The 115,343-nt window shown below is 38.4% G+C and carries 109 protein-coding genes, 1 riboswitch and 1 other annotated feature (2 of these 111 only partly in view); of the genes, 86 read left to right on the plus strand and 23 right to left on the minus strand.

Features of this window, described 5'->3' with window-relative positions:
• The 5 genes in view from IGJ19_RS02900 to IGJ19_RS02920 are tightly spaced (at most 12 nt apart) and all read left to right on the plus strand, a layout consistent with a single transcriptional unit that may run on beyond the window.
• Positions 1–1,129: the 3' portion of an efflux RND transporter periplasmic adaptor subunit gene (locus IGJ19_RS02900; protein WP_430604400.1), read on the plus strand. Its footprint begins 125 nt before the window's first position; 1,129 of the gene's 1,254 nt are visible here — the last part of the coding sequence; its start codon lies off the left edge, out of view; the stop codon is at positions 1,127–1,129.
• Positions 1,116–1,799, plus strand: a complete 684-nt coding sequence (locus IGJ19_RS02905) for an ABC transporter ATP-binding protein (RefSeq protein WP_108145365.1) — start codon at positions 1,116–1,118, stop codon at positions 1,797–1,799. The genes IGJ19_RS02900 and IGJ19_RS02905 overlap by 14 nt, the downstream gene beginning before the upstream one ends.
• A 6-nt stretch (positions 1,800–1,805) precedes the next feature.
• The gene (locus tag IGJ19_RS02910) at positions 1,806–3,038 is read left to right on the plus strand and encodes an ABC transporter permease (RefSeq protein ID WP_430604401.1); all 1,233 of its coding nucleotides are present in this window, start codon (positions 1,806–1,808) and stop codon (positions 3,036–3,038) included.
• Positions 3,039–3,050: 12 nt separating this feature from the next.
• Positions 3,051–3,707, plus strand: coding sequence for a response regulator transcription factor (locus IGJ19_RS02915; protein WP_086334357.1), 657 nt, complete (start codon positions 3,051–3,053; stop codon positions 3,705–3,707).
• A complete protein-coding gene (locus IGJ19_RS02920; RefSeq protein WP_077151558.1) occupies positions 3,704–5,062 on the plus strand; it encodes a HAMP domain-containing sensor histidine kinase in 1,359 nt (452 codons plus the stop codon). The genes IGJ19_RS02915 and IGJ19_RS02920 overlap by 4 nt, the downstream gene beginning before the upstream one ends.
• Before the next feature lie 337 nt (positions 5,063–5,399).
• Here the strand turns inward: IGJ19_RS02920 and IGJ19_RS02925 are convergent, their stop codons facing one another.
• Positions 5,400–6,770 (minus strand): amino acid permease, encoded by a 1,371-nt coding sequence (locus IGJ19_RS02925; protein WP_086334358.1) that lies wholly within the window; start codon positions 6,768–6,770, stop codon positions 5,400–5,402.
• 241 nt (positions 6,771–7,011) lie between these two features.
• Here IGJ19_RS02925 and IGJ19_RS02930 point away from each other — a divergent pair, with 241 nt between their 5' ends.
• From IGJ19_RS02930 to IGJ19_RS02955, 6 genes are all read left to right on the plus strand, one after another.
• Complete coding sequence (locus IGJ19_RS02930; protein ID WP_430604402.1) at positions 7,012–7,758, plus strand: metal ABC transporter ATP-binding protein; 747 nt, start codon at positions 7,012–7,014, stop codon at positions 7,756–7,758.
• Positions 7,755–8,612 (plus strand): metal ABC transporter permease, encoded by an 858-nt coding sequence (locus tag IGJ19_RS02935; RefSeq protein WP_023519177.1) that lies wholly within the window; start codon positions 7,755–7,757, stop codon positions 8,610–8,612. Before IGJ19_RS02930 ends, IGJ19_RS02935 begins: the two co-directional genes overlap by 4 nt.
• Before the next feature lie 31 nt (positions 8,613–8,643).
• Positions 8,644–9,579 (plus strand): metal ABC transporter substrate-binding protein, encoded by a 936-nt coding sequence (locus IGJ19_RS02940; RefSeq protein ID WP_065095716.1) that lies wholly within the window; start codon positions 8,644–8,646, stop codon positions 9,577–9,579.
• 273 nt (positions 9,580–9,852) lie between these two features.
• Positions 9,853–10,599, plus strand: a complete 747-nt coding sequence (locus tag IGJ19_RS02945; protein WP_010736215.1) for a hypothetical protein — start codon at positions 9,853–9,855, stop codon at positions 10,597–10,599.
• Positions 10,600–10,614: 15 nt separating this feature from the next.
• Positions 10,615–11,781, plus strand: coding sequence for a tRNA epoxyqueuosine(34) reductase QueG (gene queG, locus IGJ19_RS02950; protein WP_071866681.1), 1,167 nt, complete (start codon positions 10,615–10,617; stop codon positions 11,779–11,781).
• A 377-nt stretch (positions 11,782–12,158) separates the two neighbouring features.
• On the plus strand, positions 12,159–12,767 hold the full coding sequence (locus IGJ19_RS02955; protein WP_023519180.1) for a LysM peptidoglycan-binding domain-containing protein: 609 nt from the start codon (positions 12,159–12,161) through the stop codon (positions 12,765–12,767).
• Between the two features lie 65 nt (positions 12,768–12,832).
• Here IGJ19_RS02955 and IGJ19_RS02960 read toward each other — a convergent pair whose 3' ends face one another.
• Complete coding sequence (locus IGJ19_RS02960) at positions 12,833–13,939, minus strand: NAD(P)/FAD-dependent oxidoreductase (RefSeq protein ID WP_065095718.1); 1,107 nt, start codon at positions 13,937–13,939, stop codon at positions 12,833–12,835.
• A gap of 177 nt (positions 13,940–14,116) precedes the next feature.
• On the minus strand, positions 14,117–15,499 hold the full coding sequence (locus IGJ19_RS02965; protein ID WP_430604403.1) for an MFS transporter: 1,383 nt from the start codon (positions 15,497–15,499) through the stop codon (positions 14,117–14,119).
• A gap of 209 nt (positions 15,500–15,708) precedes the next feature.
• On the opposite strand from IGJ19_RS02965, the gene IGJ19_RS02970 reads away from it, so the two are divergent.
• The 3 genes from IGJ19_RS02970 to IGJ19_RS02980 all read left to right on the plus strand — a co-directional run bounded on the left by IGJ19_RS02970 (position 15,709) and on the right by IGJ19_RS02980 (position 17,269).
• Positions 15,709–16,359: a GyrI-like domain-containing protein gene (locus IGJ19_RS02970; RefSeq protein WP_108173761.1), complete on the plus strand. Its 651-nt coding sequence runs from the start codon at positions 15,709–15,711 to the stop codon at positions 16,357–16,359.
• A 57-nt stretch (positions 16,360–16,416) separates the two neighbouring features.
• Positions 16,417–16,872 (plus strand): arginine repressor, encoded by a 456-nt coding sequence (locus IGJ19_RS02975; RefSeq protein WP_010736209.1) that lies wholly within the window; start codon positions 16,417–16,419, stop codon positions 16,870–16,872.
• A gap of 190 nt (positions 16,873–17,062) precedes the next feature.
• Positions 17,063–17,269 carry a hypothetical protein gene (locus IGJ19_RS02980; RefSeq protein ID WP_023519183.1) on the plus strand — a complete coding sequence of 69 codons (207 nt, stop codon included), beginning with the start codon at positions 17,063–17,065 and terminating at the stop codon, positions 17,267–17,269.
• Between the two features lie 51 nt (positions 17,270–17,320).
• Here IGJ19_RS02980 and IGJ19_RS02985 read toward each other — a convergent pair whose 3' ends face one another.
• Positions 17,321–18,151, minus strand: a complete 831-nt coding sequence (locus IGJ19_RS02985) for a manganese catalase family protein (RefSeq protein ID WP_010736207.1) — start codon at positions 18,149–18,151, stop codon at positions 17,321–17,323.
• A 635-nt stretch (positions 18,152–18,786) separates the two neighbouring features.
• Between IGJ19_RS02985 and sapR the strand changes: the two genes are divergently transcribed.
• The 4 genes from sapR (at position 18,787) to IGJ19_RS03005 (ending at position 23,126) form a co-directional block, all read left to right on the plus strand.
• On the plus strand, positions 18,787–19,461 hold the full coding sequence (gene sapR / locus IGJ19_RS02990) for a two-component system response regulator SapR (protein ID WP_010736206.1): 675 nt from the start codon (positions 18,787–18,789) through the stop codon (positions 19,459–19,461).
• 17 nt (positions 19,462–19,478) lie between these two features.
• Positions 19,479–20,504 (plus strand): two-component system sensor histidine kinase SapS, encoded by a 1,026-nt coding sequence (gene sapS / locus IGJ19_RS02995; RefSeq protein WP_074800570.1) that lies wholly within the window; start codon positions 19,479–19,481, stop codon positions 20,502–20,504.
• A 332-nt stretch (positions 20,505–20,836) separates the two neighbouring features.
• A complete protein-coding gene (locus IGJ19_RS03000; RefSeq protein ID WP_108173707.1) occupies positions 20,837–21,703 on the plus strand; it encodes a GRP family sugar transporter in 867 nt (288 codons plus the stop codon).
• A gap of 43 nt (positions 21,704–21,746) precedes the next feature.
• Positions 21,747–23,126 carry an APC family permease gene (locus IGJ19_RS03005; protein WP_019724164.1) on the plus strand — a complete coding sequence of 460 codons (1,380 nt, stop codon included), beginning with the start codon at positions 21,747–21,749 and terminating at the stop codon, positions 23,124–23,126.
• A 64-nt stretch (positions 23,127–23,190) separates the two neighbouring features.
• Here the strand turns inward: IGJ19_RS03005 and IGJ19_RS03010 are convergent, their stop codons facing one another.
• Complete coding sequence (locus IGJ19_RS03010; protein ID WP_010736201.1) at positions 23,191–24,390, minus strand: toxic anion resistance protein; 1,200 nt, start codon at positions 24,388–24,390, stop codon at positions 23,191–23,193.
• An 89-nt stretch (positions 24,391–24,479) separates the two neighbouring features.
• The gene (locus IGJ19_RS03015; RefSeq protein ID WP_023519185.1) at positions 24,480–25,136 is read right to left on the minus strand and encodes a 5-bromo-4-chloroindolyl phosphate hydrolysis family protein; all 657 of its coding nucleotides are present in this window, start codon (positions 25,134–25,136) and stop codon (positions 24,480–24,482) included.
• Positions 25,137–25,353: 217 nt separating this feature from the next.
• Here IGJ19_RS03015 and IGJ19_RS03020 point away from each other — a divergent pair, with 217 nt between their 5' ends.
• The 5 genes from IGJ19_RS03020 to IGJ19_RS03040 all read left to right on the plus strand — a co-directional run bounded on the left by IGJ19_RS03020 (position 25,354) and on the right by IGJ19_RS03040 (position 27,976).
• Positions 25,354–25,917 carry an NUDIX hydrolase gene (locus tag IGJ19_RS03020; protein WP_108173708.1) on the plus strand — a complete coding sequence of 188 codons (564 nt, stop codon included), beginning with the start codon at positions 25,354–25,356 and terminating at the stop codon, positions 25,915–25,917.
• Between the two features lie 12 nt (positions 25,918–25,929).
• Positions 25,930–26,214 (plus strand): cell wall synthase accessory phosphoprotein MacP, encoded by a 285-nt coding sequence (gene macP / locus IGJ19_RS03025; protein WP_010736198.1) that lies wholly within the window; start codon positions 25,930–25,932, stop codon positions 26,212–26,214.
• Between the two features lie 17 nt (positions 26,215–26,231).
• Positions 26,232–26,924, plus strand: a complete 693-nt coding sequence (locus tag IGJ19_RS03030; protein WP_034688949.1) for a 5'-methylthioadenosine/adenosylhomocysteine nucleosidase — start codon at positions 26,232–26,234, stop codon at positions 26,922–26,924.
• A gap of 12 nt (positions 26,925–26,936) precedes the next feature.
• Positions 26,937–27,488: a cysteine hydrolase family protein gene (locus IGJ19_RS03035; RefSeq protein WP_071866673.1), complete on the plus strand. Its 552-nt coding sequence runs from the start codon at positions 26,937–26,939 to the stop codon at positions 27,486–27,488.
• 149 nt (positions 27,489–27,637) lie between these two features.
• Positions 27,638–27,976 carry a hypothetical protein gene (locus IGJ19_RS03040; protein WP_071866672.1) on the plus strand — a complete coding sequence of 113 codons (339 nt, stop codon included), beginning with the start codon at positions 27,638–27,640 and terminating at the stop codon, positions 27,974–27,976.
• Between the two features lie 159 nt (positions 27,977–28,135).
• Here IGJ19_RS03040 and IGJ19_RS03045 read toward each other — a convergent pair whose 3' ends face one another.
• Positions 28,136–30,043, minus strand: a complete 1,908-nt coding sequence (locus tag IGJ19_RS03045; protein WP_430604404.1) for a M13 family metallopeptidase — start codon at positions 30,041–30,043, stop codon at positions 28,136–28,138.
• A 236-nt stretch (positions 30,044–30,279) separates the two neighbouring features.
• Here IGJ19_RS03045 and IGJ19_RS03050 point away from each other — a divergent pair, with 236 nt between their 5' ends.
• The 4 genes from IGJ19_RS03050 to IGJ19_RS03065 all read left to right on the plus strand — a co-directional run bounded on the left by IGJ19_RS03050 (position 30,280) and on the right by IGJ19_RS03065 (position 33,914).
• Positions 30,280–31,134, plus strand: coding sequence for a dihydrolipoamide dehydrogenase (locus IGJ19_RS03050; RefSeq protein WP_430604405.1), 855 nt, complete (start codon positions 30,280–30,282; stop codon positions 31,132–31,134).
• Positions 31,135–31,211: 77 nt separating this feature from the next.
• A complete protein-coding gene (locus IGJ19_RS03055; RefSeq protein WP_019723536.1) occupies positions 31,212–32,192 on the plus strand; it encodes a ribose-phosphate diphosphokinase in 981 nt (326 codons plus the stop codon).
• 159 nt (positions 32,193–32,351) lie between these two features.
• Positions 32,352–33,491, plus strand: a complete 1,140-nt coding sequence (locus IGJ19_RS03060) for a cysteine desulfurase family protein (RefSeq protein WP_430604560.1) — start codon at positions 32,352–32,354, stop codon at positions 33,489–33,491.
• Between the two features lie 75 nt (positions 33,492–33,566).
• Positions 33,567–33,914 (plus strand): DUF1831 domain-containing protein, encoded by a 348-nt coding sequence (locus IGJ19_RS03065; protein WP_010736189.1) that lies wholly within the window; start codon positions 33,567–33,569, stop codon positions 33,912–33,914.
• 142 nt (positions 33,915–34,056) lie between these two features.
• On the opposite strand, the gene IGJ19_RS03070 is transcribed toward IGJ19_RS03065, so the two are convergent.
• A complete protein-coding gene (locus IGJ19_RS03070) occupies positions 34,057–34,836 on the minus strand; it encodes a hypothetical protein (RefSeq protein WP_430604406.1) in 780 nt (259 codons plus the stop codon).
• Between the two features lie 91 nt (positions 34,837–34,927).
• Between IGJ19_RS03070 and IGJ19_RS03075 the strand changes: the two genes are divergently transcribed.
• The 3 genes from IGJ19_RS03075 (at position 34,928) to IGJ19_RS03085 (ending at position 37,743) form a co-directional block, all read left to right on the plus strand.
• Positions 34,928–36,199 (plus strand): MFS transporter, encoded by a 1,272-nt coding sequence (locus IGJ19_RS03075; RefSeq protein ID WP_221928707.1) that lies wholly within the window; start codon positions 34,928–34,930, stop codon positions 36,197–36,199.
• A gap of 92 nt (positions 36,200–36,291) precedes the next feature.
• On the plus strand, positions 36,292–36,900 hold the full coding sequence (locus IGJ19_RS03080) for a metallophosphoesterase (protein WP_071866666.1): 609 nt from the start codon (positions 36,292–36,294) through the stop codon (positions 36,898–36,900).
• Between the two features lie 156 nt (positions 36,901–37,056).
• Entirely contained in the window at positions 37,057–37,743 is a 687-nt protein-coding gene (locus IGJ19_RS03085; protein WP_071866665.1) for a hypothetical protein, read from the plus strand.
• A gap of 583 nt (positions 37,744–38,326) precedes the next feature.
• Here the strand turns inward: IGJ19_RS03085 and IGJ19_RS03090 are convergent.
• Complete coding sequence (locus tag IGJ19_RS03090) at positions 38,327–38,500, minus strand: hypothetical protein (protein ID WP_157811366.1); 174 nt, start codon at positions 38,498–38,500, stop codon at positions 38,327–38,329.
• A 595-nt stretch (positions 38,501–39,095) separates the two neighbouring features.
• On the opposite strand from IGJ19_RS03090, the gene IGJ19_RS03095 reads away from it, so the two are divergent.
• From IGJ19_RS03095 to mnmA, 7 genes are all read left to right on the plus strand, one after another.
• Positions 39,096–39,359: a hypothetical protein gene (locus tag IGJ19_RS03095; RefSeq protein ID WP_086334371.1), complete on the plus strand. Its 264-nt coding sequence runs from the start codon at positions 39,096–39,098 to the stop codon at positions 39,357–39,359.
• A 364-nt stretch (positions 39,360–39,723) separates the two neighbouring features.
• Positions 39,724–39,990, plus strand: coding sequence for a hypothetical protein (locus tag IGJ19_RS03100; RefSeq protein WP_019724199.1), 267 nt, complete (start codon positions 39,724–39,726; stop codon positions 39,988–39,990).
• A gap of 632 nt (positions 39,991–40,622) precedes the next feature.
• Positions 40,623–40,880, plus strand: a complete 258-nt coding sequence (locus tag IGJ19_RS03105) for a hypothetical protein (protein WP_071866659.1) — start codon at positions 40,623–40,625, stop codon at positions 40,878–40,880.
• 404 nt (positions 40,881–41,284) lie between these two features.
• On the plus strand, positions 41,285–41,572 hold the full coding sequence (locus IGJ19_RS03110; RefSeq protein WP_071866657.1) for a hypothetical protein: 288 nt from the start codon (positions 41,285–41,287) through the stop codon (positions 41,570–41,572).
• 389 nt (positions 41,573–41,961) lie between these two features.
• The gene (locus IGJ19_RS03115; RefSeq protein ID WP_108143881.1) at positions 41,962–42,228 is read left to right on the plus strand and encodes a hypothetical protein; all 267 of its coding nucleotides are present in this window, start codon (positions 41,962–41,964) and stop codon (positions 42,226–42,228) included.
• 945 nt (positions 42,229–43,173) lie between these two features.
• The gene (locus tag IGJ19_RS03120) at positions 43,174–43,797 is read left to right on the plus strand and encodes a hypothetical protein (protein WP_071866653.1); all 624 of its coding nucleotides are present in this window, start codon (positions 43,174–43,176) and stop codon (positions 43,795–43,797) included.
• 199 nt (positions 43,798–43,996) lie between these two features.
• Entirely contained in the window at positions 43,997–45,118 is a 1,122-nt protein-coding gene (gene mnmA, locus IGJ19_RS03125) for a tRNA 2-thiouridine(34) synthase MnmA (protein WP_066025126.1), read from the plus strand.
• Positions 45,119–45,169: 51 nt separating this feature from the next.
• On the opposite strand, the gene IGJ19_RS03130 is transcribed toward mnmA, so the two are convergent.
• Positions 45,170–46,432, minus strand: coding sequence for a multidrug efflux MFS transporter (locus IGJ19_RS03130; protein ID WP_195514301.1), 1,263 nt, complete (start codon positions 46,430–46,432; stop codon positions 45,170–45,172).
• A gap of 147 nt (positions 46,433–46,579) precedes the next feature.
• On the opposite strand from IGJ19_RS03130, the gene IGJ19_RS03135 reads away from it, so the two are divergent.
• The 3 genes from IGJ19_RS03135 to IGJ19_RS03145 all read left to right on the plus strand — a co-directional run bounded on the left by IGJ19_RS03135 (position 46,580) and on the right by IGJ19_RS03145 (position 49,656).
• Entirely contained in the window at positions 46,580–47,146 is a 567-nt protein-coding gene (locus IGJ19_RS03135) for a TetR/AcrR family transcriptional regulator (RefSeq protein ID WP_010736170.1), read from the plus strand.
• A gap of 124 nt (positions 47,147–47,270) precedes the next feature.
• Positions 47,271–47,648: a DUF1033 family protein gene (locus IGJ19_RS03140; protein ID WP_074800622.1), complete on the plus strand. Its 378-nt coding sequence runs from the start codon at positions 47,271–47,273 to the stop codon at positions 47,646–47,648.
• A complete protein-coding gene (locus tag IGJ19_RS03145) occupies positions 47,581–49,656 on the plus strand; it encodes a DNA topoisomerase III (RefSeq protein WP_430604407.1) in 2,076 nt (691 codons plus the stop codon). Before IGJ19_RS03140 ends, IGJ19_RS03145 begins: the two co-directional genes overlap by 68 nt.
• Before the next feature lies 1 nt (position 49,657).
• Here the strand turns inward: IGJ19_RS03145 and IGJ19_RS03150 are convergent, their stop codons facing one another.
• On the minus strand, positions 49,658–50,143 hold the full coding sequence (locus IGJ19_RS03150) for a prolyl-tRNA synthetase associated domain-containing protein (protein ID WP_074800628.1): 486 nt from the start codon (positions 50,141–50,143) through the stop codon (positions 49,658–49,660).
• A 92-nt stretch (positions 50,144–50,235) separates the two neighbouring features.
• Positions 50,236–50,466: a binding site (T-box leader), on the plus strand.
• A 91-nt stretch (positions 50,467–50,557) separates the two neighbouring features.
• Here IGJ19_RS03150 and IGJ19_RS03155 point away from each other — a divergent pair.
• The 10 genes from IGJ19_RS03155 to IGJ19_RS03200 all read left to right on the plus strand — a co-directional run bounded on the left by IGJ19_RS03155 (position 50,558) and on the right by IGJ19_RS03200 (position 62,137).
• On the plus strand, positions 50,558–51,199 hold the full coding sequence (locus IGJ19_RS03155) for an amino acid ABC transporter permease (RefSeq protein WP_071866648.1): 642 nt from the start codon (positions 50,558–50,560) through the stop codon (positions 51,197–51,199).
• A gap of 20 nt (positions 51,200–51,219) precedes the next feature.
• Positions 51,220–51,855: an amino acid ABC transporter ATP-binding protein gene (locus tag IGJ19_RS03160; RefSeq protein ID WP_010736165.1), complete on the plus strand. Its 636-nt coding sequence runs from the start codon at positions 51,220–51,222 to the stop codon at positions 51,853–51,855.
• An 18-nt stretch (positions 51,856–51,873) separates the two neighbouring features.
• Entirely contained in the window at positions 51,874–52,686 is an 813-nt protein-coding gene (locus IGJ19_RS03165; protein ID WP_074800632.1) for an amino acid ABC transporter substrate-binding protein, read from the plus strand.
• 205 nt (positions 52,687–52,891) lie between these two features.
• A complete protein-coding gene (locus IGJ19_RS03170) occupies positions 52,892–54,334 on the plus strand; it encodes a glycoside hydrolase family 1 protein (protein ID WP_065096128.1) in 1,443 nt (480 codons plus the stop codon).
• Between the two features lie 174 nt (positions 54,335–54,508).
• Complete coding sequence (locus IGJ19_RS03175) at positions 54,509–56,947, plus strand: DNA translocase FtsK (protein ID WP_071866646.1); 2,439 nt, start codon at positions 54,509–54,511, stop codon at positions 56,945–56,947.
• Between the two features lie 527 nt (positions 56,948–57,474).
• Positions 57,475–57,885, plus strand: a complete 411-nt coding sequence (locus IGJ19_RS03180) for a ribonuclease G (RefSeq protein WP_086335207.1) — start codon at positions 57,475–57,477, stop codon at positions 57,883–57,885.
• 15 nt (positions 57,886–57,900) lie between these two features.
• Positions 57,901–58,314, plus strand: a complete 414-nt coding sequence (locus IGJ19_RS03185) for a hypothetical protein (protein WP_074800641.1) — start codon at positions 57,901–57,903, stop codon at positions 58,312–58,314.
• Between the two features lie 120 nt (positions 58,315–58,434).
• Positions 58,435–59,508, plus strand: coding sequence for a 23S rRNA (adenine(2503)-C(2))-methyltransferase RlmN (gene rlmN, locus IGJ19_RS03190; RefSeq protein ID WP_010736158.1), 1,074 nt, complete (start codon positions 58,435–58,437; stop codon positions 59,506–59,508).
• An 85-nt stretch (positions 59,509–59,593) separates the two neighbouring features.
• Positions 59,594–60,136: an aminoglycoside N-acetyltransferase AAC(6')-Ii gene (gene aac(6') / locus IGJ19_RS03195; protein ID WP_071866643.1), complete on the plus strand. Its 543-nt coding sequence runs from the start codon at positions 59,594–59,596 to the stop codon at positions 60,134–60,136.
• A gap of 333 nt (positions 60,137–60,469) precedes the next feature.
• Complete coding sequence (locus IGJ19_RS03200; protein ID WP_010736156.1) at positions 60,470–62,137, plus strand: peptide ABC transporter substrate-binding protein; 1,668 nt, start codon at positions 60,470–60,472, stop codon at positions 62,135–62,137.
• Between the two features lie 92 nt (positions 62,138–62,229).
• On the opposite strand, the gene IGJ19_RS03205 is transcribed toward IGJ19_RS03200, so the two are convergent.
• Positions 62,230–62,574 (minus strand): DUF3899 domain-containing protein, encoded by a 345-nt coding sequence (locus IGJ19_RS03205; RefSeq protein ID WP_071866642.1) that lies wholly within the window; start codon positions 62,572–62,574, stop codon positions 62,230–62,232.
• An 80-nt stretch (positions 62,575–62,654) separates the two neighbouring features.
• On the opposite strand from IGJ19_RS03205, the gene opp3b reads away from it, so the two are divergent.
• Genes opp3b through IGJ19_RS03230 form a run of 5 tightly spaced genes read left to right on the plus strand, consistent with a single transcriptional unit; the run spans position 62,655 to position 67,676 of the window.
• Positions 62,655–63,596, plus strand: coding sequence for an oligopeptide ABC transporter permease (opp3b, locus tag IGJ19_RS03210; protein ID WP_019722500.1), 942 nt, complete (start codon positions 62,655–62,657; stop codon positions 63,594–63,596).
• Entirely contained in the window at positions 63,597–64,640 is a 1,044-nt protein-coding gene (locus IGJ19_RS03215; RefSeq protein WP_019722499.1) for an ABC transporter permease, read from the plus strand. It abuts the gene before it with no gap.
• 5 nt (positions 64,641–64,645) lie between these two features.
• Positions 64,646–65,728 carry an ABC transporter ATP-binding protein gene (locus IGJ19_RS03220; RefSeq protein WP_019722498.1) on the plus strand — a complete coding sequence of 361 codons (1,083 nt, stop codon included), beginning with the start codon at positions 64,646–64,648 and terminating at the stop codon, positions 65,726–65,728.
• A complete protein-coding gene (locus IGJ19_RS03225) occupies positions 65,703–66,656 on the plus strand; it encodes an ABC transporter ATP-binding protein (RefSeq protein ID WP_074800646.1) in 954 nt (317 codons plus the stop codon). Before IGJ19_RS03220 ends, IGJ19_RS03225 begins: the two co-directional genes overlap by 26 nt.
• 12 nt (positions 66,657–66,668) lie before the next feature.
• Positions 66,669–67,676: an RNA-guided endonuclease TnpB family protein gene (locus IGJ19_RS03230; RefSeq protein ID WP_430604408.1), complete on the plus strand. Its 1,008-nt coding sequence runs from the start codon at positions 66,669–66,671 to the stop codon at positions 67,674–67,676.
• A gap of 142 nt (positions 67,677–67,818) precedes the next feature.
• On the opposite strand, the gene IGJ19_RS03235 is transcribed toward IGJ19_RS03230, so the two are convergent.
• Positions 67,819–68,640 carry an NUDIX domain-containing protein gene (locus IGJ19_RS03235; RefSeq protein WP_074800652.1) on the minus strand — a complete coding sequence of 274 codons (822 nt, stop codon included), beginning with the start codon at positions 68,638–68,640 and terminating at the stop codon, positions 67,819–67,821.
• A gap of 91 nt (positions 68,641–68,731) precedes the next feature.
• A complete protein-coding gene (locus IGJ19_RS03240) occupies positions 68,732–69,010 on the minus strand; it encodes a hypothetical protein (RefSeq protein ID WP_010736143.1) in 279 nt (92 codons plus the stop codon).
• 277 nt (positions 69,011–69,287) lie between these two features.
• Between IGJ19_RS03240 and metG the strand changes: the two genes are divergently transcribed.
• A complete protein-coding gene (gene metG / locus IGJ19_RS03245) occupies positions 69,288–71,297 on the plus strand; it encodes a methionine--tRNA ligase (protein ID WP_010736142.1) in 2,010 nt (669 codons plus the stop codon).
• Positions 71,298–71,636: 339 nt separating this feature from the next.
• Complete coding sequence (locus IGJ19_RS03250) at positions 71,637–72,398, plus strand: Fic family protein (protein ID WP_430604409.1); 762 nt, start codon at positions 71,637–71,639, stop codon at positions 72,396–72,398.
• A 41-nt stretch (positions 72,399–72,439) separates the two neighbouring features.
• Here the strand turns inward: IGJ19_RS03250 and IGJ19_RS03255 are convergent, their stop codons facing one another.
• Positions 72,440–73,033, minus strand: a complete 594-nt coding sequence (locus tag IGJ19_RS03255) for a hypothetical protein (protein WP_010736140.1) — start codon at positions 73,031–73,033, stop codon at positions 72,440–72,442.
• A 168-nt stretch (positions 73,034–73,201) separates the two neighbouring features.
• Between IGJ19_RS03255 and IGJ19_RS03260 the strand changes: the two genes are divergently transcribed.
• From IGJ19_RS03260 to IGJ19_RS03280, 5 genes are all read left to right on the plus strand, one after another.
• On the plus strand, positions 73,202–74,524 hold the full coding sequence (locus IGJ19_RS03260; RefSeq protein ID WP_430604410.1) for an APC family permease: 1,323 nt from the start codon (positions 73,202–73,204) through the stop codon (positions 74,522–74,524).
• A 136-nt stretch (positions 74,525–74,660) separates the two neighbouring features.
• Positions 74,661–75,437, plus strand: a complete 777-nt coding sequence (locus tag IGJ19_RS03265; protein WP_071866637.1) for a TatD family hydrolase — start codon at positions 74,661–74,663, stop codon at positions 75,435–75,437.
• Positions 75,430–75,999 (plus strand): ribonuclease M5, encoded by a 570-nt coding sequence (gene rnmV / locus IGJ19_RS03270; RefSeq protein ID WP_071866636.1) that lies wholly within the window; start codon positions 75,430–75,432, stop codon positions 75,997–75,999. The genes IGJ19_RS03265 and rnmV overlap by 8 nt, the downstream gene beginning before the upstream one ends.
• A complete protein-coding gene (rsmA, locus tag IGJ19_RS03275; RefSeq protein ID WP_430604411.1) occupies positions 75,992–76,876 on the plus strand; it encodes a 16S rRNA (adenine(1518)-N(6)/adenine(1519)-N(6))-dimethyltransferase RsmA in 885 nt (294 codons plus the stop codon). The genes rnmV and rsmA overlap by 8 nt, the downstream gene beginning before the upstream one ends.
• A 251-nt stretch (positions 76,877–77,127) precedes the next feature.
• Positions 77,128–77,754: a hypothetical protein gene (locus tag IGJ19_RS03280; protein ID WP_019722490.1), complete on the plus strand. Its 627-nt coding sequence runs from the start codon at positions 77,128–77,130 to the stop codon at positions 77,752–77,754.
• Between the two features lie 93 nt (positions 77,755–77,847).
• Here IGJ19_RS03280 and IGJ19_RS03285 read toward each other — a convergent pair whose 3' ends face one another.
• Positions 77,848–78,957, minus strand: a complete 1,110-nt coding sequence (locus tag IGJ19_RS03285) for an ABC transporter ATP-binding protein (RefSeq protein ID WP_010736134.1) — start codon at positions 78,955–78,957, stop codon at positions 77,848–77,850.
• Positions 78,958–79,521: 564 nt separating this feature from the next.
• Between IGJ19_RS03285 and IGJ19_RS03290 the strand changes: the two genes are divergently transcribed.
• From IGJ19_RS03290 to IGJ19_RS03305, 4 genes are all read left to right on the plus strand, one after another.
• Entirely contained in the window at positions 79,522–79,755 is a 234-nt protein-coding gene (locus IGJ19_RS03290) for an AbrB/MazE/SpoVT family DNA-binding domain-containing protein (protein WP_066026200.1), read from the plus strand.
• Positions 79,756–80,082 carry a type II toxin-antitoxin system PemK/MazF family toxin gene (locus IGJ19_RS03295; RefSeq protein ID WP_074800667.1) on the plus strand — a complete coding sequence of 109 codons (327 nt, stop codon included), beginning with the start codon at positions 79,756–79,758 and terminating at the stop codon, positions 80,080–80,082. It begins immediately after the preceding gene.
• Between the two features lie 62 nt (positions 80,083–80,144).
• Positions 80,145–80,576, plus strand: coding sequence for a methylglyoxal synthase (gene mgsA / locus IGJ19_RS03300; RefSeq protein ID WP_071866633.1), 432 nt, complete (start codon positions 80,145–80,147; stop codon positions 80,574–80,576).
• A 153-nt stretch (positions 80,577–80,729) separates the two neighbouring features.
• Positions 80,730–80,827: riboswitch (THF riboswitch) on the plus strand.
• 36 nt (positions 80,828–80,863) lie between these two features.
• The gene (locus IGJ19_RS03305) at positions 80,864–81,397 is read left to right on the plus strand and encodes a folate family ECF transporter S component (protein WP_071866632.1); all 534 of its coding nucleotides are present in this window, start codon (positions 80,864–80,866) and stop codon (positions 81,395–81,397) included.
• Between the two features lie 77 nt (positions 81,398–81,474).
• Here IGJ19_RS03305 and IGJ19_RS03310 read toward each other — a convergent pair whose 3' ends face one another.
• From IGJ19_RS03310 to IGJ19_RS03325, 4 genes are all read right to left on the minus strand, one after another.
• Positions 81,475–83,250 (minus strand): ABC transporter ATP-binding protein, encoded by a 1,776-nt coding sequence (locus tag IGJ19_RS03310; RefSeq protein WP_074800669.1) that lies wholly within the window; start codon positions 83,248–83,250, stop codon positions 81,475–81,477.
• Position 83,251: 1 nt separating this feature from the next.
• Entirely contained in the window at positions 83,252–84,967 is a 1,716-nt protein-coding gene (locus tag IGJ19_RS03315) for an ABC transporter ATP-binding protein (RefSeq protein ID WP_074800674.1), read from the minus strand.
• A 397-nt stretch (positions 84,968–85,364) separates the two neighbouring features.
• Entirely contained in the window at positions 85,365–86,006 is a 642-nt protein-coding gene (locus IGJ19_RS03320) for a lytic polysaccharide monooxygenase auxiliary activity family 9 protein (RefSeq protein ID WP_430604412.1), read from the minus strand.
• Positions 86,007–86,380: 374 nt separating this feature from the next.
• Entirely contained in the window at positions 86,381–87,322 is a 942-nt protein-coding gene (locus tag IGJ19_RS03325) for a helix-turn-helix domain-containing protein (RefSeq protein WP_074800677.1), read from the minus strand.
• A 211-nt stretch (positions 87,323–87,533) separates the two neighbouring features.
• Here IGJ19_RS03325 and IGJ19_RS03330 point away from each other — a divergent pair, with 211 nt between their 5' ends.
• The 12 genes from IGJ19_RS03330 (at position 87,534) to IGJ19_RS03385 (ending at position 103,493) form a co-directional block, all read left to right on the plus strand.
• Entirely contained in the window at positions 87,534–89,270 is a 1,737-nt protein-coding gene (locus IGJ19_RS03330) for a fibronectin type III domain-containing protein (RefSeq protein WP_071866627.1), read from the plus strand.
• A gap of 569 nt (positions 89,271–89,839) precedes the next feature.
• On the plus strand, positions 89,840–91,879 hold the full coding sequence (locus tag IGJ19_RS03335; RefSeq protein ID WP_074800679.1) for a pectate lyase-like adhesive domain-containing protein: 2,040 nt from the start codon (positions 89,840–89,842) through the stop codon (positions 91,877–91,879).
• A 262-nt stretch (positions 91,880–92,141) separates the two neighbouring features.
• On the plus strand, positions 92,142–92,771 hold the full coding sequence (locus IGJ19_RS03340) for a WxL domain-containing protein (protein ID WP_071866625.1): 630 nt from the start codon (positions 92,142–92,144) through the stop codon (positions 92,769–92,771).
• A 30-nt stretch (positions 92,772–92,801) separates the two neighbouring features.
• Complete coding sequence (locus IGJ19_RS03345; RefSeq protein WP_071866624.1) at positions 92,802–93,851, plus strand: DUF916 and DUF3324 domain-containing protein; 1,050 nt, start codon at positions 92,802–92,804, stop codon at positions 93,849–93,851.
• 163 nt (positions 93,852–94,014) lie between these two features.
• Complete coding sequence (locus IGJ19_RS03350) at positions 94,015–95,493, plus strand: helix-turn-helix domain-containing protein (RefSeq protein ID WP_074800685.1); 1,479 nt, start codon at positions 94,015–94,017, stop codon at positions 95,491–95,493.
• A gap of 542 nt (positions 95,494–96,035) precedes the next feature.
• Positions 96,036–97,049: an NAD(P)H-dependent glycerol-3-phosphate dehydrogenase gene (locus IGJ19_RS03355; RefSeq protein ID WP_019722927.1), complete on the plus strand. Its 1,014-nt coding sequence runs from the start codon at positions 96,036–96,038 to the stop codon at positions 97,047–97,049.
• A gap of 30 nt (positions 97,050–97,079) precedes the next feature.
• On the plus strand, positions 97,080–97,961 hold the full coding sequence (gene galU, locus IGJ19_RS03360) for a UTP--glucose-1-phosphate uridylyltransferase GalU (protein WP_074800691.1): 882 nt from the start codon (positions 97,080–97,082) through the stop codon (positions 97,959–97,961).
• Between the two features lie 63 nt (positions 97,962–98,024).
• Positions 98,025–98,399: a hypothetical protein gene (locus IGJ19_RS03365; RefSeq protein ID WP_071866620.1), complete on the plus strand. Its 375-nt coding sequence runs from the start codon at positions 98,025–98,027 to the stop codon at positions 98,397–98,399.
• Between the two features lie 510 nt (positions 98,400–98,909).
• Positions 98,910–99,515: an SIS domain-containing protein gene (locus IGJ19_RS03370; RefSeq protein ID WP_071866619.1), complete on the plus strand. Its 606-nt coding sequence runs from the start codon at positions 98,910–98,912 to the stop codon at positions 99,513–99,515.
• A gap of 522 nt (positions 99,516–100,037) precedes the next feature.
• Entirely contained in the window at positions 100,038–101,777 is a 1,740-nt protein-coding gene (yfcC, locus tag IGJ19_RS03375; protein ID WP_071866618.1) for a putative basic amino acid antiporter YfcC, read from the plus strand.
• A gap of 213 nt (positions 101,778–101,990) precedes the next feature.
• Entirely contained in the window at positions 101,991–103,181 is a 1,191-nt protein-coding gene (gene iadA, locus IGJ19_RS03380) for a beta-aspartyl-peptidase (RefSeq protein ID WP_430604413.1), read from the plus strand.
• A gap of 90 nt (positions 103,182–103,271) precedes the next feature.
• Positions 103,272–103,493, plus strand: coding sequence for a CsbD family protein (locus tag IGJ19_RS03385; protein WP_065096154.1), 222 nt, complete (start codon positions 103,272–103,274; stop codon positions 103,491–103,493).
• A gap of 61 nt (positions 103,494–103,554) precedes the next feature.
• Here the strand turns inward: IGJ19_RS03385 and IGJ19_RS03390 are convergent, their stop codons facing one another.
• Positions 103,555–104,220, minus strand: coding sequence for an ABC transporter ATP-binding protein (locus IGJ19_RS03390; RefSeq protein ID WP_430604414.1), 666 nt, complete (start codon positions 104,218–104,220; stop codon positions 103,555–103,557).
• 12 nt (positions 104,221–104,232) lie between these two features.
• Positions 104,233–105,747, minus strand: coding sequence for an ABC transporter permease (locus tag IGJ19_RS03395; protein WP_430604415.1), 1,515 nt, complete (start codon positions 105,745–105,747; stop codon positions 104,233–104,235).
• Positions 105,748–106,218: 471 nt separating this feature from the next.
• Between IGJ19_RS03395 and IGJ19_RS03400 the strand changes: the two genes are divergently transcribed.
• The 7 genes from IGJ19_RS03400 to IGJ19_RS03430 all read left to right on the plus strand — a co-directional run bounded on the left by IGJ19_RS03400 (position 106,219) and on the right by IGJ19_RS03430 (position 113,201).
• Positions 106,219–107,898, plus strand: a complete 1,680-nt coding sequence (locus IGJ19_RS03400) for a ribonuclease J (RefSeq protein ID WP_074800707.1) — start codon at positions 106,219–106,221, stop codon at positions 107,896–107,898.
• Positions 107,899–107,976: 78 nt separating this feature from the next.
• Entirely contained in the window at positions 107,977–108,363 is a 387-nt protein-coding gene (locus IGJ19_RS03405) for a PTS sugar transporter subunit IIB (protein ID WP_430604416.1), read from the plus strand.
• A 435-nt stretch (positions 108,364–108,798) separates the two neighbouring features.
• A complete protein-coding gene (locus IGJ19_RS03410; RefSeq protein WP_071866613.1) occupies positions 108,799–109,479 on the plus strand; it encodes a metal-dependent hydrolase in 681 nt (226 codons plus the stop codon).
• Between the two features lie 9 nt (positions 109,480–109,488).
• Positions 109,489–110,820, plus strand: a complete 1,332-nt coding sequence (locus tag IGJ19_RS03415) for a DRTGG domain-containing protein (RefSeq protein WP_071866612.1) — start codon at positions 109,489–109,491, stop codon at positions 110,818–110,820.
• 15 nt (positions 110,821–110,835) lie between these two features.
• The gene (locus tag IGJ19_RS03420) at positions 110,836–111,786 is read left to right on the plus strand and encodes a DHH family phosphoesterase (RefSeq protein WP_430604417.1); all 951 of its coding nucleotides are present in this window, start codon (positions 110,836–110,838) and stop codon (positions 111,784–111,786) included.
• Between the two features lie 300 nt (positions 111,787–112,086).
• Positions 112,087–112,419, plus strand: coding sequence for a zinc ribbon domain-containing protein YjdM (locus IGJ19_RS03425; protein WP_034688843.1), 333 nt, complete (start codon positions 112,087–112,089; stop codon positions 112,417–112,419).
• A gap of 77 nt (positions 112,420–112,496) precedes the next feature.
• A complete protein-coding gene (locus IGJ19_RS03430; protein WP_074800715.1) occupies positions 112,497–113,201 on the plus strand; it encodes a zinc metallopeptidase in 705 nt (234 codons plus the stop codon).
• Between the two features lie 125 nt (positions 113,202–113,326).
• Here IGJ19_RS03430 and IGJ19_RS03435 read toward each other — a convergent pair whose 3' ends face one another.
• Positions 113,327–114,802 (minus strand): helix-turn-helix domain-containing protein, encoded by a 1,476-nt coding sequence (locus IGJ19_RS03435; RefSeq protein WP_071866609.1) that lies wholly within the window; start codon positions 114,800–114,802, stop codon positions 113,327–113,329.
• A 468-nt stretch (positions 114,803–115,270) separates the two neighbouring features.
• Here IGJ19_RS03435 and IGJ19_RS03440 point away from each other — a divergent pair, with 468 nt between their 5' ends.
• Positions 115,271–115,343: the beginning of a hypothetical protein gene (locus tag IGJ19_RS03440; protein WP_019723190.1), read on the plus strand. Its footprint extends 473 nt past the window's final position; 73 of the gene's 546 nt are visible here — the first part of the coding sequence; its start codon is at positions 115,271–115,273; its stop codon lies beyond the right edge, outside the window.

Here is a 115,343-nt window from a genome sequence, read left to right on the forward strand (position 1 = left end):
TTCAGAAACAAATATTGAAGCTCGGTCTGTCAAATCCCTTATTGATGAGGTGAAAGCGGCGAATTTGATTTTAGCAGGAAAAGTCATGCCAAACAATAGCAACAAAATCAAAATTGATCCAGAACGAGGAACAGTGAAAGATATTCTGGTAAATGAAGGAGATGTCGTAGAAAAAGGGCAACCTTTGTTTACATACCAAACGGATCAACAGAGAAAAGTTGTGGAAGCTGAAATGGACGTAGAAATCAAAGTGAGAGCAGTAGAACAAGCACGAGTGACTGCAAATCAAAAATGGACAGCACATAACCAAAAAGTAGCAGAGCTTGGAAAAGCAAGACAGGATTATGCAAAAGAAAAATCGGAAGAGTTACAAAGTACGATCAAAGCATTAGAAGGAGAAATCACAGGTCTACATGCAGAAGCTATTGCTGGCGACAATGAAGTGAAGAATGCCGAAACCGAATTAAGAAAGGCGCAATTATTTCTGGAAAACGAAAAAGAACGGCTGAGTGAAGATACCGTCACAGCTGATCACCCAGGAAGAATCAAATCATTGAATCGTGACTTAATCAATCAATCAAAAGAGCGTCAAAAAGAAGAAAACTTTATGGAGATACTTGATGATTCGAACTTATACGTTGATGGTCAAGTCACCGAGTTTGATCGTGAAAAAGTCGCTGTCGATCAGCGAGTAGAAATCATGGATCGTAAAGACCAAGCGAACACTTGGCAAGGAAACATTGTACAAGTAGCGAACTTAACGAATGATGCAAAACAAGAGGACCAAAAAGAAGAGAATCCTAATTTATCTAAGTTTCCTTATAAAGTTAAGATCGATCCAAAAGAAGAAATGCCACTGATTGGTTCCAATGTGTATGTCAATGTTTTACCGAAAGATTTTGTGCCAGGAAAAGTGATCATCAACCAAAGATACCTCATGGAAAAAGATGGAAAATATTATGTATGGAAAGTAGAAAATGATCGGATCAAAGAGCATGAAGTAAAGGTAAATCCGATGGATAATGAACTCGCAGAAATAATCGAAGGATTGACTGTTGAAGATCAGCTTGCTTTGCCTCAAACAGGAATGGTCGAGGGAATGGAGGTTGGTGCAAGTGTTGACGCTTAACAACATTCAGAAGTCATATTGGCAAGGCGGGAAAGAACTAAAAGTCCTTAAAGATATCTCTTTGCAAATCAATGAAGGAGAACTGGTCGCAATCATGGGGCCATCGGGGTCAGGAAAGTCGACGTTGATGAATATCATTGGTTGTCTGGATACAGCTACATCAGGGGATTATATCGTTGAAGGAACGGATGTCAAAACGTTAGCGGACAATTCATTAGCTGATTTTCGTAATGCAAAAATCGGCTTTGTTTTCCAGAATTTCAATCTCATGCCAAAATTAACCGTTTCGCAAAATGTGGAAATGCCATTAACGTATAAAAAAGTCAATAAAAAAGAGCGGCGTAAGCGTGCTTTGAATATGTTGCAATTAGTAGGGTTAGAAGATCGAAGTGACTTCAAACCGATGGAATTATCAGGAGGACAAAAGCAACGTGTCGCAATTGCGAGAGCTTTAGTGACTAACCCTAGTTTTGTTTTAGGGGATGAGCCAACAGGGGCACTTGATACAAAAACCAGTAGCCAAATCATGGACCTTTTTAAGGAATTCCACCAAGCAGGAAAAACAATTATTCTAATTACCCATGAGCCAGAAATCGCAGCGTTATGTCAGCGAACGATCACTTTACGAGATGGTCAAATAATCAGCGACGAACAAAATGAAGTGAGGTGATCGAGAATGGAAGAAATCAGATTTGCCTTACAATCGATTTTTGCTCATAAGATGCGTTCGGTATTGACTATGCTAGGTGTCATCATTGGAATTGCTGCCATTATTTCGATTTTCAGCATCATCGGCGGAAACACCGAAAAAATGAAACGAGAAATGATTGGTGGTAACAATAATACGATGAATATCCAATATGACAGAAAAATTGCTTTCCAACAGAACACTATGTCAGATGGAATCTTATCTGGAAAGGAAGAGAAAAAACCGTTATATTTTCCATTCTTAGACGAGGCGGTACTGAAGAAAATCAATGAAATTCCAGAAATCTTAGCAAGTGGCTTGTCCTATCAAAAAGATGGGAAAATCTACAGGAAAGCAAAAGGAACCGACGCCAAAGTTTCTGCTGTTACTTCATCTGTGGCCGATTTGGAGCAATTAAATTTCATCAAAGGGGAAGGATTTGCTTCTCAAGCTTTCAAAGAGCAACAACAAGCCATTTTTCTGGAAGATTCCTTGTATGACGAATTATTTCCAAATGAAGAAGGGATCGGACAGTTTGTCGAAGTGAATGGGGTACCATTCAAAGTTCAAGGTGTATTTAAATTAGATCCCAATAGTAGTAATCTATTTAGCTTTGAGAAAAGAGCTTACGTTCCTTTGCAGCAAGCGCATAAACTATCTGATGAGTTGGATATTGTACCACTTGTCACGATCCAAACAAATAATACCGATCAATTACAAGGCGCTGCAGAAAAAGCTGCAGAGATCCTCAATCAACAGATCCCACCATCTGATTATGAGTATGGGGTGATGAATCTGAAAGAATTTGCCAGAGAATTGGAACGAATGAACCAGTCAAGTTTTATTCTTTTGTCTGGTATAGCAAGTATCTCGTTATTAGTTGGTGGAATCGGTGTGATGAATATCATGTTGGTCTCTGTCACGGAAAGAACGAAAGAAATCGGAATAAAGAAAGCACTCGGCGCAAGAAGAAAAGTAATTTTAAAACAATTTTTAGTAGAAGCGGTCGTCCTGACTTTGATTGGTGGGGTACTAGGTGTGCTTATTGGTTTGTTAAGTGGCTATGCCATTACGCAATCACTGGATTATCCTTATATCGTATCCGTGATTTCCATTGTCGGTAGCTTAGTGTTTTGTTCCCTGATGGGTGTGATATTTGGTCTATTACCGGCGATGAAAGCATCGAAATTAAACCCTATCGAGGCATTACGCTTTGAATAAGGAGAGAGCTATATGGAAAGAATTTTAGTTGTTGAAGATGAATATATGATCAATCAGATCGTGACGGAATTTTTAAAAGAACGCAAGTATGAAGTTTATTCGGTAAGAAGTGGCGAACAAGCATTGGAAGCTTTTGCTGATCAAACATTTGACTTGATCCTATTAGACATTATGTTGCCTGGGATAAGGGGGACGGATGTTTTAAAGAAAATTCGGGAAACGTCGGATGTGCCGATCATCATGCTGACTGCCTTGGATGATGAATATACGCAGTTGCTCAGTTTTTCCCATTTGATCAGTGACTATGTCGTCAAACCTTTTTCCCCACTTATTTTGATCAAACGGATCGAAAATGTGTTTCGGATGAATCAAGGAAATCCCCACATCACTATTGGGGAGTACGCCATTGATCTCGATGGTGGTCTTGTAAAATACCAAGAGGAAGAAATCCATTTAACAAGAAAAGAGTATGATATTTTAGTGATTCTAATAAGAAACAAAGGGAAAATCATCACGCGAGAACAATTAGTGTATCAAGTTTGGTCGTATGAATATCATTTGGAAAATCGAATATTGGATAATCATATAAAAAATATCCGAAAGAAAATGCCACTTTTATCAATAAAAACGATCAAAAATAGAGGCTACCAGCTTGAGGACACCCCATGAGTATCATGCTGAAAAATTTTCTGTTTTCTGGGATCATCATTTTTCTAGTTTCGATTCTTTCGTTGATTGTCTTGTATTTTACGATGCCAGTCTACTATGAACGAATGAAGCTGAACGAAATAAACAAGGAATTCAATCAAGTGGCAAAGAGTATAGAGCACAAAGATTTAGCTACAATGCAAAACGCTGTTGATCAATACTGGCTTGAAAGAGAACAAAATCTTGATATCATGCTGTTGGATAATAATGGCCTAGTTCTTGGTCCTTTCTTTGACGGGAATCTTGACTATTCAGGCATCAGTCTTTTATCTGATGAAAAGAGAATTTTTCAAGAGATTACTGACAAACAAGGTAACACTTATTATTTATTTGGCATATACTCGATGCAACCAGTCGCAGAAGCAAGTCAAGTGTTACTTCATTTATATCCATTTATCATCATCGTCTCACTAATCATTGGGGGGATCGGCGCTTACTACTATAGTATTTATTCGACAAAAAAAATCAAAGAGATATCCAAAGTAACAGAAAAAATGATCGAATTAGATGCGGATATTCGTTGTGATGTCAAAGGTACGGATGAAATCTCACTTTTAGCGCAAGATATCAACCATCTATATGTTTCTTTGATCCAAACAATTGAAGTGTTAGAGCTTGAAGTAGCTAAAACGAAAGAATTGGAACAAGCAAAGTCAGAGTTTATGCAAATCGCTTCTCATGAATTGAAAACACCTGTTGCTTCATTGATGGGGCTGATTGATGGCATGATCTATAATGTCGGAAAATTTAAAGACAGAGAGCGATATTTAGAAGTTTGTAAAAATATTTTGCAAGAACAAACAGAAATGATCAATAATATCCTCTTTGCCTCAAGAAACAATTTGCCTTCAGATGATGTGGTCTATGAAGAAGTCTCAATCAAAGAAATGATCGAACATAAATTGACTTCTTTCCGGATACTTGCTGAAGCAGAACAGAAAAAACTAGTCGTTAATCTAAAAGGGGAGAAAATCATCGGTAATAAAAATGATATTGATAAAATTTTAGATAACCTACTAAGTAATGCCTTCAAATATACGAAGCATGAGGGAGAAATCAGTCTGTTTTTTGATGGTAAACAATTAGTGATTGAAAATGAAGTGAATCAGATACTTACGGAGGAGGAATTAAGTAAGATTTTCCAACCTTTTTATCGACCGGATTTTAGCAGAAGTCGAGATACTGGAGGTTCTGGTTTAGGATTGTTTATCGTACAACAACTTTTTGAAAAATATGGCTGGGAGTATTCATTCAAGTCAACTGCTAATTCCAGAATGTGCTTTTCTGTCATTTTTAGTGGAAGAAGCCTAAATTGATCGATGGTATCGCTAAAGGATAAACGGTCTGTCGCCACAAGATTTATTGGATATTTTTGTGATGTTAGCGAAGCTAATAGCCAAATTGCACAACTGCTATTTGCCAGGGACTTTTATTTTTTATTTTTACACACTCAACTGGAATGTACAAAACCACACTATACCATACCACTAAATAGTAAGAACAAAATGATCAAAAAACTCACAACGTACTAGAAACTCTTGTAGAAAATTTAGTCCCTGGTAAGTAGCAGTTGTGCAATCAGGTTGTGATAGATTGAAAGAAGTCAGGACTACGTTCGCGCAGTCCTGACTTCTTTTTGTATACTTTCTTCTACTATTCCTTGATTTTTCTTTCGCGTACAAAATAGTAACCCGTCATATAGATCAAGAAAATCAAACCGATCATCAATGAGATCCTTGTTTCGGGATTAATGAACATAAAGACTAATACCACTGCCAAAAAGGCTAATGACAGGTAATTGGTATATGGGGATAAGGGCATTTTAAATGGATGTTCAAGCATTTCTACCGGATGTTTTTTTCTGAATTTGATTTGACTGATCAAAATAACGATCCAAGGGACCATCCCTGGTAAGATACTGGAACTATAGACAAAAACAAATAAATCCTGTGATTGGGAGTAGACGAAGGGCAACAAATAATTCAAAATCAACCCAATCAAAATACCAAATGAGATGGCTACTACTGGGTAAAATGGCACTCCATGACGTGTAAGTTTCAAAAACTTTTTAGACATTTTGCCGTTGATGGCTAATGTGTAGACCATGCGACTGGCGCTGAAAATACCGGAATTACAACCAGATAACGCAGCTGTGATGACAACAAAATTGATCAAACCAGCAGCAAACGTGATCCCGATTTTAGAAAAAGTTTGAACAAACGGTGATCCTAGTTCGCTCAATTGATTCCAAGGATAGATGCTGACAATGATGAAGATCGCCCCAATATAAAAAATCAAGATCCGCCCGATCGTTGATTGGACAGCGTCTACAATCGTTTTTTGGGGATCTTTCGCTTCACCTGCAGTCATCCCGATCAACTCGATTCCTTGGTAAGAGGCAACGACGATCGATAGAGCAAAAAAGAATCCTTTCACGCCACCAGTAAAGAAACCACCATTTTTCCATAAGTTTGAAATCCCGATTGCTTCTCCTTGGTTACCGAATCCGAATAAAATGATGCCTAAACCGGCGATGATCATCAAAATAATTGTCACTACTTTAATAGTAGAAAACCAAAATTCTAATTCACCGAATGCTTTGACAGAAACAAGGTTGGCGAACATCAAGAAAAGGATCACAACGATTCCTGGAATGATCTGGGGCAAGTCTGGCCACCAATAGTTCATATATTCCCCTACAGCAATGACTTCACTGATACCGACCACGATAAACTGAAAAATATTGCTCCAAGCCGTCAAATAACCTGCGACGGGATGGATGTATTCACTTGCATAATTAGCGAAAGAACCGGTAGAAGGATCTAAATACAACATCTCGCCCAAGGCACGCATGATCAGGTACAAAAAGAAGCCTGCTACAGCATATGCCACCATTACAGAAGGTCCTGTCCAACGGATGGTGGATGAAGCACCCATGAACAGACCGACACCGATCGTTCCTCCTAGCGCAATCATTTGAATATGACGTGCACTGAGACTACGAGTTAATTTTTCTTCTTCCATACAAAAACTCCTTTTTTAAGTTGAGTGATAAAGTAAAAACAAGTTGATTCTATAACTAGCAAACATAAATAACGCCCATTACTTTATAGCTCTTGTTTGTGATTTTACAGAAAATTTTCAAAAATTGCGAGAAAAATCTAAAAAATCAAAAAAATTAGCTATAACACTTGTAAATGATTTTGATATTAGTTAAACTAAGTTTGAATAAAAAGTTAGGTACACCGAAAAGGAGTGGTAAGAGGTGTCTAAAAATGAAATATCCGTTAAAGATTTGACGGTTGCTTATCAAGGAAAAACAGTATTAAATCATGTATCAACAGTTATCCAAGCACAAAAATTTACAGGGATCATTGGACCGAATGGCGCTGGGAAATCTACTTTTATGAAAGCTTTATTAGAATTAGTTCCTAAAATTTCCGGAAAAATTACTTTCGACGGTCGATCCATAAAAACGATTCGCAAAAAAATTGCCTATGTCGAACAGCGTAGTGAGCTGGATCTTTCTTTTCCGATCGATGTATTAGGGGTAGTTTTGTTAGGAACCTATCCATCCTTGCACTTGGGACAACGTCCTGGGAAAAAAGAAAAGGAACGAGCAAAGCAAGCCTTAGCGAAAGTGGACATGACAGATTATGAAAATCGACAAATCAGTGAATTATCTGGAGGACAATTACAGCGGATATTTATTGCCCGAGCCTTGGCTCAAGGTGCAGAATGGATTTTTTTAGATGAACCATTTGTTGGGATCGATGCGGTCAGTGAAAGAAAAATTTTTGCTATTTTGGATGAACTGAAAAATGAAGGAAAAACTATTGTGATCGTCCATCATGATCTGCACAAAGTCGAAGCCTATTTTGATGAAGTAATTTTATTGAATAAAGAATTGATTGCAGCTGGATCAGTTGACGAAGTATTTACTTCAGAAAATCTACAGTTGGCTTATGGGGAGATCATTGGGCAATTAGTTAAAGGGGTAATGGAAAAATGATTCAATCGTTTATTGAGGGGTTAATGGATTATCAATTTCTACAATATGCATTGATTACATCTATGTTAGTTGGATTGGCTTCAGGGGTGATTGGCTCTTTTATTATTTTGAGAGGGATGTCTTTGATGGGGGATGCGATTTCTCACGCGGTACTGCCTGGAGTCGCGATTTCGTATATGTTTGGTTTTAGTTACATTCTAGGAGCCACTGCATTTGGGATGTTGACAGCTGGAATAATCGGATTTGTCACACAACGTAGCCGTTTGAAAAACGATACAGCTATTGGGATCGTTTTTAGTTCGTTCTTTGCATTAGGTGTCATCTTGATTTCTTTTGCTCAAAGTGCAACCAATCTGTACCATATCTTATTTGGAAATGTTTTAGCAGTTAGAGAAAGTGATATGTTGATGACTGCCATAGTGAGTGGGATCGTATTATTGTTTGTATTTATTTTTTATAAAGAACTGAAAATCACTTCTTTTGATCCGATGATGGCAAAAGCTTATGGGTTGAATACGACACTTGTTCACTATTTATTGATGTTCTTCTTAACACTGGTTGCCGTGGTGAGTTTACAGACAGTAGGAACGATTTTGGTCATTTCGATGTTGATCACACCCGCAGCAACCGCATATCTATTGACCGATCGATTGGCAAAAATGATTTTTATTTCGGCAACAGTTGGCGTATTAAGTGCGATCATCGGTGTGTTTTATAGTTATAGTTATAATTGGCCGTCTGGGGCGACCATCGTGTTGACCAGTGCAGTATTCTTTACGTTGGCCTTTTTATTTTCACCGACTAAAGGGATTATTTTTTCAAGAAACAAAACGAAAAAAAATGCCGAGTCGTAAAAAATCTAACGAATAGAAATGGAGTATGTACATGAAAAATAAACTGAATATCTTATGGTTAATGGGAGCTGTCTTATTTATTTTTGCAGGTTGTGGCAGTTCCGCAGCAGAAGAGAAAGAAGAAAACCTGACCGTCGTAGCAACAAATTCGATCATCGCCGACATGGCGAAAGAAGTTGGAAAAGAACACGTCGATGTTCATAGTATCGTCCCAGTTGGCACTGACCCACATGAATACGAGGTATTGCCAGAAGATATCAAAAAAGCAAGTGATGCTGATGTCATCTTATACAATGGGTTAAACTTGGAAACAGGGGATGCTTGGTTTGAAAACTTGATGGATACGGCAAATAAAAAAGAAGATGAAGACTATTTTGCAGTAAGTAAAGAAGTTGAACCACTTTATTTGACCGGTGGAGAATCAGAGACAGAAGCAGATCCACATGCGTGGTTGGACCTTTCAAACGGAATCAAATATGTACAAGAAATCGCACGCATCTTTGCTGAAAAAGACCCAGACCATGCTACGCAATATGAAGAAAATGCAGATGCGTATATCGAAAAATTGAAAGAATTAGATAAACAAGCGAAAGAGAGTTTTGGATCGATCCCAGACAATAAAAAACTATTAGTAACAAGTGAAGGAGCTTTTAGATACTTCTCACAAGCATACGATCTACCAGCAGGGTATATTTGGGAAATCAACACAGAAAGCCAAGGTACACCTGAACAAATGCAATCGATCATCAGCCAAGTTCGTGCTTCGGATGTTCCAGTCTTATTTGTGGAAACAAGTGTTGATCCGAGAAGTATGGAACGTGTCGCAAGTGAAACAGGTCTTGAAATCTATGATGAGCTATTCACTGATTCCATTGCAAAAGAAGGAGAAACTGGTGATTCTTATTATGGAATGATGAAATGGAACATCGAAACGATTCACGATGGTCTGTCTCAAGAAAAGAAATAATCACTAATCGATTTAATAATCTAAAAAGAGGCAAAAGTATGTAGCCTCGATAAATAAGGCGTCATCCACGAAAATTGTTCTTTAAATTTTTGTGGATGGCGCTTTGTTTTTGAAGAGAGTCCTTCTATTCCTTCCGTTTGCTCAGTTTTGGAGACGTGAGGACTAATGCTTCCGCAATTTATACAAATAAAAATTCGTTCGTTTATTGTTTTAAAGATACCAATTTTAGTGAAATTCCGTTATAGTTAAAAGAGAGGAAAGGAAGGTGAAGCTATGAATTTTACTAGCAAAGACAAACAATTGATTGCAAAAGAAATAACAAAAAAAATCAACCAATTAGAAAATAAGGAGAAAGATCAAGATCTCCTATTTCTTGAAGCAGAAATGGCGAAAGCGTTCATAGCGAGCCCAGAAGAATTGGAAACAGAGGAATACCCTGGGAAATGGTTATTTGATGATTTTCAGCCATTAGATGAAGAAACAGGCATTGGCTACTTTGTCTTTCTTTCATCCGTCGGTTTTACTCCTGGCGTATTAGTCAAACAAAAGAATGAACTAAAGGTTCAAGCATGGCCCGCATTGTTTTCTTTGATAGGGACAGAGGGTGTGATTCCAAAAATCCAATCCGCATTTTTCAAGAGTGCATTTATCGCAAATAGCAAACTAATGAACACGTATTATAATCGTTTAGTAGAAATTGCTCGTCCAGGAGAAATTCCACAAACGTTCACTTATGGGCAACAAAAAAATCTATACGAAGATGTTGTTTATTCACGGGATCTATCTGAGTTCTCAGCAAGAGAACAACTCCGTTTACATGAACTACTCCACACAAAACCTGTTTCGTTGAACTTTTTCAATGCATTAGACCAACGTCGAAAATGGGTATCTGTGAATTTCTGGGAAGTTTTTGCTGCTAGAAATCGTTGGATGGAAGAAAGAAAAATCCCAGATCAACAGATCCAATTCGTTCAATTGAAAAAAGAACGATTATATTACGGATTATATAGTCGTGTCTGATCGAGGGTGGTAATGATGGCACTAACATTAAAGGAAGAAATCATTCAAGAAAGTAAACGAATCGGGATTGATAAAATCGGGTTTACTACAGCAGAGCCATTTGATCATTTGAAAGAATCGTTGGTAGAACAAAAAGCTGCTGGACATACTTCTGGATTTGAACACCCTAATATCGATGAACGTTTATATCCGGAGATGACGTTTGATCGACCGAAATCAATCATTGCAATTGCTTTAGCGTATCCGACAAAGATCCATGAAAAGATGCCTAGAGATGAAAAGCGTGGACAGTTTGCTCGTGCTTCTTGGGGCATCGATTATCATGATGTCTTACGGGATCGTCTGCAACAATTGATTTCATTTATTGAGTCACGAGCGACACATTGGCAAAAGGAAGAAGAATGGCGCTTGGCGCCGCAAGTAGATACAGGTGAGTTGATCGACGTAGCTGTGGCGCAACGTGCTGGATTAGGGTTTATCGGTCGAAACGGATTATTGATCACAGAGGAATTTGGCTCGTTCGTCTATTTAGGTGAGATCGTGACCAATATCGACCTAGAACCAGATGCTCCTGGTGTCTTTGGGTGTGGCGAATGTACGCGTTGTGTGACGGCTTGCCCAACGGATGCACTTTTAGGTGATGGGCGAATGAATGCTAAACGCTGTTTGTCTTATCAAACGCAGACGAAAGGCATGATGCCAGAGGAGTATCGAAAGAAGATGAGCAACGTCATTTATGGTTGTGATATCTGTCAGTTGGTTTGTCCTTATAATAGAGGGAAAGATTTTCACTTTCATCCAGAAATGGAACCAAAAGTAGACGAAGTCTATCCGAAACTCACGCCCATGTTAACGATCTCTAATAAAGAATTTAAACAGCAATACGGTCATTTGGCTGGTTCATGGCGTGGAAGGAAACCTCTTCAACGAAATGCGCTGATTGCCTTAGCCAATTTAGGAGAACGTGCCGCTTTGCCTCATATTGAAGAGTGTCTAAGTGATGTCCGTCCAGTGATTCGCGGGACAGCAGCGTGGGCAATCGGTAAGTTAGGAATCAAAGATCCTGAAAAATGGCAAGAAGTATTAAGTTGCGCACTGGAAAAAGAAACAGACGAAGAAGCAATCCATGAAATGAACCAAGCAATCCAATTGTTACAAAAGAAAAAAAGTCCTAAAAAATGACTTTTTTACTCAAATACGTCATTTTTCCCAGTAATTGTTGTAACAATTACTGGTTTTTTTGTGTTTATTGCATCAATTTTTGGAAAAATGAGAAGAATTTCGCAGAAAAATACAATAAATTGAAAAAAATTTATTCTAAATATTACAGAATGTAAGTTTTTTTAAAGTTTCTACGAAAGGATTGAAAAACGATTTCAACGTTGATTTATAAAGCTTCTACGACTTTAGTCCTAGTTTTTCGGAAAATCAAATATTACAAATATTAAAAATGTGACGATTTTGTCATTAAATGTCATAATTCTTTCACCTATGAAATATTTCTAGATGATAAAGTTAGTGACGTTGAAACAAATCAAAGAGAAAAAAAGGAGCTTACTATGAATTCAATTAAAAAGATCGTTTTGGGGACAACTGTTGCCGCTGGAGCAACTGCAATGTTTGTAGGGACTACTGCTCATGCAGATGAAGTCTATACAGTAAAAGCTGGAGATTCATTATCTAAAATCTCACAAAAATTTGCAGGTGACAATTCACTGATCAAAGCTATTGCAGAGCAAAATTCGATTGACGATATCAACCGCATTTTCGTTGGTGAAGAATTAACAATTCCAACTGACGCTTCATCAGTAAAAACAACAGAAGTAGCACCAACAACTGAAAAAGTAGAAACTCCTGTAGTAACAGAAACACCAGCGCAAGAATATACATATGTTGCGCCTGTTGAAACAGTTGAAGTAGCACCAGCTACAACTACTGTAACAACAAACAGCAACTCTGCGAAAGAATGGATTGCACAAAAAGAATCAGGTGGTTCTTACACTGCAACAAACGGCCGTTACATCGGACGCTACCAATTAGATTCAGCATATTTGAACGGTGACTACTCACCAGCGAACCAAGAACGTGTTGTAGAAGAATACGTTGCTGGACGCTATGGTTCATGGGATGCTGCAAAAGCATTCTGGTTAGCAAACGGTTGGTACTAAGATAACCATCAATCATAAATCCAAAAAAGAGGGCTACGCAAGTAGGCCTCTTTTTTTTACTTCTTTTATAATCTTGAAAGATACGTATCAATCGGTTTTTGATAATGGTCGCCTCGCCAAATCCCTGTGTTGAGATACTCTGCAATCAAATAGCCGATATAAGGGCCAGTAGTCAAACCAGAGGAGCCTAAGCCACTTGCGGCGATCAAGCTTGGTTCATCTGGAACAGGTGCAAAGAACGGCGCAAAATCGGAGGTGTACGCCCGTGTGCCTACTCGCATGGTGTGTTTCCATGTAGCAAGTTGATCGGGTTCAGCTAAAAATGGTACTGTACTTTTTATCAATTGCTGATAAGCAGATTCGGTAGGAACCAAATCCCAACCCGCATCATTTTCATGGGTTGCGCCAACTAGTATAGTCCCATCGTTGAATGGGATAAAATCGGCTTCCCCTTCTAACATGGCAACAGGCCATTCTTGGCTATTCGCATAAGGTGTTTGAAAAACGATCAGCTGTCCTTTTTGTGGTCGAATATCGGCATGAAAGCCAATCTGCTCCAGTAACGGCTTCAATGAAGGGCCAGGCGCTAGAATGACTCGGTCAAAGTCAAGTTGTCCAAAAGTACCAGAGATGGCCCAGTGTGCGGTTTCTTTGCGTAACTGGACACGTTCAGAGATTACTTTGACCATTTGTTTCTCCAAGCGGGTGGCAAGGTGAGATAGATAGGCATGACCGTCTAAACGCCCTCCTCCAGTCACGAATAAAGCAGGTGTTGGTTTTAGTAGCGGGAGAGTCCTTGTCGTTTCTTCAGCGCTCAGCAGCGAAATCTCGCCGATTTCAGGTGCGTCTTTCTTTCGTTGTTCGGCAAGTGCAGCAAGATCTTCCAAAGCTTCTTTTTGGCGAAAAATCAGTGTGCCGGATTGTTTATAGATGGAATCATCAAGTGATAGATCCTGGATTAGTTTTGGGAAAAAAGCCGCACCATCTTTTGCTAACTGATACCACTGTTTATTTCGTCTTTTTGAAAGCCAAGGTGAGATGATGCCTGCACTAGCGCGAGTGGCTTGTCCTTCTTTTGCATCAAATAAGGTCACCTCAAATTTAGAGGTGTCTAAATAGTTGGCTAATGTCATACCGATGATGCCACCACCGATAATAGCAATTTTTTCCATAGAAAAACCTCCTTTACTTATCTACCATCTCATAGAATCATTAGAGATACAATATTTTATCCAAGGATTTTTTTCTATTTCCTCCGAACGATTGTATGGTGAAAACTGATTATTGATAAAGTTAGAGACAAAAAAACAAGGAGGAGTGAGCTTCATTCGCTCACACCTCCTTATCTATTAATTTTTTATTTGCTTAGGCTTTTGCACCATATAGCGGATAAATAGGATCAAACTAATGATCAACAAGCCAAGTAGGACACTTAAAGCAACTTTTGATCCTAACGTTGTTGCTGCTTCATAACTATCTGAACGATGATCTTGGAAAAAGTTGATGATCACAGCCACCAACGTAGTAGCGACAGCTCCAGAAAATTGTTGCAACGTATTGAATACGGCGTTGCCATCACCTTGTAATTCCATCGATAAAGCATTCATTCCAGTAGTCATCATATTGCTATAAGACAAACCAATACCGATCATATAGAAGAAATGACAGGCAATCAAAAAGCTTAATGATGCGTGACCTAAAATCAGCACAAGGACGGTCCAGCCAACAAGTGAAAACAAGAGACCGATGAAAATTGGTTTTTTAGGTCCATGTTGGTCGAGTAGCTTTCCTGAAAAAGGAGATAAGAGGGCACCAATAGCTGCACCTGGTAGCATTGCCAGACCAGCGACAAAGGCATTGTTCCCTTGGACGATTTGGACAAAGTTCGGTAGGACAAAAGAAACACCAAGTAATAAAAATTGATAAACTAAAAAGCTAAATAAGAATAAGCGGAACGTATGATTTTTAAAAATCTCAAGTCGGATCAAAGGATGATCGGCTTTTTTTGTTCGTTGATAGAAAAGAATGAATCCTAAAATGGCGACGACTAAGGATGCCCAGCCAATCCAGTCTCTGAACATGCTTAGAAAAGTTAAGCTTCCACTGAACATCAGACTAATACCAAGGACGCTAAGCAAATCTAAACGTCCAGTTTTTTCAACCTTAAATTTAGGAATCGCGTATAAGCCGATCGCAAGTGAAAGGAGTAACACTGGCAATAGAAAGAGAAAAATATGACTCCATGAGAAATTAGCAGTTAAGATCCCACCATACGTTGGACCAATCGCTGGTGCAATGGCGGTTGTCAAAGTACCAAGACCCATCATCGTTCCTCTTTTTCCCATAGGAGCAAAAGTCAAGATGATATGAAACATCAGTGGCAAGGCTATCCCTGTCGCAGCACCTTGGAGTACCCGACCTAAAAGTAGTAACAAGAAGGTAGGGGAAAAGTAATCGACCAACAAACCAGCAATAAATAGTAAATTGGAACTCAAGAAAAGAGTTCGCAGGCTAAAGTTTTTTGTCAGATAAGTTGAAAGTGGCACAATGATCGCAATCATTAATAAGTAAATGGTTGTTACCCATTGTACTTGGGAGGTACTGATTTGAAATTCCTGAATCAGTGTTGGGAAGGTCACGTTCATTGCGGTTTCGATCAAAACACCTGCAAATGACATGATCCCTGTGGCAAGTACAGCAGGAATTAATTGTAGTTGTTTTTGTTTTTGCATGTTTTTCACCTCTAAATTATTTCGTAAAAAAAGAGAGAGATTTCTATTCGAAAATAGAAACCGCCTCTCTCTCGACACGCTAGGCGTGTTATCTGTACGATTTATCGTTCGGCTTATTCTAGCACAAGTCTAAAAATAGTGTCAACCAGATTAGCCAATCCAATGCAAAAGAGTTATGATAGTAGTGAAGAAGAAAACAAGGAGGGCCTATGGAAAAAATCGAATGGAGAAAAACCGACCCTAGTTATCGTATGTCAAAGAAACCACAATTAATGACACTTCCTGCGCAAAATTTTTTTTGTATCAACGGAATAGGTGATCCAAATGGAGAAGAATTTAAGCGCCGTGTAGGTTGTTTATACGCTGTTAGCTATACGATCCGAATGGCACCGAAAAATGATTGGCTGATTCCTGACTATTTGCCTTACACGGTTTATCCTTTAGAAGGTCAGTGGGGGTTACAAGAAAAATTTTTGAACGAGCCAGTGATGTTGAAAGAGCATTTTTCGTATCAATTGATGATCAAGCAACCGGATTTTGTGACTCCTCAAGTTGCTGCAGAGGCGTTAGCGCGAGCGAAAACCAAAATTCCAGAAGATCTAGCGAGTCAACTTGTATTCACAACGATCGAAGAAGGTCTTGTGGCACAGATCTTACACATTGGTTCCTACGACGATGAACCAGAAACATTTGAAAAGCTTACTTTATTTCTTAAGGAAAAAGGCTATCGCCGAACTTCGAAAGAGCATAAAGAAATCTATATGAGTGATCCCAGAAGGACTGCGCCAGAAAAATTAAAGACGATTTTGCGAGTAGCCGTTGAACAAGACAAATCAGTCGAAGTGTCAGACATCAACTAAATAAGAGAAAGATCCCCTGTTTTTTTGCTATAATAGATACGAAGAGGTGTTTTTTGTATGAAAAAAAATCAACGACAATCCTTGATTCGCCAATTGATTACTGAACATGCAATCGGTACGCAAGAGGAATTATTGAATCATTTGCAGATGAATGGTGTCAATGCAACTCAAGCAACGATCTCACGCGATATACGTGAGTTGAAACTTGTGAAAATACAAGATGAGAATAAACAAATACGCTATGCGTTGTTCAATCAACAAGCGGATTCTTTGATGGAAGATCGCTTGCGAAGTGCGGTCAAACGAGAAGTATTACGAATTCAACGGATTCAATTCATGATCGTTGTCTTAACCGAAAAAGATGGTGCGGATGTGGTAACAAACTGGTTAGATGAGGTTGATTATCCAGAAGTGGCTGCGACGATTGCCGGCGTTGATACGTTCATTATTATTTGTCGCACAGAAGAAGAAGCCCAGGCTTTCGCTGAAAAATTAGAGCAAATGAGAGAATAGCTCACGTTTAGTCTAATGATCAATGGAAGCGCTAAACATATTGACGTTGTGTAAATCGTACTAAATTCCATGGATACTGGACTTGCAAGAATGGTACGTAATGATTGGAAGGGTGTCTTTACAATCTGGATCATTCTAAAGCTCCAATCAATTTGAACAAGTATACAGTGAAAGAGGGGCGAGCAGTCCAGTGATGACAAACATGATCATTTTTTTGACGATTTTAGTTTACGGTGTCAATTTTTTGGCATTTATGTATATTAAAATAAAAGAGATCAAAAATTACCTAGAAAAAATTGCAATCTATTTTGGGGTGAACATGACATTGTTGTTCACCAGTAGTATTTTCCTATTTTTTGGTAAGATCGTTGAAGACGGAATATTGTTGATAGAGTAATAGAAAAAAACTGATGCCCATTAATATAAGGCATCAGTTTTTAAGTCTCATTTATTTTTTTTTGGGAGGGGTACCGTACATTTTAGGTGTTACTGGTTTTAATTTAGGTGCTTTGCCTTCGATCTTAGGTTCTTCCAACCATTGATATTCCCCTTCACCATCTAAAGCTTTACCTTTTGCCCAAGAACCTTCGCTACTTTCGTCACCTTCTGAAAAGTTATAGAAATCATAAGCAATATCTTTACGTTCTTCTTCTCTTGGGAAAGTCGTAGGAACAAGAATACCGCCTTCTGTTTCTTCTAATTCTTTGACAGCTGCTGCCCAAAGGTTTTGATGATAACTGTCTCTAGCTAATAAAACTGATAGTAGGTCTTTTACGCCACGATCATCGATCATTTCGTAAATACGAGCTACTTGTAGTCTTCCTTGAGATTCTGCGTTCAAGTTCGCACGGAAATCAGCAAGTAGATTCCCACTAGCAACAATATAACCACCACTCCAAGGATTACCAACGCTATCCGCAGGACGAGGTCCTAAGCCAGCTACAATAGCGTGTTGAGGATTCATGCCGGAAATGATCGCACCAATCGTTGGGTCTTTTTTCATTGCTTCTTCTTGATCTTCAACAGGTGCATCTTCAAGTAAGCGAGCAACCATTGTCGCTAACATTTCAACGTGTCCAAGTTCTTCTGTTGCAATGTCCATCAGCATATCTTTATATTTTTCTTCCCCACGACAGCTCCAACCTTGGAAAAGGTATTGCATCGCTACACTCATTTCACCATACTGTCCGCCAATCAATTCTTGTAAATATTTTGCGATTAATGGATTCGGACGATCTGGTTTTGCCTCAAACTGTAATTCTTTTTGGTGTCTAAACATCAAATCTCCTCCTAATCATTTTTTAATACATTACTATTGTTATATGTAATGAAAAAAAATTCAAAGAAAACGCTCTAGATATTTAAGTTATTTTATAAACGTTGATTTAACAAGGATTGATTCTGTGGGAATGACTTCGTTAAAAGAAAAGATTAGGAATTGCTCAATGAAATATTTTTGTTTATAAATGATAACTATTGATAATTTCCAATAGTATTCTCATTTTTGTTAACGGAAAGTAAGTAACGAGAAAGAAGAGAGGGTCATATCAAAGAACGATTGTTTTTAAGTCCATCTTACTGCTCAGGACAAAACGCTTTTGTCACGACCTGATCCACGGTGTTCAAGAAGCAACACTTCGGTCATAAGCAAAAAAAATCAAAAATGAAAGAGCCATTTTCGCTTTTTTTTTGCTTATGCCTTAGTGCTGATCGCTTCTTTCACGACCACAATAAACGGTGTTCGAAAGCCAACTCCTACGATATTAAGCCAAAAAATGAAAAAATATGAGAAGCTATTTTCTCAATTTCCGTCTTAATACTTGGAGCTGACCGGCTTTCTCACAACCTATTGTTACTTGTAGAATGTTTGCTTCTTTGATATGGTTAGTACAAGAAAAACATCGGAGGTATATCATGGCTAAAATTATGGTAGTGGAAGATGAAGAGATCATTCGTCAGCTGATTATGGAAGAGTTGGAGAAATGGCAATTTGAAACTTATGGAACGTCAGATTTCAATCAGGTTTTTGCTGATTTTGAGAAAGAAGAACCACAACTTGTTCTTTTAGATATCAATTTACCAGTGTTTGATGGTTATTATTGGTGCCAGAAAATACGAGAAATTTCCAAAGTTCCAATCATTTTTATTTCAAGTCGTAATACGAATATGGACATGATCATGGCGATGAACATGGGGGCAGACGATTTTGTGACGAAGCCGTTTCAAATCGATGTCTTGATTGCTAAAATCAATGCTTTGTTGCGTCGCTCATATAATTATGGTGAGTTGTCGAGTGAAATGATGACCCATAATGGAATCACGTTGAACGTCGATAATGGCAGTATGGAGATTAATGGGGAAATGATCGATTTGAGCAAGAATGAGTATCGCTTGTTATTTATTTTAATGAAGCAACACGGAAAAATTTTGACTCGTGAAAAGTTATTGCGTGCGTTGTGGGATGATGAACGGTTTGTCGATGACAATACACTGACGGTCAATATCAATCGCTTACGTCGTAAAATCGAACAGGCAGGGATCACCGATTATATCGAAACAAAAGTCGGCCAGGGGTATATTGTTCCCTGAAAGGATGAAATACAACTATGAACTTTTTTAAGTATTTGAAAGATCAATGGTCGCTGATCGTCGGCTGGGTATTTTTTATTTTATTGACGATTTTTGTGATGTGGTTAGCCCCTAATATTACGGTTGATTGGGCCACGATTGCTTACTTAACATTGATCGAAGGTGTTTTCTTAATCTTTTTTTTACTTGTCTGTTACTTGAGTAAACGTCGATGGTGGGCAAAATTGGCAAATCTACAAAAAAATTCTCCCTTGCAAAATTATTTAGATGGTGGACATACAGAGGAAGAGAAGTTGATAGAAGATTATATCAATCAACTGATACGTGAACATCAGGAAGTGATGCAAGAAGCCATCACGAACCAGCAAGATCAAAAAGATTATATCGACTCATGGGTCCATGAAATCAAAGTACCCGTAGCGGCTTCAGAATTGTTAGTACGATCGATCGAGTTTGATATCGATGATCAAAAGTATACGTTGCTAGAAAATGAGTTGTCTAAAATCGATGAGTATGTGGAACAAGTATTGTATTATGCACGCTTAGATAGTTTTTCAAGAGACTATTTGATCCAAGAATACAGTATCAAGAGTATCATCCAACCCGTCATTCGTAGCCAAGCAAATTATTTTATCCAAAAGAAAATACGTTATGAAGTGATTGGTGAAGATCAAACGATTTTGACTGATTCCAAATGGGTGGCTTTTATTTTCAAACAAATTCTTAGTAATGCCATTAAGTATACGCCAGATGAAGGCGAGATCAAACTATTGATCGAGAAGACGACAAAAGGCGTAAAATTTTCTGTCAAAGATTCAGGCATCGGTATACCGAAAGAAGATGTTGGACGGATTTTTGACAAAGGCTTCACAGGATCGAATGGCCGTCTGAGCAAAACCCACTCTACTGGCTTAGGATTGTATCTCGCGAAAAATCTCGCTGAAAAATTAGGGATTTCTCTCACTGTTGACTCGATCGAAGGAGAAGGGACGACCATGTCTTTGTTTTTCCCTATCTTGAGTTTTTACCAAGAAGAACGCTGAAAAAATGGGATTGCGACATGTGCACGCTTATTTCTGAAAGAACTACCGGTTGAACATTGTCTAATTTGGTTGTGATAGAAATGTGTTGACCTTAGATGATGATTGGAAAAGTTTTAATATAGTTATACATCAGCTGTTGCCCCGAAAGTAGAAGAATTTTCGAGGGAACAGTTGATTTTGTTTATGGATTTATTAGTGACTGATTGAACTTCATAGAAAGGTCAATGAAGTTAAGTTAGAAAAAAGTGAGAAATAAAAAATAACTCTTGTGTTGTTAACGTTTTCGTTGATATGTTCTATAACATGTGACATTTAAAAGAAGGAGAATGTTTATGGAATTATTAATCGCATTAGTCCCAATGGTAGCGTGGGGAAGTATTGGTTTAGTCAGTGGAAAGATCGGTGGCGATGCCAATCAACAAACATTAGGAATGACGATCGGTGCATTTCTTTTTTCACTCGTTGCTTTTTTCATCGTTAATCCAACGATCACGCCATGGATCACATTGATTGGCTTTTTATCTGGTCTAGCGTGGAGTGTCGGACAAAATGGGCAGTTTCATGGGATGAAATTTATGGGAGTATCTGTAGGTCTACCGTTATCGACTGGTTTTCAATTGATTTTGAATACGATTGCGGGCGCTGTCTTTTTCCATGAATGGACACAAACAAAAGATTACGTTTATGGTATTTTAGCGCTGATTCTTCTTGTAAGCGGTGCGTATTTGACTGCTCGACAAGATGATGAAGGCAAAGTCGATACAGATAATAAAATGCTTGATTTTGGTAAAGGATTCAGAGCATTGATCTATTCTACTTTAGGTTATGGGGTCTATACGATCATCGTCAACTGGGCGAATTTAGATGCGATGTCGATTATTTTACCGCAAAGTATCGGTATGATCTTAGGGGCAAGTTTCTTTGCATTCCGAAAAGTAAAAGTGGATCAATATGTTTGGAAAAACATGGCAAGCGGGTTATTATGGGGAATCGGTAATGTATGTATGCTATTGACCGTTAAGTCATTAGGGCTAGCAGTCGGCTTCTCTCTTTCACAAATGGGTATCATCATCTCCACTCTAGGCGGTATTTTTATCTTAGGGGAGAAAAAGACAAAAAAAGAGCTAGTATTTGTAATTGTAGGTTGCCTTTTAGTTATTTTTGGTGGTATTCTTTTAGGGTATATGAAAACAGCGTAAAGCTGTTTTTTTATATACTCAAAAATCAGGGGGAGGAAATTAAATGGATTTGTTTCGTAAGAAAGAAATCAGTCTCAATCATACGAGTGAGATGAAGAAAGAACTAAAAACATCCGATTTGATCATGCTTGGCATTGGCGCGATCATCGGTACAGGTATATTTGTCGTAACAGGAGTGGCAGCAAACCAAAATGCAGGTCCGGCGCTATCATTATCGTTTGTTTTAGCAGCGATCGTTGTGATTTTATCTGGTCTAAGCTTTGCAGAATTTGCTTCGCGGGTACCAGTGATTGGCGGACCATATGCGTATCTATACGTCGTATTCGGTGAATTTGCCGCTTGGTTGACTGGATGGTTATTGATCGGTGAGTTCTTATTGGCCGTTTCATCCGTTGCGTCAGGTTGGTCCGGTTATGTACAAGGGTTTATTGAAAGTCTTGGTTTTGGCTTACCAACGGCGCTAACAGGTGGATATAATCCAGCCAATGGTACATACATCGACTTAATTGCGGTGCTTGTTGTGATTTTCGTCACATACATTGTTTCTTTGGAAGCGAAGAAAGCGTTACGATTGAACAACATGATGGTTTATGTGAAATTTGGAATCATTGCATTATTTATTATTGTAGGAATCTTTTTTGTTAAACCAGAGAATTGGCAACCATTCACACCATTTGGCTTTGAAGGTGTCCTAGATGGTGCAGCATTAGTTTTCTTCGCATTCTTAGGATTCGATGCGGTAGCGATGGCTGCGGAGGAAGTAAAAAATCCTCAAAAAGATGTACCACGTGGAATCATTGGCTCGATCTTGATCGCAACCGTGTTGTACATCATCGTGACATTGATTTTAACAGGGATCGTGCCTTATACAGAATTAGGTGTGAATGATCCTGTGGCATTCGCGATGCGTTATGTAGGACATGGTACAGTAGGAGCGATCATCGCCGTTGGCGCGATCTTGACCTTATTGACTGTAACGATCTCAATGATGTATTCATTGGCTCGCTTATTGTTTGCAGTAAGTAAAGATGGCTTGTTGCCACAATTCATGACAGAAATCGACAAAAAACATCGTACACCGAAGAAAGCAACTTATGCAGCTGGGATCGCCGCACTATTCTTTGCTGGGTTCTTCCCGTTGAATATTTTGGCAGAGTTGACGAACATCATGGCATTAGCTTATCTAATGTTAGTTAGTCTAGGCTTACTGAAATTACGTAAAATGTTTGGCAAACCAAAAGCAGGCGAGTTCAAAGTGCCATTGGTGCCGATTTTACCAATCATTTCGATCTTATCTTGTCTAGTCTTGATGTCACGTTTACAAGCGGTGACTTGGTTAGTCTTTGGGATTACGATGGTGATCGGCCTAGTGATTTACTTTGGCTATGGTTACAAACACAGTAAGATGAATACCGAAAAATAAACAAATGAACAAAAAACCTTGTATCAAGCAGCGTTGCTGATACAAGGTTTTTTCATTCTATTTGTTATTGCGTTAAATCGAGTAATTTTTGTTTCAAGTCTTCTTCCATATGGCCAAGTTCGACTTCTGCATGACGACGTTTTTCTTTTCCTTCTTGTTGGATACGAAGTGTTTCTTGGATCGTTTCGATCAAATCATTTTGTGTGGTTTGCAATGTTTCGATATCCACGATGCCACGTTCATTTTCTTTAGCAGTTTCGATGGCAGAGATTTTCAACATTTCTGAGTTTTTCTTCAATAAATCATTGGTTGTTTCAGAAACTTGTCGTTGTGCTGTAACTGCATCTTTTTGTCGAAGCAAGGTCAATGCGATAACCACTTGGTTTTTCCATAATGGGATGGCTGTAGCAATCGATGCTTGGATCTTTTCTGCCAATGCTTGGTTTGTATTTTGGATCAAACGGATCTGTGGCGCTTGTTGGATCGTGATCTGTCTGGCTAAGCGTAGATCATGAGTGCGCTTGTCTAGGCGATCAAGAAACTGTGTATAATCATTGGCGATCTGTACATCCATTTGATCCCCTGTTTCTTCTGCTTTTCGCATGGCTTCTGGAATAATCTTTGTCTGTAATTCTTCCATTTTTAATTCGCCAGCAGCGATATAAATGTTCAACGCATCAAAATAATCTTTATTTTTTTGATAAAGTTGTTCTAACATCAGATTGTCTTTTAATAGGCCATCTTTTTCTTTGTCTAATTTGACTGAGATCTTGTCGATTTGCGCACCGATTTTTTGGTATTTGGCAGTGACTTCATAAATCGATTGTTTGACTTTACCGAATACGCGTTGGAAAATATTTCCTTCTCCTGCACGTAATTCATCTGGATTTGCTTCTTGAAGGCGGTACATCAGTTCAGTCAATGAATCACCGACTGGGCCGATATCTTGTGCTTGCACGTGATTCAACATCGACTGTGAGAACTCACCTAATTTTGTTTGAGCAGCTGAACCGTAGCTGATGACCGACTGAGAATCAGTGACATCGATTTTTTCAGCCAATTGTTTGGCTTGTTCTTGTCTTTCAGCAGGTAATTTATCAATCAACCGAGCAGCAGTTTGCTGTTCTTGAAGTGCATTGATTTCATTTTGTTGTGTTTGAGTCAATTTATCGACGGGTGTCGAAAAAGGATTATTCAATAAATCTTCTAAAGTATCATTTACAGGGGTTACTTCGTGTTTTGGTTCATGTGGATTATTTTCCATTAAAATTCCTCCTTATCGATTAAGCTAGAAAAAGTACCCGAAACAATCAGACGATGTCTAAGTGTTCCGAGTCCAAGAAATAAACGTGCTTATTCTTCTGGTACATCTTTATTATCACGCTTTAAGCTTTGTTTCGCAACAGATATCTCTACATCGATATCTTCCAAATCTTCCGAAACGAAATCTTGATAGTCTTTCGCGACTAATGAAGCAAGTTGATCAATGATCTGGGTACTTTCTTCTAGTTTTTGATAGGTCTGTTTGTTTTTGATCTCGTGTTCATTGATCTCAATATATTTGTTTGTCAAATCCACTAGGTTTGGCAAGTGGGTGTAAAGGAACTGACTTGCGTCGTGCAATCGAGTGGGTTCTTTTACGAGTTCTTTGAACAAACCTTTTGCTGCTTTTACAGGTTCGTGACGAAGATCGATCGCTTTAAGCTTTGCCGTTTCGTACATATTTTTTTCTAGTTGTTCGATTTCATTTTTTGTTTGATTCATCGTTTCTCTGAAAAAAGAGATTTCACTCGGTGTCATGCCGTTTTCGCTATAATGGGTCGCTAATTTGTCAGATAGATTTGGTAAAGCTGTTTTGTCCTTAGGTTTTTTACGAAAACCAAAAAGCCCCCAAATCAGCAAAACTGCGCCAATTAACAAGATCATTGATATGATCGATACATCATTATAACTGAAGAACAGTATCACTAAGAGTAAACCTACGATCCATTTCCAATTCTTTTTAATCATCCTAAAAACCTCCGTGTATATTCATTGTCCACTCTGCTCATCTACTTCTTTATTTTAGCACAACCTTCTTAATAATTAGTATCGGACTAAAGGTGGATTTTATGAGTTTATAGAATTTCTAAGGTTTGGATATGGTAAACTAAGTAAGAAATCAAAAAGAAAATTGAAAAAATCAAAAAAAGTAGTTATTATAGGACAAAAGAAAGCAGGGGAAAAGATGCTTGAATATGATCAGTTTGAAGAAAAAACGATCCAACGAAAAGAAATTTATCATGGAGCGATCATTGATGTTGCTGTGGATGATGTTCACTTACCAGACGGAAATATCGGAAAGCGTGAATTAGTCTTTCACCCCGGTGGTGTAGGAATCATTGCTTTTGATGAAAAGGATCGTCTACTATTAGTCAAACAATTCCGCAAACCTTTAGAAAAAGTGATCCTCGAAATACCAGCTGGTAAAATTGATCCAGGAGAAAAACAAGCGCCTGAGATCACTGCTGCTAGAGAATTAGAAGAAGAAACTGGATACCGCGCAGAGCGTTTGGAGCATTTGACTTCTATGTATTTGTCACCAGGATTTGCGAATGAACTCCTGCATATCTATCATGCAGTAAATATCAAAAAAGTGGAACAGCCTCTCGCACAAGATGAGGACGAAGTATTGGAACTTTATGCGTTGACTTTAGCAGAAGCAAAACAAGCGATGTCAGATCAAGTCATTTGCGATGCAAAAACGATTTATGCGATTCAATACTGGGAATCAATGAACAAAGGAAAGTAGAGGGATCGATTGATGGTCAAAGGACCGCTAGTCACACGTAGCGAAATCCGTAAACGACAGCAAGAACAAGCACAAGAATCATTAAAAAAACAAAGAAAAGCGGAAGCTACGTACAAACAAGAAGAAAAAAAGATCGCGAGTTTTTATCGTAAAGAACAAAAGAAAAATAAGCCAATCACGAAAACAAGAGCAGGCGAACGAGAAAAAACACGTAAATGGAATGCTGTTTTGATGAAAGGCTTGGTTATCGTCATTTTATTGTTAGCCATCGTTTTTCTGGCAGTTGCATTTATATAGAAAGAAGGAACAACTAAATGAAAATTGGAATCATCGGAGCAATGGAAGAAGAAGTAAAAATTTTAAGAGAACAACTAGGAGAACCCTTATCATGGGAAAGAGCAGGTGCTCTGTTTATCTCAGGCTCATTAGGCAATCATGAAGTCATTGTTGTACGTTCAGGTATCGGTAAAGTCTTGGCATCGATCACAACAAGCTTATTGATTCAACAATATGGTGTAAACATGGTCATCAATACAGGATCAGCTGGTGGCATCGGTGAAGGTCTACGTGTAGGGGATGTAGTGATCTCTGACAAAGTTGCCTATTTTGATGCAGATGTTACAGGGTTCGGTTACAAGCCAGGACAGTTACCTGGCATGCCTCTTTATTATGAAGCAAGCACGTATTTACGTTCAGAAATGAAAAGAGCCGCAGAAGCAACCAACTTGAATGCAAAAGAAGGCTTGATCGTCACAGGAGATACATTTGTTGATTCGCCAGTCAAAGTCCAAGAGATCCTAGGCAATTTCCCTGAAGCACTTGCTTGTGAGATGGAAGGGGCTGCAGTCGGTCAAACGGCGCAACAATTCAATATTCCTTTCTTGATCGTGCGAGCAATGAGTGATACTGCGGACCATTCAGCGACACAAAGCTTTGACGAATTCATCGAAGAAGCAGGGAAACGTTCAGCTGAAATGGTGATTGAATTTGTCAAACATCTTGTATAAGGAGTGAACCGAATGAAAGCATTGATTTCGATTGATTACACCTATGATTTTGTGGCAGACGATGGGAAATTGACGACTGGAAAGAGCGGTCAGGCAATTGAACCAGCTTTAACAAAGTATACAAAAAAGTTTATTGATGAGAAAGAATTTGTCGTATTTGCGATCGATGCACATGATCCCGAAGATGCTTTTCATCCGGAAAACCAATTGTTTCCACCACATAATGTAGTCGGAACGAGTGGCCGCGATCTGTATGGTTCGTTGCAAAAGATTTATGCGGAACATCAAACACAAGCCAATGTTTACTGGATCGATAAACGTCACTATTCTGCCTTCAGTGGAACAGATCTTGACATTCGTTTACGGGAACGTGGGATTACAGAGATTTATTTGACAGGCGTTTGTACAGATATTTGTGTCTTGCATACAGCAGTCGATGCCTATAACCTAGGCTATCAATTGTTTATTTACGAAGATGCAGTTGCCAGCTTTGATCCAATCGGACATGACTGGGCATTGAAACATTTTCAAACAGCCCTTGGTGCAGAGATCATTAAGGGATAAAAAGAGTGAGTATAGTGGATAAAGGCTTTTCTTGAGTACTTTATCCACTATTTCTATTGGTCATCAACTGAAAAAAGGGAAATAGATACATACAAATTGCTCAATGGGGTGTACATAAAGTCATTTATACGTGAAAGGAAGGAATCGGTATGAGAAAAGGGAAAGCGGATTTAGGTTTTTTAGGTTTACTGGGAATTTTCGGTTTTTTAGGATATTTACCAAATCTCTCAGGGTTATTTTCGCTCTTTGCATTATTTTCTTTGTTTGGCTTTTTTTGGATAACAAAAAATGGGGAAGGTTTGAAAGATTTTTTTACGAAAGAAAGAGTTTTAACCAGAAGTATCTTACTAAAAATTATAATTTTTTCACTGTTATTAGCATATATTCTAACTTTAAAGCTGGGAGAGTTACAAGCGTTCGTCACTATATTTTTTAGTATGTTTTTTTCTCTTTTAATTGTTTTAAATTCATATCTTAGCAGAGACTAGTACGGAGTAGTGTCAGCTGATCGGTGAAGAAAGTGTAAAATCATACATATGTTCAACTATCAAAAAAGAGTATGGAATAAGTAGAAAAAACCTTATTCCATACTCTTTTTTTATTTAATTATTTAATTAGCGAATGCTAGTTTGATCTCTTAGTAAAAACTACCAAATATGCACACGTTTTTCAGGTGCTAGATACATCGGATCTTCTTCAGTGATCGCAAATGTTTCATAAAACTCTGCTAAGTTTTGTGGCTGGATATTCGCCCGAAGTTTCGCAGGTGCATGAACATCGATTTGTAAAAGTAATTGTTGGTATTCTTTTTTCGCTTTTGTACGCCAGATCGTTGCCCAATTCATGAAGAAATCGGCTGCTGAATAATCGTCTTCTGTCATTGCAGCTTCTAGTGCGCAACTTAATCCGCCAGCATCTGCAATATTTTCAGAAACGGTTAGTTTTCCATTGACTGTGCCATCAGCAAAAGGTACACCGTCAAACTGTTCGATCATGGCTTGCGCTTTTTCTTGGAAATGAGCGAAGTCTTCTTCTGTCCACCAGTTATTCAAGTTACCGAATTCATCAAATTTCGCGCCGTTGTTGTCAAACGCATGGGAAATCTCATGGGCAATGACTGCACCGATTCCGCCGAAGTTTGCCGAGCTAGATTGTTCCAAACTATAAAATGGTGCTTGTAAAATCGCAGCTGGGAAAACGATCACGTTTCGGAATGGATGATAGTACGCATTGACTGTATCAGCACTCATTTCCCATTCATCACGATCAACAGGCTTGTTCCATTTACTGAAACGGTCTTTTAGGGTTAGATGACTAAAGTTCAACGCATTTGAAAGCAAGGTTCCACCTTCATTTGCGGGAACTGTTTGGAACGCATCGAACAAGGCAGGGATTTTATCAGGGTAACCGACTTGGATGCCTAATTTGTTCAATTTGACGATTGCTTTTTCTCGTGTCGCATCACTTAACCATTCATTCGTTTCGAGTCGTTTTTGGTAAACATTGATCATTTTCTTGACCATTTGTTCGACATCTTTTTTCGCTGCTTCGCCAAAATACTTGTTTCCGTAGTAATCGCCCAACACATGATCAAACTGTCCAGAAGCAAGGTAGTAAGCTGCTTTCTTTTGGGGCATTGCTTCATCGGTTCCTGATAAAGTCCGAGAGAAGATCCCACTGACTTGACGGAAATCTTCAGATAGATAACTGCTTAGTGAACGCACCGTTTTTACGATCATCCAGCTTTTAAGTAGTCGGAAATGTGGTGTCGTCAAAAGTTCAGCTAAATGTTCAAAGTAGACAGGGTCAGTAACGATCACTTGGTCTGGACGTGTGCCGATCAAGCCAGTAGTCAAGGTAGTTAAGTCAAGAGCATCGGTATATGCCGTAAATTCATTAAAGGCACGTGGGTTGTACATTTGGCTATAATCTGCATTTTCTTCCGCGCTTTTAACATGGGGCGCAATCAATTTATCGAATTGGATCGCTTGTTCGACGATTGCTTCTGCCTGACTTCTTTCTCTGCCTGTCATTTCTAAAAGTTGGACCATCATATCAAAAAAGACGGACAATAATTGAGCACCATTTGGATGTTCTGCTTCATAATAAGTTTTATCTGGTAAAAATAAAGAGGGTGGTGAAGCAAAAAAAGCATTGACCTGCGCATTTTTCATATCTGCATCCACATCTAAGACAACAGGCAACGGTAAGCTGTCCAATGTCCATTCGGGAAATTGCTGATTTAATTCGTCAAAGGAAGTGAGTTGCTCGATCCTTTCGAGGATAGGTTGTAAAGGTGTCGCACCTAATTGATCTCTATATTCATAATCATTTGCTAGTTGATAATAAGCAAGGAAGTGACGCATTTTATCAGATGTAACTTTTGTTGGATCAGCTAACATCTCATCTGTATCTCGCATCATTAGTTGATCAATGCCATCAACTAAATCCTGAAACCCACCAGTTGCTGGCTTATCGGCAGGAATTGTTGCTGTTTTTAACCATTCTTCATTTACTGCTTCAAAAAAATCTTGTTTCAAACGTTCTTGGTTCATTGAATCATCGCTCCTTTTTAGTTCCGTGTGCCCATTATCTAACAAAAAAGCAGAATAAACAAATGGAATGTAAAATCTATTTCAAAGCGACAAATTTTGTAATCGGTTTCTTTTGCAAGCAATCTCTAAAATCATTTTACATACGAATCAGGAAAAATGTTCAAAACGCGCAATCAACCATTAGTCGATCTGATTTATTTTTTTAGGACTATCCATTATAATGAGGAAGGAGGTGATTGATTCTGAAAAAAGCAAGTGGGAAATGGCAAGAAGTCTTGCTCAATGGAAAAACCGAGCGAATCAGTGAGTTTCGTCTGCTAAAAAGGAAACACGAAAATGGATACTATTTAGTAGTGATTTTTGAAAATGAGAGTTATTTGATTGTTGATCCTCAAGGAAAACCAGTCGAATTTATGACAGCGGTAAATGCCTATTCAACAAGCATTGCAACATCCAATACTTGGCAAGAAGCTAGTATAAATGCAGAAGGAATTGACGATGAGCTGATTGATAAACTTCTGGCAAAGTGGACGCAACGAGCGCCGACGACTCATTTAATTGATTGTTGGGTAGGTTTGCCGGAACAACGTTTCTTGACTTATAAAAAGTGGCGAACAACGTCTGGTTATCTTTGTGGCACTTATGCGGCAGCAGTGTTACTTGCCTATTATCAAGATTATTGTATGCCCAATCTGATTCCTTCAGATATTCGCCGAAAAGATTCCCGCGATGCGAAAGAATTGATCCAAAAACTGCGTAAAACGATCCAACCTTTAGGCTTGCCTACCATACCTATCCAAGTAAGTACAGGGATCTCAGCCTTTTTTAGAACACAACAGCAACCGATTTATGCCAGAAGTACAGTAGTCGGTTCTTGGCAACGAGCAACAAAGCGGATACGAGAAGGAAAACCTGTGATGATCGGTATTTTAAGATTGCTAGGTAGTACCTACGGCAATCATTGGGTCACTGCCTATGCTTACTATGAATCAGCTTCCGGTGAGCGTTATTATAAAGTCCATGATAATTGGGGAAACACAAATAAAGTGATTCCTGCAAGTTGGGGAAATGGAACAGTCTCACTTCCTTGATTATTTTCAGAAAATACCAGAAATACGGAACGAAATATGTTAAACTATCGAAGAATAGAGAAGTTTGGGAGGATGTCATGAGTAAAAAGTATCAGGACGACACGTTGAAAATCTTTAGTTTGAATGGGAATCGACCGTTAGCAGAAAAAATCGCCAAAGTATTTGGAACAGAGTTAGGGAAAAGTGTAGTCAAACAATTTAGTGATGGAGAAATTTCAATCAACATTGAAGAAAGTATCCGTGGCGACCATGTCTACATCGTTCAATCGACGAATGCACCAGTCAATGATTACTACATGGAATTATTGATCATGATCGATGCGATGAAACGTGCAAGTGCCAAAACGATCAATGTGGTGTTGCCTTATTATGGTTATGCGAGACAAGACCGGACAGCGAAACCCCACGAACCAATTACAGCAAAATTGATTGCGAACATGCTTGAAGAAGCAGGAGCGACTCGTGTATTGACCTTAGATCTGCATACGGTGCAAGTACAAGGATTCTTTGATATTCCAGTAGATAACTTATTTACAATGCCATTATTTGCGCATTATTACCGTGAACTTGGTCTGGTCGGCGATGACATTGTCGTTGTTTCACCAAAGAACAGTGGTGTCCAACGTGCGCGTAGCTTATCAGAGTATTTGAATAGTACGTTAGCGATCGTTGATCATGCGGACGAAGAAGTCGAAGGGACAGCAGCAAGTTACGTGATCGGAAATGTTCAAGGAAAAACGTGTATACTGGTTGATGATATTTTAAATACTGGATTGACATTCGCTCGAGCAGCCAAAGTCTTGAAAGAAAATGGCGCTAAAGATATCTATGTTTGTGCTTCCCATGGCTTGTTGTCAGAGCCTGCAAAAGAGATCTTGGACGAAGCACCGATCAAAGATATCTGTATCACTGATTCTGTCTATACACCAGAAGACCGTCACCCTGAAAACTTGACGATCGTCACTTGTTCAAACTTGATGGGGGAAGCCGTCAAACGTATCCATGAAAACACGCCAATGAGCCCATTGTTCCGTTTGGAAGAGAAGAGCTTTAGATAAAAAATGAAACACCATAAAATGACGGAATTTAGGTCATTTTATGGTGTTTTTTGCTCGGAACTTGGACATATCTACTAAAAAAATCCTCTTTTTGCCTAAGTTTATTTTTGGTAACTGGCTATTTCTATGCTAGAATGTGCCTAGCTCTATTTGAAAGGGATGAATACATTGGGCAATATTTATTTAGATCATGCAGCGACGACGCCGATGCATCCGTTGGTAATCAAAGAAATGATGGATATCATGGAAGGGACATTTGGCAATCCTTCGAGCATTCATGGATTTGGTCGGATGGCTCATGAAAAATTAGAAAATGCTAGACAAATCGTGGCAGATAGTTTACACGCCCGCCCGCATGAGATTATTTTTAACAGTGGTGGAACGGAAGGTGATAATACTGCGATTCTTGAAACAGCATTCTCACGTCAAAATGAAGGGAAACATTTAATCACTACAGTTATTGAACATCCAGCAGTCTTGAATACGATGAAGTATCTTGAAAAAAAGGGTTTTGAGGTTACATATTTACCAGTTGACCAAAAAGGGAATATCTCCATCGATGATTTTCGTTCTGCACTAAAAGAAGAAACCATTTTAGTATCGATCATGTACGGAAATAATGAAATCGGTAATTTATTACCAATCAAAGAAATCGGTGAAATTTTACGAGAACATCCAGCCTATTTCCATACGGATGCTGTTCAAGCTTATGGCAATCAAACGATTCATCCTCAAGAGTTAGGAATCGATCTTTTGAGCATATCTGGTCATAAAATCAATGGACCGAAAGGAATCGGTTTTTTATATAAAAGAGATGGCGTAAATATCCCACCTTTGCTTTTAGGGGGAGAACAAGAAGAAAAACGCCGTGCCGGTACAGAAAACTTAGCGGGGATCTGTGGATTAGCGAAAGCGGTAGAAATATTAACGCTGGAAGAAAGAGAAGCACGTAATAAAAAATACTTGGGCTTCCAACAACTGATTTTAGATAAATTGACAGAAAATGAGATTGAATATGCAATCAATGGAGATTTGACGAATAAATTACCTCATGTACTGAATTTACGTATTCCAGGGATCGTCAACGATCTATTGTTGATGAAATTGGATCTACAAGGCTTTGCGATCTCGATCGGTTCGGCATGTACTGCTGGAAATATCGAACCTTCTCATGTACTAGAAGCCATGTATGGAAAAGGAACACCATTCTTGAAAGAATCCATCCGCATCAGTTTTGGCTATGGGAATACAGAAGAAGAAGTCCAACGATTTGCTGATGGTTTAGTCAAAGCAATCTAAGCGCTAAAAAACCTAGTAAAACGAGTTAGAAACTTTTATAATAAAGAGGAAACTAAACTTACTGAGGTGAAAAAAATGGCATTTGAACAAACAGCGTCCGTACTCGGTTCTCCAGTTAGCTACCGTTTACATCCAGATGCAAAAAGATACACATTACGCGACAATGGCTTTACAGAAACAAATGGCGGGAACTATCAATTGATTCGTCCGCTTGATGCAACACCACAAAGCAAAGAGGGTTTTAAATTAAAAATCACGGTTGCAAAAGACATCAAGACAATGAAGATGTCGATCACGACAGCCAATGGCTTGCGTGCAGTCGATATTTTTAAAGATCCAAAGCAAAAAATGAGTCAAGATAAGTTTTATTTCTTGATGGATAGCATGATCAGCCGTGGACTATTTGAAAAAGTAGAAGGCTAAGTACTCATGTGACACAATAAAGAAAAACAAAAAAGTACCCAAACACTAGGAAAACAAGTGCATGTATCGTCTTCATGTGACGGCGAGCATGCGTAACTGTCCTTCCTAGCGCTTGGGTACTTTTTTATTTATCGGTCAATGATTATTCAACTTTTGACCATTCATCTAATGTTTTTCCTTGGGCATCTTTTAGTTCTAGCCAACTATTTGTTCCGCCATAATACAGTAATAAGCTAGCTTCATTCACACTTTTGACGATGATATCCTCCACAACTTTCCCATCTTTGATCTGCTCTTGGTAGTCAGCCCGCATCTTATCTCCATATTTCGCGGCATAACTAACCGAACCATCTTTATTCAAAGGGGCATCAAGTAATAACGTAGCGCCAGCTTTGATCAACATCTCATTGCGACTGATCCAGTAAAGTGTTGCCTTGCTACCACGAAATTCCACAGTAAAAGGAATCTCGCTGATTTGTTTCGTCCACCGATGACGCGCTTTGGCAGGTTTCTTTTTCGTTGTAGCAAGCGGAGCAAATCCGTAGCCAAAAGTTGATAACACAGTCGTTACTTTTTCAATCGTCGGGGCTAATTTTTTGGCTGCTTCAACTGGGATTTTTTCTTTGAAATCTTTGTCTTTTTCTAATGTTAGACCAGCTTCGGCGGCTTGATTATTCATTAGATACATAAAATAATCTGCTTCAAGATCCCATGGTAAATGGATAGTGATGACTTGGTCAAAGGATTTTGGGCGGATCTTTGTACCAATTGCCAGACACTTTTTGTCTAAGTAATAAAGATAAAAAGAATTTTCTATTTCTTTTACTGGCTTTGAACAAATAGAGAGTTGGATTTGTTCTTCCTCTAATTGGATCTGTGTTTCAGAAGCAGTGATCGTTGTGTGAAAGCTAACCTTGGTCATAGGTGTATCCTCCCGTTTTTTTCTACAGTGTACCATGTTTTTCAAGCAATAATAAAATAATCATAATTATAAAAAAATATAAGACAAATGAATGGTAAAATACAGAAAGAATACAAAATTAGGAGGCGTTATGCAGAAATACTGGAAAAAGAATATTAATTTATTTTTGATGGGACAATTTTTATCAGGAATCACAAGTATGGTCGTTCAATATGCTATTATTTGGTATTTGACGCAAGAAACAGGTTCTGCGACTATTTTAAGTTTTGCCACATTATTAGGAATGCTGCCGATGGTTCTATTAAGTCCATTTGTTGGGCCACTGATCGATCGCTGGGATAAGAAAAAATTATTGATTTATACGGATATCATTGTTGCGATCTTTGCACTTATTTTATCCATTGTAGGAACAGTGATGTCGACCTTTCCGCTCTGGTTAGTGTTTGTCTCTTTATTTATTCGTTCAGTCGCACAGACATTCCAAATGCCGACGATCCAATCAATTTTACCAACAATGGTTCCAGAAGAAGAATTAACAAGGATCAATGGGCGATTGGGTATGGTGCAATCAGCGAATTATATCGTTGCTCCTGGATTAGGTGCTTTTTTATTTGCTGCGGTACCGATGAATGCTTTGATTCTTTTGGATGTATTAGGCGCCATTCTTGGTGTAGGACTGTTGATTCTTGTGGTAATTCCCAAGATGGACATCCAAGGAGAAGCGGTTCATTTGTTAGCTGATACTAAATTTGGAGTAAAGAAACTATATGAGAAGCGAGGGTTATGGCATATTATGCTCAATGGGGCAGTTTTCATGCTGTTGTTCATGCCTGCCGCAAGCTTATATCCACTGATGACGATGGGTTATTTTAATGGCACAGTTGGGCAAGCGGGATTGATCGAAGTCATTTACGCCGTTGGAATGTTAGTCGGAGGCGCAATCATTGGTTTTTCTGGTCATTTTAAGAATCGAATGCAGCTAGTGATCATCTCCTATATCGTCTTAGGGGTATCCATCACAGCGAGTGGTTTATTGCCAGCAACCTCACAAGGATTTATTTACTTTGTTCTGTTGAATGCCCTTGCCGGTTTGGCTACGCCTTACTACAATACATTAGTCATGGCGATGATCCAACAAAGTTTTGAGCCAAGTATTTTAGGAAGAGTGTTGGGTGTGTTCAATTCACTGATGTCTCTGCCTGGTCCAATCGGTTTGATCTTTGCTGGACCACTAGCAGATGCCATTGGCGTGGAGAAATTGTTTGTGATTGCCGGTGTCGGTACATTACTTTGTGCAATTGCACTGTACATGGTTCCTTCAGCCAGAAACTACGATTTAGAATTACAAAGTAAACATAGCTAAGACAAAGCAATAGATTTCTTTTTTTAAGATAGGCATTGATTGCCTATTTTTTTGTTTTCACATACGATATTTATAAAGGAGAGTGAGCTTAGATGAATTATTTTATCAGCGATATGCATTTTTTCCATGAACGGTTGCTCGGTAATAGTGATTTTTCGCCGAGACCATTTAAAAATATTGCCCGCATGCATCATCAATTAATCACTAGTTGGAATGCAGTCGTAAAGGAATCCGACCATGTTTATCATCTAGGGGACCTCGCGATGCATCCTAAGTATGAAAAAGGTAGCGCAGAAATTCTTTCTTTAGTCAAAGAACTGAATGGCACGATCCACTTTATCAAAGGGAATCATGACAGTCGGGCCTTTTTCAACTACTTGGAACAACATGATCCGTGGAAAAAGGAAGGAAAGCAAAAATTTCACTTTTATGATGTAGGTGTCATCATAAAATTCAATCACCAACAATACTATCTGACCCATTATCCATTGTTGCTCGGAGGCAATGATAAAATACGCAATCTTCATGGACATATCCATCACTACAGCGTACCCATCGGCAACGACGTCAATGTAGGAGTAGATGCGCCGGAGCGAGAATTATTAAAAGCAAAACGCCCGTTTGGCACGCCACTTTCGGAAGCAGAGATTGAAGAAATCTATGAAGCAAAGTTTCAAGAGCTACAAAAAATTCAACGCTAAACATCGTTCGATAATTTTAAACCGTTAGTTATTTTTAAATTATTCTTAATTAAAGAATAGTTTAGATAATAAGCGGTTTTTGTTTACATTTAAATCCATTTTTGTTCTAAATTTTAAGTTATTATAAATCCATATCAAATAGAGAGGTGATGACATATGATCAAAAAATTGAGTGTAAGTTTAGCTTCTGTTGGCCTATTCAGTGCATTTGCTTTTGGTGCTGTTCCTACCTTTGCTGACACATCGCAAGGAACAGAACAAGTCGGTGAAGAAGTAGAAACAAAAGAAGAACTATTAAAAATGTTGCAAGAAGAATACGGCACAGAAGACAGATTTTATCTTGAATTTGAGGATGATGAATACAAAGAAGAAATCAATCCAGTAACTGGAATGGCTAGAACCACTAATAAAAAAACAGAGGAAACGGAAGAATATGAAGCATTCGGGGAATTTGAATTATTTACAAAAGAAGAATTTCTAAAATCACTACAAGAAGAATACGGGACAGAGGACAAATTCTTTTTAGAGTATGAAGATGATCAAACGAAAGAAGAAATCAATCCGATTACTGGAATGGCTCGAATAACAGATAAGGAAAAGGGGACGATTGAAGAGTACGATGCGTTCAAAGCACTTGAAACAGTCACAAATGACAAACTGCTTCAAACATTGCAAGAAGAATATGGTACAGAAAATCGCTTTTATCTAGTTTATGAAGATGAAGAGATCAAAGAAGAGATTAATCCTGTGACAGGAATGAGCCGACTGACTGATAAAGAATCCGGTGAAGTCGATGAACTCTCCCTCATCGAAGAGACAGAAGTTGCTGGATCAGAAGAATAACCATTAGGAAAAGAAGGTGAAAAGAAGGTGGGGGATGGATTCCCTCAAGAAATAAGGCGACAGCTACAAAAAATGTTTTCAAATTTTTGTAGCTGTCGCCTTTCTGATGAGATTACTTCTGTTCCCAACGTATATTCGGTTTTAGGGTGTGAGACAAAAGGAAATGTTACTTTTGTCTCACACCTGTTTTATTTTCGCCATTCATCTAGATATTAGGTGGAAAAAGTGTAGAGTCCATTTGTTCAATCCTTGTTAACAACTTTATAGATTCATCAGACATAAAATCCAAGGAGCTATTGAAAGTTTAAATAATACAATTGACGAGTTTTCCTTGATTATTCAATCCTTTACCAACAGTGGCTGTTCCATCATTCAAACGTTTAAGATCATTCGTGATATTTGTTGAGTAGACGATAAGGACCTCTTCAGGATAATAGTTGGACTGTGTTCAATGGACCATAAGTTCCATATTCAGGATTTTTTCAAAAATAATATTATCTACAGAGTTTCCAATAGTGAAGAACCTTCGTGGTAGGATTTTTGCTAACCGTTCTGCTTGCTTGTATAAATACATATTATTGTCTTAACGTTTGTATTCTTTCAATTGATTTTCATCTAAATGAGGTATCTGATTGTAATAAATAATTGGCATTTCCTTGAATGACTGATAGACTTCCACTTCAGCATAGACCTGTATACTTGAGAATTGAAGTGAAACAATTAATAAAAAAATTGTGAAAAAAAGTTTAATATCCATAATAATCTCTCTTTTTTCTATGATAAAATAATAACATATAATTTTTTTCAAAAAAATATATTTTTTGTTTTTTATCGTAATTGAAAAAAAAGAGAATATATAATTTAAAATTATTAATATAATAAAATTTCGTGTTTATAATAAATTATTTCCATGTTGAGTGTTTGGTTATATGTTATTTAAACTTTTGTATTAAATAACTAATTATCAATTTTTTTGATTATTTAAAATGAAGCGAAGATAGGAGTAGCTTATGAATGAGTACAAAATCGGCTTGTGTATGTCAATGTCCTTATCTATTCTGTGTATTATTGGTTCGCTGATTGATGGACGTGGACTAATTGGATTGTTGTTAGTTTTTTTAACAATTATTCCAGGATTTTTTGGGATCTATTTTACAACTAAAATCACTATGGATAAGCTTCTGAAATCTTTTTTGTTCATCGTAAATTATTTATTCGCAACGCATCTTCATATCAGATATTTAATCCAGTTTTTAACGAGGGTTCTATAGGTTACAAGAGATTAACGAATAAAAATCAGTTGGATCAATGAATCGTATCACCTAAAAGGTGTGAAAAGAAAGGAAGATTGGATGGACGGTTATAAAACCGGTTTAGTTGGTTCTATGATTTTATCGATCTTATGTTTATTGGGAATAATCATAGATTATAGAGGGTATGTTGGTTTTATTTTGTCATTTGTAATCATAATTCCTGGCTTTTTGGGAATTTATTTTACTACAAAAACTACCATGAAAAAGTACGTAGAGTGGACTCTGTTAGTCGTGAATTATTTATTTGCGACTACGCTTAGTGGTTGGTATTTTATTCATGCTTTTTTAGATTTATATAAATAAAGTATTGTATATCTCAAAAAATAAGAAAAAGGAGAAATCAGAATGACTCAAAATAAAAAGTATTTAATTTTATCATTTGTCTTTTTAGGTCTGTCATGTCTGCTTGCTATGCATTATTTTTTACCTTATATGCAATACCCTCTTATATTTCGAAGAATCATTATTATTGGCTGTTGGCTACTAAGCGGATTTAGTTTATTTTTTTGTCGAGGAATCAGGAATAAACTTCTGAAAGTGATTGTCATTGGCATCAACATTTTCTGTATCTATGGTTGGTGGATTTTTTATTGATTGTTAAGTTCTATCAAGTAAACTGGTCATCCGAACAACAATAACTTAAATGAAATTATGAGAGGAGATAGTTATGAACGGTTATAAAATCAGGTTAATTGTTTCTATGATTTTATCGATTTTATGTTTATTGGGAGCAATCATAGATTACGGAGGATATATCGGCTTCATCTTGGTGTTTGTGATCATTATCCCAGGACTTGCGGGAATCCATTTTACCACAAAAATCACTATGAGAAGGTACTTGAAATGGTCTCTGTTAGTCGTGAATTATTTATTTGCGACTACGCTCACCATATGGGATTTGGTCTATGTTTTCTTACAATTTTTTTATAAATAAAAAGGAACAGGCGTATCAAGAAAGATATTGAAAGAAGGAGAAAAAAATGATTCAAAATAAAAAATATTGGATTTTGTCGTTTGTATTATTGATACTTTCATGTCTACTTGCTAGACATTATTTTTTATCCTATAGACTATATCCACTTGTATATCAAAGGATTATTGTCTACGGTTGTTGGATACTAAGCGGATTTAGTTTATTTTTTTGTCGGGCGATCAGTAATAAATTTCTGAAGCGTATTGTCATTAGCATCAACATTTTCTGTATTTATGGTTGGTGGTTTATATATGATTTTTGAAAATACAGATATTCATAAATTTAAAAGGAGAATAAGATGACGAATAACCAATTCAGATTATCTATAGCAATGTTTTTTTCGATGAGTTGCTTTGTTGGAGGAATCATTTCCGGAGAGAGTGCTCTACGAATTATTTTGTTTTTCATGATGACTTTTCCAAGTCTGCTAGGACTTTATTTTTCCACTAAAGTGGAACTTCGACATTATAAATGGTTGCTTATTTCTTTGAATTACTTTTTTGCTACGTATATTGTTATTGGGCAATTCATTGAATGGTTCATTAGAAAGTTTATCCAAATGAGTTAAGGCTATTTTACGAGGAGGAATAGGAATGTTAACCAAGAAAAATTATTTAGAATTTATTTTTTCAATTGTTTTATTGGCAATCTCTATTCTTTTATTTTTGTTCCATGCCTATCCATATTCTAAATTTCTTTATGAAATCAGAATATTCATCATGGCGGTTTGTTGGTTATGTAGCACTGTAAGTTTGTTTTTTTCAACGAAAATCACTTATCCATATTTGAAAAGAGGAATCATATTAGTGAATTTTTGTTGTATCTATGGTTGGTTATTTTATTTTGGTTAGTCTATGTGTGCTTGTAAAATAGAAAATTAAAAATAGTAAAAGGAGCGTATAAATGTCTTTTCTAAAAAATAAGTCTTGTACAAAAAAATCAGTAGTTCTATTGATATTGTCAATTTTTCTTGTATTTATTACGTGTATCTTTGCTAGTCCCATCTTGTTTGATTCATTTAAGTATCAACCGCATCTGTTTATAGTTATAATTTCGATTTGTTGGGTCATCAATGGAGGGAGTATCGTATTTGCGCTAGGAATCGCAGATAGATACCTGAAAAGGACGTTGATTACGTTGAATTTTGTGTTTGGCTATGTCTTTTTATCTACGATTTTTCATTTTTCTTTGAATTTTTGAAGCTATTTCTGTTTTTAGTGAGAAATATTGATGTTGATAAGGAGGAGAAAGAAGAATGAAACGTGCATTGAATCTAGTCGTTTTATGTTTGTCAATGCTTGCATGTGTAAGTGGTCTGTTTTATATACATATTTATTTAAGTGGAGAAATTGAAGGGATTCTTTTTGCATTAGGTTTGGGTTTTCCGGGTTTGATTGGTTTTTATTGTTCGACAAAAATAAAAAAGACGAAGTTGAAATGGCTACTGCTAGGGCTGAATTACCTTTTCGCTACTTACAGTACTGTCTTGATTATCGTAATTTATTGGTTACAAGTCTTCGGGATAGAGTTTTTTACAAGTTAGTACATTTTATTTTATGTATTAATTGAACAATTCAAAAATTAATAGAAATTTTATCTAGTTGTGAGTGGATTTAAGAAAGAAGGAGTCACATATGATTATAAAACAGAATAACAAGTACTGGATTTTATCGATCATCTTTTTGTTCGCTTCTTGTTTATTTAGTAGCAGTTATTTTTCATCTTATAGAACTTTGCCTCTTGTATATCAAGGAATCATCGTTATCAGTTGTTGGTTATTGAGTGGATGTAGTTTGTTTTTTTCTACAGGAATCAACAATAAATTTATTAAGTGTATTGTTGTAGGAGCGAATATTTTTTGTATTTATGGTTGGTGGTTTATATTTTGATTTTTGAAACTACAGATATTCATAAAATTAAAAGGAGAATAAGATGACGAATAATCAATTCAGATTATTAATAGCGATGTTTTTTTCGATTTGTTGTTTTGTTGGAGGAATCGTTTATGGAGATAGTCCTCAGAGTGTCTTATTGTTTTTCATTATGACATTTCCTGGATTAGCTGGGTTTTATTATTCGATGAAAGCGAATCTTGGACGATACAAATGGATGATTGTTTCTCTGAATTATTTTTTTGCTACATTTATTATTATTGGACAATTCATTCAATTAATTGTTTTAACTTTGAACAAAAAATAGAGTTAAGTATTACTTGAAAGGGAGATTGAAATGAAAAGTACATACAAAAGATATTGTTCATTGATTATTTTACTCTTATCGATCAGTGTAATTACGTTCAGTATGGTTCAAGGAGGTCGCTATAGTATTGAATGGCGAGTAATATTGACATCGATTTGTTGGCTACTTAGCAGTATAAGTTTATTTTTTTCAAGGTTCATTGAAAGAAAAGCCTTAAAAAACTTAGTCATTTTTTTTAACTTTAGTTGTATCTACGGTTGGTTGTTTTCTTTTGGCTAAGTGTCTATTACTGATGAAATGAACAGTAACTTTACATAGAAAAAAGCACCATAACGCCACAATAAATAAAAGATGAATAGGAGATCACCATGAAATTCCATAAAATAGGATTGGGTCTGTCGATGGTGTTGTCTACCTTCTTTATGATAGGGAGCTTTCTATATTGAGAAGATCCACTTTCAAGTTTTGCATTTATCCTGTACATGGTAATTCCTGGACTTATGGGGATTTATTTTACGTACTGTCTTACGATGAGTAACTATCAGAAAGGATATCTCTTAGTCGTAAATTATGGATTTGCGACCGCTATGAGTTTGATGCGTGTGATTGAGTTTATTTCTAGTAAGCTGTGATCGTTAATCGTTGAAAAAAGGAGTGCAATGAATGATTTCAATTGAACCTAAAAGATTTGAGTTTTTTTGCTTACTATTTTTGTGCTTGTCATTTTTTTTACAAGTTTTTATTTTTTATCTTATTCACCATATGCTGGCGAGATTAAATTGATGATTTCCACGATTTGCTGGTTCTTGAGTGGGATTAGTTTATTTTTTTCAACAGGAATAAAATTCGGTTGGGTAAAAGTATTGATCATTTTGGTTAACTGGTTCTGTATCTTTGGCTGGTGGTTTTCTACTAGATAAGTATTTTTTAAAAGGAGTGAGTGGAATGTTTGTAAAAAAAAGTATGCCGAATAAATATATTTCGTTCTATCTATTGGCGCTTTGTTTTCTATTAGGAAGTTTAGTTTTTGTTTTCAAATTTTTTTGGTTATTTGGAACAGTCCAATATTCTTGGTGGATCATTAGTGGAATCAGTTTGTTTTACTCAACTAGAATCCCCTCAGCATTCTTAAAAAGGGTGCTCATTGGCATTCATCTTGTTTTGATGTATGGTATTGTACTAGGAACTTTATTAGGTTTTGTCAGCTTTGGTAAGGTGGAGTATTTATTGTTCCCTGTTGCGTACGTATTGATTGTGGGCGCGCTTCATGAGTTAGAGAAAAAGAAAGCATTCTTTATCATGGGCTTGATCATCCCGATGTCTATTTCTACACTCGCATTTATTTATGCTCATTATTTGATTATTTTTCAAAGTCATTCATTCGAAAGTTATTATTTGATTCCTTTACTGATGTTGATGGTGATCTCTGGCTTGATTGGATTATACGCCGCAACAAAGCTTGAAACTAGCCGGCGAAAATTTTACTTATTGTTTATCAATTATTTGTTTTCTACATATTTCAATGTTGTGCTGTTACTTTTGTTTTTGGTGAATGTAGTAAGAAACTAAATCATGAATAAAACGCCTCTCATAGCAAAGTTTTGGTATCTGAAAAGTACAGAATGGTCCAACTAAAAAACGTCGCTTTTTTAAATTGATTATTTAGGGGTGAAATTTTCAGAAAGATGACGTATAATGTAAAATACTGAAAAGTTGCGACCTTCAACTCGTAGATGTTTCAGAATCTAATTGAAATGATGGTGATACCATGACAGACAACAGCAAAACACGCGTTGTCGTTGGGATGAGTGGCGGTGTTGACTCATCTGTAACAGCACTTTTGTTAAAGGAACAAGGCTATGATGTAATCGGGATCTTTATGAAAAACTGGGATGATACCGATGAAAATGGCGTCTGTACGGCGACGGAAGATTACAAGGATGTAGCGAAAGTCGCTGCCCAAATCGGGATTCCTTATTACTCGGTTAATTTTGAAAAGGAATATTGGGACCGTGTGTTTGAATATTTCTTAGCAGAATATCGTGCAGGACGTACCCCGAACCCAGATGTAATGTGCAATAAGGAAATCAAATTTAAAGCATTCTTAGACTATGCAATGGACTTAGGAGCGGAATATGTTGCTACTGGCCATTATGCGCAAGTCACACGTGATGAAAATGGCGTGTCACATATGTTGCGTGGGGTCGATAATAACAAAGACCAAACGTATTTCCTTAGCCAATTGTCACAAGAACAGTTAGCAAAAACGATGTTTCCGTTAGGCGGTATGGAAAAATCAGAAGTACGTGCGATCGCAGAACGTGCCGGGCTAGCAACGGCGAAGAAAAAAGATTCAACAGGTATCTGTTTTATCGGCGAAAAGAATTTCAAACAATTTTTAAGTAACTATTTACCAGCTAAAAAAGGCAATATGGTGACCCTTGACGGTGAAGTCAAAGGTGAACATGCTGGTTTGATGTACTACACGATCGGACAACGCCAAGGCTTAGGCATCGGCGGCGGTGGCGATTCACAAGAACCTTGGTTCGTGGTTGGAAAAGATCTTGCGACGAACACGTTATATGTTGGACAAGGGTTCCATCATCCTGCATTGTATGCAACCAGTTTAGATGCAAGCGAAATCCATTTTACAACGAATGAACCAATGCCAAAAGAATTCAAATGTACAGCGAAATTCCGTTACCGTCAACAAGATGTACCGGTAACTGTACGCTTATTAGAAAATAATCGCGCAGAAGTCATCTTCGACGAACCCGTACGCGCAATCACACCAGGACAAGCCGTTGTTTTTTATGACGGAATGGAATGTCTAGGGGGCGGATTGATCGATCATGCGTATCAAGAAGCGAAAGTTTTGCAATACGTCTAAGATAATCTAAAAAAGCCACAGGATTTTTTTACGAATCCTGTGGCTTTTTTGCTATTTATTGACAAAAGCATGACCATTGCTTGTTTCTTCCTGCTTATGGATCTCCTTCGTATTATGGCGAACCAGCACAAAGTTTGCGAGTACAAGTAAGGAGGTGGATAAAAAGACACCACGATAACCGAAGATACTTGAAACGCTTGAACCGATCAAGGGGCCAACGACATTTCCAGTGGCTTGGAAGGATTGGTTGTAACTAAAGATTCTTCCGGCAGCTTGTGGGGGAGAGTATTTAGTGATCAATGCTTGGACCGCAGGAAGGAGGCAAGCGTCTGAGATCCCGATCAAAAATCGTAGTCCTGCAAGTTGCCATACATTCGTTACGAAAGCCATTGGGATGTAGACGATCAAAGCGAAGCCTAATCCGATGGCTAAGATTCGTTCACTTCCGATCCTATCGCCTAAGCGTCCGAAACGAGGAGCGGCTATCAGGGTGGCAATCCCAGGAATAGAAGCAATGATTCCGCTGATCAACGTGACGTTGCCATGTCCATGTAATAATTGCCGGATATATAAACTAATGATCGGACTGATCGAATTATTTGATGCTTGAATGATCATTGTGGTAATAAACATACCGATGACGACATGTGGGTATTTCAGGTCACGGAAAATTTGTTTAGCAGAAACCAACTCGCCTTTTTCTACTGGCACAAATTGTTCATGGACAAAAAATAAGCTAAGTAAGAAAACGAAGAACAAAATTGTCCCAGTAATAAAGAAGGTAGGGCGATACCCAAAAGCAGAAGCAGAAAGTCCGCCAAGTAAAGGACCAAGCAATGTTCCGGTCACAGAGCCGGTCGCCAAAGTGCCAAGTACTTGTCCACTTTTTTCTCTTGGAGTACCAGTGGCGACTAAAGCTGTAGCGTTACTGATATAGCCGGAAAAAATCCCCTGCAACAGACGTAATGCGACTAATTGATACACGCTGGTTACTAGACCCATCAAGGAAATCACTACCGCCATCCCTAGAGAAGCGCGCAACAGCATCAACTTTCGGCCTTTTTGATCGGCAAGTCGTCCCCACCATGGAGAAATCAAGGTAGTAACAAGGAATGTAGAGGAGAAGGTCAAGCCACTCCAAAAGTTCAATTGTGACGTACTGTAATTTCCTAACGTATCTATGTAAAGCGACATAAAAGGCATCACTAGACTAAACCCAATCCCTGCCATAAATGTACCAAACCACAAAACCACTAGGTTTTTCTCCCAAGTTTCTCTTTTTCTGAATACTGCCTCTTTTACCCTTGACACCACAATTAAAGCCTTCTTTCTGAAAATTTTCATCTACAATCATTTATTATAAACTACAATGTGTAGTTTATCAACAACAAGTCTTTTTTCTCTTCGTCTTTCATGGTAAACTTAAAAGGATTGAGTTTAGTCCATAAGAGGGGAAATCAAATGAAAAAACGAACGCTGTCACAAGAGAAAATCATCGACTGCTTTCGAGAATTGGCAGAAGAGATGGCTGTACAGCAAATCACTTTTCAACATTTAGCTAAGGCATTGAATATCAAATCACCGTCGCTTTATAACCACTTCAAAAACATTCGGGAAGTGAAAACGGCGTTGACTGCGAAACTTTTAACGGAGTTAAATGATCAATTACGTCGAGTGTTAGTTGGGAAAAGTAAGGGAGAAGCGATCCAAGCGTATGCGCAAACTTATCAGTCATTTGCGTTTCAAAATCAGGCAGTCTATGAACTGCTGATCAGTGTACCACATACGAATGAAGAAATTTTATTAGAGGGAATACACGAAACGAACCAAATCATTTTGCAAATATTTGACGCTTTTTCTTTGTCGAAAGAAGAAAAGGTGCATCGAAGTCGAGAACTGCGAAGTATGATCCATGGCTATCTTTCGTTACGTTTTTTAGGGTACTTTACCAATGAACCGAATGTTTCTCCAGAAGAAAGTTATGTCTGGATGATCGACGACTTTATTGCAACTTTACCAATAAAATAAAAGGCATCATTTAAATTAATTTTCTGAACATTCATAAAATGCCCCTTTTAAGCAAAATTTCTTGCAACTTTCTTGGAAAGTGACTAATATGTTTTTAAGATGATCTGAGAAAAGGAGCGCATGTATGTATCAAGTAATTACAATGTTCGGTGACAATGAGCCTTGGTGGTTCTTTGAAGATTGGCAAGAAGATATTCAAATGGAGGAAACTTTCTCCTCTTTCGAAGAAGCACAACAAAACTATGAAGAAAAATGGCTAGCCATTAAAAACAACTATGAGTATATCCATGCCAAAAATAATTTTCTAAGCGCCTTTTGGAATGATGGCGATGAGCGCTGGTGTGAAGAATGTGATGATGATTTGCAGCAATACAAAGGACTTGCTTTGCTGAAAGATTATCAACCGATCACTTTGGAAAGCAGAAAGGATTTTTATGAAACAACTAATTCTAGCGGAAAAGCCAAGCGTTGCGAAAGACCTAAGCAAGGTGCTTGGTGCTAATCAAAAACACAAAAACTATTACGAAGGACCCAAGGTGATCGTGACTTGGGCCCTTGGTCATTTATTAGGTCTAAAGATGCCAGAAGATCTGAATAAGGAATGGCAAAGCTGGCAGATGGAAACCTTGCCGATGATCCCTAAAAAACTAGGGATCAAACCATTACCAAAAACTGGTCATCAATTGAAAGCCATCAAGCAATTGGCTGGTCGTAAAGATGTTTCAGAAGCAGTGATCGCGACAGATGCCGGACGTGAAGGAGAACTCGTTGCACGTTGGATCTTGGAATATGTTCACTTCAATAAGCCGGTGAAACGTTTGTGGATCTCCTCTCAGACGGACAAAGCGATCAAGACAGGTTTCAGCCAATTGAAACCAGCTAAAAGCTATGATGCGCTTTATGAGTCTGCTTTGGCTAGGGCAAAAGCAGATTGGTTGGTCGGATTGAATGTGACACGTGCGCTGACAGTAAAATATCAAGACAATTTATCAGCGGGTCGGGTACAAACCCCAACCTTAGCTTTAGTGCGTAATCAGGAAAAGAAAATCGAATCATTCCGACCACAAACGTATTTTACGATTTCATTGACAGTCGGCAATGAACAAGCAAAAATGGTCCAAAAAAACCAATTTGCTTTGAAATCCCATGAAGAAGCCCAAGCGTTTGTTAAAACCCTTAGTCAGAGTAAGGGAACAGTAGTCAACATTGAAGAAAAAACAAAGACAGAAAAAGCTCCTCTGCCTTATGATCTAACGGAGATCCAACGAGAAGCCAACCAACGTTATGGCTATTCTGCAAAGAAAACGTTGGGTCTTGTCCAAAGTTTATATGAAACGCACAAGATCGTCACGTATCCACGAACAGATAGTAAATATTTGACGAATGATATGAAAAGTACGATGAAAGAAAGACTTCAAGCCATCAGCGATTTTGCACCAGAAGTGAAAACTTATTTGAAAAATGGTGCAGTGGTTCGTCAAACAAGTGTCTTCCAAGATAATAAAGTAACAGATCACCATGCCTTGTTGCCGACGGAAAATCGTCCACGCTATGAAAAATTAAGCAACGAAGAACAAAAAATCTATCAAATGATCGTGACACGTTTCTTAGGCTTGTTTGCAGAACCACATAAAATCAGTCAAACGAAAATCACTGTCGTATTTGGGAACGAACAATTTGTTTTCCGCCAAAACCGGGTGTTGGAAGCTGGTTGGAAAACCTCTGCTGAAAGTCATGTGGATTCGTTTGACTGGAAAAAAGACATGCGTATCCAACCTGATTTTACGATCAAAAAAGAATTGTCAGCACCGCCGAAACCTTTGACGGAAGCAAGTCTGCTAGGCTTAATGGAAAAACACAGTTTAGGCACGCCCGCGACTCGTGCGGAGATCATTGAAAAGTTGATCAAATCCGAATTAATGGAACGCACACCGCAAGGCTTACAAGTCTCACCGAAGGGCAAGCAGTTGTTAGAACTGGTCAATCCATCGCTTGTGACACCAGATTTGACTGAAAGTTGGGAAAGAGATCTAGAAGCGATCGCGCTTGGAAAAAAACAAGCCAACGTCTTTTTACAATCCATCGAAAAAGAAACGAAGCGACTTGTTCAAGAAATCAAAACAAGTAAGCAAGAATACCAAGACTTTTCGATTACCCAAAAGAAATGTCCGGATTGTGGCTCGAATCTTCGTGAGAAGAACACAAAAGATGGCAAAATCTATGTGTGTACGAATCAAGATTGTAGCTATCGTCGTCGGAAAGATCCGAAAGTCTCTAACCATCGTTGCCCACAATGTCACCGCAAAATGGAGATCATTGAAGGCAAAAATGGCGCTTACTTCCGTTGTAAATTTGACGGGACGACAGAGAAGATGCTAGGGAAAAAAGAGCAGAAGAAAAAAATGACAAAACATGAAGAACGTCGCTTGATGAAGAAATATTCTCAAGCAGAAGAACCGGAAGAAAGCCCATTAGCAGCAGCCTTAAAAGCTGCGATGAAGGATAATTAAGTTACAAGACTTCATACCTTGGCAGATGATCCACATGAGCGAGTAGTCGTTCAAAATCTGCAAAGGGAAATATGATGGTGCTGGTGTTGCTATTTGGATGAAAGCCGACGGTATCTTTGCGATCGATCGAGGAGTCAATTACTACTTGGATCTCGTTTTCTAAATCGTTGACTAAGGCAAATGGATTGACGGTGCCTGGCGGAACATGCAACAACTGTTTGACTTGTTCTTCTGACACAAACGATAATCGTTTTTCATTCAACTGTTCTGCCAATAATTTCAAGTCGGCTTGTTTTTCATCAGGTAAGACGACAAAATAAATTTGTTTGCCTTTCTTTGATTTGACCAAAAGATTTTTGACTTGTGGACCTGGTAAAGTAAAAGATAGATTTTTGACAGAAGTAATGGCTGGATGATTCACTTCTTGGTAATTGATTGCCAATAGATCAAGCAATTCATAGGCCTCTTGTTTCGTGGCATGACACATAAAAAACAATCCTCCATTCATTTTTTATTTATTTTAGCACAAAAAAGATTGACAAATAAAAATGAATCAGGTAAATTACTCATTAAGTTAAATAAAAGACATCGAAAAGAAGAGTAGCAATTAAGTGTTTGAAGAGAGTCTCTGGTTGGTGAGAAGAGGCAATAACTGATTGTGAAACACATCTTGGAGTCGATTTTCTGAACAGCCAGTAAGAAAATCCGGGAAGCCCGTTATAGCTGCGGTCGTTGTTAGACGACCAGATAAGGTTAGTTTTGCGAGAAACTAATAAAAAAAGGTGGAACCACGTATTTTGCGTCCTTTGGTCTTCGGATCAAAGGACTTTTTTTGTTTTTCATGTGGTTGGAAGGGACAGCTAACAATGTACCCCTTTAAAGAAAAGAGGAGGAAAAGAAAATGAATGATTTATTAGAAGTGATGCCACAGTTGTTAGTAGGGGCGCTGACAACCTTGAAATTATTTGCCTTTACCTTGATTGGTTCTTTGCCATTAGGCATTATTTTAGCCTTAGGGTTGTCGTTACATTTTAAACCGATCCGTTATTTCCTACAAACGTATGTCTGGATCATGCGAGGAACACCGCTATTATTACAATTGATTTTCGTGTTCTACGGCTTGCCAACGATCGGGATCGTGTTTGATCGCTTCGAAGCTGCTTTGATCGCATTCATTTTAAATTATGCTGCCTATTTTGCTGAGATTTTCCGCGGTGGTATCCAGTCGATCCCTAAAGGGCAGTATGAAGCAGCTCAAGTCTTACAGTTGAGTCCTTTCCAAACAGTGACAAGAATCATTATTCCGCAAGTAACAAAAATCGTGTTACCTTCTGTCGGCAATGAAGTCATCAATCTAGTGAAAGATTCTTCGTTGATCTACATCTTAGGTTTAGGTGATGTGATGCGAGCTGGTAAGATCGCGATGGAGAGAGATGCAAGTTTACTTCCATTGCTTGGCGTGGCACTGATCTATCTCGCACTAACAGGAGTGCTGACGATCGTGTTGAAGCAAATTGAAGAAAAATTAAATTATTACCGCTAAGAAACGAGGAGGGAACAGCGATGATTGAATTAAAAAAGATTAGTAAATCATTTGGTGACAAACAAGTGATCAAAGATTTTGATTTAGTAATACCGGAAGGACAAACATTAGCGATCGGCGGACCGTCAGGAGGCGGTAAAACAACGATGTTACGGATTTTAGCCGGTTTAGAAAAAGCTGACAGTGGTGAGTTTTACCTAGATGGCACGAAATTTGACCCTTTTGAATTGAAAACAGAAGAACAAGTGGTAGGCGTCGTGTTTCAAGATTTCCAGCTTTTCCCACACTTGAGTATTTTTGACAATATTACTTTAGCGCCTAAAATGGTGTTGAAACAAAGTAAAGAAGAATACACGAAAAAGGCGGAGGAATTAGCGGACTCATTAGGGATTCGTGATTTATTAGGAAATTATCCTTATCAATTATCTGGAGGACAAAAACAACGTGTGGCCATTGCTCGTGCCTTAGCGATGAACCCACGAGTGTTAGCTTATGATGAACCGACAAGTGCATTAGATCCGGAGTTACGCCAACAAGTAGAGAAGTTGATTCTTTCATTAAAAGAAGAAGGCGTGACCCAAATCATCGTGACCCACGATTTAGTCTTTGCTGAAAACGTTGGGGATCAATTGATCAAAGTTATGCCAAGTAAGTAGGAAAGCGGTGGGGAGAAAATGAAAAAATTCAGCTTTTTGATTTTATCTTTGATTGGTTTTTTCTTTTTAACTGGCTGCACGAATGAGCGGACAGCGACAGAAAGCTGGTCAAGAATCAATCAAGAAAAAAAGATTATCGTAGGGCTAGACGATAGCTTTGTACCAATGGGTTTTCGTGATAAGGATGGCAAACTGACAGGATTTGATATTGAGTTAGCGAAAGCTGTCTTTGATGAATATGGCATTACTGTTGAGTTCCAACCAATTGACTGGTCAATGAAGGAATTCGAATTAAACAACGGAACAATTGATCTGATCTGGAACGGGTATTCAAAAACGCCAGAACGTGAAGAAAAAGTCTTGTTTACAAAACCATATATGAAAAATGATCAAGTGTTGATCACACCAAAAACTTCTGGCATTACAAGCTTTGAACAAATGCAAGACAAAATCTTAGGCGCACAAAACGGTTCTTCTGGTTATGATATGTTTGTCAGACATCCAGAAATACTCAAAGACTATGTGAAAAATCAAGATGCAGTTTTGTACGCCAGCTTTAATGAAGCATTGATCGATTTGAAAAGTGGCCGTACAGATGGTGTGTTGATCGACAAAGTCTATGCCGAGTATTTTTTGAACATACGAGACGAATTAGATAATTTCAATGTGATCAAAGGGGACTTTGATGGAGAAGATTTTGCTGTCGGTGCGCGAAAAAATGACGAAATACTTGTGGAAAAAGTCAATGATGGCATAGCCGAATTGGTTGAAAACGGAAAATTTAAAAAGATCTCAGAGAAGTGGTTTGGTGAAGATGTCACACCAGAATAGGTGACAGGATGACAGGAAGGATCGAATCATAGGGGAAGTCAGAATAGTGGAACAGCATCTGCTGCTCCACTATTTTTGTTTGTTTTGGACTTATTTTTAAAATGACTAGACTTTTGTTTATAAATGTCAAAAATCTACTTGGTAATGAAAAGGGTTTCGTGTTATTCTAAAGAGGTAAAGATTGAACTAGGAAAGGAAGATGTTCATGGAACACCAAAAATTAACAGCATTTCCTGATGATTTTCTTTGGGGATCTGCTTCAGCTGCCTATCAAGTAGAAGGTGCATGGCAAGAAGGCGGAAAAGGTGAGTCCGTTTGGGATCGCTTTGTTCGTATTCCAGGTAAGACATTTAAAGGAACAAATGGCGACCTAGCTGTTGATCATTATCATCGTTATAAAGAAGATATTGCCTTAATGAAAGAACAAGGTTTGAAAACGTATCGCTTCTCTGTGGCTTGGACACGTATTTTTCCAAATGGCCGCGGCGAGATCAATCAAGAAGGCTTAGCTTTCTATATGGATTTGATCGATGAATTGATCAAACACGACATTGAACCAATGTTGACATTGTATCATTGGGATCTGCCACAAGCGTTGCAAGATGAATACCAAGGGTGGGAATCTCGTCAGATCATCGAAGATTTTACGAACTATGCAAAAACCTTATTCGAAGCATTTCGTGGCAAAGTCCACTATTGGGTGAGTTTGAACGAGCAAAATATTTTCACTTCACTCGGTTATTTATTAGCGGTACATCCTCCAGGAGTGACTGATCCAAAACGAATGTATCAAGTGAACCATATTGCCAACTTAGCTAATGCAGCAGTGATCAATGCATTCCATGAAATGGATATGCCTGGGAAAATCGGACCAAGTTTTGCGTATACGCCAAACTATCCGATCGACAGTGATCCAAAGAACATTTTGGCTGCTGAAAATGCGGAAGATTTGATGGCACATTATTGGATGGATGTTTATATGTGGGGCAAATATCCAATCGCTGCGATGAAATTCTTGGAAGAACAAGGGTGGGCGCCAACGATCGAAGAAGGTGATGAGGAGCTATTAGCCTCTGCGAAACCTGACTTTTTAGGCATCAACTACTACCAAACAGCAACGAACGCCTTTAATCCATTAGATGGTGTCGGCGCTGGTAAGATGAATACTACAGGTAAAAAAGGCTCATCAGAAGAAACCGGCGTGCCTGGCATGTACAAAAAAGTAGAAAACCCATTTGTCGAACGTACAAATTGGGATTGGGAAATCGATCCAGAAGGTTTACGTATTGCTTTGCGACGAATCACGAGTCGCTATCGTATCCCTGTGTTGATCACGGAAAATGGTTTAGGTGAATATGACAAATTGACAGAGGATAAAAAGATCCACGATGACTACCGTATCAACTACTTGGAGAGTCATGTCAAAGCCATCAAAGAAGCTATTTCAGATGGTGCAGAAGTCTTGGGCTATTGCACATGGTCATACACAGATTTGCTGAGCTGGTTAAATGGCTACCAAAAGCGCTATGGCTTCGTTTATGTAGATCAGGATGAAACACAAGAAGGGTCACTTGATCGCTACAAAAAAGATAGCTATTACTGGTACCAACAAGTGATTCGTGAGAATGGCGCAAATATAGGTGAGTAGAGGGTATCTTTTGTCCATTCCCTCAATAAAAAGATGAATAATGGAAGAAGAAGAGAGGACTTTAGTCCTGCTCTTCTTTTTTATCATGAAAGAAAATCAGCAATCGAGCAAACAAAACTTTTGTTCGCTTGCTTTTTTTTGTATAATGGAACTTGATGAAAAGAGGGATAAATCATGGCAAAGAAAAAACGTCCTGCTAAAAAGAAAAGAAAAACAAAAAAACAGAAACAGCAGCAGGAGCAAATGATTGCGATCGGTGTTGGCTTTGCTTTTATACTATTTGCCGTCTTTGGCTTTTTGAAATTAGGCTTTTTAGGCATTTTAGTGGCGAATGGCTTTCGCATAGTCGCTGGAAATACGTATCAGATCCTCTGTGTATTATTAGCAGTTTTAGGATTTTGGATCATGGTCAAAAATAGAGAATTCACGATGGGTAAGAGTCGTCGTTGGCTGGGAGTCGGTCTGTTTTATTTAGGTATCTTACTCTTTTTACATGCCAATCTTTTTGGAAAATTGGACAGCGGAGAACCCAATATCATTGGAACGACTTGGGATCTACTATCGGCAGATATTCGTCAAAGCCAAATCACCACGAATGTCGGTGGCGGTATGTTAGGCGCATTTATTTATAATCTGACATTCTTTTTGATTGCTCAACCGGGAAGTTATTTCGTAGCTGTTTTATTGATTCTTGGCGGAGCAGTATTATTTAGTAATGTTGAGAGTCATCAATTATTGAATGCCTTACAAGTCATGGGAGATAGATTCCAAGAACTGTTAGAAGGCGACCCAGAAAAACAGGCACGTAAACAAGCTGCGAAAGAAGAGCGGCAAAAGCAACGAGCAGAAGCGAAGGAAGCGAAACGTCTTGCTGCGAAAGAAGCAGCCGAAGCTGAAGCTGCGGAAATGGAACAAAAGCGAGCCACTCGTCAAAAGAATCAAGTCCAAAAGGAAACTTCTCCTATTTATGAAGAAAGTGAACCTGAACAATTGAGTTTTGTGCCGATTGACAGTTTCCAAGGAAATGTCCAACCTCCTGTTATGGAACCTCCTAAACAGGATGAAATGACCCAAGCACAAGAGTCGTCCGAAGATGAGTTATTTGAAGATGATGGCACTGCATTAGAATTTGAGATCGAAGCAGAAGAAGAAAATCAAGCATACGAACTACCTTCAATCGATTTATTAGACTCTGCGCAAACCGTGGATCAAAGTGATGAGTACAAGAAAATCGAAAAGAACATTGGCGTGTTAGAACAAACTTTCCAAAGTTTTGGTGTCGATGCGAAAGTCGTCAAAGCGAGTTTAGGACCATCTGTGACGAAGTTTGAGATCCAACCAGCTGTTGGAGTAAAAGTAAGTAAAATCGTTAGTTTAACGGATGATATTGCCTTAGCTTTAGCCGCAAAAGATGTTCGTATGGAAGCACCGATCCCTGGGAAATCATTAATCGGGATCGAAGTGCCGAACAGCAAGATCAGTATGGTTTCGTTTAGAGAGATCATCGAAGCCCAACCGGATCATCCAGACAAGCTATTGGAAGTCCCTCTAGGACGAGATGTTTCGGGTCGTGTCCAAACGGCTGATCTATCGAAAATGCCTCACTTGCTGGTTGCTGGTTCGACTGGTAGTGGGAAGTCTGTAGCCATAAATGGGATCATTACAAGTATTTTGATGCGAGCAAAACCTCATGAAGTCAAACTAATGATGATCGACCCGAAAATGGTTGAGTTGAATATGTATAATGGTATTCCGCATTTATTGACGCCAGTTGTGACCAATCCTAGAAAAGCAGCACAAGCGTTGCAAAAAGTCGTTCAGGAAATGGAAGAACGTTATGAGAAGTTTGCTGCAACTGGTGTGAGAAATATCTCTGGGTACAATGAATTTGTCCAACAAAAAAATCTGGAAAATGGAACCAAACATCCGACCTTACCATTTATCGTCGTCATTGTTGATGAATTGGCGGATCTAATGATGGTTGCAAGCAACGAAGTCGAAGATGCAATCATCCGTTTAGCGCAAATGGCTCGTGCCGCAGGTATCCATATGATCTTAGCGACACAACGCCCAAGTGTGGATGTTATCACCGGGATCATCAAAGCCAATGTGCCTTCACGAATGGCGTTTGCTGTTTCCAGCGGAACAGACTCACGAACGATCATTGATTCTAATGGGGCGGAAAAGCTCTTAGGACGAGGGGACATGCTCTTCTTACCAATGGGTGAGAACAAACCGATCCGTGTTCAAGGCGCCTTCATTTCAGACCATGAAGTGGAACGTGTGGTTAACTTTGTCACCGATCAACAAGAAGCCAATTACGAAGAAAAAATGATGCCAACGGATGAAGTTGAATCAGCTGGTTCAGCTGAACAACCTCAAGATGAACTATTTGAAGAGGCAAAAGCATTAGTTATCGAAATGCAAACCGCTAGTATTTCTCTGTTGCAACGTCGTTTTAGAATCGGCTACAATCGGGCAGCTCGTTTAGTCGATGAATTAGAGGCCCACGGCGTCGTAGGCCCTTCAGAAGGCAGTAAGCCTCGAAAAGTTTTTATTGAGCAAGTGGAAGAGTCAATGGAGCAACCATTATCTGAAAATCAGGAAATATAAAATGAAAGCAAGAAATCTGTTCTTATCGAATGGATTTTTTGCTTTTATTTTGCGTTTAGTCCAAAAAAATATCTTTCATGGAAAAAAACAGGCAGTAACAAAACGATTTTTATAAAATTATTCATGTTAAAAAAATGATAAGCTTAAAGTCACAATAGTTTTTTAGATGAAAGGAGATTCACTGAATGAACGATGAGAAAACCAAAAAGGTTGAACAAGTATCAAATGAAGCTTCCCAAAAAATGACGAACGAACAATTGACAGAAACAATGAATGAAGTGCCCGAAAAACCTGTCAATGCGCTACAGGAAGAACCAATCAGCGAACCGAACGAAGAACCAATCAGCGAACCGAACGAAGAACCAGTGAAAGAACTAGTCGAAGAACCAATCAGCGAGCCGAACGAAGAACCAGTGAAAGAACTAGTCGAAGAACCAATCGAAGAACCGATCAAAGAACCGATCAAAGAACCAATACAATCAACAAGCCAAACACAAAAAACAACGCTTGATGAACCCCAAGTCGGCTTGGCAAATTCTGAGTTTCAAAGGGGCAATCAGGAAGTACCGCAAGAAATCAAAAAATGGAACTGGGGAGCATTCTCTCTAAATATCATTTGGGGAATCGGGAACAAAACGTATCTTCCATTACTGTGTTTGATTCCACTATTTAATCTTGTTTGGGTGTTTATTTGCGGATTCAAAGGCAATGAGTGGGCATGGAGAGATGGAAACTATACGGATGTAGAAACATTCAAACAAGTCCAAAAAACTTGGAGTCGAGCTGGCATAGCGATGTTTATTATTCAAATTGTGATCATCCTTTTATATCTTGTTTTCGTCGTATTCATTCTTTCTAGCTTATGGTATATTCGTGATTCTTTTATCCGGGATTCTTATAACTATGATCCTTACATTTATGATGGTTATTACTACTAGAAAGGAGAAAACAATATGCATCAAAAAATGATCAAAACTATTTTTATATTGAATATCGTTCAAACAGTGATTTATCTTTTTGGTTTCTTTAACCGAGTAGCAGAGCAGTCAGGTCTGGTTCCTCTCGTCTATGTGACACGTCTATGGGGGAATTTTTATGGAATTATTTTTTGGTCGATCCTAAGTATGATTTGCGTGATCGGCTTCACTTTAACCTTATATTTATTGCTTTCAAAAGCAGTAGATTCTAAAAAAACAGTCGGGTTGATCATTTCTGCTATTGGTTATGGTTCCCCACTGCTATTCAGTTTTTTCTTGATCATTCCAGCAACCTTGTTGATTTTAGGGCTTATCTTTATTAAATGGATGATTTTAGATCCAGAAAAATCAGTAGAAGAATACGATGAGTTGCATGATACTCATGCATGACCTAAATAAGATTTAGTACAAGTTTTTAACGATTATTTAGTTTCTTTTGTGAACTATTGCATTAATATAGGGAATCAGTTATAGTATGTAGCGATACTTTGAAAAAAAGAGGGAATAATCGTGGAAAAACAATCCATTTATGGCTTAACAAATAAAGAATTGACTGCTTGGTTTTTAGAACATGGTGAAAAGAAATTCCGTGCCTCACAAGTATGGGAATGGCTCTATCAAAAGCGCGTCACAAGCTTTGAAGAAATGACAAATCTTTCAAAAAGTTTAATTGAAAAACTATCAGAAAACTTTGAGATCAATCCATTGAAACAAGTGATCGTGCAAGAGGCAAGTGATGGGACAGTCAAATACTTGTTTGAGTTGCCAGATAAAAATATGATCGAAACGGTGTTGATGAGACAAGAATATGGCTTATCTGTGTGTGTAACTACACAAGTCGGATGTAACATTGGCTGTACTTTTTGTGCCAGTGGTTTATTAACGAAAAACCGAGACTTAACAGCCGGTGAGATCGTAGCGCAGATCATGATGGTCCAACATTACTTTGATGAACGTCAACTGGGGGAACGAGTATCCCATGTCGTGGTGATGGGGATCGGTGAACCGTTCGACAATTACGACAATGTGATGGATTTCTTGCATATCATCAATGATGCCAAAGGTTTAGCAATCGGTGCTCGTCACATCACGGTGTCAACCAGTGGGTTGGCAAACAAAATCAAAGAATTCGCTGAAAATGGATTACAAGTCAACTTAGCGATATCATTACATGCACCAAATAATGAAGTCCGTACGTCTATGATGCGTATCAATCGCCGTTTCCCAATTGAAAAATTGATGGAAGCAGTGGATGAGTACTTGGAGAAAACCAATCGCCGGATCACGTTTGAATACATCATGCTGAATCAAGTAAATGATCGTCCAGAACACGCGCAACAACTGGCTGATCTGTTGAAAGACAAGAAAAAATTAACTTATGTCAATTTGATTCCTTACAACCCAGTAAGTGAACATGATCAATATTCAAGAAGTCCAAAAGCGGATGTATTGAAATTTTATGATGTGTTGAAAAAGAACGGCATCAATTGTGTGATTCGCAAAGAGCATGGGACAGATATTGATGCAGCTTGTGGGCAATTGCGTAGCAAACAAATGAAAAAAGAAAAAACTGTAGCAAAATAAATATTCTTAAAGTTAAGTTTTCTTTCCTTCTCTTTTTCTCGTTTGGCTGATAGAATAGGCTGAAATTGGAATGGAGGGGAATAGGATGATCATCAGTGAATTTGATCGTAGAAATATCGGATTGAAGGATCAGTTAGCTGACCTTTTGCGTTTGACTTGGCCGAAGGATTACGGTGAACAACCAATGAAAGAAGTCGAGCAACTACTAGCGACGGATCGAATCGCCGTCTCAGCGGTTGAACAAGATCGTTTGGTTGGTTTTATCGGTGCGATTCCGCAGTATGGAATGACTGGTTGGGAAATTCACCCTCTAGTAGTAGAAACTTCTTATCGAAAGCAGTATATCGGTAGCCGCTTAGTTGATTATGTTGAGAAAGAAATCGCCTCTAAAGGTGGTGTGATGGTTTATTTAGGAACAGATGATACGGATGGAGACACAAGTCTTAGTCATACGGATCTTTTTGATCATCCGTTAGATAAACTGAAATCAATCGAAACCTTCAACAAGCATCCTTATACATTTTATGAAAAAATGGGCTATCAAGTCGTTGGAGCGATTCCTGATGCAAATGGGATCAATCAACCAGATATCATCCTGGCAAAACGACTTGGAGAAATAAACCAATGAATGAAGCACCAAAATGATTTTTTTTAAATCGAATAAAACATGCGAGCCTCCCCTAGTGTGGAGGCTCTTTTTTGTGGCAAAAACCGAACATTCATATCGAACGTTCCTATAACGACCATTTTTTTATGATTATTTTATTCGAAAGAGGATTAGATAAAAATCCTTGATTTATCTCATTTTTTCAGAAAAAAATAATAAAACGTTCATGGAAAAGTCATTATTTTTTAGAAAAAGCGAAAAAAACTGTTGCAATTTTAATAATTATTCATTAAACTCATAAACAACTCAGAAAATACTAATTATTCTGAAAATTTCGATAAAGGGGTACGGAAGATGAAAAAGAATTTAACTTTTGGTGTTGTGGCCTTATGTGGGCTTGTACTTGCTGGTTGTTATGGTGGCAGCAGTGCAGATACAAGTGGTAGTGGTTCTTCAAGCAGTGGATCAGCAGATGGAGGAGGCGTCTTCAACTTAGTAGTACCTCAAGAAATGCCGTCGGCCGACTTATCGGTTGCAACAGATACAATCAGTTTTACTGCACTAAATAATGTGTATGAAGGAATCTATCGTTTAGATGAAGATAGTAAACCTCAACCAGCCGGTGCGAGTGAATTGGCTGAAGTTAGTGAAGATGGATTGACTTATAAAGTCAAATTGCGTGAAGACGCAAAATGGTCAAATGGGGAGCCTGTCACAGCAGCTGATTATGTTTACGGTTGGCAACGTACGGTAGATCCAGCGACGGCATCAGAATATGCGTATCTTTTTGCACCAGTTGAAAATGCTGAAGCAATCACAGCAGGCGACAAAGACAAATCAGAATTAGGCATCAAAGCAGTTGGTGATTATGAATTGGAAATCAAATTAGCCAAACAAACACCATACTTCCAATACTTACTTGCTTTCCCTTCATTCTTCCCACAAAGTCAAGCAGTGGTTGAAGAACATGGAGATGCGTACGCATCATCAAGTGACAACGCAGTATACAATGGACCATTTACTTTAGCTGATTTTGATGGACCAGGTACTGATACTGAATGGACGTACAAGAAAAACGAAGAGTACTGGGATAAAGATGCAGTTAAATTATCAGAAATCAAAGTCAGTGTCGTAAAAGAATCTTCTACTGCATTGAATCTATTCAAAGATGGACAAGCAGATGATGTCATCTTATCAGGCGAGTTAGCACAACAAAATGCGAATGATCCAGCTTATACGTCAGTCAAAGAAGCACGTACAAGTTATATCGAGTTCAATCAAAGAGAAGATGATTCACCATTCAAAAATGTGAACTTAAGAAAAGCCATTTCTTATTCAATCAATCGTGAAGCATTAGTGAAACAAGTTATGGGTGATGGTTCAGTTGTTTCAACAGGTTTGATTCCTGCAGACATGACTAAGAACCCTGAAACAAATGAAGATTTCGCAGCAGAAGCCGGCGAATTAGTATCATATGATCAAGACAAAGCAAAAGAATATTGGGAAAAAGCGAAGAGTGAATTAGGAATCGACTCATTAGAATTTGAATTGATGGCATCAGATGATGACTCAACGAAAAAAGTGATCGAATATATCCAAAACTCTATCCAAGAAAACCTTGACGGTGTGAAAGTAAAACCTACACCAGTACCATTCTCAGTTCGTTTGGATCGTTCATCATCTGGTGATTTTGATACAGTATTAGGTGGTTGGGGCGCAGACTATGCTGACCCAAGTAGCTTTACTGACTTATTTGTAACAGGCAATTCATACAACCGTGGTCAATGGTCAAATGCAGACTATGACAAAGCCGTTGAAGCATCTGCTTCTAAAGATGCAGGTGACGAACAAGCGCGTTGGGCTGACTTACAAGAAGCGAATAAAATCATCGCTGAAGATATGGGTGTCGCACCAGTTTATCAAAAAGCTGAAGGTCATTTAGTTAATCCAAAAGTCAAAGGTATCGTTCATCATGCTGCTGGCGCATCATGGGATTACAAATGGACATATATTGAAGAATAATCTGTCCTAAAAAGAAAAAAGAGCGTCTGGGATGTTTGACAAATCCCAGACCTCTCAATTTTCTGATCCTAGTTATTCTTTTGGCCGTTCATTTAGACAAGTGAGATGAGCGCAAAGACAATCGAAAACACAAGCAAAATTCCAGCGATGATCAGCCAAAAGGTATACATACCGTAGCTGACCGAAGATAGGGAAGTAAATTCTGGTTTTTCCTTCCGGTTTCTTGTTCGTGCTAAGTGAAACGAACGTTGAAAGTGATCAAAGAAACCTGAGGAGAACACCCATAAAAATCCGCCGATAATCAAAAACGGCAACGCACATAAAAATAAATCATTGGATAATTGAAGAAGGGTCAACTGATCAGTCAAAACATTTTTAAGTAACACGAGGACGATCACTAAACCGGCAAACAAATAAGGACGATATTTTTTTTTCATTATTTTGCTCCTTTATCATTGGTTCATTAAATAATGTAGCGAAACATTGATCAGAAGTCAAAAGCTAGGGGGAAACATTCGTGAATAGTTATATAAAATATGTATTAAAACGCGTCTTCTTTATGGTGATCACACTATGGTTGATTGCAACCATCACATTCTTTTTGATGCAATTATTGCCTGGTACACCTTACACAAACCAGGAACGTTTAAGTCCTGAAACAATTGAGATGTTGAACAAACAAGTTGGTTTGGATAAACCAGTCATCGTTCAATATGGGATCTATCTTTCTAATTTGATCCAAGGAGATTTTGGTATCTCTTTCCAATTCAAAAACCAACCAGTTGCTAACTTATTAGCAGGACGAGTAGGACCTTCATTACAGCTTGGTCTACAAGCAATCATTTTCGGAACTTTCTTTGGAACGATCCTAGGAACAATCTCAGCAATGAAACAAAATACATGGGTCGATACGTCTTCTACATTAGTCGCGATCTTAGGACGTTCTATCCCTAACTTTGTTTTTGCTGTATTGTTACAATACATTTTTGCCATCCAATTTCGTGTATTGCCGATCGCAAAATGGGATGGGTTCATGTATACGATCTTACCAACGATTGCACTAGCCATGTCGCCATTAGCCGACTCTGCCAGATTCATCCGAACAGAAATGGTCGAAGTCTTGCATAGTGATTATGTCGAATTGGCTCGAGCAAAAGGCTTGAGTCGTTGGGAAATTGCCTTTAAACATGGTCTACGTAATAGTTTGATCCCGTTGATGACTTTGTTAGGCCCATTAGCAGTCGCTTTGATGACCGGTTCATTAGTTGTTGAAAATATCTTTGCTATTCCGGGGATCGGTGAGCAATTCGTTAAGTCGATCACAACAAATGACTATCCAACGATCATGGCTGTTACGATCTTGTATTCATTTATGTTAATCTTAGTTATTTTAGTCGTGGATCTATTGTACGGACTAGTTGATCCGAGAATCCGAGTTTCTGAAGGGAGTCGAAGCTAGATGGAACTGATACCTAAACGCTACGAAACAATTGCAGAAATTCCTGCAGATGAATTTTTACCGTTACAAAAAAACACAGAAGAAGAACGTGAAAAAATCGAAGCTCCTTCACTGAATTTTATCCAGGATTCTTGGCGTCGATTGAAGAAAAACAAAGCGGCAGTTATTTCCATGGGATTATTGATTGTGATCATCTTTATCTCGATCATCACGATTTTCGTTTCACCCCATGATCCAACCGCTCAAAATGTCGATTACATCAACTTACCACCACGTATTCCTGGTATCAATATCGACGGACTAAACGGAAAAGCAATGGTTGCTGGTGAGTTAGTCGATAAATATGCGCAAGCCAATGTTCCTGCAGATGTGAACTACTTTTTAGGAACAGATGGTCTAGGTCGTGATGTGTTAAGTCGTTTGTTCATGGGAACACGTATCTCTCTACTGATTGCCTTCATCGCTGCGTTACTAGATGTAACGATCGGTGTTGCCTATGGTTTGATCTCTGGTTTATTAGGTGGTCGTGTGGACAATGCGATGCAACGTTTCTTAGAGGTCTTATCTGGTATTCCTAACTTAGTCGTGATGATTTTGATGTTGGTCGTCTTTGAACCAGGGATCTTCTCGATCGTGGCAGCGATGGCGATCACGAACTGGATTCCGATGGCTCGGATCGTCAGGGCGCAAACATTGAAATTAAAAGACCAAGAGTATGTGTTAGCAGGAATGACATTAGGTGAATCCAAATGGAAGATCGCCTTCAAGCATATCTTGCCAAACATTTCGAGTGTGATCATCATCCAAATGATGTTCAGTATCCCATCAGCGATTTTCTTCGAAGCTTTCTTAAGTTTCATCGGCCTAGGCTTGACACCACCTTCTGCTTCATTGGGAACGATGTTGAGTGATGGATACAAAACATTCTTATACTTGCCGTACCTATTATGGATTCCGGCAGCAACTTTATCGGTGATCATGATTGGTTTCAACTTATTAGCAGATGGCTTACGTGATGCCTTTGATCCTAAAATGAAAGAGTGAGTACGATGACGAAAATTCTTGAAGTAAAGAACTTACAAATCTCCTTTGATACCTATGCTGGAAAAGTCCAAGCAATCCGAGGCGTCGATTTTCATTTGAACAAAGGTGAAACATTGGCAATCGTTGGCGAATCCGGTAGTGGGAAATCTGTAACGACTAGAAGTATCATGCGTTTACTATCGAGTAACGCATCGATCGATTCTGGTGAGATCTTATTCAAAGGACAAAACATTGTTGATAAAACAGAAAAAGAAATGCAAAAGATTCGTGGGAAAGAAATTGCGATGATCTTCCAAGATCCGATGACTTCATTAGATCCAACGATGACGATTGGTAAACAAGTAGCAGAATCTTTACGTAAGCATAATAAAGTATCGAAAAAAGAGGGGCAAAAAGCCGCTTTAGAATTATTGAATCTTGTAGGGATCCCGGAGGCTGAGAAACGCATCCATAGCTATCCTCATCAATTTTCAGGGGGACAACGGCAACGGATCGTGATCGCGATCGCGTTGATATGTTACCCAGAAATCTTGATTGCAGATGAACCAACGACAGCCTTAGATGTGACGATCCAAGCACAGATTTTAGAGTTGTTGAAAAAAATCCAATCAAAAATCGACACGTCGATCATTTTTATCACCCATGATCTTGGTGTCGTAGCGAATGTTGCTGATCGAGTAGCAGTGATGTACGGTGGAAAAATCATTGAAGTGGGAACATCTGAAGAGATTTTTTACAATCCACAGCATCCGTATACATGGGGCTTACTTGGCTCTATGCCTACATTGGAAAGTGGCAATGACCGCTTATATGCAATCCCAGGTTCTCCACCGGATTTATTGAATCCGCCAAAAGGAGATGCCTTCTATCCACGAAATGAATTTGCATTGAAAATCGATGCGGAACAAGCACCACCGTTTTTCGAACTATCACCAACACACCAAGCAGCTACTTGGCTATTAGCCCCACAAGCGCCAAAAGTGACACCGCCAGAAGAGATTCAACGGCGCTGGGCGATTTTTCAAGAAAAGCAAAAAGCACATGGCCAAGGGGGATTGAACAATGAACAAAAAACTGCTCGAGGTTAAAGGCTTAAAACAGTATTTTAATGTAGGAAAGAAAAATGAAGTCCATGCGGTGAATGATATCAGTTTTCACATCTATGAAGGAGAAACATTCGGCTTAGTTGGCGAATCTGGTAGTGGAAAGTCAACCACAGGCCGAACGATCATCCGTTTGAATGAACCAACGGGTGGCGAGATTTTATTTGATGGGCAAGATGTGACGAAATTAAAAGGCAAACAAGCCATGACAAAGTTTCGTCATGAAGTCCAAATGATTTTCCAAGATCCATATGCTTCATTAAATCCAAGAATGAAAGTACGAGATATCATTGCAGAAGGAATCGATGTCAATGGACTAGCTAAATCACCCGAAGAACGTGCAGAAAAAGTCAACGAGTTACTAAAAACAGTTGGCTTAAATCCCAGCCATGGCACACGCTATCCTCATGAATTTTCAGGGGGACAACGCCAACGGATCGGGATTGCACGAGCATTAGCAGTCAATCCGAAGTTTATCATTTGTGATGAACCAATCTCTGCTTTAGACGTATCGATCCAAGCCCAAGTGGTCAATCTTTTACAAGATTTACAAAAAGAGCAAGGATTGACTTACTTGTTTATCGCGCACGATCTATCCATGGTGAAACATATCAGTGACCGTATTGGTGTGATGCACAATGGCTTGTTGCTTGAGATGGGAACCAGTGAAGAAATCTATAATCATGGAGTGCATCCATATACGGAAAGCTTACTATCAGCGATCCCATTGCCTGACCCTGATCATGAACGCCAACGTCGCCGGATCAAGTATCAACCTGAACCAGACGATGGACAAATCCGTACGTTACGCGAAATTTCTCCTGAACATTTTGTATATGCAACAGAACAAGAAGTTGCTTATTATGCGAAAAAATTAAAACGGCAGAAAGAAGCCTTGCTAGTCGCAAACTAGGGGGAGAAGCCGATGCTAAAAGCCTTTAAATTTCGAATCTATCCCACTGTTTCACAAAAACAGTGGTTGATCCAAACATTTGGTTGTGTGCGTTTCACTTACAATCATTTATTAAAAGCCAGACAGGCGTATTATTTAGAAACGCAAGAGATCGATTATACGCTGACACCAGCTTCTTTAAAAAAGCAATATCCGTTTTTAAAGGAAGTCGATAGTTTAGCCTTAGCGAATGCCCAATTAAACTTGGATCGTGCATTTCGTAATTATTTTAAAGGACGCGCAAGCTTCCCCAAACTGAAAAATAAAAAAAGTATTTGGCAGTCGTATACGACGAATAATCAAAAAGGAACCATCTATTTAGAAGAAACATACCTCAAATTGCCAAAGCTAAAAGAGAAAATTCGCATCCATGCACATCGTCCGATTGAAGGAACGATTCGTTCAGCAACGATCTCATCTCGATACAACGAGATCTTTTATGTCTCCTTGCTCTGTGAAGTTCCCCAAAAGACGATGAAAGCGTCAAATAAATGGATCGGGATAGCCTATGATCCAGATCGTCTAGTGGAGATGTCCACACCGCTTGACATCACGATCCCTAAATTCAAACAAGTGGATCAACAGCTCCTGCGGGCAAAGAGAAAGCTTGTGATCAAAGGACGATCAGCACAGCATCGACGAACACACGTTGAAAGAGTAAAAAATTATCAAAAGCAAAAAAGGAAAATCAAAGACCTTTATTTAAAACAAAAATTTCAACGAGAAGACTATTTGGAACAAATTTCAGGAACGGTGATCCGTCATTATGATTATTTGTTTGTCGAATCGATTTCAGCAGATTGTCCGGAAGGTGATTTTTCTATCCAAGACTGGCACAAGCTATTAGCAAAGCTCCAATATAAATCGCAATGGTATAGCAAAAAGTTAGTATTGATCGATATGAAAGAACAAACAAATCCTTCCACAAACAAAAAGAGTCTGGAATTAGTTGAAATCGGGAAGCAAGTCCTTTTTGAATAAAAAAACTGGTAGGGGCGCCAGGGTTCGCCTTGCTAATAAAAAACATCTATTGTTTTTGTTTCTAGGAATTTCTTTCAGAGAAGCTCACTAATTATGACAAACCAAAAAAGAGGAGAAGAGCATTCATGCCCTTCACCTCTTTTTATTCTGTATGTCCAGGTTTTAATTGATAGATCTTTGAGGGACGTCCGATACCGACAGGGCGTTCACCGATTTCATCGAAGTATTGTAACATGGCTTTTTTGAAATTGGAATGATCGATCATTTTAAAATCGATCCCTAAGAATTTAGCGAATACTTTGCGTGCTTCAGTGATCGTGAAGTCTTTTCCTAGAACTTGAAGCACTTGCGGTTCATGTTCCATTTTATTGACGACACGGTTGAAGGCTTTGACAATGATCTCGCTATGGTCAAAGGCTAATGTGTCTTTGCCAGAAGACTCGCTCGTCGTCAAGTCCAGAGTGATTGCTACATCCCCACTCGATAGATGCAGTTTGTTTGCATTGCGTTCAAGTGAAAACCACTGCACTTCTTTGGCATCATCTCCAGCGATCAAAGGTTCTTCACCGATAAAGGCGAGATAGCTGACTGTCACGACCCAGCCACGAGGATCACGATTCGGTGTACTGAAGGTATGCAGTTGTTCAATGTTTTCTTCGGATATGATGACGCCTGTTTCTTCTTTTGTTTCTCGCAAGACGCTGGCACCTGTGGATTCGTTTTTTTGGACGAATCCTCCGGGAAGTGCCCAAGAATTTCGGTAAGGATGGCTTTTACGTTGGATAAGTAAAACTTTTAATTGATCTTCTTCTTTGTTGTAGCAGAGTAAAACGATATCGACTGTCAAGGAAGGTTTTTCATATTCAGGACGTTCTTGGTCTTGGTACCAAGATAAGAAATCAGTTTCAGAGGCCTTTTGTTCATAATATGTTTTTTCTTCTTCTTTTGAATGAAAATGTTCCACTTTCTCACCTCCTGTGATGTTAAGGTACTTTTTACTTTATTGTAGCAGAATCTCCCTGAAAACCAAAGATTTCTAGACAAATAAATCGAACTCAGAGTTGAAAAAGGAACGGTAAGAGTAGATTAAATAGGAAGAAAAGCAAATAAAAAGGGAGAAGCTTCTGTTTTTCTTCTCGAATCGCGAAAAAGCCACAGAGGACGATATACCCTGCTAGGATCACTCGAAGGATCAAAGTGAGCAAAAGAAACGTATTTAATTGTCCATGCAAATTGAAATAACCATACAGATGTAAATAGTAAAAACTAAATAATAAATGGATGAGAGAAAGTAAAGCAATGCTGATAATCATTCGTTTGTGTTTTTTTGTCATTAGTCTCAAAACCTTTTCTTATATGATATTGCTTATTATAGCATGTTTGTAAAGTAAAAATGAGAGAGTAGATGATCCTGAAGAAAAAGGAGTGAGAGTGTGGGTAGAGAATGAAGTGGATCATCACGATAACGTAGGTTCTTTATAAATGTTTTCTTGAAGGGAAAGGACATCTTTACATTTCGGGAGTTATCAAAAAAAGCTAACAGCGTATTCATTTTATGGTATACTAGCAAGGAAACGAATTCGCACCATGCGATAAAGGAGGAAGTACCCCATGGCAGAAAAGGAAACTTTTTATATCACTACGCCCATCTATTATCCAAGTGGCAAACTGCACATTGGCAATTCTTATACAACGATTGCATGTGATGCTGTTGCACGTTATAAACGTTTGATGGGCTTTGATGTGTTTTATCTAACTGGGGTAGATGAACACGGACAGAAAATCGAGAAAAAAGCAGAAGAATTAGGCGTAGAGCCACAGGAATATGTAGACAAAATGGCTGCAGATGTCAAAAAACTGTGGAAAACATTAGATATCAGCTACGATAAATTCATTCGCACAACTGATGATTATCATAAAGCAGCAGTTCAAAAAATCTTTGATCGTTTGCTTGAACAAGGCGATATTTACTTAGGTGAATATGAAGGTTGGTATTCTGTCTCAGATGAGGAATTCTTTACAGAAACTCAACTTGCAGAAGTATACAAAGATGAAGACGGCAAAGTGATCGGTGGGAAAGCGCCAAGTGGTCATGAAGTCGAGCTAGTCAAGGAAGAGTCTTATTTCTTCCGTATGAGTAAGTATGCAGATCGCTTGTTGGAATACTACGAAGAACACCCAGAGTTTATCCAACCTGAATCACGTAAAAATGAGATGATCAATAACTTCATCAAACCTGGTTTAGAAGATCTAGCAGTTTCACGGACGACGTTCAGCTGGGGAATCAATGTCAAAAATGATCCGAAACATGTAGTGTATGTCTGGATCGATGCGTTGTCGAACTACATCACCGCACTAGGTTACGGTTCAGAGGACGATCAATTATTCCAGAAATATTGGCCTGCAGATGTCCATATGGTTGGAAAAGAAATCGTTCGGTTCCATACGATCTATTGGCCGATCATGTTGATGGCATTAGATATCCCATTGCCGAAGAAAGTCTTTGGACATGGCTGGTTATTGATGAAAGACGGCAAGATGTCTAAATCGAAAGGTAATGTCGTTTATCCAGAAATGCTTGTTGAACGCTATGGCTTAGATGCTTTGCGTTATTACTTATTGCGTGCAGTACCATTTGGTTCAGATGGCGTATTTACACCAGAAGACTTTGTGTCACGTGTGAACTACGATTTGGCGAACGACTTAGGGAATCTCTTGAATCGAACGATTGCAATGATCAATAAATATTGTGATGGCATGGTTCCTGACTATGCGTCATTAGTGACACCGTTTGACAGTGAGCTATCAACAACTGCTGCGAATGTGGTAGGTCGTTATCATGATGCAATGGAAAAAATGGAATTCAACACTGCATTAGCTGAAATCTGGGTATTGATTTCTCGTGCCAACAAATATATCGATGAAACAGAACCTTGGGTCTTAGCAAAAGACGAAGAGAAGAAAAAAGAGTTAGAGAGCGTGATGATCCACTTAGCTGAATCGCTACGTATCACTGCGATCCTCTTGCAACCGATCATGACAGAAACACCAACTAAAATCTTCAATCAATTAGGGTTGGATGCCGAGACGATGAACCTTGAAGGATTACACTTCGGTGAATTCCCATCTGGGACAAAAGTCGTTGCAAAAGGTACACCGATTTTCCCACGCCTAGAGCTGGAAGAAGAAATTGCGTATATCCAAGCAAAAATGTCAGAAGGTACTCAAACAAATGAGGACTCTGTCAAATGGGACCCAGAAGAAACAGAGCTTGTTTCGACCAAAGAAAAACAAATCAAGTTCGATGTATTTGAAAAAGTCGAATTAAAAGTAGCAGAAGTCATCAATTGCCAAAAAGTCGAAGGGGCAGATAAATTATTGCAATTCCGTCTAGATGCAGGAGATGACCAAGACCGTCAAATCTTGTCTGGTATTGCCGAATTTTATCCTGATCCAAGTGAATTGATCGGCAAAAAATTAGTGATCGTTGCTAACTTGAAACCACGCAAAATGCGCGGGCTGATCAGTCAAGGAATGATCCTTTCAGCAGAAGCAGCTGATGGTTCACTACAAGTGATCGAAGCACCAAAAGGTATGCCAAACGGTTCTGAAGTTGGCTAATCAATGACTGTAAGAACTATTCTAAGCAAATAAGCTTAGAATAGTTCTTTTTTGATAGGCTTACTTTTCGTGGATCTATAAAAATAAAACTAACGAGGTTGTGCGAACACCGTTTATTTGTTTTTAGGGGGTACGAAAGGACGAATCTCCTCGGCTTTTTTATAACTTTGATTGAGTGACAAATTTTTTGGAACTGCAGTATTAAACCATTCATTCATGTTACAATAAGAAAGAAAAGTGAGTAAGTAAACGATCCAAGCCGAATGAGCAGGTCATTGGCTTAGCTAGCGCTTGATAAGAAATAGGATAACTATGCTATCTATTGGAAGGAGACGAAAGATGAATGTGGCTGAGTTAGATTTAGTTACCCGATTTGTACTGGAAAAAAAAGCAAATATGCATGGCGGAATTTACCATTTGACGCAAGTAGAAATGGCGTATAACTCCAATCGAATAGAAGGGTCGAGAATTTCTGAGAAGCAAACCGCCTTAATATTTGAAAATAATATTCTCCCTCCTGCTGAAAGTGGCGAGGCAACGAAACTAGATGATATCAAAGAAACAGAAAATCATTTCAAAGGTTTCGATTACGTGATCGATCATATCGAAGAACCGTTATCGAATGATTTTATCAAAGAACTACATCGAATTTTGAAACGAGGAACAACTGATGAAAACAATCCGCTAACACCTGTCGGAGAATTTAAACTTGTTCAAAATATGATTGGTTTTGGTTATGATGAGGTTGAAACCACAGCACCCGAGGAAGTAACTGAAAAAATGACGGAATTACTTGCTCACTATGAGAACTCAAAAAAACAAAGCTTAGTTGAAATTGCAGATTTTCATGTGAAATATGAACGCATCCACCCATTTGCAGATGGCAACGGACGTACGGGACGTTTGATTATGTTCAAAGAATGCTTGAGGCACAATATCATGCCTTTCGTGATCAAAGATGTTGATCGTGAGTTCTACTACAGAGGTTTAAATAATTGGGGAACCGAGAATAATTATTTACTTGATACTTTAGGTATAAATCAAAATATGTATGAACAGTTTTTAAAAAAAATGAAATTCACAGGATCGGTGCATCAATAAAATAGATTTATAGATAATTGAAAAAAGTCGAGCGATGATAATCATCGTCCGACTTTTTTTAGTTTTAGCCGTTGTTTGACTTTCGTTGGCAACAGCGCTGCGACGATTGAAAATGGAATACATAGAATATACCAAGCAATCAGGCGGCTATTGCCGTAACGTGCATAAATCTTGGTCAATAGCGAGTGAAGGATCACCAGCCCTAGGAGCAAGCTGATCGCAAAGAACCATCTTGTATCCCAATCAGTCAAGTGGCGCAAGGCGTTCATAGCTAAAGGATAGCCGTAGAAAAAAATCCCGACCATCGTGACGCGCCAATTTTTGACGATCGTTTGAACATTCAATAGTAAAAAGATGACCGATAGTAAAAAAGCAATGGGCGGAAACAAGCCGACGAGAAAGGAATAGACGATTCCCCACAACAACATCCCAGGCCCTTTGATCAAGGCGGCAATGAGAAGAAAACCAGCCATCAATAGCAATTGCTGTGTCAATGTCGCAATCGTCAACCAGCCAAATAAAATCAACAATAACCAATGTAGCTTGGATTGTTTTTGTTCTTTTTGTGGAAAGAAAGTAGTACCTTTATCTTTTAGATAAGATGCTAGTTTTGGATCGATCGATTGAAAATCCATAGGGTACCTCCTTACATTTCAAGTAGCTTCATTCTATAAGAAGCAAGACAAGAATACATCCGTCTTTAGAGGGATATTTTCACTACAAATTTCTGAAAAGAATGGTAAAATGAAAAGTTCTCGGGTATACTGAAAAAAATAAAAAAGAAATACGAAATGAGGAAGAGGATGAAGGGGAAATTAAAACGCGAGATCAATTTGTTTGGTGCATTATCCACAGTAATGGGAACTGTGATCGGCGCCGGCGTCTTTTTTAAAACAGCAGCGGTAGTGGCAAGTACACAATCAACAAGTTTGACGTTACTCGCGTGGTTGTTAGGGGGATTCTTAACGATCTGTGCGGGGCTAACAGTCGCTGAATTAGCCACTGCCATTCCTGAAACAGGTGGAGCGGTCAAGTATATTGAAGCAGCTTACGGTAAGTTACCAAGTTTTTTGTTAGGCTGGGCACAAAGTTTGATTTACTTTCCAGCCAACATTGCGGCATTATCGATCATCTTTGCAACACAGCTGATCAATCTCTTACAGCTATCTCCTGATTATTTATTAGTGATTGCTATTATTACAGCACTTTCTATCACTGGATTGAATCTGTTAGGGACCAAAGTTGGTGCGTACGTTCAATCGATTACATTGGTAGTCAAGTTGATCCCAATTGCAGTGATCATTATTTGGGGGCTTCTGACACCAGGACAGGGTACTGTTCAATTATTTCCAGTAGAAGCCGGACAAGGTGTTTCATGGGCAGAAGGACTTAGTGGTGCTTTGTTGGCGACGCTTTTCGCTTACGATGGCTGGTTAGGTGTCGGAGCCATGGCTGGAGAAATGAAACGTCCAGAAAAGGATCTACCAAAAGCGATTATTTTAGGATTGAGTTTTGTGACATTCGTTTATCTATTGATCAACTTCGTCTTTTTAAAAACATTACCGATTGATCAAATTGCTGGGAACTTGAATGCTTCATCTGATGCGTCAGCGGTCATCTTCGGTGAACTAGGAGGGAAAATCGTTACGATCGGTATTTTGATCTCTGTCTACGGCGCATTGAATGGTTATACGTTGACTGGGATTCGTGTGCCATATGCCATGGCATTAGAAAATGAATTACCGTTCAGCAAACAGTTGACAAAGCTTTCAAAAAACTTTACCGTCCCTTATGTCCCTGCGTTGTTCCAATTAGCGATCGCCTGTATCATGATGAGTTTAGGGTCGTTTGATTTTCTGACGGATATGTTGATTTTTGTCATGTGGCTATTTAGCTTATTGATTTTTATTGGCGTATTTATTTTAAGAAAGAAAGCACCAGAGATGCCTCGTCCATATAAAGTACCATTGTATCCTGTGATACCGATCATTGCGATTTTAGGAGCCATCTTTATTTTAGGGATGACACTGATCACACAAACGAATTTGGCATTGATCGGAATCTTAGTCACATTATTAGGTGTACCTGTGTTCTACTACAAAAAAAGACAAACTGAAAGTAACTAACTGATAATGAAAAGACAAGAAGTGAATCAAGTCATTTCTTGTCTTTCTTTGTACGATATCTCATGTTTTTTAGTCTTTGAGACTTCTTTAACGCCTGCTTATATGCTAAAGTAATGAATGAAAAGGAGAGATAAAGATGATATTTGATTCTCATACTCATTTGAACGCGGAACAATTCAATGATGACATTCCTGAAACGATCCAGCGTGCAGAAGAACTAGGTGTGACTAAAATGGCCGTCGTAGGCTTTGATACACCGACGATCGAAAAGTCCTTGATGCTTAGTCAAGATTACCCAAACATTTATAGCATCATTGGTTGGCATCCTACCGAAGCTGGTAGCTATACGAAAGAAATCGAAAATAAACTTCAAGAACAATTGACTTTACCAAAAGTGGTTGCTTTAGGGGAAATCGGACTGGATTATTATTGGATGGAAGATCCAAAAGAAGTCCAAGATAAAATTTTTAGAAGACAGATCGCCATCGCAAAAGAGATGAACTTACCAATTAGTATCCATACGAGAGAAGCATTGGAAGATACTTATAAGGTTTTAAAAGAAGAGGACATTCGCGACATTGGTGGGATCATGCACAGCTTTAGTGGTGATTATGAATGGGCACAACGTTTCCTTGATTTAGGGATGCACATTTCTTTCAGTGGTGTCGTCACTTTCAAAAAGGCGTTAGATGTGCAAGAAGCAGCGACAAACGTTCCATTGGATCGTCTATTAGTGGAAACGGATGCTCCATATTTAGCGCCAATGCCCTATCGAGGAAAAAGAAATGAACCAGGGTATACTCGTTACACAGTCGAAAAGATCGCTGAACTTCGTCAACTACCAATGGAAGAAGTAGCGGCACAAACATGGAAAAATGCCCATCGTTTATTTGGATTATCAGAGCATGACTAAGTTAAAGATCCAAGAAATCATTGTTGTCGAAGGGAAAGACGATACGAGAAGGCTACAAGAAGTGGTTGAAGCCGACACGATAGAAACGATTGGTTCAGCGATCAATGAAGAAATCTTGATGCAGATCGAACATGCACAGGAAACTAGGGGAATCATTATTTTTACGGACCCAGATTTCTCAGGTGAGAAGATTCGTAAAACAATCATGGAAGTGGTACCACAAGCAAAACATGCATTTTTGCCAAGGAACCAAGCCGTACCGAAAAAAAAGGGAAGCTTAGGAGTCGAACATGCGAGTGACGAAGCGATATTAGAAGCGTTGAAAAAGGTCGTTACGCCAGTCGATGATGAGACCCAAGTACCAGAGATCACTAGACAAATGCTTGTTGCGTATGGATTGATTGCCGGACCACAAGCAAAAGAAAAGCGTGAGATGCTAGGCGATGAATTACGCATTGGCTATACAAACGGAAAACAATTGGAAAAACGGTTGAACATGTTCCGAATTACGTTAGCTGAGTTTAAGCAGGCAATGAAAAAAGTGGAGGATCATTATGAGTGAATATCGGGATATTGCAACACCCACTAGAACAAAAGAAATTTTATTGAAGCACGGCTTCTCCTTTAAAAAGAGCTTAGGACAAAACTTTTTGACAGAGCCGAATATCCTTCGGAAAATCATTGAAACTGGTCAAATCGATCAGCAGACTAATGTCATTGAAGTAGGACCAGGAATTGGTGCATTAACAGAGCAAATCGCGCGTCATGCCAAACAAGTAGTCGCATTTGAAATCGACGATCGATTGATTCCTGTCTTGGCAGATACCCTTTCGCCATATCCGAATGTCACAGTCATCCACCAAGATATTTTGAAAACTGATTTGGCAGAGGCAGTCAATACTCAATTCAACGAGCAGTTACCATTGAAAGTGGTGGCTAATCTGCCTTATTATATTACGACACCAATCATGATGCACTTTCTTGAATCAGACGTAGTGGTTGACGAAATGATCGTGATGATGCAAAAAGAAGTAGCTGATCGCATCTCAGCCAAACCGGGAACAAAAGCATATGGTTCTTTATCGATCGCTGTGCAATACTATATGGAAGCAAGTTTGGCGTTTATTGTGCCAAAAACAGTATTTGTACCACAACCAAACGTGGATTCAGCAATCTTGAAATTGACAAGACGCGCAACACCAGCAGTTTCCGTAACGGATGAAAAAGCCTTTTTCCGTCTGACAAAGGCTGCGTTTCAACAGCGTAGAAAAACTTTGTGGAATAATTTGCAACATGCCTATGGGAAAGACGAAGAAACAAAAAGTTGGTTAACCGCAAGTCTAACGGAGGCAGGAATCGATCCGAAAAGACGAGGAGAAACACTTTCTTTAGGAGAATTTGCTGCTTTGAGCAATGCCATGGAACATCTAAAAAAATAAAATGAGGAATAGAAGGCTGAAAAAGTCTTTTCGCTCTAAGCATGAAGGCATCACTTGAGAAAACCATTTTGGGTATTCTTCAAGTGGTGCCTGACTATTTTAGGACATAAGGTCCAAGATCAAATTATTCGATTTTAGAGAGGGGGGCATTTCAGATGTTCTGTTTCTCTTTATGTGTCTTGACACATTAGAAAGTTAGCGGTACAATAGGTCAAAACAAATGTGTCAAGACACATCAAGGGAGTAAAAAAATGAAAACAAATTCTGTAAGAAAATTGACAATTTCCGCTTTATTGATCGGGATGGGCGTTCTTATTCCGATGATCATGCCTAAGATCGTAATTCCGCCTGCTTCATTTACACTAGCTTCACATGTGCCATTATTTATCGCAATGTTTTTTTCACCCGGTGTAGCTGTTGCAGTGGCGCTAGGTACAACATTTGGTTTCTTCTTGACGACACCTGTGATTATTGCGCTTCGTGCATTGTCTCATTTGGTATTTGCTCTAATCGGTGCATGGTATTTACAAAAAAAACCAGGGATCGTCTTAAAAGACGGGCAATTCACATTAATGAACTGGCGTTTTCAAGGGTTTAACTTATTGATCGGCGTGATCCACTCGATCATCGAAATGCTAGTGGTGAGTGTATTCTTCTTCATAGGGAATATGCCGGAAACATACTATGCAGAAGGCTACTTCTATACCGTATTCATCTTGATGGGGATCGGTGGCTTGATCCATAGTTTGGTGGATTACAATATCGCTTACTTCATTGCCGGAACATTGAGTAAATTCTTTGATGTGCCAGTTTTCACTGCTGCCAAGAAACAGCAAAAGAAAGAGATCGTACAAGGAACGATCAAAAAAGTCGTTTAGCAATGCCACAGATAAAGACTGAAAAATAACCAAAAAAAGACCCAAGATCGTACGATCGATGGGTCTTTTACGTATCATCAAGTTCTGTTTCGTTTATGGGATCGTGATGACATCTTCTGTATCTTTATCAAAGAAATGGCCTTTGTTGATATTGAAGGCAAGGTCGATCATTTCTCCTGGTTTATGGAAGTCACGCGCGTCAACTTTTGAAATGAACTCAGTTGTTCCAGTGCGAGTATAAAGCATGGTTTCTGCACCAAGTAATTCAGATACAACGACTTCTGAATTGACAACAGTTTCTGGTGAGGCATCCAAGACAACTTGTTCACTATGGATATCTTCTGGACGGATACCAAAGACAAGTTCTTTTCCTTCATAACCTTTTTCAACTAGCACTTTATTTTTACCTTCAGGGATTCTCAATTTTAGTCCATGACCATCTGAGATAACGCCTTGGCTTAATTTTACATTGAAAAAGTTCATGGCAGGTGAACCAATGAAACCAGCAACGAACATGTTGACTGGTGTGTCATAAACTTCTTTCGGTGAACCGATTTGTTGGATAAATCCATCTTTCATGATGACGATGCGGTCTGCCATTGTCATCGCTTCTGTTTGGTCATGGGTAACGTAAATGGTTGTTGTTTCTAAGCGTTGATGCAACTTCGCGATTTCGGCACGCATGGCTACACGTAGTTTGGCATCCAAGTTTGACAATGGCTCATCCATTAAGAAGACTTTCGCATCACGTACGATGGCACGACCTAAAGCGACACGCTGACGTTGACCTCCTGAAAGAGCAGCAGGTTTACGTTTTAAGTATTCAGTCAAACCAAGGATCTCCGCAGCATTTTCCACACGTTGTTGGATGTCTGCTTTATCGTATTTACGCAATTTCAAACCAAACGCCATATTGTCAAATACCGTCATGTGAGGGTATAAGGCATAGTTTTGGAATACCATCGCGATATCACGGTCTTTAGGAGCAACATCGTTCATTACTTTACCGCCGATATTCAATTCTCCTTCGGAAATATCTTCAAGACCAGCGATCATTCGTAGAGTTGTTGATTTCCCACAACCGGAAGGACCAACGAATACGATAAATTCGCGATCTTTGATTGCCAAGTTAAAGTCAGTAACAGAATAGTTTTCTGCATTGTCATATTTTTTGTATACATTTTTCAGAGCCATTTCTACCATCGTACAAACCACGCTTTCTTTTTTCTTTTATTTGATGTGTTTAGTATAGTTGAAAGCGCTATCTATATTCAATGTCACAATGAACAAGAATTCGTGGCATCTTTCGTCAATGTGTACAAAATAATTGGAAAGTGCGTGGAAAGTGAGACAAAAATAAAATTCATTTTTGTTTCTATCCTTAAAAGCGAATAAACGGTGTTCCAGGAGTAACTCCTTCGGAAATAAGCCGAGAAACCCAAAAATTTGAAAAACAATTTTCGGGTTTCTCGGCTTATTTCTCGGAGCTGAACACTTCTGTCACAACCTCATCACCTACAAAATAGAATAAATGATGTTCATGAAGCAGATCCTTCAATAATGAGAGCAAACTCCAGCAATATGGCAATTTATTTTTTTTGTTTTTACTGCTCGATTTATCAAAGATTTACCGTGTATTCACTATCTTAGAGCAATACTTTGTAGATATTAAGAGATATAAAAAAGGAGGCAACCAAGAAAACAAAATTTGATTTTCATGTTAAATTAAGTTAAACTCAATTTAACATAAGCTGGGAGATGATAATAATGGAAACGACTATTAGAAAGATTGGAAATTCTGTAGGAGCGATTTTTCCCAAAGATATTTCTCCAGAAGTTGGAAAAATATATACGATTATTAAAATAGGTGAAACATATGTATTAAAGCCCAAAAAAGAAGATATTTTTAAGACTCCAGAGGCATGGGCAGGCTTTAGAGATTCAATCACCCAAGAAGATAAAGAGTGGGATGAGATGAACCTTGAGGGGGAGGAACTATAAATGGATTATCCAAAGCAAAAAGATATTGTATGGCTGGATTTTGATCCAGCTAGAGGAAAGGAAATACAGAAGCGAAGACCAGGTTTGGTAGTAAGTAAGAATAACTTCAACCAATACACTGGTTTTTGTTTGATTTGCCCAATCACATCAACTGAAAGAAAATTTGATACATATATTAAGATCAAAGAACCACAAATCATTTCTGGACAAGTTGTTACACATCAGTTGCGTTCAATTGACTACACCGCTAGAAACATAATAAAAATTGAACAATGTGATATTCTAACATGGGTGGATGTACTAGAAGTCCTTGATATGTTTGTATAGGGAGTTGTAAAATATCAAATCACAAAAAAATTTGTTACACTGATAAAAAGGGGCGATGACAGATGAAAATAGCATTGATTGCACATGATCGTAAAAAAGAGTTGATGATCAAATTTACAACAGCTTATAAAATCATACTTGAACAACATGAACTATTCGCGACAGGGACAACTGGTCAGCGGATTGCAGAAGCCACAGGATTATCGGTCCATCGGTTCAATTCAGGACCTTTAGGCGGCGACCAACAAATTGGCGCGATGATCTCAGAAGATGAATTGGATCTAGTGATTTTCCTTCGTGATCCTTTAGCAGCTCAACCTCATGAACCTGATGTCACTGCGTTGATCCGCTTGGCTGATGTGTATGATATTCCTTTAGCAACAAATATTGGGACAGCAGAAGTTTTGTTACGTGGGCTTGAAGCCGGATTTTTGGAATTTCGACAAGTCATTCATGAAGAAGGAAGTAAGATCCCTTTTCCTAATAAGATCTAAAATTCGGGTTTTATGAAGATAGAGACAGTTGATCAAGGCGAATGTCTGTTACATCACGAACTAAGCAATCGTTTTCGCGTAGAATATTAGCTTTTTTATTTACAGTTCTTCCTTTTCTATGCTATAGTTTGTCTGGGATAAGTTCCCACTATTAACAGAGTAGAAAATAAAGCGTTAAGTGCTTAGAGGATGGGATGTTGCCTCTAGGACGAAGGACGTAAGTTCGCGGTTTTATTTTCGCATTCGCTGCATGAAACATGTAGCAGCTCTTAAAGGAGATGCTAGAAATGAAGAAAAATCGTTTAGATGCTCGTATGATTACGATCATGGGACTGCTGATCGCATTGATGGTCACGTTGTCTCGCTTAGTTTCATTTGAAACACCATTACTCAAAATCAGTGTAACGTTCATTCCCCAAGTAATCATGGGTATTTTATTTGGCCCATTTTGGACAGGGATCGGTTCTGTGTTAGCTGATATTGTGGGTATGGCATTATTTCCTAAATCTGTCTTTTTCATCGGCTTCACGTTGAATGCTTTTATTGAAGGAGCGATTTATGGGTTCTTTTTCTATCGCAAAGAGATCACTTGGAAAAATGCAATCTTAGCCACGCTCAGTGTGACAGTGTTCGTTAGCTTGATCCTGACACCATTATGGTTGGTCATCATGTATCAAGTACCGATGAACTGGGTATTCTGGGGACCACGTTTATTAAAAGCCATTATCTGGTTGCCGATCCAATCGACGATGATCTACGTGATTGGGCGCGCCATGCCATATAAAAGAATTTTGCGGAGTTTAACGACGCATACAAAATAAAAAACAAGCAGTCTTCCCATCCCAGAAGACTGCTTGTTTTTTGCATAGATCAGAAAAATCATCTGATTCGATGTTCACTATTTTTCAACCGATCCAGTAAATTGCGCTTGATAAAGTTGACGATAGCTACCATCTTCGATTTTCAATAATTCATCATGTGTCCCCATTTCAACGATTGCCCCTTGATCCATAACGAGAATCTGATCGGCATTTTTGATCGTGGACAAGCGATGGGCAATCACAAAACTAGTTTTTCCTTCCATCATTTTTAGGAAGGCATTTTGGATTTTCTTTTCTGTCAATGTATCCACTGAACTTGTTGCTTCATCAAGTATCAACATAGGTGGATTACTGATCATCGTACGAGCAATCGTCAGTAATTGACGCTGCCCATCGGAGATTTTTAATCCCTGTCCACCAATGCGTGTATCTAGTTTTTGTGGCAAGCGTTGGACAAATTCATACATATAGGCTGATTTTAGGGCCTCATTGATTTCTTCATCACTGGCGTCTGGTTTTCCGTAACGTAAATTTTCTCGTAACGTACTGTCGAATAACCACGTATCTTGTAAAACCATGCCAAAGCTTTTGCGTAGGGAATCACGGGCGATTTGGGTAATATCATAATCGTCGATCGTGATCGTCCCGGAATTGACATCGTAAAACCGCATCAATAAATTCACTAATGTGGATTTACCAGCTCCCGTTTTACCAACGATTGCCACTGTTTGACCTGGCTTGGCAACAAAGCTGAAATTCTCGATCAACCGTTGTTGTGGTTCATAAGAGAAAGAAACATGTTTGAAAGCGACCTCGCCTTTGATCGTTTGAGGATCAAGTTGATACGCAAAAGGTTCATCTGGCGTTTCTTCCGGTTGATCGATCAATTCAAATGCTCGTTCTAAACCAGAAAATGCGGTTTGGATCTGTGTCGTGATCCCTGATAATTCAATAAAAGGTTTTGAAAACTGACTTGAATAGATCGTAAAACTTGAAATGATCCCGACAGTAATCGTTGAATCACTTCGTAAGGCAAGTAAACCACCAATCAAACCAATGGAGAGATAGGCTAAGTGATCGACAAAACGAGAAGATGGGTTCGTTAATGAAGAAGAGAATTGCGCGCGCTGCCCTTTCTCATATAAGTCAGCATTCAAGGCACTGAATTGCTGTTGATTGACTTCTTCTTGTTGGAACGCTTTGATGATTTTTTGATTACCGATACGTTCTGTAACAAAACCTGAAATATTCCCAATGATTTTTTGCTGGTTATCAAAATCATTTTGAGAAGCGCGTGCCACTAACCAGCTGACTAAGAAAATGATTGGTGTCGAACAAATGACGACAAGTGTCAATAATGGACTCAAGCTGAGCATGAAGATCAGTGAGAGGATAATGATCGCCACTCCAGAAAATAATTGATTGAACGCCGCTGATATCGCAATGGAGATGTTATCCATATCGTTTGTAAAACGACTGACAATGTTTCCATGGGAATTTTGATCATAGTATCTTAGCGGTAAAAGATTTAAACGAGCAAAAGCATCTTTTCGTAGGTTAGCAACAGAGAGGTAAGCCAATCGGTTACTTAATACTTGGATCAACCATTGACTGATGACATTAAGTAAAACGATCCCGCCAAACATCACCAGAAGTTGGACCAATCGAGTAAAGTTGACTTGCCCCACACCAACCATTTGATCGATACTTTGACCGATCTGTAAGGTCATCACGACGGTAGCAACACCATTGACGATTCCCAACAAGACAGCTAACCAAATTTCACGTGGATGGGCCGTCAGATAAGGAACAAAACGTTTGAGCGTTTGCCACGATAGTTTTTTTGTTTTCATTTTATTCCTCCTCCTGTGATGCCACGATTTCACGATACTCAGAAGATTGACTAAGCAATGTATCATGTGTACCCTGGGCCACGATTTTTCCTTGATCCATGACGAGGATATGCTCTGCTTGTTGAATCGAACGGATGCGTTGAGAAATAATGATGACCGTTGTATTAAGGGAAGTTTGTAGTGCTTGGCGCAAGTTCAGATCCGTTTGATAATCAAGGGCACTCAAGGAGTCATCTAAGATCAATAAGGCAGGTTTGGCGATCAATGCACGAGCAATCGTCAATCGTTGTTTTTGACCTCCGGAAAAGTTTTTCCCGTTCTCCATGACTCTTGTATCTAATCCTTTGGGTAATTGGCGAACAAAATCTTCCGCTTGGGCAATTGCCAAAGCTTCCCAACACTCTGCGTCTGTCGCGTCAGGTTTTCCCCACTGAAGATTTTCCCGAATGGTACCGGTGAATAAGACAGCCGTTTGTGGTACTTGCGAAATCTGACTTCGTAATGTATCTAATGGCCAGTCACGAACGTCTTGTTCATCAAATAACACAGAGCCTTCACTAACATCATAAAAACGTGGGATCAATTGTGTCAATGTCGTCTTCCCACTTCCGGTCGGACCAATGATCCCTAAGACAGTTTGGCGTTTCAAAGTGAAATTGATTCCTTGTAATGACAGACCAGATTCTGGCGTATAACGAAAATCTACGTCTTTAAATTGTAGAATTGTTTCAGAATCCATGACTGGTTCACTAGGAGTCTCAGCATCTGTAATGGTATTTTCGGTATCTAAGACTTCTTTGACCCGCTGAGCAGAAGCTTCTGCACGAGTAAAGATCACGACAAGATTGGAAACAACGATCAAGGCTAATAACATTTGGTTCATGTAATTGATCAATGCTAAAACTTGTCCTTGTTGTAAGGAACCGATATTTACCTTGACCCCGCCAACAGTCAATAGACAAATGATCCCGACATTCATGATCAATGTCGTTGCCGGAGAGAGCAAAGCGGAGATATTGGAAACACGTAAATAATTTTTTGCTAAGACATCCGTGTTTTCATCAAACGTTTCGATTTCTTTATTAGTACGTGAAAATGCTCGGATCACACGAACCCCGCTTAAATTTTGGCTAACAGTCTCATTTAGACCATCCAACTTTTCTTGGACTTTTTGATAGAGGGGGATCGTCTTACGGATAATAAAGTATAAAATGATTGAAAAAATTGGTAATAAAGCTAAGAAGAATAGCCCGACTTGCCAGTCGATCACAAAAGCCATCACTACTGATCCAATACTTAAAAAAGGTGCTCGGATCAATAAACGGATAACCATTGCGAGTGCAAGTTGTAGCTGATTGATATCATTGGTCATGCGCGTGATCAATGTATCCGTCCCAAAATGATTTAATTCACTATGGGAGAAAGAGTTGATTTTTTTGATGAGTTGGTTTCTAAGTTCTGTTCCAAACCCTTGAGAGGCAATGGATGAATAATATTGACAAATAATGGCACAGATCAATCCAATCACCGACATGACGATCATCCAGATACCCATGTTGATGATCACTTCACGATTGTTCATTTTTAGCCCATTATCGATCAGCGAAGCCATCAGTAAAGGCAAAATCAATTCAAAGACTGCTTCTAAAAATTTAAATACAGGACCTAGGATGATTTGTTTTCGATAGTCTTTCGCATAGCGCAATAACTGAATCATAAAATTTCCTCCTAAAAACAAGTTACCCAATATTGTTCGCACGTCTATCGGCAAAAAACCGATTTATGATAAATAGATATCCTTAAAGCAACAAAAATATCTTGCAGCGAGAAATCTAACGATGATATAACTAGGTACTCTCATATTGTAGCTTATGAAATTTAGAATGAAAAGAGAACAAGCCTTTTCATAATCCGCACATTTTAGTAAAACTTAAGAAAATACACAATAGTGCGTAGTACATTGCCGCTCTTGCACCTCCTAAAATCGCATAAATCGCAAAAAAAAACTACAAAAAAGCACCATCCACAAAAAATTGATGAACAACTCTCGTGGATGGTGCTTTTTTTTCGAGGCTAAACATTTCTGCCTCGCGACTTGCGGTCATTAATATTTTTTATTTTTGTAAGTCAGCTAAAACTGTTTCGCCTTTGACATCGACATCGATGACATTATAGAACCCATTTTTAGTATCAGCGACATCCCAAACAGCTAAGATTACATGATAGCCTAAACGGTCATTGGGAATGTTGATCGAATGTGTTGGATTAGTAGAAGCTAGTTGTCCATCATTGCCTACTTCACCAATGAATTCCAAGTCGTCTCTTGTCAACGCATCATTTTGATCCCAACCGGCTTTTGTCATGTAGTAATGCCATTTCGTTGTTGCATGATTGGCAGTGAATGTCCAAGTAAAATCATTTGCACCGGTTGTCAATTGTTGTTTTGTCCACAGTGAGGATGATTGTTGATCTAATAGGAAATCACCTACCGCACCATTTGCAGAAGCGATTTGTCCATCTTCAGGTCCAGCAGCTGGAAAGCCTTTTGGTGCTTCAAGGGATTGTGGCTCATTGATAACAGCTCCGTATTTTTTGAATGCAGCATTCCAGTTTGTATTTTTGTCAAGGCTCCCTTGGTATCCACGACTTGCTGGTTCAGAAACGTAACCATGAGCAGCAACATCGACAGAAGTAAGAGTGCTTGCCCCAATACCAGCTAAAATGAATCCTAAACCAATTAATGTACTTTTTTTCATGATGATTCCTCCAATAATTTTTCTTTATGTAACTTACAATCGGTATCATAACTGACATATTATTAAGGTGAAAATTATGTATGTTATTGCAACAAAAAAAATTCGTTCAGCACGAAAATGTTTTTTTTTAGGAATAGTTCTATTTAGTCGTGTTTTTGATTATAGGGAAATGGTCGCTGGTAAAAACAACTGCAACTGAAGAAATCGCTTATGCACGGGAATAGAACAAGAAACGAAAGAATTTATTGGAAGTGGTGGAGTAAATGTAGAGAACGAATCAGATAAATGAAGGAGGCAACATTACTCTTCGTTACAGGGAGATAGTTAAAAACCATGCATCTTCTCATTTGGGGATGAGGAGATACACGGTTTTTTTAGGCAGTATTCGCTTGGCGTTGTGAAGAGAGGCGATCGCACGTACTTTTAACAACAACTTTTGTGTGGTGCTCATTGTGCGTTAAATCACATATCTCTGCGCACAATTTTTCTTTTAGATTGATCATATAGTCTTTACTCGTAGAAAGATCTAACCATTCAAAAAATGCAATACCCGTTTCCACTTCTTTTAAAGCTGTTTTTTGTCCATCAGCTAATTTATCTAGAGCAGTAAATACTTTGTAATGTGCAAGGTCGAGTGTTTGCTTATGTGTCGTAGCGATTTTTTTTAATTGAGCTAGAAATAATTTGCGTAATGTGATTGATTCACGGTTAAAAGAAAGACGGACACCGTTCAAAATAAAATTAGAAAGAAGCTCAGAATAATAGGTATTATCTATGTAAGCTTTCATCTTTGTGACACTGTTTTGGAACGAATAGGCAATATATTCATCATCAAAAATAAACAAACAATTTGAAAAAATAGTCAATTCAAAATGGCCCCAAGTATCAATCTTTTCAAGATACTTCTTAATGACACTGATTTCTTCTTTCATTGATGCGGTAAAAGATGTGCTATACAGATAATTTGAAATCAATTTTCTTTGGGCATAGATCAAACGATAATAAATGTTTCCTGTTTTTTCAAATTCATTAAGCAATTCTTGCTCTTGAGCAGATGTAATGGTTTTTGAAGTAATCAAATAATTCGTTAATTTTTGTTTATTTGACAATGAATTACTATTCAATAAAAATTGATATTCTTCAAGTGTGATATTCATCCGATCAAGATAATTTACTAATAGTTCAAAACCAATTTTTGTTCCGCGTGATTCGAAAGCTGCTAATGTTCCTCTTTGGGAGATACCTACAGTTAATTGTTCTTGCGTCAATCCACGATCTTTTCTTAATTTTCGAATTAGAGCAGCATGTTCTGTCATGTTCATTTCCTCCAGAAGCTGTTTTTTGTACATGGCTATAATAGCATAATGTAGTTATGTGGATGTTATGTTTTCATATATGCGCCATTTTGCTAAAAAAGTGCGATTTTTTTTGTTTGAAAATTATTTTGTTGCAATACCAGACAAAAAAAATTTTGAAGAATAAGATATGTTTTAATCTGGTCTGTAATACAAATTTAGGAGGGAAAAAATGAATAAAAAAAGTTTATTATTCTCAGTTGGTCTTTTAGGTTGTTTGATTGGAGGCGGAACAGATGTGTTTGCAGCAGACGCAGCAGATACGATGCCAGATATCTCAAATCGCCAAGTTTCAGTAGGTTATTATCATAATTGGGTGCCTGAACAAGGTGCTGGTTACCAAGGGGGCCGTCCAGCAGATACTGATTTGGCAAAAGTAAATCCTTTTTATAATGTGATTGCTGTGTCATTCATGAAAGGGGAAGGTATCCCAACATTCAAACCTTACAATATGTCTGATACTGAATTTAGACAAAAAGTAGCAACTTTGAATGCTGAAGATCGTGTGGTACTCATTTCACTTGGGGGTGCAGACTCACATATTGAATTACATAAAGGAGAAGAACAAGCCTTTGCAGATGAAATCATCCGTTTGGTTGAAGTTTATGGATTTGATGGCTTAGATATTGATTTAGAACAAACCGCAGTAGATGCAGGCGACAATAAAACAGTGATCCCAGATGCGTTGAAAATCGTCCGTGCACATTTTGAGAAAGAGCAAAAACATTTTATTATCTCCATGGCGCCAGAGTTTCCGTACTTAAGAACACAAGGTAAATATGTTCCATACATTACTGCTTTAGAACAAGAATATGATTTTATTGCACCACAGTTATACAACCAAGCAGGTGACGGTATCAGTGTTGGAACTGAATGGATCGCTCAAAACAATGACAGCAAAAAATTTGAATTCTTATATGGGATTTCAAAAGCTTTCAATGAAGGAAGCGGTGGTTTTATCCAAATTCCAGCGAATCGTTTAGCTTTAGGTATTCCAGCAAACATTGATGCAGCAGCAAATGGTTTCGTAAAAGAGCCATCGAAAGTCTATGACGTATTTGAACAAATGGAAAAAGATCAAACACCATTGAAAGGTTTGATGACTTGGAGCATCAACTGGGATGAAGGAAGAAACTCTGCTGGAGTAGAGTACAATGAATCATTTGCGAAGTCTTATCAGGATTTATTCCAAGAAAAAACACCTGATACAGAAAAACCATCACAACCAACCAATCTAGCAGGAACAGCAACACATTCAACTGTCGCACTATCTTGGACAAATTCAACAGATGATCGTGGTGTAGCAGGTTATTACATTTATCGTGATGGCGAACAAATTGGTAGAGCAACAAACAATGCTTATACAGACACAAAATTGACTGCCAGCACAGAATACACTTATACAGTGAAAGCATTCGATGCAGCTGGTAACGTTTCAGAAGAAAGTAAAGCATTAGTGATTTCTACATTAGAAGAGCCACCAGCTGACTTAGAAGCTCCATCAGTACCATTGAACATTGCGGTTTCATCAATTAGTGACAAGAGTGTCTCTTTATCATGGACACAATCAACAGACAACGTGGGTGTAGTAGGTTACTATGTTTACCGTGACGGTGAGCAAGTAGGAGAAACAGCAACAAATACATTCAGTGACGCAGGATTAACAGCTAACACAGAGTATTCTTATACAGTGAAAGCATTTGACGAAGCGGGCAACATTTCAGAAGAAAGCAAAGCATTAGTTGTGACAACGGCGGATGCACCAGCAGTAGAAGCATGGGATGCAGATACAATTTATGATCTAGGTGATATCGTGACACACAAAGGCAACACATATCGTGCAAAATGGTGGACACGAGGCAATGAGCCTGGAACTGAACAATGGGGACCTTGGGAATTGATTGGCTAAACAATCCATACCCGTCTTTATTAATGAAGCAATCGTTGATGCTGAATCAATCAACGAATAAGTGATTTGCTCAGTATTGTTAAGATTTTCGTGCATGTCTAACGAGAATCTTAGCAATTGGGCAAACGCATGATAAAAATTCAATTATTTTTTATGTTTGTATAACAGAACATGGAAAAAACATATATTATAACAACTATTATAAAAATTCCAAGTCCTCTTTTAAGAGGGCTTTTTTTATTTTATCAAGTAACATGAATGAATTGAAATCATAACGTACAGGTAAAATGTTTATTAAATTTTTACACTGAGAAGGGTAAATCTATGGATTTTTTTCCATAGTTTATCAAGCATAATATAGACATAGATTGGTGATTACTTGGTAAAGGAGGTTGATATATGAGAAATAAATATAAGGTAAATGGTTGTTTTCAAGCTGAGCTTTTGATGGAAAAGCCATGATCCACCTGAGCAGGGAACCATGAAAGGAAGAATGATCACCCTAATACTATCGGTGGGATCAAATTATCTAGTTGTACAAAAAAGGGATGTTTTTTAGGATGATAAAGATGAAGCTGGCAAAAAAAATAAAGGTAGTTATGTGTATAGTAAGTATCGTTTTCTTTTTTTATAAAGTAGCCATCAGTCTACCGTATCATGCGTCTGCTGATTCGACAACTGAGAGTAGTGAAAATGCGCCGAGTGAAAGTACTACGACAAAGGAAATGGGTTCTTCAGAAGAAATAAGTGAACCATCCAATAGTACTGTACAAAGTGATTTCCAATCCGTTTTAGCTGTCCCTACAGCAGCTTCAGGCATAGCTAGTGTGGATAACTTCAATGATTTTCGTACCGCTTTATTGGACCCCACTATTACAGACATTTATTTAACTGGAGATATCAAGTTAACGGCATCTTTTAATATCAATTCGCCAAAAAATATTTATGGCAATAACCATACGATTGATATTAATCTTCAACTGGTTGGCGTTGCATTAGCGTATACGACTTGCTCTATTTCTGATGTCACACTAATCAATCAACATCCATATTCGTTTTTCTGGTCCGAATTCTCAGGAGTCACGATCAACTATACAAATGTCACATCTTCTGGACAACAATTCATTTATCTGCCTTATGGGACAGCGAATCTGTATGAGAATATTACAGCCTCATCAGATACGCAAGAAGTGTGTGAAGTAAAAGAATTAAATATACGAAATGGAGCAAATGTAGCATTCAATAATACGAGTAACAGCTATCCAGTAGTAGGTAATAATAGCAGCACTGTCTTGAACATAGAAGATCATACAACTTTTAGCGCACAATCAAATAATCCAACAGCAACTATTGCAATCGGTCAATCTCTGTCAATAGCAGCAACCAGCAATTTTTCGATTGCTAATTCCACAGGCTGTGCTTTAGGTTCATATTATAGCAGTGCACCATTCACGATCGCTTCAAATAGTGGGATTGGTACTTGGAAGCTAAATGGCACAGACCCACTTCCCGATATCGGCTATACTGGACCAATTACGACAAGTTTTAATTTAACTTCGATTGATATTGCTCAAAATACCTTGAATGTGACGTCTAATAATTCCATGTTTCCAAAATATTTCCAGTCTAAAAATGTAAGAAAAATAGCTAGTGGTCCATTCACGAGTAAAGCACAAGTAATTACCAAGGATATCGATCTATTATTGGGTGAAGTTTGGATACCACCATATAACTTTGTGAGTGCAACAAATGCGCTAGGACAGCCACAAACAATCAATGATGTCACGATTCAAGGCGAAGCGGATGGAGAGAAAATAGGGACCTATCAAATTACTTTTACTTGTGATGATGCGGAGTCTGTGGCGACAGTCAATGTATTTGATATTCAGCTTCATTCCTTGCCTACGATCTATGCCAAAGATACATGGAATGAATATGATGGATTAGATTGTATCATCGAATCAGATAGTAGCAGCAATTCATCTCTTTCGTTTTTCGAGACAAACGTCAGTGTCACTGCACAAAAAATCGAAGGAGCGAATATGATTGATATTGATCCACAAAAATTGACAGAAGAAGAAGGACAGTATGTTCTCACCTATACGTATAAGCATAAATCGAAAAGTATGAATGTGACGGTTGAGGAGAGCCTTTTCAATGATCAATCAATCTATCCGTCCATACTTGATTTTGGCCATGTCCCAATCCAATATACAACCAATCAATTGATTGCTACAAATGCCACAGGGAAAATCGATATCACTGACAAACGAAGTAACAATGGAGACGGCTATAAAGTAAAAGTCACTCAGGACCATGTCTTGACTGGAATAAGTAGTGGCTTTCAATTAACAGGGTCAATCATCCAATTTGAAACAGGGACAGCAACTAATAGTAGTGGGGGAGCAGTGATAAGTACTGGAAGTAATCAAACAATTGATATTCCTGTTGGGCAAGAAAAAGAAGTATTTCGAGTGGATAAAGGGAATAGTCGGGGACAGATCGTTTTGCCACTCACCGAGTTTAAGTTGGAGTTGCCAAGTGACAGTCCGAAAATAGCTGATTCTTATCAGGCAAAAATCACTTGGACACTTTCAGAAACACCCTAGCCATAAGTCTCTAACGGACGATGGATAATGATAGCATGAGAATGTTCAATCTGAGGAGTCAGAAAACGAGAGATCGAAAAAAGAATCAGGATTAAGTTGTGCGCTCATTCATAGAACGTTGTGCCAATCGTTGATAGAGACAACTCACAATGGATCATTTCTGAAAGCGAAAAGGAACGACGTGCAGACTGATCACAATTGAAGTGGCAACAAAGTCGGCTAGCTATAAAATATTTTATACAATGAAAAGGAGCATAAGATAATGGTAATCACAAAAAAATATGTCATGGCAGGTATGAGTATCTTAGTAGGAGCAAGTTTAGGTATAACATCGGTGAGTGCCGATACAACAACTGATGGCACAGTGACTTTACAAGCACCAACTGGTGGAAATGGAGAAGATTTGAACCTAGCAACCAACAAGTTACCAACCAATCTGAATTTTGGTACTGCTAATATCAAATATGATCAATCCATCGAACAAATCGCTACAGTAGATGGTAATCAGGCATCTAACCCAACAACTACGGATATCCAAGTCACAGATAATCGTGGTGATCTAACAAAAGGTTGGAAACTAAAAGTAAAACAAATTGCCCAATTTACGTCCTCAGTCAATCAAGCTGAGTTAGCAGGGGCAGAATTATCGATCAATACAGGAAATGTGACAAACATTGGTGGTGATCTACCCACAGGCGGTGTAATCAACACCCAAGACTATGTGATTACTCCAGATGTGGATGTGGAAGTATTCAAAGCGAGTCCAGGAGAGGGATTAGGAATTTCAACATTGCCAATCAATCAATACAAATTAAGTATTCCTGCTGCAGCAAAAAAAGAAGCGGATACCTATCATGCGCAATTGACTTGGACGTTTTCTGATACATTGTAAGAACTGCCCTTGACAGAAAGGAACTGCCCAGTGAAAATCAAAAAAAATATAGCCATGTTTTTATTTTTACTTGTTTTGTCTCATCTATGTGACGTACCTGTGTTTAGTGATGAAAACTCAGCTTCTCAGAATATTCCATTTTTGGTGTCCACGCAATTGCCGGACAATCAAATAAATAAACAGGTCTCCTATTTTGATTTACAAATGGAACCAAAACAAGAACAGACGTTGCATCTTAAAATCGAAAATATCTCGGATCAGACGATCATGCTAGACACAACTTTATATCAAGGAAATACGAACAGTATCGGGGTCATTGAGTATGATAAATCGGTCAAGGGTTTAGCAAATAACGCGCAAGTCAATATAGAAGATCTAGTAAAAATATCAGAAAATAAAATCAAAATTTCTCCAAAGCAAACGCATGAATTACAAGTGAAAATCAAAATGCCTGAAAAGAATCTATCTGGGATTACCATTGGAGCGATCCGGGTAGTTCAGAATAATGAAGCAAACAAAGAAGGCAATATTCAAAATAATTTTGCGAGAGAAATCGGTTTAGTTTTGCAATCAAGTGATCCGGAGCAAATTCCATCAACATTAAAACTTTTAGATGCGCAAGCAGAACAAGTGAATACGCGAAATGTTTTTACAGAGAAAATCCAAAATCCTAAACCCAAATTAATCCGGCTAACCAACATCAAAGCAATCATTACGAAAGAAGATGATCAAGAAGTTATGTATCAAGCAAACCAGCCGGAAGGCTCGATTGCTCCAAATACGGTATTGAACTATAGGATACCATTAGACGGTAAAGCATTATTACCGGGAGTGTATGTTGCGACATTTGAAGCGGATGAAGGGGAACATCACTGGAAGTTAACAAGGAAATTCACAGTAAAAAACAACATAAGCAAAAAATTAAACCAAACAGATATATTGATAAAAAGTCAGCCTAGTTTTTTTGCAAAGTACAAATGGATGATGATAACTGGGTGTGTCTTATTAGTGATTATTCTAGGTCTGTGTATTTATATAGGTAAAATCAAAAGGAAGTTGGTTGAACAAGAGAAGAGCTAAGCTAGTTTATAATAAGTAAAAGGGGGAGAACAGAAGTGATGCCACGTTCTTCCTCTTTTTTTACAAAAAAATAAATTTTTTTAAATTTTATGAAACTTTTACTTCAACTTGATTTTTTAATGATATTATCCATTTAATTTAACAGGTGGGTGGGGGAGTAATAGTGTTTAGAAAATATTTAGAGAAAGAAATTTTTCGAAAAGTAACTATTATTAATCTATTATGGGAAAAATCAAGTTTGACTTCGCTGGAGATGTCTCAACAATTGAATGTTTCTGTTTCAACGATAAAAGGAGACATAAAAGCAATCAATCTACAATTCGATGAGACTGATCCGTTGATTGAATCAAATCCAACAGGGTATTTGATCAGACATAAGTATAAAAGAAATAAACGAACGTATATGAAGAAAGTCTATCAATATTCACCATTTATCAAAGCGTGTATGTATTTCTTTAAAACCGATTTTTCGAATCCCCTAGGTTTTGCCAAGCAAGAATATATCTCTTCCTCCAAAGCATATCAACTAAAAAAAGAGGTGATGTCCTATGTCGCCTCTTATGGCATCGACCTCAATGATAAGAAGGTAGAAGATGAGTATCGCTTACGGTTTTTAATTGCACTTTTTCAAATGAAGAGCGGTATTCAAGTAGTTAAGGTGTCAAAAACAAGTCAGTACAAAATAAATCATTTGTTTCAACAAATCGAAAAAGAACAAAAATGTTTATTTTCAGATTTCTCAAAAGAATACGCACAGATTTTACTTCAACTGATGTTTGATCGAAAAATGAAGTTGAAAGACAATCTAGATATAAAAAAGTTAGAGATGTATAAATGCACACCTATTTATCATCAGATAGAAGATCGTCTTGTCGCCTTTTTGAAACAAATGTTTTTAAGCCCAGATGAACGAAACTTAAACTATTGTACGATCGTATTCAATTTTTTAAACCAAAATTTTTATGAAATAAATGCACATGAAAAGAATTATCAATGCTATATCGCTTTTACTAAAGAGTTCCCAGAGATCAAGTATGAGTATCTGATCGACAAGATGGAACGTAATATTCCTAACTTTTCTAATAATCAACGAACCATCGAAGTACTAACTTTGATGTTTTTGCGGAAATGTCATTTTAATTTTCAACAGCTGATTCCTGAAGAACATGTTGTGGAAGGGACAGATATGGCAGAGATTCCTCAAGCTTTCTTTGAGAAAATCAAGCAGATCTTTATGGACTGGAATGATTTTTCAGGATTGAACCTAGCATTTTCAGATGATCATTTTCGGTATTTAGCAACAAAAATTTATTTTTTGACTTATCGGAGTAAAAATGAAAAAAGAGTCTTTTTACTGACAGGTGTCTGTACGGACTTCTTATGGGCACAGGAAATGTTAGAACAAGAATTTGGAAACACCCTGGACATTCAACAATTCAATCCGGAAACCATTCCCAGCAACTATAATAAACGTGACGTGATTTTATATAATATCAGCCATGAGAAACTATCCCAAATTGATTGCTTCAAAATGAGGGTATCCTTTAATTTTGATTTTTGTGAATTGTTTAACATAAGGAAAGAATTATTTGGTTATGATATCGCTATGTATAAAAAAATCATCGAGAAAGAATTACGATAAATAGAAGAGATGGGCTGAGGCAGCTGATTTTTTAGAAAAATAAATAAAAAAACGAAAATCGCTTGTTGAACGACGATTTTCGTTTTTTTATTCTTGAGGATTTTGTTTATTCTTGAAACTTGCACTTACATTGGTGGAGTAACTGACCACATAAGATGCACCTCCTTTAGTTCGACTGTTGATAAATAGACTATATCATTGGAATAGACCAAAAAAACATCTTGTATGGTATTGCAACATTATAATTTCTATTTAAGTTAAATCAAGGAATAAATGGCTGAATTAAATGATTCTGGGACATTTGTCCTCTCGCACCCCCTAAAACTGAATAAACGGTGGGAACAAAAGTAACGACTTCGGAAACAAGACACTATTCAAAAAAAATTTGAAAACAATTTTGTTGGATAGCGCCTTATTTCTCGCAGCTAAACACTTCTATCCCAAGCTCTTTTTAAACAAAAGCTAAAAAAATGAAAATAAGTCCTGTATTTTGTTAATGTATACTATAATAGAAATTAACTATGAATTTTGGAGGAATTTCCATGAAACAAAAAATTGCAGTATTAGGCCCTGGTTCTTGGGGAACTGCTTTAGCTCAAACCTTAGCAGAAAATGGACATGACGTCCGTATCTGGGGGAATGTTCCAGAACAAATCACAGAAATCAATACGTATCATACGAATAAACACTATTTACCTGAATTACATTTACCAGAATCGATCATCGGTTACACAGAATTGGCTGAAGCTGTCAAAGAGGTAGATGCAGTATTATTTGTCGTACCGACGAAAGCAATCCGTGCTGTAGCACAAGAATTGCTACAACATTTAACGACAAAACCAGTGATCATCCATGCCAGTAAAGGATTAGAGCAAGACACGCATAAACGGATATCAGAAGTGATTGCCGAAGAAATCCCAGAAGAAAAACGACAATCTATCGTTGTTTTATCAGGCCCTAGTCACGCAGAAGAAGTGGCGGTCCACGATATCACAACGATCACTGCTGCAAGTGTTGATCAAAAAGCAGCTACTTATGTGCAAGAATTATTTATGAATGATTATTTCCGAATCTATACAAATAATGATGTGATCGGTGTGGAAACAGGTGCAGCATTGAAGAATATCATTGCAATCGGTGCCGGCGCGATCCACGGTCTTGGTTTTGGTGACAATGCGAAAGCGGCGATCATGACAAGAGGATTAGCTGAAATCAGTCGTCTCGGTGTAGCGATGGGCGCGAACCCTTTGACCTTTATTGGATTGAGCGGTGTTGGTGATCTGATCGTCACTTGTACCAGTGTCCATTCACGAAATTGGCGCGCGGGGCATATGCTGGGTGAAGGACAAAAATTAGATCAAATCCTGGAAAATATGGGGATGATCGTGGAGGGTGTATCGACAACAAAAGCGGCGGTTGAGCTGGCTGAGCAACTAGGTGTAGAGATGCCCATCACTCAAACAATCTATCAGGTCCTTTATCAAGGGAAGGATATCAAACAAGCAGCAAAAGAAATCATGTTGCGTGATGGCAAGATGGAAAACGAATTTCAGTAAATCAACAGAATGGAGTATATAAATACGCATATGGAGAATAAAATCGTAAGAAAAGCAGTCATTCCTGCAGCAGGTCTAGGTACACGTTTTTTACCTGCTACAAAGGCAATGGCAAAAGAAATGTTGCCGATCGTTGATAAACCAACGATCCAATTTATCGTAGAGGAAGCTTTAGCTTCGGGGATCGAAGATATTTTGATCGTTACCGGAAAAGAAAAACGACCGATTGAAGACCATTTTGATTCGAATATCGAATTAGAATTGAATCTACAAGAAAAAAATAAAATCGACTTGCTAAAATTAGTCGAAGAAACAACGAATGTCAATCTCCACTTTATCCGTCAGTCCCATCCTTTAGGACTAGGTCATGCGGTATTACAAGCGAAAACTTTTGTTGGAGATGAACCATTCATCGTTATGCTTGGGGACGATTTGATGGAAGATGAGATTCCACTGACAAAACAATTGATCTTAGATTACGAGAAAACAAAAGGTTCGACTGTAGCAGTCATGAAAGTTCCTCATGAAGACACGTCAAAATATGGGATCATCGATCCAGAAACAAAAGAATCTGAAGGCTTGTATGAAGTGAAACGATTCGTCGAAAAACCAACACCTGAAGAAGCTCCGAGTGATTTAGCGATTATTGGACGCTACTTATTGACACCAGAAATTTTTGAATTATTAGAAACACAAAAACCTGGAGCTGGAAATGAGGTTCAATTGACGGATGCCATTGATGAATTAAATAAAAAGCAACCCGTATATGCGAGAGAATTCAAAGGCTCTAGATATGATGTCGGTGATAAATTTGGTTATCTAAAAACAAGTATCGAATACGGTTTAGGTCATCCTGAAATCAGCGAGCAACTGAAACAATACCTCATTGATCTAAGTCATTCTCTGGACTAAAAACTTAACAATTAGAGAAATAAAATCTTGAGAAAAGAATAGTAAATGAGGTGTATTGCTTACATGGGGATTCTAATCAACATTGCACAAACGTTTCTTGATGGATTGAAATGGTTGATGGAGGGAAATAATTGGCTGTTTTTACTGCCAGTATTATTTATTAGTTTGTTTACGATGTTTTATATGGTCAGAATAAAAGAAACCTTTTTGATTTTTATTTGGTACTTAGCAACAGTGGCGATCGGTAGTTTGATCATCGTTCTTTTGTGGGGAGATCAACAGGCATTTCTTTTTGCGGCAGCTTTTCTTTTGCTGTACCTTTTTGCCTATATCCCGTATCTACTCAAAAAATTTCATGTCGTCAAAAAAGGCAAACATGCGGCTTCTCCGAACCGCTCAAAGGATGTCTCAGAAAGACGGACAAGATCTGACCGCTGATATTTTGATACTTGCACTTGTTTCGCACTTTCCTTACAATAGATGCAGATAGAAATAACTAAAAAAAAAGGCTCCTTGATAGTTAGCGGCAACTAACTATCAAGGAATGACCAGTCACACGTATACACCCTGACCGATCATTTTGCCATAGTCGATGCAGCGCACCGACCGCATTTATTGTACCTGATTTAAGGAAGATTTTCTACCTTATGAATAGAAAAAGCGGAGGAAGCAAGGCGATTTATTTACTATGTCAAAAAAGATGTATATTCAAGCAAGCAGTTTGTTTAATCCGTTTGAAAGACTTGCTTTTAGCGATACATCGTTCCTATCTTTTACACTGAAGCCGAAGAACATCAAGATGCTGCTACATCAGATCTTTCGCTGGAGTGTAATGAATAAGTGGTTAAGGTAAAGATGAGACTGAGCAATTGCTTCGTCTCATCTTTTTGTATTTTTCTTTTTGATAGTTGTCTCTATTCTGAAATAGCAGAAGAAGAGGAGAAAAGAATGAGCTTACCCTATTTTGATTATTGTCAACAACTTGAACGAAAATTAAGGATCGAGGAACCCTTGATGGAACAAGCGGGACGTTGGATCGCTACACAGATTCATCGAGGAGGATGCTTACATATTTTTGCTAGCCGTACCTTGCAAGGTATTGCCTATGAATTTTGGCAACAATCTCCAAAAATCTTGCCAACTCAGTTGATTGAACACCCTGCAGCGGGAATTTATGAGTCACTGGAAGGAACGGGTCAAGCAATCATTGAACAAATCAATGCGCAACCCGAGGATATTTTTCTTCTCTTATCAAATGAAGGGAGAAATCCTGCAATCATTGAACTGGCGGAATGGGTCAAAGAACAAGGTCACCTATTGATCGTGATCACAGGATTTGATTTATCCCGAAGTATCAAATCAAGACATAGTAGTGGTTTGCGCTTATATGAATATGCAGATCTAGTATTAGATAACTATGCAACGATAGACGATGCCGTCCTTACGGTTCCTAAGTTTGAGCCAGCTATATGTGGCACAGCTTCGTTAGCCACCTTAATTTTATTACAGCAAATCGTTTATTTTTCAGTTTATTATTTGTTGGAGAATGACTAAAGAGAGAAGGATAAGAGCCCGAAAAAGAGACAAGAAAGAATCGTGATGATTCTTTCTTGTCTCTTTATACACGTTGATGAAAGAGTCTTCCCCAAAACTCTTTACACTCCAATTATAGTACATTTGTTATGAATATTGCAATGAAGATACCTAATGAAAATAAAAAGAGAGTAAGAGAGAGGCAGAAATTCAATTAAAAACATCGGTTCAAATAGGAAAGGAGTACGGATGGAAATGTATAAATATTTGTTAATCTCTTAAAAAATCTTTGTTTATACGTAAATAGAAATGAAAATAAATGATCGGAAATAGCTACATTGTAAAAATAAAAAAAGAATTTTAATCCATTTTTATAGGTGCTATGGCTTTAAGAACAGCTTTTTTATTAAAATGTGTCTTGAAGATAACTAAAATCAATAGATTTTTTTAATTGTTTATTCATGTGGTATAGAACATTTTACTGTATAATCTATTTGCTTATTCATTATTGACAAAAACGTAGCAAGAAAGGAAGAACGAGTTTTGAAGAGAAAAAATTCTTCAGTAAAGAAAAAACGAGACTTTACCAAAATGACGACCCCGCATACGTATGTCATTATTTTTGGTGTAGTTGTACTTGCCTGGTTATTAACATTTATCGTACCAGCGGGGAGATTCAGTACGCAAGATATAGAATACAAAGATGCAAATGGAGAAACTAGTACCAGAACAGTATTACGCCAAGATTCGTTTCGTTATGCTTATGAATTAGATAAGTCTTTTGTATTTGATCAACTGGAAGAATTACAAAATGATCCAAAGGAAAGAGAAAAGCTAGCTGTTCCTGAAGAAGGATTAGAAGAAGTCTTGGCAGCTGGTGAAAAAAACTTGACCCAAGAGAAACTAGATGAAATCTCACTGACAGATGATGTTTTATACGATGAATATGGTGAAGACATCTATGATACCTCAAAGAAATTGCATAAAACAGCAAAACTATGGGGAACCGATGATTTCGGTGGGTTTGGCTTTTTGAACTTTGTTTTTGAAGGTCTAGTATCAGGCGATAAATATGGTTCAGCAGTCGGGATTGCTGCACTTATTTTAGTCGTGGGTGGGGCATTTGGGATCATCATGCGAACAGGTGCCATTGATGCAGGTATTTATGCTTTTATCAATAAGACACGTGGACTAGAACGTTTAGCTTTACCGCTCTTATTCTTTGCTTTTTCATTTGGAGGCGCAACGTTCGGTATGGCTGAAGAAGTCATTCCATTCTCAATGGTCATGGTACCTTTTGTGATTGCCTTAGGCTATGATTCGATCGTCGCCGTTACAGTCACCTATGTGGCGTCACAAGTCGGGAATGCCACGTCATGGATGAGTCCGTTCAGTGTCGCCGTTGCTCAAGGGATCGCAGGTATTCCAGTCTTATCAGGCGCCACCTTCCGATTGATCATGTGGGTCGTCGTGACTGCGTTATCGGCTGGTTACTTAATGATCTATGGAGAAAAAGTTCGGAAGAATCCGGAAAGTTCATTAACGTATAAATCTGACGAATACTTCCGTAACCATTTGAAGAAAACATCCGATGAACAAAAACCATTTACATTAGGCCATAAATTGATTTTAGCGGAAATGTTGATCGTTTTAGTTTGGATCGTTTGGGGAGTTACTCAAAAAGGCTATTATATCCCAGAAATCGCCTCTCAATTTTTTGTAATGGGACTAGTCGCAGGGATCATTGCTGTTTTATTCAAATTAGACGGTATGACGGTCAATGATATTGCCTCTTCTTTCCAATCTGGGGCAGCAGATCTAGCTGGAACAGCAATCGTTGTTGGGATGGCAAAAGGAATCTTGCTTGTATTAGGTGGATCAGATGCTTCTGTACCTTCTGCGCTTAATACAATTTTGCATGGTATAGGAACAGCGCTGACTGGTGTACCGGCAGTTATTGGTGCATGGGCGATGTATGTGTTCCAAAGTTTGTTCAATCTAGTCGTCACTTCAAATTCTGGACAAGCGGCATTGACGATGCCAATCATGGCACCGTTAGCTGATTTAGTTGGTGTCTCTCGTCAAGTTGCCGTATTGGCTTATCAATTAGGTTCAGGATTCATGGATGCGTTCACGCCAGTTTCTGCTAGCTTGATCGGCGTCTTAGGTGTGGCACGGATCGAATGGGCAAAATGGGCACGATTCCAAATCAAAATGCAAGGATTCTTCTTTGTTTTAGGAACAATCTTCATTATGATTGCGATCGCGATCGGCCTTCAATAAAACAAATAAGAACTGATTGATAGCAATCAAAGAAACGGTGCTACCCATATGTAACGCTGAGATAATAAGCGAGAAAATCCGAAAGTATCTTCATATTTTGGGACTTTCTCGCTTATTTCTAAAAGAGCGACGTAGGATCGCTAGATTGCTTTTCAAACAACCCTTTGTGTGTATGAAAAGATACAGACTATTTTATAAAGAGGAGGATCACGGATGAAACTCATTCGACAAATCGATGTCTATGCACCAGAATATCTTGGTAAGAAGGATGTATTAGTGGCAGGAAATAAAATCATTGCCTTGGAAGATCAACTATCTGGCGGTTACGAAGAATTGATCGTGGAAGAAATTTCAGGAGAAGGAAAACTCTTGACCCCAGGTTTTATTGATGCCCATTTCCATATTTTAGGTGGCGGCGGCGAAGGTGGCTATCATAATCGCACACCAGAAGTCACACTTAGTCAACTAACGACAGCAGGAGTGACAACAGTCGTAGGTTGTATCGGGACAGATGGCGAAGGTCGAGATATGACTGCTTTGATCAGTAAAGCAAGAGGGCTAGAGGCAGAAGGATTGACTACGTATGTTTATGTTGGTTCTTATCGGTTGCCGGTCAAAACGGTGACTGATTCATTGATCAAAGATTTTCTTACTATTGATAAGATCATTGGGATCGGAGAAATCGCTGTCTCTGATCATCGCTCTTCTCAACCAACATTCGACGAGTTTGCTCGGGCAGTGGCGGATGCTCGTGTTGGGGGCATGTTATCAGGTAAAGCAGGAATAATGAATGTCCATTTAGGTGGCGGAAGTCGAAAATTGGAATTATTGAATCGTGTGGTTGAAGAAACAGAAATCCCTATTACTCAGTTTTATCCGACGCATGCGAATCGGACAACTGAATTATTAGTTGCATGTATCGAATTTGCAAAAAAAGGTGGAACGATCGATTTCACTGCAAGTGAAGATCCTGATTTTTGGGAAAAGACCGATGGTGAAGTTCGTTTCAGTAAAGCATTGAAGCAGTTATTGGAAGCACAAGTCTCTCTTGATAACTTCACCTTGACCTCCGATGGACAAGGTAGTCTCCCATATTTTGACCAAGAGAACCATTTTATCGGTATGGGCGTCGGTAGTGCGAAATCCTTACTGGTTGGCATCAAAGAAGCCGTTCAAAAAGAAGACATCCCCTTAGAGATTGCCTTACGAGCTGTGACGTCCAATCCTGCAAGAGTCCTGAAACTGGACCAAAAGGGAAGAATCGCTGTCGGGAAAGATGCGGATCTTTGTTTACTTGATAAAGAAACCTTAGAAATTGATACGGTGATTGCTAATGGAACGATCATGGTCCAAGAAAAACAAGTGAAAGTTTGGGGAACATTTGAGCAAATTCTTAACAACTAATTAACTCAATAAGCATTCTGTTTGTTTGTTTTTATAATTGGTGTTACTCTAAAAGTGGTTAGAAAGACAAATTTTAGAGGAGGAAATATTATGGCAGATTTAGAAGGACGCTCTAAAGATTTGAAAGACAAAGTTGCAGGTGAAGGCAAAGAAGCCTATGGAAAAGCAACAGGTGATAAAAGTAAAGAAACAAAAGGTAAAGCCCAATCTGCAGGTGCGGATATCAAGAGTAAAGCTCGTAATATCGGCGATGAAATCAAAGAAGGCTTTGAAGATGTAAAAGAAAAATTTTCAAAAAAAGACCATAAATAGTCTACTTGTAAATTCTAAAAAAAAAGCGTCCTACCAATAAGGTGGACGCTTTTTTTAGCGGTTATCCAATGTCAATGGACGCGAATGTTTTGTTTTTTAATTCAAAAACTTCATCACATTTTTTAGCCACTTCTAGTTCGTGTGTCACAATGATGATACAGCGATCTTGCTCATGGGCGATTTCTTGGAAGAGTTGAACGATTTCTTGTGAAGTCGTTTCATCGAGGTTTCCTGTTGGTTCATCCGCGATGATTAACTGATGTTCGCAACAAATCGCTCGGACGATCGCTACGCGTTGTTGTTGTCCCCCAGATAATTTAGTGACTTGTTGTTTTGCAAGAGTTTCATTTATCCCAACGCGTGCCAAGCGATCAAGTGCTACTTGGCGATAATTTTTTTGAGGAGTATTTGAAATTTCCATGGCGGTAATGACGTTATCAAGAGCGGAAAGGTAAGGCAATAAGTTGTACGCTTGAAAAATAATGGATACATCATTTTTACGATAATTTCGTAGTCCTATTTTAGCTAAAGCGCGCTCTTCATAATACACAGTCCCTTCTTTTGGTGTATCGAGTCCTGAGATCAACGAAAGGAAGGTCGTTTTTCCTGAACCACTTGCCCCTAATATGGCGTACATTTCCCCTTTTTCAAAGGATAAATTCACGTTTTTATAAAGTGCTTCTGTTGGATTCTGATACCAGAAGCCCAAGTTTTCTGTACGTAACATCTAATTCCTCCTTTAGTTTAATAAAATTTTTCGTGGATTTAATCGTAGTATGCCAATGGATGCTAGAAAAACGGAGAGTAAGCTGATCCCGAATGCAACAGCTGCTAGAAGGCCGAGTTGAGCTGGTTGAACGGTGATTTCAAGGTCGCTTACTTGTTCCGAAACGGTAAATGGATTACTAGTTCCACCGGGTTGTCCACCAGGTCCACGATTGCCACCACCAGGCATCTGCTCTCCTTGTTGCTCGGCAGGTGAGTCGGTTGACGTTTCAGTTTGTTGATCAAGCAACTGTTGACCGACAGCATTTGCAACGACATTTCCACTGAATGAAGCCACACCTAACGCGACGATCATACATATGGCCACTTCTGTAAACAATTGAAGGACGATTTTGCTTCTGGATTCGCCTAATGAAAGCAATACTCCTAATTCATGGCGGCGTTCCCGGATCGTGATCATGATGATCAAAGTCAAAATAATGATTCCAGCCACCGCAACGAGTAAAACGACATTTTGTGAAAAACTGGCCACGTTGTTAAGTGGTTCAAGCATTGCTTGGAACATCGTATCGTTTGATTGAAGACTGAACGTTGATGTATCGATCAGGTTTTCTGCTTTAGTGATAAAATCTGCCATTTTATTGGGATCGGTCAGCGTATAAACCGCAGAGTCGATTGTGTCATCTTCTGAAGAACCATTCAATGTATTAGCAAACGTATAATAAGTATACAAAGTGTTCGCTGGATTCATGAAATTGAAATTCATTCCCATGCTACTACTTGTTTCACTCGACTCATAGATTCCTTTAATCGTCATTTCATAAGTTGTTTCTTCATCTTCAGTGCTAGTAATAACGAAAGTATCCCCTACGGATAAGTCATTTGCGCTAGCTAAAGTAGAGTCCATCACGACATTGTTCGTATCTTTGTCGCTATCAGTGATTCCTTCTCCTTCGATGATTTTTGCTGTGCCATCCGTAAAGCTACTGGTTTGGGCTGTATCGGATACCCCGCTGATTTGAAAGTCTGCTTGGATCATTTGCGGTTTGCCACCCCCCATAGCTCCACCCATGTTTTCACCGTTTGGTGCAGCATCAGTCGTAGTATCAGTTTCAGTTTCTTCTGATGTTTCTGAGGTATCAGAGCTTGAAATGGCAGTGATCCCGCTATTGGCTAAAGCTGATGCAGAGCTTTCGAAGGAAAAACTTGCTACATTATCTAGTGCTGCGATCTTTTCTGCATCGCCGACTGAAACAGGTGTGAGGGAGAAACTTCCAGGATCTGGTCGCCCACCGGATTCAGTATCAGTTGCCTCCGTTTGTTTTTGAAAAGCCGCTTCACGATTCGCACTTAAAGTGACGGTCGCGCCGACATCTTTTTGAGCTTGCTCTGCGGCTTGTTGAGCCGCACTACGTATGGTTAGTCCAGCAAGAACGAAGACAAGGATTGCTGTAAAAACTGCTAATAATAGTAAAGAACGCCCCCATTTTACTTTTGTACTTTTTAATGCTCGTTTGAAAAAATTCATTGGTTCGATCTCCTTTCGAAATGAGTACAAAAAATAGAATAAAGGGAGTAGCTTAAGCCTACCTTAAAAAGAGACCACGACCAGAGAGAGTTGAAGCCTAAAAACAAGTCAAATGGAGTAGGAAATGAAAAACATTCTATAGTTATTGAGTAATTTATGGTAAAATAGACGAAGTATCTTCTAAAATGAAAGAAGAAAAAATGGTCTGGGAAAAACATGGAGACAGAAACAATCGTACATGCTAGCGATTTGTTTGATTTGTTGTATAATGATGTGGAGCAGTTGATCGAGCAACTGAAGCAATCCCGATTTTTTTGTGTCAAAAAAAGATCCTAAACGCCTGTAAAATTAAGATGGATTTTAGTACTTAGTGAAATCATCCGAAAACCAGGCACTCAGAAAATGGATCGTTTAAATAAAATAGAGAATCGACATCGTTAAATGAAGATGTCATAAGAAGAGGTGAAATTTGTGAGTACCATTAAGATTATCCCTTTAGGCGGTGTACGCGAAAACGGAAAAAATTTGTACATTGCAGAAGTAGGGGAAGCTATTTTTATTTTAGACTGTGGTCTGAAGTATCCTGAAAACGAATTATTAGGGATCGACGTTGTGATTCCTGATTTTACGTATTTAGAAGATAATGTCGATCGTGTAGCAGGTGTTTTTCTGACACATGGTCACGCAGATGCGATTGGGGCGTTGCCTTATTTATTGTCAAAGATTTCTGTACCTGTGTTCGGAACAGAGTTGACGATCGAATTGGCAAAATTGAATGTCAATCGCAATGATGCTGCAAAAGGATTCAAGGATTTTCATGTGGTAGATGAGCATACAGAGATCGATTTCGGTGAAACGATCGTTAGCTTCTTCCGCACTACCCATACGATCCCAGATTCAGTTGGGATCAATTTAAAAACCCAAGAAGGAAATATCGTTTATACGGGTGATTTCAAATTTGACCAAATGGCGATCCCAATGTACCAAACGGATTACGCTCGTTTAGCAGAGATTGGGAAAGAAGGCGTGTTAGCTTTACTGAGTGAGTCAGCAAATGCAGAAAACGCGACCCCTGTTGCTTCTGAGTTCCAAATCGCTGATGAAGTATTTGATACCATCAAATATTGGGAAGGACGGATCATCGTTGCTTGTGTTGCAAGTAATCTTCAACGTGTCCAACAAATCTTAGACGCCGCTGCCAAAGCAGGACGTAAGGTCGTGTTGACTGGTCAAGACTTTGAACGGATCATCCGAACAGCTATGCGCTTAGAAAAACTTCAATTACCAAGTGAGGACCTATTGGTCACATTAAAAGATATGAAAAACTATGAGCCTGAAGAACTGATTATTTTAGAAACAGGCCGTATGGGTGAACCAATCAAGTCTTTACAAAAAATGGCGAATGGTGCGCACCGTCATATCAAGATCAAAGAAGGCGATCTTGTTTATATCACAACGACACCAAGTATTGCGATGGAAACGATGGTTGCTAAGACAGAAGATATCATTTACCGAGCAGGTGGAATAGTCAAACAAATCTCTGACAACCTGCGGGTTTCCGGTCATGCAAATCCTAATGACTTACAATTGATGTTGAATTTCATGAAACCTAAATATTTCATCCCAGTTCAAGGAGAATACCGTGAATTAGCTGCCCACGCAGACTTAGCCCATGCAGTTGGTATCCCCTACAAAAATATCTATATCACTGGACGTGGAGATGTTTTAGAATATAAAAACAAGCGGATGAGTGTGGCAGGTACGATAAGTGCTGAAAATGTCATGATCGACGGACTAGGCGTTGGTGATATTGGGAACATTGTTTTACGCGACCGTAAAATCTTATCTGAAGACGGTATTTTTGTTGCAGTAGTGACAATCAGTCGTCGTGAAAAGAAAATCGTCTCAAAACCGCAAATCACTTCACGAGGATTTGTTTATGTCAAAGCAAGTCGTGATTTGATCAATGAAAGTAGCAACATGATCGAAACCATTGTAGGGAAACATTTAGAAAGCGATGATTTCGAATGGAGCAAACTGAAACAAGAAATACGTGATCAATTAGGTCGCTATTTGTTTGAACAAACCAAACGCCGTCCAGTGATTTTACCAGTCATCATGGAAGCGACACAACGTCGCGGCAAAAGATAAAAAATGAAAAGCTGTATCAAAAGATGTTCAGATGATGGATATGTTTGGTATAGCTTTTCTTTTATAGGAGCGAGATCATTGAATATATACGATGGAAAGGTGGAAGTGTCTTTAATGGAAAAAGAACTTGGTTTGGGAAATAATCAAATGAAAGAGAAACAGATCATCATTTTTGGCGTAACTTCAATGAGTACAGATAGTACGCTTTATAGCAATTTGTTAGTAACAAAGATGAACAACTTCGCAAAAAAACAACATTTACTTGTGCATGTTGACATGCATAGCATTTCTAAGTTGGATCAGTATGCAAAGGCTGCCGATGTTATTCTATTATCTCCAGAGCTGTCTTCTATGAGAGAAACTATCATAAAAGAGTATCCTACAAAGGTTATTGAAGTGATAGACATGAAAGATTACGGTCTGCTAAATGCTGAGAATATCTTTAAAAAATTTCTCCATCACTAAACTGGAAAAGAAGAAATTTTCAAAATAGTTAGCAAACTTCGTTTTTTTTATTTTTTATCACTCCTCTATCTAAAAAAGTGTTGTGGATTTGTTCAATCTTATAAGCCGTATAAGGCATTTCAACTTAAATAAAAATCCCAATAGTAGAAACTAGAGCCTTAATTTCTACTATTGGGATTTTTTATTTTGAGCATCATTACGGATTCGTAGTCATTCTGGTTTTATTCACAGTGATCAAACAATAAACAGAAACTGTCAATCATAGACGAAACATTCTTTTATCTGGGTATTCAGTCGTAAGTACACGCTCACTTGATACTTGGTACAACCTGTATTATCTGTTACAATTGAATAGGATATACTGTACTACTAATTGTGTGAATGATCGAAATGAAAACGAAAGAGTCAGTGACCAAAATGTTGAGGAGTGAGAAGATGAAGATTACTTATCATGGACATTCTTGTATTTCTCTGGAAATGAAAAATGGCCAACAAGTGCTGATAGATCCATTTATTACTGGGAATCCTATGACTGATTTAAAAGTGGATGAAGTCCAGACGGACTGGATATTGATCACCCATGGACATGCTGATCATATTGGAGACATGTTGCCGATTGCGAAGAACAATAAGGCGACCATCATCAGTATTGTCGAAATCGCTGATTATGCACAACAGCAAGGAGCGAACTCTTTTGGGATGAATATCGGTGGCAAAAGGGAGTTTCCTTTTGGCACAGTCAAATTTGTCCATGCACAGCATAGTTCAAGTATTGAAATCGATGGTGTTTCGCGTTATATGGGAGAGCCTAGTGGTATTCTAATCCAAGCAGACGGGAAGACGATTTATCATGCGGGTGATACTGCAGATTTTAGCGATTTAGCGCTCTTAGGTGAACAGTTTATGATCGATGTAGCCTTTTTACCGATTGGCGACAATTATACAATGGGGCCTGAGGATGCGGCTCGTGCGGCAAAGCGAATCAAAGCGAAGAAAGTCGTGCCGATCCATTACAATACCTTTCCTGTCATTGAACAAGATCCGCAAGTATTCATCGATTTATTAGCAGATACCGAAGGAAAAATAATGAGCGTTTCGGAAACGCTGGAAGTGTAGGGGAAAGAGATGGCGACAAAACATGATTTGATTTTAGAATATATCGAAAGCCTACCAGTGGGGAATCGAATATCTGTCCGTAGTATTGCCAAAGAATTGAATGTCAGTGAAGGAACGGCCTATCGAGCAATTAAAGACGCTGAAAATGTAGGATTAGTGTCAACGATCCAACGAGTAGGAACGATTCGGATCGAACGTAAGTTGAAGAAAAATATCGAACGATTGACATTTGGCGAAGTCGTGCGGATCATTGAAGGCGATGTTTTAGGCGGAGCAGTCGGTCTAGATAAAGTCTTGAATAAATTTGTCATAGGTGCGATGACCGAACACGCAATGGAACGCTATATCACTCCAGGTTCATTGATGATCGTTGGTAACCGTACAGAAGTGCAAAAATTAGCACTTGAGGATGGCGCAGCAGTGTTGATCACGGGTGGTTTTGATACGACGCCTGAGATTGCCAAATTAGCGGATGAATTAGCTATGCCGATTTTACGTACGACCTATGATACCTTTACCGTAGCGACGATGATCAACCGAGCGCTTAGTGACCAACTGATCAAAAAAGATATCATGCTCGTCGGTGATATTTATTTGACTGCCCAAAAAACACATTATTTGTTACAGTCGGATACGGTGGCTGATTATCAACGGATTTCAGAAGAAACCCAACATTCTCGTTTCCCAGTGGTGAATCATCACATGCGTTTGATGGGGATCATTACGGCGAAAGATGTCGTAGGTAAAGCACCGACACAAGTCATTGATAGGGTCATGACCAAAGATCCCATCAGTGTCAAGAAAACGATGAGCGTCGCTTCTGTCGGACATCAAATGATTTGGGATGGTTTAGAAGTCATGCCAGTCGTTTCCGATGATTTGACGTTAGAAGGATTGATCACACGGCAAGATGTCATGAAGGCGATGCAATTGGTGCAACGTCAACCGCAAATCGCTGATACGATTTCTGATCAGATTTCAGGGGCGATCCAAACGATCGATACAGATCGTGAAGGCAATCGATTGACGACGCCTAAGTTCAAATTTGAGGTTTCGCCACAAATGGTAACAGGTGTTGGAACGATTTCTTTTGGGGTGTTAAGTGAAATCATTTCAGATGTTGCTCAAAAAACAATGATCATGAATCAGCGCAGGAATATCTTGTTGGAGCAAATGAATCTACATTACCTTCGTCTGATCCAGATCGAAAGTGAGTTAGACATTCGTCCAAGAGTTTTAGAAATCGGTAGAAGATCCGCTAAACTTGATGTAGAAGTATTTATAGAAAACACGATCGTGGCTAAAGCCATTGTCGTCTGCCAAGTGATGGAACGTTCGTAGAGAGTAGGAAAGAAAATGACCATACAAGAAGAGATTTTGAATGAAATCAAAAAATATCAAAAAATCGTGATCCACCGACATCAAAGACCTGATCCAGATGCTTTAGGTTCACAAGTGGGATTAGCTGAGTTATTACGTAATAGTTTTCCAGAAAAAGAAATTCGTCAAGTTGGAAAAGACGTTGAGGGCTTACGTTATTTAACAGAAATGCAAGAAATCGACGATGCCTTTTATCAAGGGGCATTAGTTATCGTGACAGACACAGCGAATGCGCCTCGTATTGATGATAAGCGCTATTCCTTAGGGGAGCAAGTGATCAAAATCGATCATCATCCGAATGATGAACCATATGGTGATTTACTTTGGGTAGATACGAAAGCTAGCAGCTGTAGTGAGATGATCGCTGAGTTTGCTTTGCTGTTCCCTGATGAGCTGAAAATGAACAGCGACTCTGCTCGTTTATTGTATGCAGGAATCGTTGGTGATACTGGAAGGTTCTTATATCCTTCAACAACAGGACGCACGTTAGAACTAGCAGCAGAGTTAAGAAAGTATTCTTTCGACGCAAGCAAATTGAATCGTGAAATCGAACAAATCACCATGAAAGTAGCGAAACTATCCGGTTGTGTCTATCAAACGATCGAAGTTGACGAAAAAGGTGCCGGAAAAGTGATATTGTCACAAGAATTGTTAGGCAACTATGGCATCGTCGATTCAGAGACCGCAGCTGTCGTCTCTTTACCTGGTGTGATTGACGAAGTGTTAGCTTGGGCGATTTTTGTCGAACAACCAGAGGGCTATTATCGTGTACGTTTACGTTCAAAAGGACCAGTCATCAACGAGATCGCCAAACGACATCATGGTGGCGGCCATCCTTTGGCAAGTGGCGCAAATGCAAAAGACCTGCAAGAAGTGGCAGAGATCTACAAAGAAATACAAGAAGCTTGCACCAATTATACACGTTAAAAGTGTACTCCAAGTAGTAAATCGAAAATTTTAAGCAAACGTAACTTTCTCTTTTATCTATTCCCTTTGCACGAATAAATGGTCTAAGCAGAAGTGACCTCTTCGGAGATCAGGTTACTTCTGCCTTAACCTTTTACTCATCGAAGTTGCTTGTCTTTTTTATCAGGGATATGTGCAATCAAGGTCAGTGAGATTGAATCAGCGTAGGTAGTCTAGGAGCTCTGATAATAAGTTGCTCTTTTCAAACTGTTATTTTTCCGTTATAATATTGCTCAATAACGAACAAAAAGGAGAAACAACATGACAGTACCAAATTGCCCAGTATGTGGTTCAGAATATGCTTATGAAGATCGGGGATTATTGATTTGTCCTGAATGTGGAAACGAATGGACACCATCAGAAGAAACAGAAGCAGAAGGCCTAGTAGTACTTGATGCAAACGGCAATCGTTTAACAGATGGCGACAGTGTGACCGTTATCAAGGATTTAAAAGTAAAAGGAGCTTCCTCACCTATCAAACAAGGAACAAAGGTGAAGAATATCCGTTTAGTTGAAGGAGACCACAATATCGATTGTAAAATCGAAGGGTTTGGTCCGATGAAGCTGAAATCAGAATTTGTCAAAAAGAATTAAAATATTCAATCTCTTTTCACAATTATTCTACTCGAACAATGGTAAAATAAAAGCAATGAGGAAAGGGTGAAACGATTATGTATGGATATGGTTTTTATGGCTTAGATCCAACGTTTCTTTTAGTTATTGCTGGATTAGCTATTTCCGGAATCGCTTCTGCTTACGTCAATAGTACTTTTCGTAAATATGACAAAATCAGAAGCAAAAATAATGTGACTGGTACACAAGCCGCCCAGTTCATTTTACAAAGTCAGAAAATCAATAACGTTGGCGTCCAACAAATCGCCGGTGATTTGACGGACAATTATAATTCAGGGAACAAGATGTTGAGTTTATCGCAAGCTACAGCACAATCTACCTCAGTCGCTGCAATCGGGGTAGCTGCCCATGAATGTGGACACGCAGTGCAAGATGCCGTTGGTTATGCGCCGTTGAAAATCAGAGCTTCATTAGTGCCTGTCGCTAATTTTGGCTCGATGATTTCGTTTCCGTTGATCATGGTAGGTGTATTATTTAGTTGGAATACGACGTTGATCAATATTGGTATCTTCGCTTTTTCATTGGCACTATTGTTTCAACTTGTTACGCTACCAGTAGAATTCAACGCGTCAAGACGAGCGATCCAAATTTTAAGTGAAGGTGGCTTACTGACAGAAGAAGAGGTACCAATGGCGAAACATGTGCTATTTGCGGCGGCTTTGACCTATGTTGCTGCAGCGCTATCTACTTTCTTACAATTACTACGTTTGATTTTGCTTTTTGGCGGCAACCGTCGAGACTAGAACAAACCAATAGAAGTGAGGGACAGTCGATTGGACTGATCCACTCACTTTTTATTTTGGAAAAATTAGTATTAATTTAAAAGTTCAGACGGAGACACGCTTGCTTCTCCTATCTTTTCTTTAAATCAAATCATTTTATTGACATAGAGTTGTTGAATTTTTGTGACTAAATCTACCCACAAATCTTTTTCTTTACTAGGATCAAGGTAAAAAATTTTACTCGTTTGATGAAATTTATCAAACCAATCGGTGACGATCAAATCTGCTTGTTCTGGATTTTCTGTCAAGCGAATCATTTTTTCGTCAAATACTTGTCGTAATCGATTTTGGATATGATAATTCCCTGTCAGCGTTTTATTCATTTGTACATAGATCAATAATTTTTCATTTGTTTCCGACTGCAAGAGGTTATAGATCAAGCTACTCAAATAATAAATAATCAACGTTTTTTTTGGATGGTCATGAAAAACTTCAGAGATAATTTGTTGTATTTGTTGTATTTGTTCATTCGATTCATCAATCTCAAGTGCTGGTTTAGGAAAATGCAACGAGTAGAAAAAAGGAGTTGTATTTCCCAATATCAAAATAGAAATTAAAGAAAGCATAAGATAGTAATTGTAGAAAAACCTTTTTTCAGATGATGCAATCACTGGAAAGGTTTGAGCTAGCTCTTTTGTTAGTGAGGTGATTTTCATACATAGATGATTACGTTTATTCGTCAAAGTATAACCAATCAAACTCTTCTGCTGGCTTGAAATGAGATTAGGAAAAAAGCAATAAATCAAAAAATTAAAATGCAATAGTTCATCAATGGCGATTTCATGTGGTAAAAGATGAAACAAATGATGTTTAAAACTACCGGAGACATCTTGTACCTGTTGTAGCAATTCTAAAATAGCATAGACCTCACTAGATTCAGAGGTGATCAATGATGATTGTTGTGTACGAAGCGTAAAGATAGCAATCAGCAAATACAGGTTTTCTTGATATTTCAATGAATGCTTTGAAACGAGCAATTTTTTGGATAATCGCCGCTCTCTTTTTAGTTGGCTCAATTTGAATTTGTCAAAAGGCCATTCCAACCCTTGAAAAGCATCAGATAGGATAAAAAACAAATAGAGTCGGATAAATAATTCGTTTCCTTTGAACAAATAACAGCCCTGAGATGAAACAATCTCGATTTCAAAATCTTGAAGTGTTTCATTCAATTGGTGTGTTAATTTTTCTAAGTAAGAGTGGGATATGTATAATTGCTCCAATAAATATTTTTTCGGAACATACGCTTTGGGATAATTGACCATAAGCAATAAGTAGTTGAAACGATTGGATTCTCTTAAATAAAAAAGTTTGAGCTTGTGATAAATCATCATTTTTATTTCTTGGTATTCATCAGATATAGTTATTTCTCCTTTGTGTGTAGAGAAAATAAAAGTAGAAATGCTCAATTGCTGTTCAATCGTAGTATTCAACTTTCGAATCAATTCTTTGATTGTCCGTTTAGGTATAGTCAGTTCATCCGCAAGTTCTTTTAACGTACATTGACTTTTTTGAGCGATCGTGTAGAGGACTAATAACTCTTTCTTTTTTGCATCGATTAACATGATGGACTCCTTTCTGACAATTAGTGTACTAGTGGTGACATAAAATGTGAGTGGAAAGTGTTTTCAATGTATGATATTCTCACATAGTAATAGAATTTGATTATATAACTTGTTATTTTAAGAAATGATAATCAGTTATCTATTCTATTGTTTATTTCTTTGCTTATTTTGTCAAGTTGGAATCATTTAAATAATCTTGGATAAGGGAATACAATGTTATTTAATTGAGGATATCGTTATTTTTTAAATCTTATTTTTGGCGAAGCATTAGATAAATCAAGCTTCTATTACAAAGAGACATATTTTAACCCCCGAAATATGTTATTATCGTTTTTTTTTATCAAAACTTGTTTCTTCATGGTTTACATAAGTTTTTCCTACTAGCGAATGCGCTGGATCGTCATGGGAAATTAAAAAAAGAATCATTGCCGGATATGAATAAGATAATCGGAAAGGATGGATGGTTTCGTGGGAAGAGTGACGAATTTTAGTAAAGAATATTTACTATTTAAGAGTATGGTATATGCTGAAGAAAATGGGT

This window comes from Enterococcus sp. DIV1368b (assembly GCF_050529595.1).
Lineage (GTDB): Bacteria > Bacillota > Bacilli > Lactobacillales > Enterococcaceae > Enterococcus_B > Enterococcus_B mundtii.

Bases quoted from the DNA above. Each gene is read 5' to 3' on its own strand.
- IGJ19_RS02910 (WP_430604401.1), top strand. From the start codon at position 1,806: ATGGAAGAAATCAGATTTGCCTTACAATCGATTTTTGCTCATAAGATG.
- IGJ19_RS02915 (WP_086334357.1), top strand. From the start codon at position 3,051: ATGGAAAGAATTTTAGTTGTTGAAGATGAATATATGATCAATCAGATC.
- IGJ19_RS02920 (WP_077151558.1), top strand. From the start codon at position 3,704: ATGAGTATCATGCTGAAAAATTTTCTGTTTTCTGGGATCATCATTTTT.
- IGJ19_RS02925 (WP_086334358.1), bottom strand. From the start codon at position 6,770: ATGGAAGAAGAAAAATTAACTCGTAGTCTCAGTGCACGTCATATTCAA.
- IGJ19_RS02935 (WP_023519177.1), top strand. From the start codon at position 7,755: ATGATTCAATCGTTTATTGAGGGGTTAATGGATTATCAATTTCTACAA.
- IGJ19_RS02940 (WP_065095716.1), top strand. From the start codon at position 8,644: ATGAAAAATAAACTGAATATCTTATGGTTAATGGGAGCTGTCTTATTT.
- IGJ19_RS02945 (WP_010736215.1), top strand. From the start codon at position 9,853: ATGAATTTTACTAGCAAAGACAAACAATTGATTGCAAAAGAAATAACA.
- queG (WP_071866681.1), top strand. From the start codon at position 10,615: ATGGCACTAACATTAAAGGAAGAAATCATTCAAGAAAGTAAACGAATC.
- IGJ19_RS02955 (WP_023519180.1), top strand. From the start codon at position 12,159: ATGAATTCAATTAAAAAGATCGTTTTGGGGACAACTGTTGCCGCTGGA.
- IGJ19_RS02960 (WP_065095718.1), bottom strand. From the start codon at position 13,939: ATGGAAAAAATTGCTATTATCGGTGGTGGCATCATCGGTATGACATTA.
- IGJ19_RS02965 (WP_430604403.1), bottom strand. From the start codon at position 15,499: ATGCAAAAACAAAAACAACTACAATTAATTCCTGCTGTACTTGCCACA.
- IGJ19_RS02970 (WP_108173761.1), top strand. From the start codon at position 15,709: ATGGAAAAAATCGAATGGAGAAAAACCGACCCTAGTTATCGTATGTCA.
- IGJ19_RS02975 (WP_010736209.1), top strand. From the start codon at position 16,417: ATGAAAAAAAATCAACGACAATCCTTGATTCGCCAATTGATTACTGAA.
- IGJ19_RS02985 (WP_010736207.1), bottom strand. From the start codon at position 18,151: ATGTTTAGACACCAAAAAGAATTACAGTTTGAGGCAAAACCAGATCGT.
- sapR (WP_010736206.1), top strand. From the start codon at position 18,787: ATGGCTAAAATTATGGTAGTGGAAGATGAAGAGATCATTCGTCAGCTG.
- sapS (WP_074800570.1), top strand. From the start codon at position 19,479: ATGAACTTTTTTAAGTATTTGAAAGATCAATGGTCGCTGATCGTCGGC.
- IGJ19_RS03000 (WP_108173707.1), top strand. From the start codon at position 20,837: ATGGAATTATTAATCGCATTAGTCCCAATGGTAGCGTGGGGAAGTATT.
- IGJ19_RS03005 (WP_019724164.1), top strand. From the start codon at position 21,747: ATGGATTTGTTTCGTAAGAAAGAAATCAGTCTCAATCATACGAGTGAG.
- IGJ19_RS03010 (WP_010736201.1), bottom strand. From the start codon at position 24,390: ATGGAAAATAATCCACATGAACCAAAACACGAAGTAACCCCTGTAAAT.
- IGJ19_RS03015 (WP_023519185.1), bottom strand. From the start codon at position 25,136: ATGATTAAAAAGAATTGGAAATGGATCGTAGGTTTACTCTTAGTGATA.
- IGJ19_RS03020 (WP_108173708.1), top strand. From the start codon at position 25,354: ATGCTTGAATATGATCAGTTTGAAGAAAAAACGATCCAACGAAAAGAA.
- macP (WP_010736198.1), top strand. From the start codon at position 25,930: ATGGTCAAAGGACCGCTAGTCACACGTAGCGAAATCCGTAAACGACAG.
- IGJ19_RS03030 (WP_034688949.1), top strand. From the start codon at position 26,232: ATGAAAATTGGAATCATCGGAGCAATGGAAGAAGAAGTAAAAATTTTA.
- IGJ19_RS03035 (WP_071866673.1), top strand. From the start codon at position 26,937: ATGAAAGCATTGATTTCGATTGATTACACCTATGATTTTGTGGCAGAC.
- IGJ19_RS03040 (WP_071866672.1), top strand. From the start codon at position 27,638: ATGAGAAAAGGGAAAGCGGATTTAGGTTTTTTAGGTTTACTGGGAATT.
- IGJ19_RS03045 (WP_430604404.1), bottom strand. From the start codon at position 30,043: ATGAACCAAGAACGTTTGAAACAAGATTTTTTTGAAGCAGTAAATGAA.
- IGJ19_RS03055 (WP_019723536.1), top strand. From the start codon at position 31,212: ATGAGTAAAAAGTATCAGGACGACACGTTGAAAATCTTTAGTTTGAAT.
- IGJ19_RS03060 (WP_430604560.1), top strand. From the start codon at position 32,352: ATGAATACATTGGGCAATATTTATTTAGATCATGCAGCGACGACGCCG.
- IGJ19_RS03065 (WP_010736189.1), top strand. From the start codon at position 33,567: ATGGCATTTGAACAAACAGCGTCCGTACTCGGTTCTCCAGTTAGCTAC.
- IGJ19_RS03070 (WP_430604406.1), bottom strand. From the start codon at position 34,836: ATGACCAAGGTTAGCTTTCACACAACGATCACTGCTTCTGAAACACAG.
- IGJ19_RS03075 (WP_221928707.1), top strand. From the start codon at position 34,928: ATGGTAAAATACAGAAAGAATACAAAATTAGGAGGCGTTATGCAGAAA.
- IGJ19_RS03080 (WP_071866666.1), top strand. From the start codon at position 36,292: ATGAATTATTTTATCAGCGATATGCATTTTTTCCATGAACGGTTGCTC.
- IGJ19_RS03085 (WP_071866665.1), top strand. From the start codon at position 37,057: ATGATCAAAAAATTGAGTGTAAGTTTAGCTTCTGTTGGCCTATTCAGT.
- IGJ19_RS03090 (WP_157811366.1), bottom strand. From the start codon at position 38,500: ATGGATATTAAACTTTTTTTCACAATTTTTTTATTAATTGTTTCACTT.
- IGJ19_RS03095 (WP_086334371.1), top strand. From the start codon at position 39,096: ATGGACGGTTATAAAACCGGTTTAGTTGGTTCTATGATTTTATCGATC.
- IGJ19_RS03100 (WP_019724199.1), top strand. From the start codon at position 39,724: ATGAACGGTTATAAAATCAGGTTAATTGTTTCTATGATTTTATCGATT.
- IGJ19_RS03105 (WP_071866659.1), top strand. From the start codon at position 40,623: ATGTTAACCAAGAAAAATTATTTAGAATTTATTTTTTCAATTGTTTTA.
- IGJ19_RS03110 (WP_071866657.1), top strand. From the start codon at position 41,285: ATGAAACGTGCATTGAATCTAGTCGTTTTATGTTTGTCAATGCTTGCA.
- IGJ19_RS03115 (WP_108143881.1), top strand. From the start codon at position 41,962: ATGACGAATAATCAATTCAGATTATTAATAGCGATGTTTTTTTCGATT.
- IGJ19_RS03120 (WP_071866653.1), top strand. From the start codon at position 43,174: ATGTTTGTAAAAAAAAGTATGCCGAATAAATATATTTCGTTCTATCTA.
- mnmA (WP_066025126.1), top strand. From the start codon at position 43,997: ATGACAGACAACAGCAAAACACGCGTTGTCGTTGGGATGAGTGGCGGT.
- IGJ19_RS03135 (WP_010736170.1), top strand. From the start codon at position 46,580: ATGAAAAAACGAACGCTGTCACAAGAGAAAATCATCGACTGCTTTCGA.
- IGJ19_RS03140 (WP_074800622.1), top strand. From the start codon at position 47,271: ATGTATCAAGTAATTACAATGTTCGGTGACAATGAGCCTTGGTGGTTC.
- IGJ19_RS03145 (WP_430604407.1), top strand. From the start codon at position 47,581: ATGAAACAACTAATTCTAGCGGAAAAGCCAAGCGTTGCGAAAGACCTA.
- IGJ19_RS03150 (WP_074800628.1), bottom strand. From the start codon at position 50,143: ATGTGTCATGCCACGAAACAAGAGGCCTATGAATTGCTTGATCTATTG.
- IGJ19_RS03155 (WP_071866648.1), top strand. From the start codon at position 50,558: ATGAATGATTTATTAGAAGTGATGCCACAGTTGTTAGTAGGGGCGCTG.
- IGJ19_RS03160 (WP_010736165.1), top strand. From the start codon at position 51,220: ATGATTGAATTAAAAAAGATTAGTAAATCATTTGGTGACAAACAAGTG.
- IGJ19_RS03165 (WP_074800632.1), top strand. From the start codon at position 51,874: ATGAAAAAATTCAGCTTTTTGATTTTATCTTTGATTGGTTTTTTCTTT.
- IGJ19_RS03170 (WP_065096128.1), top strand. From the start codon at position 52,892: ATGGAACACCAAAAATTAACAGCATTTCCTGATGATTTTCTTTGGGGA.
- IGJ19_RS03175 (WP_071866646.1), top strand. From the start codon at position 54,509: ATGGCAAAGAAAAAACGTCCTGCTAAAAAGAAAAGAAAAACAAAAAAA.
- IGJ19_RS03185 (WP_074800641.1), top strand. From the start codon at position 57,901: ATGCATCAAAAAATGATCAAAACTATTTTTATATTGAATATCGTTCAA.
- IGJ19_RS03200 (WP_010736156.1), top strand. From the start codon at position 60,470: ATGAAAAAGAATTTAACTTTTGGTGTTGTGGCCTTATGTGGGCTTGTA.
- IGJ19_RS03205 (WP_071866642.1), bottom strand. From the start codon at position 62,574: ATGAAAAAAAAATATCGTCCTTATTTGTTTGCCGGTTTAGTGATCGTC.
- IGJ19_RS03215 (WP_019722499.1), top strand. From the start codon at position 63,597: ATGGAACTGATACCTAAACGCTACGAAACAATTGCAGAAATTCCTGCA.
- IGJ19_RS03220 (WP_019722498.1), top strand. From the start codon at position 64,646: ATGACGAAAATTCTTGAAGTAAAGAACTTACAAATCTCCTTTGATACC.
- IGJ19_RS03225 (WP_074800646.1), top strand. From the start codon at position 65,703: ATGAACAAAAAACTGCTCGAGGTTAAAGGCTTAAAACAGTATTTTAAT.
- IGJ19_RS03230 (WP_430604408.1), top strand. From the start codon at position 66,669: ATGCTAAAAGCCTTTAAATTTCGAATCTATCCCACTGTTTCACAAAAA.
- IGJ19_RS03240 (WP_010736143.1), bottom strand. From the start codon at position 69,010: ATGACAAAAAAACACAAACGAATGATTATCAGCATTGCTTTACTTTCT.
- metG (WP_010736142.1), top strand. From the start codon at position 69,288: ATGGCAGAAAAGGAAACTTTTTATATCACTACGCCCATCTATTATCCA.
- IGJ19_RS03250 (WP_430604409.1), top strand. From the start codon at position 71,637: ATGAATGTGGCTGAGTTAGATTTAGTTACCCGATTTGTACTGGAAAAA.
- IGJ19_RS03255 (WP_010736140.1), bottom strand. From the start codon at position 73,033: ATGGATTTTCAATCGATCGATCCAAAACTAGCATCTTATCTAAAAGAT.
- IGJ19_RS03260 (WP_430604410.1), top strand. From the start codon at position 73,202: ATGAAGGGGAAATTAAAACGCGAGATCAATTTGTTTGGTGCATTATCC.
- IGJ19_RS03265 (WP_071866637.1), top strand. From the start codon at position 74,661: ATGATATTTGATTCTCATACTCATTTGAACGCGGAACAATTCAATGAT.
- rnmV (WP_071866636.1), top strand. From the start codon at position 75,430: ATGACTAAGTTAAAGATCCAAGAAATCATTGTTGTCGAAGGGAAAGAC.
- rsmA (WP_430604411.1), top strand. From the start codon at position 75,992: ATGAGTGAATATCGGGATATTGCAACACCCACTAGAACAAAAGAAATT.
- IGJ19_RS03280 (WP_019722490.1), top strand. From the start codon at position 77,128: ATGAAAACAAATTCTGTAAGAAAATTGACAATTTCCGCTTTATTGATC.
- IGJ19_RS03285 (WP_010736134.1), bottom strand. From the start codon at position 78,957: ATGGTAGAAATGGCTCTGAAAAATGTATACAAAAAATATGACAATGCA.
- IGJ19_RS03290 (WP_066026200.1), top strand. From the start codon at position 79,522: ATGGAAACGACTATTAGAAAGATTGGAAATTCTGTAGGAGCGATTTTT.
- IGJ19_RS03295 (WP_074800667.1), top strand. From the start codon at position 79,756: ATGGATTATCCAAAGCAAAAAGATATTGTATGGCTGGATTTTGATCCA.
- mgsA (WP_071866633.1), top strand. From the start codon at position 80,145: ATGAAAATAGCATTGATTGCACATGATCGTAAAAAAGAGTTGATGATC.
- IGJ19_RS03305 (WP_071866632.1), top strand. From the start codon at position 80,864: ATGAAGAAAAATCGTTTAGATGCTCGTATGATTACGATCATGGGACTG.
- IGJ19_RS03310 (WP_074800669.1), bottom strand. From the start codon at position 83,250: ATGAAAACAAAAAAACTATCGTGGCAAACGCTCAAACGTTTTGTTCCT.
- IGJ19_RS03315 (WP_074800674.1), bottom strand. From the start codon at position 84,967: ATGATTCAGTTATTGCGCTATGCGAAAGACTATCGAAAACAAATCATC.
- IGJ19_RS03320 (WP_430604412.1), bottom strand. From the start codon at position 86,006: ATGAAAAAAAGTACATTAATTGGTTTAGGATTCATTTTAGCTGGTATT.
- IGJ19_RS03325 (WP_074800677.1), bottom strand. From the start codon at position 87,322: ATGACAGAACATGCTGCTCTAATTCGAAAATTAAGAAAAGATCGTGGA.
- IGJ19_RS03330 (WP_071866627.1), top strand. From the start codon at position 87,534: ATGAATAAAAAAAGTTTATTATTCTCAGTTGGTCTTTTAGGTTGTTTG.
- IGJ19_RS03335 (WP_074800679.1), top strand. From the start codon at position 89,840: ATGAAGCTGGCAAAAAAAATAAAGGTAGTTATGTGTATAGTAAGTATC.
- IGJ19_RS03340 (WP_071866625.1), top strand. From the start codon at position 92,142: ATGGTAATCACAAAAAAATATGTCATGGCAGGTATGAGTATCTTAGTA.
- IGJ19_RS03355 (WP_019722927.1), top strand. From the start codon at position 96,036: ATGAAACAAAAAATTGCAGTATTAGGCCCTGGTTCTTGGGGAACTGCT.
- galU (WP_074800691.1), top strand. From the start codon at position 97,080: ATGGAGAATAAAATCGTAAGAAAAGCAGTCATTCCTGCAGCAGGTCTA.
- IGJ19_RS03365 (WP_071866620.1), top strand. From the start codon at position 98,025: ATGGGGATTCTAATCAACATTGCACAAACGTTTCTTGATGGATTGAAA.
- IGJ19_RS03370 (WP_071866619.1), top strand. From the start codon at position 98,910: ATGAGCTTACCCTATTTTGATTATTGTCAACAACTTGAACGAAAATTA.
- iadA (WP_430604413.1), top strand. From the start codon at position 101,991: ATGAAACTCATTCGACAAATCGATGTCTATGCACCAGAATATCTTGGT.
- IGJ19_RS03385 (WP_065096154.1), top strand. From the start codon at position 103,272: ATGGCAGATTTAGAAGGACGCTCTAAAGATTTGAAAGACAAAGTTGCA.
- IGJ19_RS03390 (WP_430604414.1), bottom strand. From the start codon at position 104,220: ATGTTACGTACAGAAAACTTGGGCTTCTGGTATCAGAATCCAACAGAA.
- IGJ19_RS03395 (WP_430604415.1), bottom strand. From the start codon at position 105,747: ATGAATTTTTTCAAACGAGCATTAAAAAGTACAAAAGTAAAATGGGGG.
- IGJ19_RS03410 (WP_071866613.1), top strand. From the start codon at position 108,799: ATGAAGATTACTTATCATGGACATTCTTGTATTTCTCTGGAAATGAAA.
- IGJ19_RS03415 (WP_071866612.1), top strand. From the start codon at position 109,489: ATGGCGACAAAACATGATTTGATTTTAGAATATATCGAAAGCCTACCA.
- IGJ19_RS03420 (WP_430604417.1), top strand. From the start codon at position 110,836: ATGACCATACAAGAAGAGATTTTGAATGAAATCAAAAAATATCAAAAA.
- IGJ19_RS03425 (WP_034688843.1), top strand. From the start codon at position 112,087: ATGACAGTACCAAATTGCCCAGTATGTGGTTCAGAATATGCTTATGAA.
- IGJ19_RS03430 (WP_074800715.1), top strand. From the start codon at position 112,497: ATGTATGGATATGGTTTTTATGGCTTAGATCCAACGTTTCTTTTAGTT.
- IGJ19_RS03435 (WP_071866609.1), bottom strand. From the start codon at position 114,802: ATGTTAATCGATGCAAAAAAGAAAGAGTTATTAGTCCTCTACACGATC.